At 38.7% G+C, this 115,343-nt stretch carries 99 protein-coding genes (2 of these 99 only partly in view); 50 read left to right on the plus strand and 49 right to left on the minus strand.

The window, feature by feature from the left end; genetic code table 11:
• The 7 genes from atpG to ALPR1_RS19575 form a co-directional block, all read right to left on the minus strand.
• A protein-coding gene (gene atpG / locus ALPR1_RS19540; protein ID WP_008203275.1) for an ATP synthase F1 subunit gamma crosses the window boundary here: on the minus strand, window positions 1-321 show its 5' portion. Its footprint begins 549 nt before the window's first position; the window shows 321 of its 870 coding nt (coding positions 1-321); the start codon lies at window positions 319-321; its stop codon lies beyond the left edge, outside the window.
• 66 nt (window positions 322-387) lie between these two features.
• The gene (atpA, locus tag ALPR1_RS19545; RefSeq protein WP_008203276.1) at window positions 388-1,962 is read right to left on the minus strand and encodes a F0F1 ATP synthase subunit alpha; all 1,575 of its coding nucleotides are present in this window, start codon (window positions 1,960-1,962) and stop codon (window positions 388-390) included.
• A 33-nt stretch (window positions 1,963-1,995) separates the two neighbouring features.
• Window positions 1,996-2,559 (minus strand): ATP synthase F1 subunit delta, encoded by a 564-nt coding sequence (atpH, locus tag ALPR1_RS19550; protein ID WP_008203277.1) that lies wholly within the window; start codon window positions 2,557-2,559, stop codon window positions 1,996-1,998.
• A gap of 9 nt (window positions 2,560-2,568) precedes the next feature.
• Complete coding sequence (locus ALPR1_RS19555; protein ID WP_008203278.1) at window positions 2,569-3,063, minus strand: F0F1 ATP synthase subunit B; 495 nt, start codon at window positions 3,061-3,063, stop codon at window positions 2,569-2,571.
• Window positions 3,064-3,141: 78 nt separating this feature from the next.
• Window positions 3,142-3,399 (minus strand): ATP synthase F0 subunit C, encoded by a 258-nt coding sequence (atpE, locus tag ALPR1_RS19560; RefSeq protein WP_008203281.1) that lies wholly within the window; start codon window positions 3,397-3,399, stop codon window positions 3,142-3,144.
• Window positions 3,400-3,436: 37 nt separating this feature from the next.
• Window positions 3,437-4,462, minus strand: a complete 1,026-nt coding sequence (gene atpB, locus ALPR1_RS19565; RefSeq protein WP_008203282.1) for a F0F1 ATP synthase subunit A — start codon at window positions 4,460-4,462, stop codon at window positions 3,437-3,439.
• A gap of 447 nt (window positions 4,463-4,909) precedes the next feature.
• The gene (locus tag ALPR1_RS19575) at window positions 4,910-5,146 is read right to left on the minus strand and encodes an AtpZ/AtpI family protein (RefSeq protein ID WP_008203286.1); all 237 of its coding nucleotides are present in this window, start codon (window positions 5,144-5,146) and stop codon (window positions 4,910-4,912) included.
• A gap of 143 nt (window positions 5,147-5,289) precedes the next feature.
• On the opposite strand from ALPR1_RS19575, the gene porW reads away from it, so the two are divergent.
• The 3 genes from porW (at window position 5,290) to uvrC (ending at window position 12,093) form a co-directional block, all read left to right on the plus strand.
• Window positions 5,290-7,914 (plus strand): type IX secretion system periplasmic lipoprotein PorW/SprE, encoded by a 2,625-nt coding sequence (gene porW, locus ALPR1_RS19580; protein WP_008203288.1) that lies wholly within the window; start codon window positions 5,290-5,292, stop codon window positions 7,912-7,914.
• A 2-nt stretch (window positions 7,915-7,916) separates the two neighbouring features.
• A complete protein-coding gene (locus ALPR1_RS19585; RefSeq protein WP_008203290.1) occupies window positions 7,917-10,223 on the plus strand; it encodes a penicillin-binding protein 1A in 2,307 nt (768 codons plus the stop codon).
• Between the two features lie 64 nt (window positions 10,224-10,287).
• On the plus strand, window positions 10,288-12,093 hold the full coding sequence (uvrC, locus tag ALPR1_RS19590) for an excinuclease ABC subunit UvrC (protein WP_008203292.1): 1,806 nt from the start codon (window positions 10,288-10,290) through the stop codon (window positions 12,091-12,093).
• Window positions 12,094-12,122: 29 nt separating this feature from the next.
• Here the strand turns inward: uvrC and porN are convergent, their stop codons facing one another.
• The 8 genes from porN to ALPR1_RS19630 form a co-directional block, all read right to left on the minus strand.
• Window positions 12,123-12,938, minus strand: a complete 816-nt coding sequence (gene porN, locus ALPR1_RS19595; protein WP_008203294.1) for a type IX secretion system ring subunit PorN/GldN — start codon at window positions 12,936-12,938, stop codon at window positions 12,123-12,125.
• Between the two features lie 32 nt (window positions 12,939-12,970).
• Window positions 12,971-14,578 (minus strand): type IX secretion system motor protein PorM/GldM, encoded by a 1,608-nt coding sequence (gene porM / locus ALPR1_RS19600; protein ID WP_008203295.1) that lies wholly within the window; start codon window positions 14,576-14,578, stop codon window positions 12,971-12,973.
• Window positions 14,579-14,614: 36 nt separating this feature from the next.
• Complete coding sequence (gene porL / locus ALPR1_RS19605; protein WP_040303042.1) at window positions 14,615-15,415, minus strand: type IX secretion system motor protein PorL/GldL; 801 nt, start codon at window positions 15,413-15,415, stop codon at window positions 14,615-14,617.
• Window positions 15,416-15,477: 62 nt separating this feature from the next.
• Window positions 15,478-16,572 (minus strand): T9SS ring complex lipoprotein PorK/GldK, encoded by a 1,095-nt coding sequence (gene porK, locus ALPR1_RS19610; RefSeq protein ID WP_040303044.1) that lies wholly within the window; start codon window positions 16,570-16,572, stop codon window positions 15,478-15,480.
• A gap of 178 nt (window positions 16,573-16,750) precedes the next feature.
• The gene (locus ALPR1_RS19615) at window positions 16,751-17,731 is read right to left on the minus strand and encodes a PorP/SprF family type IX secretion system membrane protein (protein ID WP_008203300.1); all 981 of its coding nucleotides are present in this window, start codon (window positions 17,729-17,731) and stop codon (window positions 16,751-16,753) included.
• Window positions 17,732-17,807: 76 nt separating this feature from the next.
• Window positions 17,808-18,581 carry a uroporphyrinogen-III synthase gene (locus ALPR1_RS19620; protein WP_008203301.1) on the minus strand — a complete coding sequence of 258 codons (774 nt, stop codon included), beginning with the start codon at window positions 18,579-18,581 and terminating at the stop codon, window positions 17,808-17,810.
• 29 nt (window positions 18,582-18,610) lie between these two features.
• The gene (locus ALPR1_RS19625; protein ID WP_008203302.1) at window positions 18,611-19,735 is read right to left on the minus strand and encodes a DUF4271 domain-containing protein; all 1,125 of its coding nucleotides are present in this window, start codon (window positions 19,733-19,735) and stop codon (window positions 18,611-18,613) included.
• A 2-nt stretch (window positions 19,736-19,737) separates the two neighbouring features.
• Complete coding sequence (locus ALPR1_RS19630) at window positions 19,738-21,438, minus strand: BamA/TamA family outer membrane protein (RefSeq protein WP_008203303.1); 1,701 nt, start codon at window positions 21,436-21,438, stop codon at window positions 19,738-19,740.
• 42 nt (window positions 21,439-21,480) lie between these two features.
• On the opposite strand from ALPR1_RS19630, the gene hemW reads away from it, so the two are divergent.
• From hemW to ALPR1_RS19665, 8 genes are all read left to right on the plus strand, one after another.
• Window positions 21,481-22,602, plus strand: a complete 1,122-nt coding sequence (gene hemW / locus ALPR1_RS19635) for a radical SAM family heme chaperone HemW (protein ID WP_008203304.1) — start codon at window positions 21,481-21,483, stop codon at window positions 22,600-22,602.
• An 11-nt stretch (window positions 22,603-22,613) separates the two neighbouring features.
• Window positions 22,614-22,925, plus strand: coding sequence for a DUF721 domain-containing protein (locus tag ALPR1_RS19640; RefSeq protein ID WP_008203305.1), 312 nt, complete (start codon window positions 22,614-22,616; stop codon window positions 22,923-22,925).
• A 115-nt stretch (window positions 22,926-23,040) separates the two neighbouring features.
• Entirely contained in the window at window positions 23,041-23,550 is a 510-nt protein-coding gene (locus ALPR1_RS21080; protein WP_008203306.1) for a hypothetical protein, read from the plus strand.
• 37 nt (window positions 23,551-23,587) lie between these two features.
• Window positions 23,588-25,102, plus strand: coding sequence for a PP2C family protein-serine/threonine phosphatase (locus ALPR1_RS19645; protein ID WP_008203307.1), 1,515 nt, complete (start codon window positions 23,588-23,590; stop codon window positions 25,100-25,102).
• A gap of 19 nt (window positions 25,103-25,121) precedes the next feature.
• Window positions 25,122-25,454 carry an STAS domain-containing protein gene (locus ALPR1_RS19650; RefSeq protein WP_008203310.1) on the plus strand — a complete coding sequence of 111 codons (333 nt, stop codon included), beginning with the start codon at window positions 25,122-25,124 and terminating at the stop codon, window positions 25,452-25,454.
• A gap of 3 nt (window positions 25,455-25,457) precedes the next feature.
• Complete coding sequence (locus ALPR1_RS19655; RefSeq protein ID WP_008203313.1) at window positions 25,458-25,871, plus strand: ATP-binding protein; 414 nt, start codon at window positions 25,458-25,460, stop codon at window positions 25,869-25,871.
• An 87-nt stretch (window positions 25,872-25,958) separates the two neighbouring features.
• Window positions 25,959-27,959, plus strand: coding sequence for a peptidylprolyl isomerase (locus ALPR1_RS19660; RefSeq protein WP_008203314.1), 2,001 nt, complete (start codon window positions 25,959-25,961; stop codon window positions 27,957-27,959).
• A 51-nt stretch (window positions 27,960-28,010) separates the two neighbouring features.
• On the plus strand, window positions 28,011-29,387 hold the full coding sequence (locus ALPR1_RS19665; protein WP_008203316.1) for a peptidylprolyl isomerase: 1,377 nt from the start codon (window positions 28,011-28,013) through the stop codon (window positions 29,385-29,387).
• A 78-nt stretch (window positions 29,388-29,465) separates the two neighbouring features.
• On the opposite strand, the gene ALPR1_RS19670 is transcribed toward ALPR1_RS19665, so the two are convergent.
• Together ALPR1_RS19670 and ALPR1_RS19675 are read right to left on the minus strand one after the other, a co-directional pair.
• Window positions 29,466-29,783: a Clp protease/crotonase-like domain-containing protein gene (locus ALPR1_RS19670; protein WP_040303937.1), complete on the minus strand. Its 318-nt coding sequence runs from the start codon at window positions 29,781-29,783 to the stop codon at window positions 29,466-29,468.
• Window positions 29,784-29,869: 86 nt separating this feature from the next.
• A complete protein-coding gene (locus ALPR1_RS19675) occupies window positions 29,870-31,660 on the minus strand; it encodes an ABC transporter ATP-binding protein (protein ID WP_008203319.1) in 1,791 nt (596 codons plus the stop codon).
• 147 nt (window positions 31,661-31,807) lie between these two features.
• On the opposite strand from ALPR1_RS19675, the gene ALPR1_RS19680 reads away from it, so the two are divergent.
• The 8 genes from ALPR1_RS19680 (at window position 31,808) to ALPR1_RS19715 (ending at window position 37,898) form a co-directional block, all read left to right on the plus strand.
• The gene (locus ALPR1_RS19680; protein WP_008203322.1) at window positions 31,808-32,908 is read left to right on the plus strand and encodes a Glu/Leu/Phe/Val dehydrogenase dimerization domain-containing protein; all 1,101 of its coding nucleotides are present in this window, start codon (window positions 31,808-31,810) and stop codon (window positions 32,906-32,908) included.
• Window positions 32,909-33,025: 117 nt separating this feature from the next.
• Window positions 33,026-34,210, plus strand: coding sequence for a transcription antitermination factor NusB (gene nusB, locus ALPR1_RS19685; protein ID WP_008203324.1), 1,185 nt, complete (start codon window positions 33,026-33,028; stop codon window positions 34,208-34,210).
• A 6-nt stretch (window positions 34,211-34,216) separates the two neighbouring features.
• Window positions 34,217-34,522, plus strand: a complete 306-nt coding sequence (locus ALPR1_RS19690) for a YtxH domain-containing protein (RefSeq protein WP_008203325.1) — start codon at window positions 34,217-34,219, stop codon at window positions 34,520-34,522.
• 1 nt (window position 34,523) lies between these two features.
• The gene (locus ALPR1_RS19695) at window positions 34,524-35,066 is read left to right on the plus strand and encodes a DUF1573 domain-containing protein (RefSeq protein ID WP_008203327.1); all 543 of its coding nucleotides are present in this window, start codon (window positions 34,524-34,526) and stop codon (window positions 35,064-35,066) included.
• A gap of 2 nt (window positions 35,067-35,068) precedes the next feature.
• Window positions 35,069-35,389 carry a preprotein translocase subunit YajC gene (gene yajC, locus ALPR1_RS19700; RefSeq protein WP_008203329.1) on the plus strand — a complete coding sequence of 107 codons (321 nt, stop codon included), beginning with the start codon at window positions 35,069-35,071 and terminating at the stop codon, window positions 35,387-35,389.
• An 8-nt stretch (window positions 35,390-35,397) separates the two neighbouring features.
• Window positions 35,398-36,363 carry a CdaR family protein gene (locus ALPR1_RS19705; protein ID WP_008203331.1) on the plus strand — a complete coding sequence of 322 codons (966 nt, stop codon included), beginning with the start codon at window positions 35,398-35,400 and terminating at the stop codon, window positions 36,361-36,363.
• A complete protein-coding gene (coaE, locus tag ALPR1_RS19710) occupies window positions 36,356-36,964 on the plus strand; it encodes a dephospho-CoA kinase (RefSeq protein ID WP_008203333.1) in 609 nt (202 codons plus the stop codon). The genes ALPR1_RS19705 and coaE overlap by 8 nt, the downstream gene beginning before the upstream one ends.
• Before the next feature lie 52 nt (window positions 36,965-37,016).
• Window positions 37,017-37,898 carry a bestrophin family protein gene (locus ALPR1_RS19715; RefSeq protein WP_008203335.1) on the plus strand — a complete coding sequence of 294 codons (882 nt, stop codon included), beginning with the start codon at window positions 37,017-37,019 and terminating at the stop codon, window positions 37,896-37,898.
• On the opposite strand, the gene ALPR1_RS19720 is transcribed toward ALPR1_RS19715, so the two are convergent.
• The gene (locus ALPR1_RS19720) at window positions 37,899-38,324 is read right to left on the minus strand and encodes a nuclear transport factor 2 family protein (protein ID WP_153231842.1); all 426 of its coding nucleotides are present in this window, start codon (window positions 38,322-38,324) and stop codon (window positions 37,899-37,901) included. It abuts the gene before it with no gap.
• A 125-nt stretch (window positions 38,325-38,449) separates the two neighbouring features.
• Between ALPR1_RS19720 and ALPR1_RS19725 the strand changes: the two genes are divergently transcribed.
• Together ALPR1_RS19725 and ALPR1_RS19730 are read left to right on the plus strand one after the other, a co-directional pair.
• Window positions 38,450-39,244, plus strand: a complete 795-nt coding sequence (locus ALPR1_RS19725) for a HipA family kinase (RefSeq protein WP_008203339.1) — start codon at window positions 38,450-38,452, stop codon at window positions 39,242-39,244.
• Window positions 39,222-39,605: a DUF3037 domain-containing protein gene (locus tag ALPR1_RS19730; RefSeq protein ID WP_008203340.1), complete on the plus strand. Its 384-nt coding sequence runs from the start codon at window positions 39,222-39,224 to the stop codon at window positions 39,603-39,605. The genes ALPR1_RS19725 and ALPR1_RS19730 overlap by 23 nt, the downstream gene beginning before the upstream one ends.
• Window positions 39,606-39,618: 13 nt before the next feature.
• Here ALPR1_RS19730 and ALPR1_RS19735 read toward each other — a convergent pair whose 3' ends face one another.
• A complete protein-coding gene (locus ALPR1_RS19735) occupies window positions 39,619-41,703 on the minus strand; it encodes a polysaccharide lyase family 8 super-sandwich domain-containing protein (RefSeq protein WP_040303047.1) in 2,085 nt (694 codons plus the stop codon).
• 309 nt (window positions 41,704-42,012) lie between these two features.
• Between ALPR1_RS19735 and ALPR1_RS19740 the strand changes: the two genes are divergently transcribed.
• Window positions 42,013-42,840, plus strand: coding sequence for an alpha/beta hydrolase (locus ALPR1_RS19740; RefSeq protein ID WP_008203342.1), 828 nt, complete (start codon window positions 42,013-42,015; stop codon window positions 42,838-42,840).
• A 7-nt stretch (window positions 42,841-42,847) separates the two neighbouring features.
• On the opposite strand, the gene ALPR1_RS19745 is transcribed toward ALPR1_RS19740, so the two are convergent.
• The 6 genes from ALPR1_RS19745 to ALPR1_RS19770 all read right to left on the minus strand — a co-directional run bounded on the left by ALPR1_RS19745 (window position 42,848) and on the right by ALPR1_RS19770 (window position 46,823).
• Complete coding sequence (locus ALPR1_RS19745) at window positions 42,848-43,099, minus strand: hypothetical protein (RefSeq protein ID WP_008203343.1); 252 nt, start codon at window positions 43,097-43,099, stop codon at window positions 42,848-42,850.
• 176 nt (window positions 43,100-43,275) lie between these two features.
• Entirely contained in the window at window positions 43,276-43,524 is a 249-nt protein-coding gene (locus tag ALPR1_RS19750; RefSeq protein ID WP_008203344.1) for a DUF6952 family protein, read from the minus strand.
• Complete coding sequence (locus ALPR1_RS19755; protein WP_008203345.1) at window positions 43,505-43,816, minus strand: thioredoxin family protein; 312 nt, start codon at window positions 43,814-43,816, stop codon at window positions 43,505-43,507. Before ALPR1_RS19755 ends, ALPR1_RS19750 begins: the two co-directional genes overlap by 20 nt.
• A gap of 2 nt (window positions 43,817-43,818) precedes the next feature.
• Window positions 43,819-44,451: a peroxiredoxin gene (locus tag ALPR1_RS19760; protein ID WP_008203346.1), complete on the minus strand. Its 633-nt coding sequence runs from the start codon at window positions 44,449-44,451 to the stop codon at window positions 43,819-43,821.
• A gap of 290 nt (window positions 44,452-44,741) precedes the next feature.
• Window positions 44,742-46,013: a serine--tRNA ligase gene (gene serS, locus ALPR1_RS19765; RefSeq protein ID WP_008203349.1), complete on the minus strand. Its 1,272-nt coding sequence runs from the start codon at window positions 46,011-46,013 to the stop codon at window positions 44,742-44,744.
• A gap of 39 nt (window positions 46,014-46,052) precedes the next feature.
• Window positions 46,053-46,823 (minus strand): hypothetical protein, encoded by a 771-nt coding sequence (locus tag ALPR1_RS19770; RefSeq protein ID WP_008203352.1) that lies wholly within the window; start codon window positions 46,821-46,823, stop codon window positions 46,053-46,055.
• A gap of 77 nt (window positions 46,824-46,900) precedes the next feature.
• Here ALPR1_RS19770 and ALPR1_RS19775 point away from each other — a divergent pair, with 77 nt between their 5' ends.
• The 12 genes from ALPR1_RS19775 to ALPR1_RS19825 all read left to right on the plus strand — a co-directional run bounded on the left by ALPR1_RS19775 (window position 46,901) and on the right by ALPR1_RS19825 (window position 58,955).
• On the plus strand, window positions 46,901-47,878 hold the full coding sequence (locus tag ALPR1_RS19775) for an isopenicillin N synthase family dioxygenase (RefSeq protein ID WP_008203354.1): 978 nt from the start codon (window positions 46,901-46,903) through the stop codon (window positions 47,876-47,878).
• A gap of 1 nt (window position 47,879) precedes the next feature.
• Window positions 47,880-49,076, plus strand: coding sequence for a chromate efflux transporter (chrA, locus tag ALPR1_RS19780; RefSeq protein ID WP_008203356.1), 1,197 nt, complete (start codon window positions 47,880-47,882; stop codon window positions 49,074-49,076).
• A 140-nt stretch (window positions 49,077-49,216) separates the two neighbouring features.
• Window positions 49,217-49,882: a CBS domain-containing protein gene (locus ALPR1_RS19785; protein WP_008203358.1), complete on the plus strand. Its 666-nt coding sequence runs from the start codon at window positions 49,217-49,219 to the stop codon at window positions 49,880-49,882.
• Window positions 49,883-49,885: 3 nt separating this feature from the next.
• A complete protein-coding gene (locus tag ALPR1_RS19790) occupies window positions 49,886-50,761 on the plus strand; it encodes an NAD kinase (protein ID WP_008203359.1) in 876 nt (291 codons plus the stop codon).
• 109 nt (window positions 50,762-50,870) lie between these two features.
• Complete coding sequence (gene porG / locus ALPR1_RS19795; protein ID WP_008203360.1) at window positions 50,871-51,620, plus strand: type IX secretion system protein PorG; 750 nt, start codon at window positions 50,871-50,873, stop codon at window positions 51,618-51,620.
• A gap of 45 nt (window positions 51,621-51,665) precedes the next feature.
• Window positions 51,666-52,442 carry an isoprenyl transferase gene (locus ALPR1_RS19800; protein WP_083796202.1) on the plus strand — a complete coding sequence of 259 codons (777 nt, stop codon included), beginning with the start codon at window positions 51,666-51,668 and terminating at the stop codon, window positions 52,440-52,442.
• A gap of 7 nt (window positions 52,443-52,449) precedes the next feature.
• A complete protein-coding gene (locus ALPR1_RS19805; protein WP_040303052.1) occupies window positions 52,450-55,146 on the plus strand; it encodes a BamA/OMP85 family outer membrane protein in 2,697 nt (898 codons plus the stop codon).
• 89 nt (window positions 55,147-55,235) lie between these two features.
• Window positions 55,236-55,766 (plus strand): OmpH family outer membrane protein, encoded by a 531-nt coding sequence (locus tag ALPR1_RS19810; protein WP_008203363.1) that lies wholly within the window; start codon window positions 55,236-55,238, stop codon window positions 55,764-55,766.
• Window positions 55,767-55,779: 13 nt separating this feature from the next.
• Window positions 55,780-56,337, plus strand: coding sequence for an OmpH family outer membrane protein (locus ALPR1_RS19815; RefSeq protein ID WP_008203364.1), 558 nt, complete (start codon window positions 55,780-55,782; stop codon window positions 56,335-56,337).
• A gap of 114 nt (window positions 56,338-56,451) precedes the next feature.
• Window positions 56,452-56,757: a thioredoxin family protein gene (locus tag ALPR1_RS19820; protein ID WP_008203366.1), complete on the plus strand. Its 306-nt coding sequence runs from the start codon at window positions 56,452-56,454 to the stop codon at window positions 56,755-56,757.
• A gap of 68 nt (window positions 56,758-56,825) precedes the next feature.
• Window positions 56,826-57,185, plus strand: a complete 360-nt coding sequence (locus tag ALPR1_RS21045) for a hypothetical protein (RefSeq protein WP_050776415.1) — start codon at window positions 56,826-56,828, stop codon at window positions 57,183-57,185.
• 24 nt (window positions 57,186-57,209) lie between these two features.
• Window positions 57,210-58,955 (plus strand): beta-L-arabinofuranosidase domain-containing protein, encoded by a 1,746-nt coding sequence (locus ALPR1_RS19825; protein ID WP_050776416.1) that lies wholly within the window; start codon window positions 57,210-57,212, stop codon window positions 58,953-58,955.
• Between the two features lie 80 nt (window positions 58,956-59,035).
• Here the strand turns inward: ALPR1_RS19825 and ALPR1_RS19830 are convergent, their stop codons facing one another.
• The 7 genes from ALPR1_RS19830 to accD all read right to left on the minus strand — a co-directional run bounded on the left by ALPR1_RS19830 (window position 59,036) and on the right by accD (window position 65,978).
• Complete coding sequence (locus ALPR1_RS19830; protein ID WP_008203367.1) at window positions 59,036-60,340, minus strand: pseudouridine synthase; 1,305 nt, start codon at window positions 60,338-60,340, stop codon at window positions 59,036-59,038.
• Window positions 60,341-60,466: 126 nt separating this feature from the next.
• Entirely contained in the window at window positions 60,467-61,282 is an 816-nt protein-coding gene (murQ, locus tag ALPR1_RS19835) for an N-acetylmuramic acid 6-phosphate etherase (protein WP_008203369.1), read from the minus strand.
• Window positions 61,279-62,121: a hypothetical protein gene (locus ALPR1_RS19840; RefSeq protein WP_008203371.1), complete on the minus strand. Its 843-nt coding sequence runs from the start codon at window positions 62,119-62,121 to the stop codon at window positions 61,279-61,281. Before ALPR1_RS19840 ends, murQ begins: the two co-directional genes overlap by 4 nt.
• Before the next feature lies 1 nt (window position 62,122).
• On the minus strand, window positions 62,123-62,350 hold the full coding sequence (locus ALPR1_RS19845) for a cytochrome b5 domain-containing protein (RefSeq protein ID WP_008203374.1): 228 nt from the start codon (window positions 62,348-62,350) through the stop codon (window positions 62,123-62,125).
• Window positions 62,351-63,502: a formimidoylglutamase gene (locus tag ALPR1_RS19850; protein ID WP_008203376.1), complete on the minus strand. Its 1,152-nt coding sequence runs from the start codon at window positions 63,500-63,502 to the stop codon at window positions 62,351-62,353.
• A gap of 194 nt (window positions 63,503-63,696) precedes the next feature.
• Window positions 63,697-65,001 (minus strand): NADH:ubiquinone reductase (Na(+)-transporting) subunit F, encoded by a 1,305-nt coding sequence (nqrF, locus tag ALPR1_RS19855; protein ID WP_008203378.1) that lies wholly within the window; start codon window positions 64,999-65,001, stop codon window positions 63,697-63,699.
• A gap of 134 nt (window positions 65,002-65,135) precedes the next feature.
• Window positions 65,136-65,978, minus strand: coding sequence for an acetyl-CoA carboxylase, carboxyltransferase subunit beta (gene accD / locus ALPR1_RS19860; RefSeq protein WP_008203380.1), 843 nt, complete (start codon window positions 65,976-65,978; stop codon window positions 65,136-65,138).
• 228 nt (window positions 65,979-66,206) lie between these two features.
• Between accD and ALPR1_RS19865 the strand changes: the two genes are divergently transcribed.
• Window positions 66,207-67,841, plus strand: a complete 1,635-nt coding sequence (locus tag ALPR1_RS19865; protein WP_008203382.1) for a carbon starvation CstA family protein — start codon at window positions 66,207-66,209, stop codon at window positions 67,839-67,841.
• A gap of 14 nt (window positions 67,842-67,855) precedes the next feature.
• Here ALPR1_RS19865 and ALPR1_RS19870 read toward each other — a convergent pair whose 3' ends face one another.
• The 7 genes from ALPR1_RS19870 to ALPR1_RS19905 all read right to left on the minus strand — a co-directional run bounded on the left by ALPR1_RS19870 (window position 67,856) and on the right by ALPR1_RS19905 (window position 77,185).
• Window positions 67,856-69,394 (minus strand): phosphatase PAP2 family protein, encoded by a 1,539-nt coding sequence (locus ALPR1_RS19870; protein WP_008203384.1) that lies wholly within the window; start codon window positions 69,392-69,394, stop codon window positions 67,856-67,858.
• Between the two features lie 10 nt (window positions 69,395-69,404).
• Window positions 69,405-70,334 (minus strand): hypothetical protein, encoded by a 930-nt coding sequence (locus ALPR1_RS19875; protein ID WP_008203385.1) that lies wholly within the window; start codon window positions 70,332-70,334, stop codon window positions 69,405-69,407.
• A gap of 35 nt (window positions 70,335-70,369) precedes the next feature.
• Window positions 70,370-71,473: a hypothetical protein gene (locus ALPR1_RS19880; protein WP_008203387.1), complete on the minus strand. Its 1,104-nt coding sequence runs from the start codon at window positions 71,471-71,473 to the stop codon at window positions 70,370-70,372.
• A gap of 123 nt (window positions 71,474-71,596) precedes the next feature.
• Entirely contained in the window at window positions 71,597-72,142 is a 546-nt protein-coding gene (locus ALPR1_RS19885; protein WP_040303945.1) for a hypothetical protein, read from the minus strand.
• A gap of 381 nt (window positions 72,143-72,523) precedes the next feature.
• The gene (infB, locus tag ALPR1_RS19895; protein WP_008203392.1) at window positions 72,524-75,397 is read right to left on the minus strand and encodes a translation initiation factor IF-2; all 2,874 of its coding nucleotides are present in this window, start codon (window positions 75,395-75,397) and stop codon (window positions 72,524-72,526) included.
• A 64-nt stretch (window positions 75,398-75,461) separates the two neighbouring features.
• Complete coding sequence (nusA, locus tag ALPR1_RS19900; RefSeq protein WP_008203393.1) at window positions 75,462-76,706, minus strand: transcription termination factor NusA; 1,245 nt, start codon at window positions 76,704-76,706, stop codon at window positions 75,462-75,464.
• Window positions 76,707-76,711: 5 nt separating this feature from the next.
• Entirely contained in the window at window positions 76,712-77,185 is a 474-nt protein-coding gene (locus ALPR1_RS19905; RefSeq protein WP_008203395.1) for a ribosome maturation factor RimP, read from the minus strand.
• Window positions 77,186-77,519: 334 nt separating this feature from the next.
• Here ALPR1_RS19905 and ALPR1_RS19910 point away from each other — a divergent pair, with 334 nt between their 5' ends.
• From ALPR1_RS19910 to rodA, 5 genes are read left to right on the plus strand one after another with little or no spacing between them, the layout of a single operon-like run.
• The gene (locus tag ALPR1_RS19910; RefSeq protein ID WP_008203396.1) at window positions 77,520-78,548 is read left to right on the plus strand and encodes a rod shape-determining protein; all 1,029 of its coding nucleotides are present in this window, start codon (window positions 77,520-77,522) and stop codon (window positions 78,546-78,548) included.
• 7 nt (window positions 78,549-78,555) lie between these two features.
• Complete coding sequence (mreC, locus tag ALPR1_RS19915) at window positions 78,556-79,392, plus strand: rod shape-determining protein MreC (protein ID WP_008203397.1); 837 nt, start codon at window positions 78,556-78,558, stop codon at window positions 79,390-79,392.
• A complete protein-coding gene (locus ALPR1_RS19920) occupies window positions 79,382-79,903 on the plus strand; it encodes a hypothetical protein (RefSeq protein ID WP_008203398.1) in 522 nt (173 codons plus the stop codon). The genes mreC and ALPR1_RS19920 overlap by 11 nt, the downstream gene beginning before the upstream one ends.
• Window positions 79,903-81,705: a penicillin-binding protein 2 gene (gene mrdA, locus ALPR1_RS19925; RefSeq protein WP_008203399.1), complete on the plus strand. Its 1,803-nt coding sequence runs from the start codon at window positions 79,903-79,905 to the stop codon at window positions 81,703-81,705. The genes ALPR1_RS19920 and mrdA overlap by 1 nt, the downstream gene beginning before the upstream one ends.
• A complete protein-coding gene (rodA, locus tag ALPR1_RS19930; protein WP_008203400.1) occupies window positions 81,705-82,979 on the plus strand; it encodes a rod shape-determining protein RodA in 1,275 nt (424 codons plus the stop codon). The genes mrdA and rodA overlap by 1 nt, the downstream gene beginning before the upstream one ends.
• 2 nt (window positions 82,980-82,981) lie before the next feature.
• Here rodA and ALPR1_RS19935 read toward each other — a convergent pair whose 3' ends face one another.
• The 3 genes from ALPR1_RS19935 to ALPR1_RS19945 form a co-directional block, all read right to left on the minus strand.
• The gene (locus ALPR1_RS19935) at window positions 82,982-83,557 is read right to left on the minus strand and encodes an HD domain-containing protein (RefSeq protein WP_008203401.1); all 576 of its coding nucleotides are present in this window, start codon (window positions 83,555-83,557) and stop codon (window positions 82,982-82,984) included.
• A gap of 16 nt (window positions 83,558-83,573) precedes the next feature.
• Window positions 83,574-84,140: a Pycsar system effector family protein gene (locus tag ALPR1_RS19940; RefSeq protein WP_008203402.1), complete on the minus strand. Its 567-nt coding sequence runs from the start codon at window positions 84,138-84,140 to the stop codon at window positions 83,574-83,576.
• Between the two features lie 147 nt (window positions 84,141-84,287).
• Window positions 84,288-85,406, minus strand: a complete 1,119-nt coding sequence (locus ALPR1_RS19945) for a hypothetical protein (protein WP_008203403.1) — start codon at window positions 85,404-85,406, stop codon at window positions 84,288-84,290.
• A 33-nt stretch (window positions 85,407-85,439) separates the two neighbouring features.
• On the opposite strand from ALPR1_RS19945, the gene ALPR1_RS19950 reads away from it, so the two are divergent.
• The 6 genes from ALPR1_RS19950 (at window position 85,440) to ALPR1_RS19975 (ending at window position 97,662) form a co-directional block, all read left to right on the plus strand.
• Window positions 85,440-85,766 (plus strand): 2Fe-2S iron-sulfur cluster-binding protein, encoded by a 327-nt coding sequence (locus tag ALPR1_RS19950; protein WP_008203404.1) that lies wholly within the window; start codon window positions 85,440-85,442, stop codon window positions 85,764-85,766.
• 3 nt (window positions 85,767-85,769) lie between these two features.
• Window positions 85,770-86,363, plus strand: a complete 594-nt coding sequence (locus ALPR1_RS19955; RefSeq protein WP_008203406.1) for a thymidine kinase — start codon at window positions 85,770-85,772, stop codon at window positions 86,361-86,363.
• A complete protein-coding gene (gene recO, locus ALPR1_RS19960) occupies window positions 86,353-87,042 on the plus strand; it encodes a DNA repair protein RecO (protein ID WP_008203408.1) in 690 nt (229 codons plus the stop codon). Before ALPR1_RS19955 ends, recO begins: the two co-directional genes overlap by 11 nt.
• A gap of 206 nt (window positions 87,043-87,248) precedes the next feature.
• Entirely contained in the window at window positions 87,249-88,994 is a 1,746-nt protein-coding gene (gene rho, locus ALPR1_RS19965; RefSeq protein ID WP_040303057.1) for a transcription termination factor Rho, read from the plus strand.
• A 276-nt stretch (window positions 88,995-89,270) separates the two neighbouring features.
• The gene (locus ALPR1_RS19970) at window positions 89,271-90,560 is read left to right on the plus strand and encodes a T9SS type A sorting domain-containing protein (RefSeq protein WP_008203412.1); all 1,290 of its coding nucleotides are present in this window, start codon (window positions 89,271-89,273) and stop codon (window positions 90,558-90,560) included.
• A 394-nt stretch (window positions 90,561-90,954) separates the two neighbouring features.
• Entirely contained in the window at window positions 90,955-97,662 is a 6,708-nt protein-coding gene (locus tag ALPR1_RS19975; RefSeq protein WP_008203413.1) for a beta strand repeat-containing protein, read from the plus strand.
• Between the two features lie 67 nt (window positions 97,663-97,729).
• On the opposite strand, the gene ALPR1_RS19980 is transcribed toward ALPR1_RS19975, so the two are convergent.
• Entirely contained in the window at window positions 97,730-101,833 is a 4,104-nt protein-coding gene (locus ALPR1_RS19980) for a hypothetical protein (RefSeq protein ID WP_153231843.1), read from the minus strand.
• A gap of 1,770 nt (window positions 101,834-103,603) precedes the next feature.
• A complete protein-coding gene (locus ALPR1_RS19985) occupies window positions 103,604-104,638 on the minus strand; it encodes an RluA family pseudouridine synthase (RefSeq protein ID WP_008203416.1) in 1,035 nt (344 codons plus the stop codon).
• 56 nt (window positions 104,639-104,694) lie between these two features.
• On the opposite strand from ALPR1_RS19985, the gene ALPR1_RS19990 reads away from it, so the two are divergent.
• Window positions 104,695-105,618, plus strand: coding sequence for a 1-aminocyclopropane-1-carboxylate deaminase/D-cysteine desulfhydrase (locus ALPR1_RS19990; protein ID WP_008203418.1), 924 nt, complete (start codon window positions 104,695-104,697; stop codon window positions 105,616-105,618).
• Here ALPR1_RS19990 and ALPR1_RS19995 read toward each other — a convergent pair.
• The 3 genes from ALPR1_RS19995 to ALPR1_RS20005 form a co-directional block, all read right to left on the minus strand.
• Window positions 105,593-106,237, minus strand: a complete 645-nt coding sequence (locus ALPR1_RS19995; RefSeq protein WP_008203420.1) for an AlbA family DNA-binding domain-containing protein — start codon at window positions 106,235-106,237, stop codon at window positions 105,593-105,595. The genes ALPR1_RS19990 and ALPR1_RS19995 overlap by 26 nt on opposite strands.
• Window positions 106,238-106,259: 22 nt before the next feature.
• Window positions 106,260-108,299 carry an excinuclease ABC subunit UvrB gene (gene uvrB / locus ALPR1_RS20000; RefSeq protein WP_008203422.1) on the minus strand — a complete coding sequence of 680 codons (2,040 nt, stop codon included), beginning with the start codon at window positions 108,297-108,299 and terminating at the stop codon, window positions 106,260-106,262.
• Between the two features lie 63 nt (window positions 108,300-108,362).
• Complete coding sequence (locus tag ALPR1_RS20005; protein WP_008203423.1) at window positions 108,363-109,562, minus strand: Lnb N-terminal periplasmic domain-containing protein; 1,200 nt, start codon at window positions 109,560-109,562, stop codon at window positions 108,363-108,365.
• Window positions 109,563-109,600: 38 nt separating this feature from the next.
• On the opposite strand from ALPR1_RS20005, the gene ALPR1_RS20010 reads away from it, so the two are divergent.
• The 3 genes from ALPR1_RS20010 to ALPR1_RS20020 all read left to right on the plus strand — a co-directional run bounded on the left by ALPR1_RS20010 (window position 109,601) and on the right by ALPR1_RS20020 (window position 113,805).
• Window positions 109,601-111,916, plus strand: coding sequence for a T9SS type A sorting domain-containing protein (locus ALPR1_RS20010; protein ID WP_008203425.1), 2,316 nt, complete (start codon window positions 109,601-109,603; stop codon window positions 111,914-111,916).
• A 79-nt stretch (window positions 111,917-111,995) separates the two neighbouring features.
• Window positions 111,996-113,309, plus strand: coding sequence for a gluconate:H+ symporter (locus ALPR1_RS20015; RefSeq protein ID WP_008203426.1), 1,314 nt, complete (start codon window positions 111,996-111,998; stop codon window positions 113,307-113,309).
• Window positions 113,310-113,331: 22 nt separating this feature from the next.
• Window positions 113,332-113,805, plus strand: a complete 474-nt coding sequence (locus ALPR1_RS20020) for a RidA family protein (RefSeq protein WP_008203428.1) — start codon at window positions 113,332-113,334, stop codon at window positions 113,803-113,805.
• Here ALPR1_RS20020 and ALPR1_RS20025 read toward each other — a convergent pair.
• Entirely contained in the window at window positions 113,802-115,196 is a 1,395-nt protein-coding gene (locus tag ALPR1_RS20025; RefSeq protein ID WP_008203429.1) for an MltF family protein, read from the minus strand. The two genes, ALPR1_RS20020 and ALPR1_RS20025, sit on opposite strands and share 4 nt — an antisense overlap.
• A gap of 135 nt (window positions 115,197-115,331) precedes the next feature.
• Window positions 115,332-115,343, minus strand: partial view of a TolC family protein gene (locus ALPR1_RS20030; protein ID WP_008203430.1) — the end only. 1,335 nt of this gene lie beyond the right edge of the window; only the last 12 of its 1,347 coding nucleotides appear in the window; its start codon lies off the right edge, out of view — the gene reads right to left on this strand; it ends in the stop codon at window positions 115,332-115,334.

Genomic DNA, 115,343 nt, shown 5'->3' on the forward strand with positions numbered 1-115,343 from the left:
TTGATTTTTGATCGCTGCATTTGTTGCCTTAATGATGTTGGTATTAAAGGCACCGCACAATCCCTTATCAGAAGTAACAGGGATAATAAGTACTTTCTTCACCTCACGTTTTTGGGCATAAACAACATCAGCAGAGCCTTCAGACGCTGCAGAGACATTGTTCAGGATATTAGTCAACTTCTGAGAATAAGGACGCATTTGGATAATTTTATCCTGCGCTCTTCTCAGCTTAGCCGCAGACACCATTTTCATTGCTTTGGTAATCTGCTGGGTAGAAACTACCGAGTTAATTCTTTCCTTTACTTCCTTAAGGTTAGCCATCAGTGATTGCTTTGTAAGCTATAGTAATTCCGGCAGGCCAAAGCCTACCGGATTTTGAAGATTAAATTATGCGTATTTTGGAGCTAGCTCCGCAGCTGCTTTCGCAAGGATTTCACCTGCTCCGTTTATGTCGCCTTTTGAGATCAACTCCAATGCTTCTGGGTAAGAAGTATCTAGCAATACATAAAACTCTTTTTCAAATGCTCTTGCCTTACTTACAGGAACTGAATCCATCAATCCTTTAGTAGAAGCATAAATGATCGCTACTTGATGAGCAACAGGAACTGGAGAATATTGAGGCTGCTTCAAGATCTCTTGGTTTCTTCTACCTCTTTCGATAGTTCTCTTAGTAGTTGCATCAAGGTCAGAACCAAACTTAGCAAATGCTTCCAATTCACGGAACTGAGCTTGATCAAGCTTCAATGTACCTGCTACTTTTTTCATGGATTTGATCTGTGCGTTACCACCTACTCTAGATACCGAAATACCCACGTTAATTGCAGGACGGATACCGGAGTTGAAAAGGTTTGTTTCCAAGAAGATCTGTCCATCAGTAATGGAAATCACGTTTGTTGGAATATAAGCAGAAACGTCACCAGCTTGAGTTTCGATAATTGGAAGGGCGGTCAAAGAACCACCACCTTTTACCAAATGCTTGATGGAGTCTGGCAAGTCATTCATTTGAGATGCAATCTCATCTGATTTATTGATTTTCGCCGCTCTCTCTAACAATCTTGAGTGAAGGTAGAAAACGTCACCTGGATATGCTTCACGTCCTGGAGGTCTTCTTAGCAAAAGAGAAACTTCACGATAAGCAACAGCTTGCTTAGAAAGGTCATCATATACTACCAAAGCAGGACGACCTGTATCTCTGAAGAATTCACCGATAGCAGCACCAGTAAATGGAGCAAAGAACTGCATTGGAGCAGGATCAGATGCTGCAGCAGAAACAACTACTGTGTAAGGAAGGGCTCCTCCTTTTTCAAGGGCAGCTACCACGTTTGCAACAGTAGAAGCTTTTTGACCTATGGCTACATAGATACAAAATACTGCTTCACCTCTATCATAAAATTCTTTTTGATTCAAGATAGCATCAATAACCACAGCAGTTTTACCTGTTTGACGGTCACCAATTACTAATTCTCTTTGTCCTCTACCGATTGGGATCATGGCATCGATAGACTTGATACCAGTTTGAAGTGGTTCGGTTACTGGCTGTCTGTAAATTACACCTGGTGCTTTACGCTCCAAAGGCATATCGTACAATTCTCCAGTGATTGGTCCTTTTCCATCAATTGGATTACCCAAAGTATCAACAACACGACCAAGCATTCCTTCACCTACATTGAGGGAAGCAATTTTCTTAGTTCTTTTTACAGTATCTCCTTCTTTGATCTCCTTAGAGTCACCGAAAAGTACCGCTCCAACATTGTCCTCTTCAAGGTTAAGCACCATTGCTTTCAGACCATTGTCGAACTCGATCAATTCACCAGCCTGAGCCTTAGAAAGTCCATAGATACGTGCTACACCGTCCCCTACTTGAAGGACTGTACCCACTTCTTCAAGTTCCGCTTGAGTTCTTGCACCTGAAAGCTGCTCTCTCAAGATCGCTGAAACTTCATCTGGTCTTACTTCTGCCATGATATGATAAGATTATGATTATTGCTTTTTGTTTTAATACTGTTTTTCGTAATGATTCTGGGTAAACTGAGCTTTCAATACTCTCAATTTACTACTCAATGAATCATCAAGTTGTTTGTCATTCACTTTAAGAACAAACCCACCGATAATTTCTGGGTTGATTTTTTCTACAAGCTGCACATCCGTCATTCCTGAAAGCTCCTTCACCACTTCGATAAATTCAGCTCTTTGCTTATCATCGATAGCGAAAGTAGTCGTCACTTCGGCTACTTGGATGGACTCATGAATGTTATATTGCATTTCAAACTCTCTAGCCACATCGACTAGAATTGCTTCACGGTTTTTTCTTGAAATGATCTCGAAAAACTTCAAAGTCATTTCTTGAGTTGTCTTTTCAGGAAAAAGCGCTTTCAAAACATTCAGCTTCTTTTCAGAATTGACAATAGGATTTTTCAGCAAAAGCACCAAGTCAAAATTGCTTTTCGCCATTGATGTTAATTTCTGGAAATCCTTATGAACCTCCTCAAGCTTTCCCTTCTCTAAGGAAAGCTCCATAATAGACTTGGCATATCGGGATGCTACTCTATGGTTTGACATGGAGGCAAATTAGTTTAACTTAAGGTCTTTGATAAATTCGTCAACAAGAGTTTTTTGAGATTTGTCATCAGAAAGATTCTTTCTCAATAATTTCTCTGTTACTTCTAGCGTAAGTGTAGCCACCTGAGTTTTTACGTCTGCCAAAGCAGCTTTCTTTTCAGTTTCAATCACTTCTTTCGCATTTTCAATCATCTGAGCTCCTGTCTTCACAGCCTCTTCTTTGGCTTCTTCGATCATCTTGTTTGATGCATCATGTGCCTTTTTCAGAATCGTATCTCTCTCTGCTCTAGCTTCAGCAAGAAGCTTTTCATTTTCAGCCTTAAGATTGGCCATTTCATTTCTAGCTGTCTCAGCGGCTTTCAATGCATTCTCGATGCTACTTTCTCTCTCTTCTAATGCAGCAAGCATTGGCTTCCATGCAAATTTGATCAAGATGAAAAGCAAGGCCAAAAAGCCCAATAATTGCCATATGATAAGACCGGAACTAGGTGTGATTAAATCCATGGTGGTATATTATTTCAGATTGTTCAATAGTAGAAAGAAAAGGGAATGGCCTAACGCCAAACCCTTTTCAAAATTTGATTAGCTGATGCCCGCAATGTTAAGAGCAATCAACAAACAGATTACCGCTGCGAACAGGGAAACCACCTCGATCAAAGCAGCAATGATCAACATAGCGCCTTGGATCTTTCCAGCAGCCTCAGGCTGACGAGCAATAGATTCCATAGCTTGACCCCCAATACGACCGATACCTAGGCCTGCGCCAATCGCAACAATACCTGCACCGATACCAGCTCCCATTAGAGCGTAACCAGCAGTCAACAAGATAGAAGTTAACATAAGTTTAGATTTATAAATTGAACAAAGAAATTCCTAATTAATGATCGTCATGCGCATGCTCAGCTACCGCAGACCCTATGTACATCGCTGAGAACAGCGTAAATACATAAGCTTGGATAGTTGCCACTAACAATTCGATTATATTGATAAACGTTACCATTAAGGTACTTGCAACCCCTATGGCATAAGATTCAAAGATAAAGGCTAAAGCTATAAAGCCTAGGATTACAATGTGTCCTGCTGTGATCGCCACAAAAAGTCGCACCATCAAAGCAAAAGGTTTTGTAAACAAACCAATAATTTCTACCGGAACGATGATCAACAACATTGGGATCGGAACCCCAGGAGTTGCGAAAACGTGCTTCCAATAATCCTTATTCCCATTAACATTAGTAATAATGAAAGTCAACACCGCCAAAACCATCGTCACGGCAATGTTTCCTGTCATGTTTGCGGCACCAGGCAACAAACCTAGAAGGTTACCAAACCAGATAAACAAAAATAAAGTAATCAGGTAAGGGACAAACTTCTTGTATTTTGGTCCAATAGAGTCTTTTGCAATTTCGTCTCTTACGAAAATCACAATCGGCTCAATGATCGCTGCTGCACCTTTTGGAGCGACAGGTCCATTTTTCTTATAGTGTGACGCTGCTGATAATGCTAGAAATGCCACTACAATCAGCACAATAAACATCATCACGACATTCTTGGTAATAGACAATTCTAAAAAGCTAGCTCCATCTACTCTACCTAAATGATCATGCTCATCGATAAAATATCCTTCATGTGCATACTCTTCTCCAAAACTGTGCGTTTCATGGTTCTGGAAGTCTGTAGAAGAAAAAACTTCCAAACCTCTGTCGCCAGAATATACGATTACAGGTAGGGGTAAAGTCACGTGAGTATGACCAAAAGTAGCGAAATGCCACTCGTGAGAGTCTTTCACGTGATGCATGATAAAGCCTGTTTTGTCTTCATCTGATTCTCTAGCTATGGTAGGACTGGAGATAGACAACATAAATGCTGTCATTAATAGACTTAAAACCAATAATTTACGCGTCATCAACTCTTGTTTTTGAGGGGGCTACTTCGAAATCGGGCGCAAATTAGCTAGAAAGGCGTAGATATCAAAAACTAAGTAGAATAAAAAAATCACAAAGAAATCAGCTATAAACAAAATTATATTCTCCATACCTGGCCAAACCTCTATCCCAATGAACACTAAAGAGGCAATAAATCTTAATATCATTGCCAAAACCATGATATTAAAGAAATTTTCTGAAAATGATTTCAGCAGAAACCCGTTCAGCAAATGGATCAAATAAGAGACTGCAAAGAGAAAGAAAAATATTTGCCAGATTTTCTCATGTACTACTTGGGGTAAAACATAACTAAGAACTAGAATCAACAAAGCTATAGTTGCCGAAAGTAGAACAAACTTGATATGGATGTTTTTCAATAATTGCATGAATCCCTTTTTTGCAAAATTAGCCCTTTTTCTAAAATCCCACTACCTATCTTGTTTCATGCTTTGCCAAAGTTGATAAAACGCAATCATTATGGAAATAAAGCAGAAAAGTAAGAGCCAAACAGGAAACTTCATATTACTTTGCTGCTGTATCCACCAACCTAAATAGGTGCCTCCCCCGATGACAGCAAACATCTGAAAGGATAAACCTAAATACTTAACATAAACAGGTGTTCCTTTTGACTTGCTTTTTTCTAATTTGGACCTGTCTTTTTCCATTTATTTAAGGGTTAACTTAAATTAACTAATTATCATTGGGCTTATTGACTCAAAAATGCCGCCTAAAAAATATTTGAAAGGCAACATCGTTCGCTAAGTAAGGCAAAAAACCTATTTTGGTACTTCAATTGGAGATTTAATCCATGAACAAATTTTCAAGTTTCGTATTCATCTTTTTTATTTTAATAAGTGCTTGCTCATCAGAGCGGGACACTTTTACTAATCGTACGTTTCATAATTTAACTTCTCATTACAATGCCTACTATTTAGCGGATCTTAAAATATCGAATGTAGAAGATATGGTAAGGGCCGATTACAAGGAAGATTATACACAGGTCCTTCCAGTTTTTATTCCGATTGACTCAGCGACCATTCAAGCGGGTGTAGACACACTTCAATCTGCAAGAGAGTTAGCTTCAAAAGCTGTAGAATGGCATCGTATAAGCAAGTGGGTTGATGACAGTTACTATTTGCTTGGCAAGATCGATTACTTGCAGGCTCATTTTGATGATGCTCAAAACACATTTAAATACGTTAATGTCAATAGTAAAGACAAAGATTTAAGGCATCAAACACTCATTAGCTTACTGCGTCTATATGTTGACCAGAGGGAATATGAAAACGCTAATTTCACTATAGACTACCTTTCGAAAGAGTCTGGGATCAACGAGGAAAACAGGTTTGAACTGTACAAAACATTAGCCTATTACTATGAGACTAGGGGAGATAAAAACGGAGTCATTGGAGCATTGGTAAAGGCTTTGGAATATGTTCAGGATAAAAAAGAGGAATCCCGTATCAACTTTATCCTAGCCCAAAGGTACCAAAGAGAAGGACTAGACGCCTTGGCACATGACTTTTATATGGAGGCGCTCGATGGAAATCCACCTTATGAACGTAGCTTCTTTGCGCAGCTTTACGCACAGCAAGTGGCAGAATTAAATGCCTCCAAGGATTTAAAGAAAGTTCGGAAGTATTACCAAGACCTCTATGAGGATCCCAAAAACAATGATTTGAAGGATGTGGTAGTTTATGAAATGGCACTGTTTGAAGAAAAGCAGGGTGATATTGAAAAAACCATCGACCTTCTACACCAAGCTGCAAAAGAACCAGGAAGTAACCCAAGACAGAAAGGATACATATATCAAAAGCTGGCTTCTATTAATTTAGATAAGTTCAAAGATTATAGAGCTACAAAATATTACTTGGATAGTGCGCTAACCTATATTAAAGAAACAGACCCAGTCGCAAATCAAATTCAGGAACAAAAGGAAACATTGGATCAATTTGTATTTCATGTGGAAAGAATCCAATCCAATGACAGTTTGATTAGTCTTTCAAGTCTAAGTGTTGAAGAACAAACTACTATTGCTGAAAACTTTATTGCAAAAGAAGAAGAAAGGCTCTTAGCTGAAGCCGCAGCCAAGGAGCAACCAAAGAGCACTAGCATTTTTGACAATCTGCTGGCCTTTAGTGACCGAGGTTCTGGTTCAACGTTCTATTTTGACAATGCCGTTGCGATGCAGCAAGGAACCATTGATTTCTACAGAAATTGGGGAAACCGTGAATTACAAGATAATTGGAGGAGAAGTGCGGCAAGTTTTCAAACTTCTCAACCAAGGGTAGATATCGCAGATCAAACAGACTCCACTTCTGTAGACGAAAGCAGTAATCCATTAAATCAACTTCCCGATGTGGAAAGTCTGCTCGCAGAAATCCCTAGCTCTGAAGAGGAAATTTCGGAATTAAATCATGAGTTGGAAGAATCCTACTTTGCTTTAGGAAAATTGCTCTACTTCGACTTGGAAGAAATTGAGCAAAGCATCGATAACCTAGAAACCTTGGTAAGGCAATATCCAGAATCTTCCAGAAAACCTGAGGCTTATTACCTGCTTTATCTAGCGCAAAAAGATAGAGGAGGAAATTTTCAGCAATATGTCTCTAGATTAAATAATGAATTCCCAGGTTCCCAATACACCTATTCCGTTAATAATCCAGATGCTGCTTCAGGAAACTTGGCTTATTTGGCTTCTTCAAAAAGATATGAATCTGCGTATGAGGCTTACTATGATGGAAATTTTAACAATGCAAGAACTATTATTCAACAAACTCTAGAAGAGTATCCTCTCACAAGGAATACTGAGCGTTTATTGCTATTAGACATCATGGTGACTGGTAAACTAGAGTCGCGTCAGAGCTACCGTGAAAAATTAGAATCATATATTCAAAATTCGAAAGATGAAGAATTGAAAGATTTGGCAAGAAATATGCTATTACCATTAATGTCTAGCGAAGAACTTGCATTACTCAATAAACAAGACAGTACGGCTTTAGATTCTGCATCCACGGCAAACCCTGATTTGGCAGAAAACCAAGGGGATAGTGAAACGACTGAATCACCGTATAAAATTAATAATGAGAGTACTCATATCTTTGTGCTGGTTATGACACCAGAAGAGATGGAGAATGCAGCAGACTTATTGGGAGATTTGGATAGATTTCATGCTGAGTTTTTCCCAAAAGCTAGACTTCGAACAGGTAATATGAAAATGAATAGAGACAACTCGATTTATATCATTTCACCTTTCACCAATGCCGAAAAAGCAAAAGAATATTACCAGCTGTTTGTAGAAGATTTCGAATCTGAAGGATTGACGGATGAAATAAAAATTAATTCATTCGCGATTTCAATAGAAAACTTTACTCAGCTCAATAAAACAAAGAATATCGAGGAATATAGGACTTTCTTTAAGTCGGTTTATCAATAATTATGAGTAAAAAAACTAAAACTGAATCTTCTAGCTGGACCAAAAAACTGGTTAAATTCATATGGCTGGCTTTTATAGCTGGATTTTTTGGTTTCATCCTTTTTGTCTGGATGGTTAGCATCAATTTTCTGGGGCTATTTGGCTCATTGCCGGATTTCAAAGCCTTGGAAAACCCTGAAAGTGAACTTGCCTCTGAACTTTATTCTTCTGACGGGGTACTTCTTGGAACCTATTTTAGAGAAAACAGAAGTCCAGTCACCTATGAAGAGCTATCTCCAAATCTGGTCAATGCACTAATATCTACAGAGGATGTAAGGTTTGAAGACCACTCTGGTATTGACATGATCGCTATGATGCGTGTATTTGTCAAATCAATATTGTTAGGGCAAAACGCAGGTGGTGGATCTACGCTCAGTCAACAAACTGCAAAGAACCTTTTCAAAACTAGAACAGATGCTAGTAATGGCGTTTTAAGTTCTGTCCCTGGGCTACGAATGCTAATCATTAAAACAAAGGAATGGATCGTAGCGACGCAATTGGAAAAAGCTTATACCAAAAATGAGATTTTAACACTCTATCTCAATACATCTGATTTCGGTTCTAATGCATTTGGTATTAAAACGGCTTCCAAAACCTTTTTCAATAAAGCTCCTTCTGAATTAGACGTTCAAGAAGCTGCTGTATTGGTAGGTCTATTTAAGGCTCCTACTTACTATAGTCCGGTTTATAATCCGGATAATTCATTGAGAAGACGAAATACAGTGTTGGCTCAAATGATGAGAAACAACAATTTGACCAGAGCCGAATTTGATTCTTTAAAGACATTACCAATTGAACTTGATTATAGTGTGGCAAACCAAAACAAGGGTTTGGCTACGTATTTTAGAGAGATTGTCAAGGCAGATTTGCTTCGTTGGGCAAAAGACAACTTGAAGTCTGATGGAAGTTCTTATGACCTTTATGGAGATGGATTGAAAGTTTATACCACTATCGATAGTAGAATGCAGCGGTACGCTGAAGAGGCGGTAGAAGATCATATGACCAAATTACAGGCTGCTTTCTATAAGGAAATGGGTGATAGAGCTCCTTGGGTAGACGGTGATAATCGCGTTATTCCAAACTTTATTGAAGATGCCGTGAAAAGGACTGAGGCATACAGGCTTCTCAAAGTCCGTTATGGAAATGATACTGATTCCATCGATGTAAAGTTGAATGAGAAGAAGAAAATGAAGGTTTTCTCTTGGGAGAAAGGTGAAATTGATACACTCATGAGTACCATGGATTCCTTAAGGTATTACAAGAAATTCCTTCAATCAGGCTTTATGAGTATGGACCCCCATACAGGTCAAATTAAAGCCTGGGTTGGTGGTATTGACCATAAATACTTCAAGTTTGATCATGTGCAAAGAGGTAAAAGACAACCTGGATCCACATTCAAACCTTTCGTTTATGCAGCTGCCATAGAAAATGGATATAGCCCATGTTATTCTGTCGTAGATCAGCCGGTGGAAGTTTATATCCCAGGTCAGCCGACATGGAGTCCTGATAATGCGGATGGCAAATTTACTTACGAAAAGATGACTATTCGTAAGGCCATGGCACAATCTGTCAACTCCATCACTGCATATATGATGAAGAAACTCAGCCCAAAAATCGTTGTAGAAACCGCACGTAGATTGGGGGTAACAAGTGATTTACAGGAAGTTCCTTCACTCGCTTTAGGTGTAAATGATGTCAGCATCTATGAGATGGTAGGTGCCTTCGGCACATTTGTCAACAAAGGAGAACATACAACTCCATTTTACATCGATAGGATTGAGGATAAAAATGGAAATGTTATCCAGCAGTTTACCGCTAAAAAGCGTCCTGCCATGAGTGAAGAACACGCTTACCTGATGACATATATGCTTCGAGGAGGCTTTGAAGAGGAGCAAGGAACCAGTCAAGGTGTTCCGTGGTCACTGAGAGAAGGAAATGAATTGGGAGGAAAAACTGGTACAACACAGAATGCCTCTGACGGTTGGTATATGGGAATAAGCAAAGATCTGGTCAGTGGGACCTGGGTAGGTGGAGATGATCGAGCGATTCACTTCAGAAGCTGGATTGCTGGCCAAGGAGGACGTACTGCCAGACCGATCTGGGTTGCCTATATGGAAAAAGTTTATGCGGATGAAAGCCTTGGCTATACCAAAGGGCCATTCCCAAGACCTGAGCGTCCACTTAGCATAGAAATCGATTGTGATGTTTATGAAAAAGAAAGTCAACGCTTTGCAGACTTTGATTACGATGCAAAAAAGAATGATTTCTAAATCAACTCAAGACTAAGATTTAAAAACAGCCTAAAACCAAGGCTGTTTTTTTTACTTTTATACCATGCAGGCATCTTCCTATAAACCAGAAGAACATCTAACACTCCCAGATCAACCTGGGGTTTACCGATATTTTAATGCTGCAAATGAGCTAATCTATGTTGGTAAGGCAAAAAATCTTAAAAAAAGGGTTAGTAGCTATTTCAATAAAATCAGCGGTTTAAATCTAAAGACCAAAAGAATGGTCCGAGAGATCCAGCGAATTGAAATCACGATGGTTAATTCCGAGCTAGATGCCTTACTACTCGAGAATAACCTGATCAAAAAGACGCAGCCGAAATACAATATCCTATTAAGGGATGATAAGACATATCCCTATTTATTACTGACCAAAGAGAATTTCCCCCGGATATTTCAAACTCGGAAATACATCCCGAAAAGAGGAACTTACTTTGGACCATTCGCCAGTGTCAAGGCAATGAATAATGTGTTGGATTTAATCCGCGAACTTTTCACCATTCGAACTTGCAAACTTGACTTGTCCCCTTATAAAATTGCCGAGGAGAAATATAAAGTTTGCCTTGAGTACCATATTGGGAATTGTCAAGGACCCTGTGTGGGGCTTCAAAAAGAGAGCAATTACCTTAAAGACATAGAGCAGGCAAAGCATATCTTAAAAGGGAATTTAGGGGTAGCTAAATCTCATTTCAAACAGGAGATGCAGAAAATGGCAGAAAACCTGGAGTTTGAGAAAGCCCAAAAATTAAAGGATAAACTTATTTTATTAGAGAAGTATCAGGCTAAATCGCTGGTGGCAAGTCCAAACATTGCCAATCTGGATGTCTGTACAATCGTAACGGATGAAAAGAATGCATACGTCAATTACTTGAGAATTAAGAATGGCGCTATGAATGTGTCCAAAAATGTGGAGCTCAAGAAAAAATTGGATGAAACGGATGAGCAATTGCTTTTGACAGCTTTAATCCGATTGCAGGATCAATTTCAAAGTGATGCCAAGGAGGTATTAATCAATATTGATATTGAAGAGCCCATAGAAGGACTAAACCTAACACTTCCCAAAATTGGCGACAAGAAAAAGCTCATCGAGCTATCCTTGAAAAATGCGCTTTATTATAAAAAAGAAAAAGCCTTATTGAAGGGGCTCAACGAAGATAAAAAAGACAGAGTAATCCGTCAGTTACAGCAAGATTTGAGTCTACCGGATATTCCCGACCATATCGAATGTTTTGATAATTCGAATATACAAGGAACCAACCCAGTAGCTAGCATGGTCTGCTTTCTCAACGGAAAACCGGCCGTAAAAGAATACAGGCATTTTCATATCAAGACGGTCGTAGGCGCTAATGATTTCGCCAGTATGAAAGAGGTCGTAGGAAGGCGATATAAGCGACTATTAGAAGAAGATAAGCCATTGCCTAAATTGATTGTCATAGATGGCGGTAAAGGCCAGCTTTCCTCCTCTGTAGAAGCATTAAAAGAATTGGGCATATATGGTAAAATGCCAATTATCGGTATCGCTAAAAGATTAGAAGAAATATATTTCCCAGGAGACTCCTACCCTATTCATATTGATAAAAAATCAGAAAGCTTAAGACTATTACAAAGAATTAGAGATGAGGCGCACCGATTTGCTATAACATTTCACAGGGATGTGCGTAGTAAAAATGCTTTTGGAACCCAACTTACAGATATTGAAGGGATAGGGAAAAACACTGCAGAAAAGTTATTGTCACATTTCAAATCCATAAAAAAGATCAAAGAAGCGAATGAAACGGAGCTTATAGAAGTCATAGGTTCTTCTCGTACCAAAGCTTTGATGGAGTGGATAGAAAAAAATAAAGGGGCTTAAAAGCCCCTTTATTGATCGTAATATATTTTTTACCACTCCCAGAGATTACTCTCATATTCAAGGAGTTTGTATTCAAATGCCAAGGAATTCAAATATGCTTGAACTTCAGGATTCGGATTATCAGGATCTACTAAATCTGCAACCAGAGCATTATCTGGATTGGTAAACTTCCTAACAACAGATTTAAATAACCGAGATTCAAAAGCTTCGTCATAAGTTAAGCTTTTCGAAAGGTTCTTGAAGTTAATCCAACGTGCTTCAGGATGATCTTTGAAATAATTATAGAAATCCTTGTAGCGAATAAAAGCAATTGTTTTTTGGCCAGCATCAGAATTTGTCTCAGATGGCATTACCAATTCTAGGTATTTGATATCAAAAACCATATCCGAGTGATGCTTGTCAAAAACAAAGTCTTCTCTGAAATCAAGGTAATACAATTGCTTCATAAAGATGGAGTCACCTGTAGCATTCAACCAGAAGTTATCCTGAAATTCAGCGATAGAAAGTGGCTCAGTAAATTCTTCATCTGCAAAAACCTCTAAAGCATTTTCATCAACAACGGCCTTGTAGATATAATCAATAATCCCATTTTTCTTAGCATCTCCTGCTCCATAGAGAGACAAATTATACTTCTCTCTTAAATCGATTCTTCTCCAAACACCCACTTGGTACATTTTATCATCCTCACGAATTCTTTTGACAGAGAATACGGTATCCATGTCAAAGGTTCTGTCTCCATATCCCGATGGTGTTACGCTCGTAGGTACTTGAGCTACACTTGCCAATGGTGCAATTAATACTGCAACCAGCAAGGATAAGATCAATTTTGGAAGAAAATTTTTCATAATAATTATATCTTAAGATTCGTTTCCGGATATTATTTCACTCCGATTCGAAGAACTTTATTCAAAGAAGAATTGATTTGATTCCCTCTAAAATTGGTACGGGTTACTTGATTAACCACTACCACAATATCATCTCCAGCTCTAGCACTTTCTAGCAATTGACGCATCGCAAGGCTGTTTCCGTTTGAGATTTGAATGGTTTGTCTTGGAACGTCATTTCTCAACAACCTAACTTCACCACCTGTTACTTCAAACTTCGCATCTCTAGCCATAGTTCTACCAAATGTTGCTTCAGGAACTGCCAAAACTTTCATGCCAGTTAAAGAACCAATCGCCTGTGCTTGTCCGGCATCTATTTCAGAACCGTTAGACAAGGAAGGAACAATAGTTGGATCTGGAACTGGTTTAATATCATACGCTACATCTCCAATTTTATTGCCTCCAGAGCTAACTCCAATAGTTACTTTTCCAGAAGCTCCAGGAACAACTGTAAGTTCACCAGGGGCATTTCCTTTAATAGCTTGTCCATTGCTCACAGCAAAATCAGGAGAATAGGCATTACCTAAAGCTGGTACTTCAATCAACAGTTCGTTTGCACAATCCGCATATAGCTGCTGTACAACTTCCGAAGATACTTTGATTACTGGCTGAGCCACGTAATACTCATATTCTACAGGAAGAATTTGATCCTCTCCACCAACATTTGTTTCAATCTCACCTTGAATCACTCTTCTAGCAAGACCTCTGTCATCATATTCACTCGCTGGAGTTACAGTAAATTCAATTTTACCGAAACCATTTTCAACTGGAACAGATCTACCATCAATTGTCATAGTTGGTGCTGATGCAGAAGAACTTGATGCGATAAACATATCACCTTCAAATTTGGTACCTGCTGCAACCACATTGGAAGTAGCCGCAATCCTTGCCTCAACGATATCTGCCTTGAAATAGAAAGTACCAATCGAACTTGTAATCTGAGACAATGCCTCACTTTCAATATTCAATACTTCGTTTTGCCATTGAGAAATCAAAGCCATAACAGCTCCTACAGGTGATTTCACAAAATTCAGGGCAACGAAGTCTTTATTTTTTACTTCACTATCATTAGCGAAAAGAGGAATCTCAGAAGCATCTTTTGCGATAGCTTGAAACTTCATATCAATTCCAATACCACTTAGTATCTGAGAAATTTGAGTTGGGTAAGAATTTAATCTTTCCTTCATCTCTTCTCCTTTACCTCTATTTGCGAAAATAGTACCTGGTACCTCAGTATTCTTCAAACTAGAACTTTCGAATGTTCCAGATTCATTTCTCGCATTAGATTGTGTGATCAATTGCTGCTTTAAGTCTTCTAAGTAAGCATATACTTCTTTCGATGCATTTCTTACTTCCTCAGCCGCTGCAACTTTCGGAACATCCTTCTCATTATTTCCTTGTTGCTCTACGGTAGACTTGATAGAGCTTACCGTAAACTCATTTTTGGAAATATAGTTTTTGGAGGTCCGCTCCATGCCGTCATTCAGCAATACAAATTTCTGGAGGATCTGATTACTTACTTGGAGGGCCAATAAGGCCGTTAGTACCAAGTACATCATTCCGATCATCCGCTGTCTAGGTGTCTCTTTAGCTCCTGCCATCTTTGTTTTTTTTCTATTCTAGATGTATGAGTATAATTAACCTTTCATAGCGGATAGCATTCCACCATAGATTTTATTCAATGAACTTACGTTTTGATTTAATTTGGCTAATTCATTTTTGAATGCTTCAGTTTCTTTACCTGCTTCAGTAAGCCCCTCCATCGCTGCAGTCATATTAGAATAGAATTTATTCAATGTCTTCACATGGCTGTTAGCATCCTGTAACTCCATCTCATAAACACTATTTAATGCTGAAAGATTTTTGGTTACTGTCTGTACTTGCGTATGGTATTCTTTCGCATCCTGAGAAGCTGAAGACATTTCTGTCAAGGCAGCAGCAGTTTTGCTATAAGAAGCGTTCATATCTACCAAAGTTTTAGCGGCAGACTTCACGTTAGTTGCATATTCGTTTGTAGCAACAGCTGCATCAGATAGGTTACCCATCTTTTCAGCTGAGGTTGCCAAGTTTTTCATTCCTTGACCAAGGCTTTCAATCAATTCAGGACCTACATTTGCTTTAGCAAGCATATCATCCAATTTTTGAGAAACGCTATCTCCAGGGGCAGCACTTGCCACTTTTCTAGCTGTTGGCTCTCCTCCCTCTAATTCAGGATAAACTTTTGCCCAGTCTACTTCCTCATGTCTTGGTTCGAATGCAGAGAGGAAGAAAATTACAGCCTCAGTTGTTAAACCAATTGTAATCATTAAGTTACCTCCTGCCCAATCCAAAATCTTGAACATCGCACCGAGAATAACCACTGACGCACCGATACCATAGATCTTTGGCATGATGCTGCCGTAAAATTTCGACTTAAATGAATTGCTGTTATTAGCCATTTTAAAATTAAATATTAAGGTGTTAGGTTTTTTATATTAATGGATTTACTCTGAAATAGTGATTATCTCCTTCTTCTTCTAGAGGACTTAACATCCATAGAACCAGATCTACCGATAAACGTCATAACGGTTCTGAATCCTATGTGAGCTTGAGCCACATCTTCATACTCATAAGTTCTTGTGCTTGTCTCAAGGTAGTGAGCGATGTCTTTCCAGCTACCACCTCTTACAATTTTTCTTGGCTCATTTGGATCCTCATATACTGGGTTCAAGTCCCAAGTAATAGCGCTAGAAGTAGCAGCATATGCATCAAGCACCCACTCGGCTACATTACCAGACATATTATATAATCCAAAGCCATTTGGCGCAAAAACGTCAACCGGAGCTGTATAAGGGAATCCATCATCAATGTAATTTCCTCGACCCGGCTTGAAATTAGCCATTAGACAACCTCTCTTATTTTTAAGGTAAGGACCGCCCCATGGATATTTGGCAACATCTTTACCCCCTTTAGCAGCGTATTCCCACTCTGCCTCAGATGGAAGTCTAAACGGAGTCATATCATATTGTGATTCATCGTTAGCTCTCATATGATAGGTTCTCCATTCGCAATATTGCTTCGCTTGATTCCAGGAAATTCCTACAACAGGATAATTATCAAATGCCGGATGATCGAAATAGAACTCCATCAATGGGTCACCATAGTGATAAGAGAAACTTGTTGACCAAACAGTAGTATCTGGTTTCAGCTCTTCTAAGTCAAATGTTGGTGGCTCTTTTAATGTAGTAGGTGTACCCGTCTCTAATTGTCCACTTTTTACTGCTTCCAAAAACTGTCGATACTTATTATTGGACACCTCATATTTGTCCATGAAAAATTCTGAGATCGTAATTTGCTTGTTCATCGAAGATTGAGTGTAAGCAATATCTTCATCAGATTGTCCCATCCAAAAAGTACCTGCTTTAATGGGAACCATGTCTACAGGCAAATTCTGCTGCCAGCTTTCCCTCTTGGGAACTCCGGTAACTTCTCCTCTTCTATTAGCCTTTTCACTGGCAGACCCTTTCTTATTAAAGAGACCGCAGCCAGGTAATAGTGTCGCAACCGCCAACCCTAACGTAATTGGCAATAAGCGAAAATTCATTTTTTTATACATAAATGACGTTTTTGAGTTCATCAAAATAGTGGCTCAAATAAAATACACACAATCAGCGAAATTTAGCTGAATTTGGCTCAATAATGCAAATAACTTGCCAAATTTATCCGCTACGGATTTCTTGGGCTTAAGGTTCTATTTGGGTTAACTTTTTTCGGAACATTCTAACATTCAAGAATTAGAATCTAAATCGAGGCGTTCTTTGTATCACCCGTTCCACTTGCCTACTGATGTCTGATAAAGTATATCTCAACATAAGTTCATGACTTGTCGGAGCTTTGGCGGAAGCCCCACTGACAACTAAGTCAAAAGCATATCCCAATTTTAACGAATTATCTCTTAAAATACTGTAACCAAGTATAAAAGAAATTGATTCTTCCCCTCTATAGGCCAATCCACCACTTATTTTATTTGCGTGTGTTGCAATAACGCTCACATCATAAGAAAAATTATTAAATGAAACCGACTTTATCAGAAAACTTGGTTCAATGGCCAATTGGCCCACAGGTCTAAATCTATATCCAAACAACAAATAAGAATGATTCTTTAGCTGATTAGCATAAGAACCATCACCAAAATCAAAATCTGGCTGGTTTAGATGGCGACTACTTAATCCTATGTAATAATTCCCCCTATCAAATAAGAGGCCTGCACTGAAATTCAAATTCATTTGGCTCTCTTTACCCGCTGTGGGTAAATTTGGCTCTGGATTCACCACTACCAATTCTCCATAGTCAAGAGAACTGGAGAAAATCCCTACAGATGCACCAAATGAAATAGTAGCTCTATTGAATTTTCTATGATAAGAACCCTGGAGGTTTACTTCTAAATTAGAACTAGCACCAATTTGATCATTTACCAAAGTCAGTCCATATCCAATATTTTTAGAATCTAACCTTCCCTGAGCCGTGAGAAGCTGCGTTGTCGGCGCTCCTCCTTGGCCGGAAGAGGTACTGTAGTTGGCCCACTGCGACCTATGTAGGGCAGAAAACCGAAATCCTCCATCCTTACCAGCAAAGGCAGGATTATAATACATGCCATTGTACATGTATTGCGTAAACTGAGCATCTTGCTGGGCCATCACAGAAGTGAAGCTTACAAGAAACAATAAGACTATGAGACTCTTAAAAAAGTACTTCCAATGGCCGTTTTGAATCATTTGCGAGTGGTTTATTCCAATCTGAAAACTATTGTAATGATTTAAACTGAAAAACCACAGGTTTTGATTCTAAGATTTACAAATTATTCGCCTTTTTTATATAGAGCTCCAATGCTCCTGTCATACTTGGGGCATTTGGAAGCGGCGCTTCAATGTCCAAAATCAAATCTAAATCACGCACTGCTTTGGCTGTGGTTGGTCCAAAAGTCGCGATTCTGGTTTTTCCCTGAGTAAAGTCTGGAAAATTAACCTTTAATGATTTGATCCCTGAAGGACTGAAGAAGGCAAGAATATCATACTTCACTTCAGCTAAATCAGATAAATCCGCTGCAAGCGTATGATAAATGATCGCCTCAGTAAAATCTATCCCATTCTTTTCCATGTAATCTGGAATCACATCTTTTCTGATGTCAGAGCAAGGGAAAAGATACTTCTCAGATTTATGCTTTTTGAAGTAATCAAATAAATCCTCCGCTGTCTTTTGACCTACGAATAATTTTCGCTTTCGGATTACAATATATTTTTGAAGATAATGCGCTGTCTGATCTGAAATACAAAAGTACTTCATCTCTGCTGGCATTTCGATCTTAAAATCCTTACAAATCGCAAAGAAATGATCGATGGCATTACGGCTGGTGAAAATAATTGCCGTATGCTTTAAAATATCAATTTTCTGCTTCCTAAACTCCTTAGAAGGAACTGGCTCAACCTTGATAAACTGTCGGAAATCTATTTTTAAATTATACTTCTCCGCCAACTGTACATAAGGTGAATTACCACTTGCTGGTTTGGGTTGAGAAACTAGAATACTTTTTACTGGTCTTAACCTGTCTTTGCTGGTCGCACTCATGCTAGATATTTGCTTTGATTGTCCTAATCTTATTGTCCTAAAATCATGATCCACTTGGCTATGATTAAAAAGGGCACTAATTCCGCGATGCAAAGGTAAGTAAATAAATGATATTTCTTAAAGCTCAATCTATTCATCATAATGAAGAATAATCCCAGCACTCCAATGATATAAACCCAGAAAAAAGCTGATAATGAGACCCCTATGGCCTCTTTTGAAGCAGAAAAATCGTTAACTAAAAAAAATGCAATTATTAGCACCAAAGTCGCTACTGTCATTACCACCAAGCGCAATAGATAAAAGAAGTGAGCAAACTCAAGCTTTCCCAGATCAAATAAATAGGCAAATACTCGAATCCCGACAAACTTGATCATAGTCAGAAGAAAAAACCCAAAAGTCCCAATTAACCAAAGACTAATCAAAGAATTATAATCTACTCCAAACCAGACTTCTAACCATTCGATTCTATAAAAAACAAGCCCTATCACACCCACCAAAGCAGCCATCAAATTGACCATCAGGATATAAAACAACACATCCATCGAAAAGAACTTTTGAAGACTCCCTGTATCCGAGAAATCCTCTGCAGTAATAAGAGAATCCGGTCTAATCATGGATGCAAATAAATAGGGGTAGGCAACTTTATAAAATGCCATAATCAGCAGGATAACAAACACCGCAACAAAATAAAAATCACGCAAATCTTGCCTGTTGAACTCCCTTTGCTGCATTACTAATTCCCCTTCTGACTTACCTAAACTTTTTTCGGCCTTTGGTTTCAAAACTTTCTTGACGGATGCGTCCCCCAAAGAAATCCCCTTTTTAAACACAGTCAACTCTATTTCATCTGTACCAAACTCTTTAGACAAATCCATGATACTCCTAGAAAAAGTCGTATCTGCCTGGGAATAAACCCAAAGTTTCTCTCCAATGAAAACCACAGATTTCTCAGGAAACTCAAATGCAATATTGGCTAAAGGAAAAGTCTTTAAATCCAGAGGCAAAACCAACCGATCATTTGGGCTTACCCAGGATTCATCCTTTCCTGTCTCCCAATCATTGGTATAATCCTGCAAAACCTGCGAGCTTGCTTTGTGTCCAAAGCTTACCAAGGCCAAAAGGAAAAGGAAGTTGAAGAAAAAACGCTGGTTCATAATTAAAATCTCGCCAAGTACCCAAAATGGATTTTGGAATAAGAGAAAGACAAAGGTTGTAAATTAGATTTTCCCAATCCATAAATAAATCTAAAAACTCCATTGCCAGTCTCAAGATTTATTCCTGCACCAAAAGAAATTGGAATATCTCTGGTTAATTCCTCATAGGGGTTCGTCAGTAATCCTATATCAGAAAACAACATGAGATAGGAATTCTCTCCAAAAATCAATCGCTGCTCCATATTGAGGTAGCCATAAGTCTTCGCAAAAAAGAAATTTTCATTAAATCCTCTGATACTTTTTAGACCTCCAATCCTGAATAAATCATTTAAGAATAGGTTTTTATTTCTGGTGAATCCACCGGAACCTCGAAACCACATTCCCCACAATGGTCGAACATAAACGTGCTGTTCTACTTGAAAATTGCCCGTAACCTGAGGACTATTTAAGTCCAACCCTTGATAAACTTCAGAAGGTATACCCGTATTCTGTAAAATCTTTTTATTCCCAGTGGCCATCTCTATTTGAACTTTCATTCCTCTGCGAGGGAAAAACTGACTATCTAGCCAATTAAAGTTCAAGCCTATTCCATATTGATTCCATCGATAGTCGGCTACCTCTGGTAACTCCTTCAAATCTTGGTATCCAGAGGTGCTAATTAAATCACTAGCCTCTCTATTGGTAAAAAACCTAATATTTCCAGTTCCTGAAAAGCGATAGTCAAAGTCCAAAGAAAAAGCTCTCTTAATGAAAGTACTATCCTGCTTTAGCAAGTTAAAACCGAGCTGAACACTCAAAGGGGATCGAAAAATAAAAGACTCTTTTGCTTGAATGCCCAATGACTGACTTTGGGGATTCATTCTCAACCAGTGGACTGCTATATCTCTACCTTTCCCTCCCAAATGATAAAGCTCTAAATCCAATTGTCCCGTAATCAAGACTTTTCCGGGTTCATTTTCATTCGGCAAGAGACCTATTACCCCATCAATAACATTTACGTTGCGGTCTCTTAAATAAAAGGTGGGCTTCGCACTTTTATTTTGAAAACTTAACCCAGGCGCATTGCTAAGTTCAAAATAAGGAGTGTTTTGGAGTGTTTTGCTAGATTCAATAAACTCTTTTTGCGAGAATGGAGTACCTGGCTTAATTCCCGTGAGGTTTTGAATAAAAATAGCTTTGGTATTCGTATTGCCGGAAACCTCCACACTATCCCAGGTTATCAGGGGTCCAGTTTCAAGATTAATTGAAGCCAAAACCTCCTTCCCTTCACGCTGTAAACTATCTAGTCTTAGTTGAACAAATGGATAGCCCGAATTTTCAAAAAAATTCAAAACCTGACTGCTCCAATGATTCCACTCCGCAAAACTCGCCTTCCCAATTGGGATTTCTTCCCACACAGGATCGGGTACATTTCCCTTTCTTAACCCTACCAGTTTAAACCTGTCTCCAGACACTAGATTATATTCCAAAGAATCCGTTTTTTCAGTGGTTTTTTCCAAGTAAGCGGCTAAATACCCTTCTGCCACCGCAGTAGTTAAAATGGAATCAAGCGTGCTTTGAACCTTCAGTTCCTCATCAAAATATCTCCAGACTTCTTCGGTAGAATTATCATTCTTCACCTTCAACCAAAAGCCCCCTTGCGCCTGCAAATAGCCAGGACAAAAGAGAAGAATCAGAAGGCCAAAGGATAGGTACTTACTCAAGAGACTCGGGAATGATTATATTCGCAAAATAACAGAAATACATTGGCAGGCATTTATATCCACATACCATTTTGCAAACAAGCTTGTCATTACTGTGACTTCCACTTCAGTACCAACTTGAAAACCATGGAAGACATAGTGGACATGATTAAGCGCGAACTTCTTCTTAGAAAGGACTACCTCTTAAGCTCCCCTGTTGAAACAATCTATTTTGGAGGAGGAACACCTTCTTTGCTACAGCCGAAAATGATTGAGTCTATACTGGAACTTATTCAAAATGAATATTCCTGTGAATGGAAGGAATTAACCCTGGAAGCCAACCCAGATGATTTAAACCCTTCCAGTTTAGCCTCATGGAAATCTCTAGGAATAGACCGCCTAAGCCTAGGAATTCAGAGTTTCAACTCCGATGTATTGAAATTTTATAACCGTGCTCATACTTCTGAAGAGTCGATTCAGGCAATTGATAAAGCCCGAAAAATGGGATTCGAGAAGTTTAGCCTGGATTTAATTTATGGCTTTCCTTATAAAGACCATTCTATTTGGGAGCAAGATTTAAGTAGAGCTATTCAAATTGACCCGGGTCACATTTCAAGCTACGCGCTAACGATCGAGCCGAAAACAGCATTGGGAAATTGGGAAAAGAAAGGGAAGTTTTCTCCTGCAGATGAAGATTTTATCGCAGATCAATTTGAAATGCTTCAGAGTCGAATGGAAGATGCCAATTACATTCAGTATGAAATTTCGAATTTTGCCAAAGAAGACCAATACGCAATACATAACAGCAATTATTGGAAAAGCACTCCTTATCTGGGAGTAGGACCCAGCGCGCATTCTTTTGATGGAAAAAGCCGTGGTGCCAACCCAAGAAGCAATACCTCTTATATAAAATCCCTAAAAGAAAATGAGATTCCAACTGTCCATGAGCGTTTAAGTAGGGAGGATAATCTAAATGAGTACATTCTTACTGGACTCCGGACCATCTGGGGTATAGATTTGGATAGAATTAAGAATCAGTACCAGTTTGACCTGCGCAATCAAAAATCTTCTGTTCTAAACCAAATGAATCAGGAAGGTTGGCTGATATGGAAAGACAATCATCTATCTTTGAGTAAAAGTGGGAAGCTGCTGGCAGATAGTATTGCCGAGGCACTTTTCATCTGAAAACCATTTTCATGAATAAATTCAACCCCCATACCCGTAAAAAAGAATCCGCGCCATTGGAATCTGCTTTCAAGGATTTGTTAAAAGCCTATCGGTTAGAGGGTAAATTTCAAGAAAAAAGCCTGATCCAAGCTTGGCCTCAACTTGTGGGAAAAACAATTGCTGATCGAACAACCTCAGTCTTTATCAAAGAGAAAAAGCTTTTTGTCAAATTGAACTCTGGCCCTGTGAAAAAAGAATTGTTGATGAACAAAGGAAAAGTGATGACTCTAATTGAAGATCAGTTTGGGAAAGGTGTGGTTGAAGACTTGGTTTGTTTCTAACAGAAATCCACCAATCCCTAACAAAGTTTACTTTTTTTAACATTCGATCAAGGCACCTATTTTTTAGTTCTCTCAATATTTCTCACAGTTTGAGTATTATTGTGGAACAATATCCATGATCAAACTACCTAGCATCCATATAGGAAAACTCAGTATGCTCCTGGCCATCTTGGTCTGGCTATCGCTGCTATTTGTGGATTTGGTTCGCCTTTTTGGCATTCTCAACGAATTAGAATCAGGGATTGCTCAAGAATTTACCTGGATCTTAGAGATACTTTTTTTCCTTACAGTCTATATTTTTTACAATTTCTCAATCAACAAAAACAGCCAAAACGACTTCTTAAACCTTATTTGGCGGGCTGCCTCCACTGGAATAGTTGCGGTATTTGTTTCACTGATGATCAATATCTTCTATAACTTATTAGGAGATAGCAATTTGAGCAATGAGCCTTTTTTAAAGAACTTTTTCTATCATGTCAACTTTGCGTTAATCACCATATTTCTGATTTCAGGAGCATTGCTTTGGAAGCATTTGATACTTTATCAAAAAAGTAAACGCGTGGTTAAACAATGGCAGGTTTATGAAATCGCCATGCTAGCTGCCATGTTTTTATTTTTTCAATAAAAATATACTGGATTACAATTTCCTTTTCGGTTTCGTCTTGTTGACTGGCATAGGAATCCTTCTTTCTGCTAATCTAAAATGGATTCCCTATCTGACATTTAGAGAAAAATGGAAATCTCTACTTTTCCTGTTTATCATTCTGATTTGCTGTTTTTACCTATTCTATCAGGTTATCCAATACAGTGACAGAAGGCATTATGTTGTCAATTTGACCGACAACTTATTCTTGATGGCGCTTTTCAGCTTTATTTTCATCTATGCGCTATTTTGTTTTTTAGTCACTCTTTTCAATTTGCCAACCTCTTCAGTTTTTGAACAAAAACTTACGGAAGCCATCAATTTCCAACGATTGAGTCAATCGATTCAACCTGAGGAAAGTGAAGAGCAAGTGCTCGACATTTTAGTGGATTCCTGTATGAGTGCTTCTTATGCAGATGCTGCTTGGTTAGAGTTGGGAGATGAAGATGGACCTAATGGTATACTACAAGAAAGATTCCTAGATAAAGGTCTTCGAAAAGAGTTGACAGAGTTAATCCAAATTCAAAAGGTGGCTCAGGATTGGGCAGTAGAAAAACGGCCTGATAATTTAAATCCTCTTCCACTGAGACTAAATCACAACAGATTTGAATCAGTTCTTTTGGTTCCTTTGGTGATCAACAAGTCTGCGATAGGGAGAATGGTTTTATGCAAGGAAGTACGGGATGGCTTCAACAAGGAGATGGTCAATATCATCAGCACCTTTGTCAGACAAGCTTGTATTGCGGTAGAAAACCATCGTCTTTTAAATCAAGCAATACAAAACGAGCGATATCAAGAGGAATTGAAAATTGCTCAGAGGGTACAAAAATCCCTTCTCCCAACAAAACTGGACCACAATGACACCTTTGACATCTGCGCTTATTCCAATGCAGCTGATGAAGTAGGAGGTGATTATTACGATACATTTAAACTTGATGAAGAACGATACGTAATGATCATCGGCGATGTCTCTGGAAAGGGAACTTCAGCTGCATTTAACATGTCACAGATGAAGGGGATTTTCCAAAGTTTGATCCAACTTAACCTTGGTCCGGCTCAGTTTATGATCAAAGCCAATGCTGCTCTTAGCAGATGTTTGGAACGAAACCATTTTATCACCGCATCCATATTTCTAATAAATACAAAAGAACATTCCATCTGCCATGCACGTGCAGGGCATGTACCAACCCTGATGTATCAGGCCAATGAAAAAAAATCTGATTATCTGGGTATAGATGGCCTTGGATTGGGCATATTGAGAAACATGCAGTATGAAAAACACGTTGAGGAAAAGACATTTCATTATTCTTCAGGAGATGTGTTGGTACTATTTACTGATGGTATCGTGGAAGCAAAAAATCAGAAATCACAGCAATTCGGATTTGAAAGAATAAGAACCTTACTGGAAGTTTATCACGAGCTAAGTCCCAAAGAAATTCAGAACAAGGTTATTGACTCCCTTCATGCATATGTAGGAGGTGATGGGCTAATCGATGATGATTATTCTATCATGGTAGTCAAATTTTCAGATTAAAAAGAAACCAGCATAAACAATGCTTAACATAGAGAAACAAAAAGAAGCCAATCACGACATTCTATTGCTAAAAGGAGAGATAGATGCGAGTAACTCCATGGTATTGGATGAGGCAATGCAGGAACTTCTTACCGGTGGATCCAAGTCTATTTTGGTGGATGGCAGTGAACTGGAATATATCTCCTCAGCAGGTCTGGGTGTGTTTATGTCTTATTTGGAGGATTTTCAGGAGGAAGAGGTACAACTTAAAATCTATTCTCTAACTCCCCGTGTGATGGAAGTTTTCAAAATACTTGGACTCGACCAACTCATCACCATTTACAATAATAAAGAAGAAGCTTTAGAGGCTTAATGAATGAAGCATCAGTTACAAATATATTGTAAAACCACTGCGTTGGCAGACCTGAGAAGCTTCTTGCAACAAAGACTGCAGGAGCTAAAAATGTCTGACAAAGACCAACACCAATTAACATTGGCTGTGGAAGAGGTATGTGCAAACCTCATCATACATTCTCACAATTGTAATGGAAGTGATATTATTCGACTAGAAATTAAGGATTCTCCAGAAAAAATAATTTTTGAAATTACCGATAATGGCAAAGCCTTCAATCTTTTGGATTATGAAGTCCCAGACTTGAAAAAAGTCGTAAGTCAAAAAAGAAAAGGTGGTTTGGGCATCATTTTGGTAAAGACTATCATGGATGAGATAGAATTCGAGTCCAACAAGGGGACCAATACATGCCGATTGATCAAGTGGTTTCGATCCTAATTCTTGTTAAATCACTGATACTGCATTCATTTCCCTTTATTATCTGATAAATTTGTAAAATTGCACTGAATTTAAGGCAAACAGTACATGAACTACCGAACCATTTCGGCCCTTGTTTTATCACTATCCCTAGTTTTAGCGACTTTCTACCCTTTATTGGCTGAGATACAAGCCCAAGGGCAGGATGAGTCACTGATGACTATTGGAGGTAAACCCGTAGAAAAAGACGAGTTGATCTACCTGATCTCTAAAGGAAAAGATTCAGATCCTTCATCTACAGGTATGTCCAGAGATGAGTTTGAGGAAAACCTCAATCAATTCATCAACTATAAGCTAAAAGTAAGAGAAGCCGTTGAGCTTGGAATGGATGAGTCTCAGGAATTTTTAATGGAATTCGAGTCCTATAAAGAAAACCTGAAAGCTCCCTACCTTATCAAAAATTCCTTGGAAGAAGGTGAACTTCGAAAAGCCTATTCCAGGATGCAAGAAGTAGTACGTGCCAGCCATATTCTATTTCAATTCCCGCCTAATGCAAGTCAGGAAGATAGTCTAAGTGTGTTGAGGATGGCTCTGAAAGTAAAGGATCAAATCGAGAACGGTGGAGATATCAATGAATTGGCTTTAGAATATTCCGAGGATCCTTCTGCAAAACAGAACAAGGGGGATTTGGGTTATTTTACAGCTCTTCAAATGGTTCAACCTTTCGAAGATGCGGCTTTTTCATTACAAGCAGGGCAAGTTTCGGATCCTGTCATGACTAATTTTGGATATCACATTATTAAGGTACTCGACAAGCGACCTAATCCTGGTCAAGTAAGAGTTTCACACATCCTAGTGAGAATTGATGCTGATGATCCAAATGCAGAAGATCTAGCTCGAAGAAAAGTTGCAGACATCTATACTGAAATTCAGAAAGAAAATACAGTCTGGGAGAATATTGTAAAAAACTATTCAGAGGACCCTGCTTCCAGCCAAAATGGAGGAATGCTGCCTTGGTTTAGTGTGGGATCGATGATTCCCGAATTTGAGATGGCTGCATTTTCACTGACTGAAATCGGAGAAGTTTCACCTCCGGTAAAAACGAAATACGGATACCATATACTTAGGCTGGAGGACAAAAAGCCAATTGATTCCTTTGAAGATTTAGAGGAAAGTATCCGATCCAGAATTATGCGCGATTCCAGGTCTACCATGATCCAATCACAAGTAATGGCAATTCAGAAATCCAGGTATTCATTCGATGAAAATGAGACTTCGATAGGAAACTTGGAGTCGGAGCTCAAGACATTTACTCAAATTCAACTTCCTGGTGCCGTTGCAGCGAAAGGTTTAGACAATAATGAGCTTTTCACCTTGCAAGGAACCACCTATACGATGAGTGATCTGGTCAATTTCATTGAATCTGAAGAATTGAAAATCCCAGTGAAAACAAGTGCATTTGATGCATGGTATGATCGATTTACTGCCGCAAAATTAAATGAAACCGAGGAGCAAGATATCCTTCAAAACAATAAGGAATATCAAATGCTGCTGAAGGAATATCACGATGGCATTTTAATGTTTTCCTTGATGAATCAGGAGGTTTGGCAAAAAGGTCTTCAAGATTCCTTAGGACAAAGATCATTCTATCAAGAAAACATTCAGGATTACCAGTGGGATGAGCGCGTGGATGCTTTTATCGTGAAAGTTTTGGATATGAATCAGCTGAACGAGGCAAGAGCAAAGTTGAGGGGAAGTACTTTATCGACAGAGCTTATTTCCAGCTTTGAGTCCGAATTTAAATCCAATAATCCGCTTGCTTATCAAACAGAAAGTGGATTGTTAGAATTCAACAATCACCCAGTTCTTTCAGAGGCAAATTTGAATGAAAGCTATCAAGAAATTGAAGTAAATGGACACTTACATTTAATTGTATTAGGTGATAAATTGCCCGCTGGTCCAAAGGATTTTAGTGAAACAAGAGGCTTAGTCATTCGTGATTATCAAGAATTCTTGGAAAAATCGTTGACCGATAGGCTGAAAGAAAAATACCCAGTACAGATAAATAATAAGTCTAAGGAAGAAGCTTTTGTTTCCTTAAACCAATAAATAACGTAAAAGACTATACTCAACCGAAATAACGGATTGAACCAAATACCAATGAAAATACTAAACCGATTTACACTGACTTTACTGTCATTTTGGATGATTTTACCACTGGCCGCCCAAGAAGCACCTGCAAACGGTTCAGGTCAGGTTTTGGATAAAATCGTCGCAAAAGTAGATAACAATATCCTTTTAGAATCTGATATTCAAAGAGCTTACTTAGAAGCGTTAGCACAAAGACAAGAAGGAGTAACCCCTCCTACCAGATGTGAGGTTTTTGAGTCCTTGATGGTAAATAAACTAATGGTGGCCAAAGCTGAAATTGATTCTGTCGTGGTAACCGATGCTGAGGTTATGCTTCAGACTGACCAGAGGTTCAACATGGTTTTACAGCAATTCGGAGGTAATGAAGAGACTCTTGCCGAGGTATATGGCAAAACTGCTGATCAGATTAAAACAGAAATAGAAGACGTCATTAAGGAGCAGCTCATCGTACAAAGGATGCGTGGTAAAATCACCGAAGGGTTGACGGTATCACCAGCTGAAGTTAGAGCCTTCTATAATGCGATTCCAAAAGATTCTTTACCTCTATTTACTTCAGAAGCTACTGTAGGTCAAATCGTAAAGAAACCAGAAGTTAGTCCAAAGATTAAAGAGGAGATTTTTGAGAAACTTAGACAGTTTAAGCAAGACATTTTAGATGGAAAATCAACTTTCTCTGAGCTTGCCACTGCTTATTCAGAAGATCCTGGATCAAGAACACAGGGCGGAGATTTAGGATTTTTCAGAAGTGGAGAATTAGCCCCAGAATATGAAGCTACTGCATTGGCATTAAAGCAAGGAGAAATTTCCGAGCCGGTGGAATCTGACTTTGGAATCCACTTGATCCAGCTCTTGGAGAAGAGAAATGGTTCTTTCAATACGCGTCATATCCTAATGATACCAAAACCATCAGAGGATGATTTGAAAAAAGCGGAGAGATACCTAGATAGTCTTAAAACAGAAATCAATAACGGAACCATTGAGTTTGCTAAAGCTGCGAAGGAATTATCTGATGATAGAAACACTTCTGATAACGGCGGATTCTTTGTGGATCCTGCCACTAATTCCAATAGACTTTCACTTCGTACATTAGAAGATCCGGTGCTCTATTTCACTATTGATAGTATGAATGTTGGAGACATCACGAAACCAATTCAATTTGAAAATCCTAGAGAGGGAACCATGTTGCGTATTCTTTACTATAAAGCAAAATATCCAGCACATAGAGCCAATATGGAGGATGATTATGAAAAACTGAAAGCAGCTACTTTGAGGAAGAAAGAAGACGAACTCTTAGGCAAATGGTTTGTCACTGCCAAGGAAGATGTGTTTATCGATATAGATCCCTCTTACGACCGTTGTAATGCATTAGAAGATCGAGGTAAATAAAGAAATAAAGTGAACAAAAAATACCGGTAGAAATAATTCTACCGGTATTTTTTTTATCAATTCTTAAATGGATTCTATCTATTTTTTTCCAAAAAGTGCTTTCAAGGCAAGTCCAAATTGTTTGAGTCCTTCTTTTAAAAAACCCTTGGATTCTTTGAGTTTGGGCTCGAATTCATCTTTCTTTTCCTTAAACTCTTTTTCAAGTAAATCCTTCCCCTTTTTTAATTCCTTTTCTAAAGTGGTTTTATTTTCTTTTAGCTCCTTGATCTTTTCCTCAATATCTTCCTTTACCTCGGCACCGGCATCGGCACCCTTCTTCACCAATTCTTCTATTTTTTCTCCAATTTCTTTGAGTACTTTCTCAATATCTTTGGCAGTTGACTTTTGCTCTTCCATAGTTTGATCGTTTAATGGATTGAATGTTATCAAGTTAATCATTTTTATGAAAGAGAAAGGGTTCCAAAAAAAATACCCAGAAAATACTATTCCTCTACTGACTCACCAGATTGCGTCTGCTTTTCATAGAGCTCAGAATAAACTCCCTTTTCAGCCATCAATGAGCTATGATTCCCTTGTTCGATAATTTTACCGTCATCTAAGACAATAATATGATCAGCTAGTTTTGCGGAAGAAACACGATGCGAAATAATTATCGAGGTACGGTTTTTCATGATTTTTTTCAATGCATTCAAAATCACATTCTCCGTTTTGGTATCTACCGCAGATAAGCAGTCATCTAAAATCAGAATTTTAGGTTCTTTGGCAATCGCTCTGGCAATAGAAACCCGTTGTTTTTGTCCTCCCGAAAGTGTAATTCCCCGCTCTCCAAGCATTGTTTCGAATCCTTTTGGGAAATCCACGATATTTTGATACACATCAGCATCTTTTGCTGCTTGTTCAATTTTTTCACGATCGGCTTCATCCAGACCAAAAGCTATATTATTTCCAATGGTATCTGAGAACAGAAATACATCCTGAGGCACATAGCCTATTTGCTTCCTCAAGCTAGACAGGTTGTATTTTTCAATCAACCTATTATCAATCTTGATTGTCCCACTGCTAGGGTCATACATTCTCATCAATAAGTTGGCGATGGTCGATTTACCAGACCCAGTAGTTCCAATTATCCCAAGAGTCTGCCCAGAATGAATCTCAAAACTCACTTGATCCAAAGCCTTAATTCCTGAATCAGGGTAGACAAAACTTAGGTTTTCTACCTGAATGACTCCATCAATTTCAGCCTCTAAATTCTCTGTGCTTAGGATATCATTCTTTTCATCCAAGAACTCATTAATTCTGGTTTGAGAAGCAGCTGCTCTTTGTACGATGCTTGTTACCCATCCGAGTGAAGTCACAGGCCAGGTTAGCATATTTACATATAATATGAATTCGGCAATAATACCATAACCAATTTGACCACTGATCACTTGCTGACCTCCTACATACACAGTAATGATGGTTGAAACTCCTACCAATGCCATAATTAATGGGAAAAACAGGGCATTTACCCGAGTCAGTCTAATTGACTTAACCTTATAGTCTTCGCTTGCTTCCTTAAATCCTCGGGCACTGTCGTCTTCTCTTACAAAAGCTTTGATCACTCGAATTCCAGAAAATGCTTCTTGAACATAGGTACTCAAAGAAGACAAGCTCCTCTGAATTTTTTCAGATCGCTCATTAATCAGGTTATTGACAAAATAAATACTCAGAGAAAGTACCGGTAAAGGAAGTAAAGAATAAAGTGTCAACTCTGGGTTGACCGAAATCATGTATGTGATTACCAAAGGAAATAGAATCAACAAGTTTAAGCCATACATAATAGCCGGGCCTAAATACATTCTAACTCTACTCACATCTTCTGTCACACGCGCCATTAAATCTCCGGTACTGTTTTTCCGGTAAAAGCTCAGGGGAAGGTTTTGATAGTGCTGATAAATTTCATTTTTCAAATCATATTCCACCCTTCTGGACATGATGATGATCGTTTGTCTGATCAAAAAGAGGAAAAATCCTCTTAAAAGTGCCATGATCAAGATCAAAACTCCGAATACAAAGACAAATTGAAGAAAATATCCACGTGCAATTTCACCTGCTCCCCCCAGTTGTAAAGGCCTAAAAATGGAAAAACTTTCAACCACATAATCTATGGCAAGCCTTACCAGTTGAGCAGGAATAATTACGAAAATGTTTGATATTACCGTAAATATTATCCCTAAAAGGATCAAGCCCTTGTATTTATATAGATACTTATTGAGTCTCCAGAGTGGTTCCACCAAATAAAAATTTTAAAATCAAGAAATAAGTTTGCAGAAACTAGATATATTAAACCTTTGAAGGCCAATAAAAGTATTTAATTTTGTACCGGCCTTTTCATGAAGGTTTAGTCCCAAATATAACACATTCTAAAAAGCTAAGTTCACATGTTAGAAATTAAAGCTACCGAAACTGTGCGAGAAGGCTCCATCTTTGGACAGATTAGCACAATGGATCATGAGCAAGTCGTGATCTGTCATGACCAACCAACTGGTTTGAAAGCAATTATCGGTATTCACAATACTGTTTTGGGACCCGCCTTGGGAGGGACTAGACTTTGGCCCTATGGCACCGAAGAAGAAGCCATCACAGATGTATTGAGGTTATCCAGAGGAATGACCTTCAAGAATGCATTGGCTGGACTTAATTTAGGAGGTGGAAAAGCTGTAATCCTAGGAAACCCTGCTTTAAAAAGCGAGGCATTCTTAAGAAGATTTGGAAGGTTTATCGAAAGCCTTGGAGGTAAATATGTGACTGCAGAAGATGTCAATATGAACACCAGTGACATGGAGTACATTTCCATGGAGACTCGCCATGTAGCTGGATTACCAGAAATTAAAGGAGGAGCTGGTGACCCTTCACCAGTTACCGCATTTGGAACCTACATGGGAATGAAAGCCGCTGCTAAAAAGGCTTATGGCTCTGATTCACTTAGTGGTAAGAAAATATTGGTTCAAGGGGTAGGTCAAGTAGGAAAATACCTCATTGAGTATTTATCAAAAGAAGGTGCTGAGATTTTGATCACCGATATTTTCGAAGATAAGCTTAAGCAGGTAGCAAAAAATACCGGAGCCACAGCCGTAGATCCTAACCTCATTTATGATTTGGATATGGATATTTACGCACCTTGTGCACTAGGAGCAACGATCAATGACGATACCATTGATAGATTAAAATGTGCAGTTATTGCAGGAGCCGCGAATAATCAATTAAAAGATGAAGCAAAGCATGGAAAGATCCTTTTAAACAAAGGAATTGTTTATGCGCCTGACTTTTTGATTAACGCTGGTGGGGTTATCAATGTAGGTGCAGAATACCTTGGAGGTTATCTAAAAGAAACTGTATTTAAGCAAACTGAAAAGATATACGATACCTGTTTAGGCATTTTGGAGAAGTCAGAAGATGAAAAAATTCCAGCCCAGCAGGCAGCAATAGAAACCGCCAAAGCAAGGATTGAGGCCATAGGAAAAGTAAAACTTTCCTTTTAATCCTTAATTAATATCTTTAGAAACCACCGATAAGCAGTTTTCGGTGGTTTTTTTGTCTTATCAGGCATGGGGATAGCCCATGCAAATTAACTATATTTGCATCTCCATTTCGAAGTTATGCTAAACAGAAGAATACTCAGGGTCAAGGCTTTTCAAAACCTATATGCCTATGAGCAATGCAAAGGCTCAAACCTAAACCTTGCTAAAGATTTAATCAGAGAATCTTTTCTCCCAGATCTTAATAGTATGGAAGTGCAAGACAAAACTGCTTTAAATAAAGAGGCAGAAGAAGCACTTAAACTATTTGAGGCAAATCTGGAAAATACGGATGTCTTAAAAAGTAGCGAGGCATCGGCTAAAATCAAAAAAGCGGTTTTAGAGGCCATTAAATATTTTCACAATGCGAATGAGAAGGACAAAGAGTTCCTGTTGAAAAACATGGTCAGCTCAGCGGAACGCATTCCACAACTTTACATCCTTGCGATTGAACTTTTGCAGGCATTTTCTTCTCATGTAGCTAATGAATCTGTCAAAAAGAGAAGGCTAAATGGAGATCAGCCAACTGTCTTTGCTAGTGATCTTAATTTGGCAAATAATAAAGTGTTGGCCAAAATTCAGGAATCCGATTCTTATCGTGCAGCAGTAGTAAGGTACCATGCCAACCTTGATGATCTGGAGCTGGAGATCAGAGAGTGGTTTAGAGATTATGTCAAACCTTCTGAAGAATACCAGGCCTATATAAAAATCTCAGAACCTACTGTAGAGCAAGATTTAGCAGCTGTAGAGGATATCCTAAAAAAGATTATCTTCAAAAATGAAGTGATGCTGAATTATTTTTCAGAGAAGGATTTAAACTGGACTGAAAACAAATCAGTTGTTAGAAGCTTGGCCTCCAAGATTTTAAAAAATGCAGCGCAGGTTGATGGCTCAGAAACAAACCCATTACCTGAGATTGCAATGAACTGGGAAGAGGATAAGGAGTTTTTTCAAAATATCTTTAACTTCACCCTAGAAAATGAGGCAGAAAGCAAAGCGCTAATTTCTCAAAAAACGAAAAACTGGGATATTGACCGCTTGGCATTTACTGATAAAATCATCATTTCAATGGCATTGGCCGAAATGAAGAATTTCCCAAGTATCCCCGTGAAAGTGAGTATTAATGAATACATTGATATCTCAAAAACCTATAGCACGCCAAAAAGCAAGCAATTTGTGAACGGGTTATTAGATGTAATGTCAAAAGAGTTAACCGAAAGTGGTCAAATACGTAAGAGTGGTAGAGGACTTTTGGACAATAAATAAATTAATATGAGCAAGAACAGTAACAATTCATTCCTAGCATTTTTAATAGGCACAGGAGTTGGCACGGCTCTGGGTATACTTTTTGCCCCAGATGCAGGTGAAAACACGAGAGACCGTCTGACTTTCAAGCTATCTAAATATAAAAAAGAACTTGAAGAGCTTATTAGCGAGTTAGTGGAAGGAAAAGAAACGCACCTCAATGAAGCCAAGACTGAAGGAAAGCGTGTGATTTCTGAAGCAAAGAATAAAGCAGAAAATTTGCTGAATGACGTGAATAAATTAATAGATCAAATCAACCAAGGAGACAATTAATATGAAAATCAACATGTTCAGCGCTGCTGCACTCTCCCTATTCCTAGCATTAGGGACTGCATGTAGCCAAAAAACCGATCAAGAAGCGAAGATAAAGGCTTTAGAAGACAAAATAGCAGCATTGGAGACAAGGAACACATCTGTGACTCCAGTCAATGCACAAGCATCTCAAGCTGCTGACCCAAGTACTTTAGGTCAATTTGACTTTCAGGAAATGGAATATGAATTTGGTGCTATCAACGAAGGCCAAATCATTGAACACGAGTTTACTTTCACTAATACAGGAGAAGCACCATTGGTAATTTCTAATATCACTGCTTCTTGTGGTTGTACTACTCCAAACTGGACCAAAACTCCAATTAAACCAGGAGAAGAAGGTTTCGTGAAGGTAGTATTTAACTCCACTTCCAAGAGAGGTTCGCAAGCGCCTACTGTAAGTATTCAAGCAAACACAAATCCAACTGTTACTCGATTGAGAATGAAAGGAACAGTTACTCCTAAAGGTGCAGGAACAACTGCTGCAGTAGGTCCAGTTAAAAGATAAAAATGATTTCAACAATATTAGCACAAGCTGCTGCCGGTGGTGGCAGTGGAATACTCGGACAAGTTTTCCTGTTCGGTTCAATTATCTTAATCATGTATTTCTTCATGATTAGGCCACAGCAGAAAAAACAAAAGGAAAGCAAAAAATTTATCGAAGAAATCAAAAAAGGTGATGCTGTTGTCACAATCGGAGGCCTACACGGAAAAGTGGCTAGCGTAGATGGTGATACAGTAATCCTTGAACTAGATAGAGGATTAAAAGTGACCGTTGAGAAATCAGCGATCTCTTTGGATTTCTCTAAAAAATCAACTTCAAGTAAATAAATTGAATTTTGCCGGATTCGAAAAAATCCTCAAAAGGGATTTCTCCAAAAAAAATCTCTGATCTAAAAGTGGTAGTTCTCTGCGTTGCAGCAGCTACCACTTTTTGGATTTTAAACGCCCTGAATAAGGACGATTATAATACTATTGTCGATTACCCAATAGAGTTTATATATAATCAAGAGTCCTATATGGCTGTCAATAGATTGCCCTCCAGCATTCAGGTAGAGATTAATGGAAACGGATGGGACCTTCTCAGGAAGTACTTTAATGTGAATGAGACCCCCTACCCTGTAGAATTAGAAGACCCGGCTAGCAAAGATTTCATCCTTACTTCAGATCTAAAAAGACCCCTTGGGGAGTTTTTAAGTCCTACACAGCTTATTTCTGTATTGGATGATTCTATTCATTATCAGATTGATCAAATCCAAACAATAGAATTAACCCCTACGCTAGATTCATTGAGTTATAGTTTAGCCAACAACTACAAACTTGTCGACGAGATCAATTTTTATCCAGAAAGCATTTCAGTAACAGGACCTAGTTCTATCTTGAGCAATCTTGAGGGAGTTTTTCCAGTCAGCCTAAACCAGCAAAGAATTACAGAAAACATCAATGAAGAGGTAAGCTTAGAAATTCCTCAAGAATTAGAGGAAATGATCACTTTAAATCCAGAAAAAATTCAGGTTCAATTTGATGTAGTAGCTTTCCTTGAAGGGAACAAGAGGCTTAAAGTGAAAAAAATCAACTTCCCCCGAACAGTAACTTTGGAGAATGAAGAAGTTACAATCATGATGAGCTATTTAGTAGATGAAAGAAAGGTAGACGAACTTAAAGAATTAGAATTTGAGGCTGTCTTGGACTATTCTAAAAGAAATCGAGAGGACAGTACCATTAATGTGGTCGTAAACCCATTGCCGTCCTACCTAGAACAGGTCGTTGTGTTGCCCGAAATCATCAAACTTAATTATGAATAAACCTCAGCCCCTACTGGTAGGTTTGACAGGAGGAATTGGATCAGGAAAATCTACTGTAGCCAAAATTTTTGAAATACTAGGGATACCTGTCTATTACGCTGATGATAGAGCCAAGTGGCTTATGGCTAACCAACCCGATTTGGTTGAGTCAATAAAAAAGGAATTTGGGACAGAATCTTATTTAAAAGATGGATCCGTTAATCGAAATTACCTTTCAAAAGAAGTTTTTTCTGATCCTGAGAAAGTAAAAATCATCAATTCATTGGTTCACCCAGCAGTGGGAATTGATTTTCAGGAATGGGCCTCCAGCCAAAATACTCCTTATGTTTTGAAAGAAGCAGCTCTGATTTTCGAAACGGGGAATGAGAAGAAACTTGATCATGTAATCAACGTGAGCTCGCCCCTTAAAATAAGAGTAATGCGGATACTAATCCGCGATCCTCATCGCGATGAGCAGCAGGTAAACAAGATTATAGACCAACAAATGCCAGATGAGACCAAAAATGAATTGGCGGATTTTGTCATCAAGAATGTTGATAATAAGCTCTTAATTCCTCAAGTTTTGAAAGTCCATGAAACTTTGACTGCAAAAGCTATCTAAGTTTCTGATTAGTATATAGTCTCTAATTTTATTACTTCTTTTTGATATTCAAATGAAAGGATACAATCCTAACCAATGGTTTCGAATTTTATTTTTAATTCAAAAATCTGATACTCTTTTCAGGTTGGCTCCATTGATGCTTATTATCCTAGTCTATTCATTAGGAGTAGCTTGGATAGAGATTGAATATTTACAAATCAGTGAAGACAGCTGGCTTCAGTATTTACCGGCCATGCATAGTTTATTGAGCTTTGTCATCTCTATCTTGATGGTGTTCCGAACCAATACAGCTTATGACAGATGGTGGGAAGGAAGAAAACACTGGGGAGCACTGGTCAATTGTAGTAGGAATTTCGCCTTGAAATTATCATCTATGTTAGCCACAGATGATCATATAAATAGAAAATTCTTTAGACGAAGTATACCTGTATATGCATTTGCTTTAAAGGAACATCTTCAGACGAAGGTCACTTTATTTATGTTGGATGATGTTGGAGATGAAGAAATCAAACCCAATATTGATATCACAAAACATGTCCCGAATCAAGTGGCAAAAATCATGTTTGGCAGGGTCAATAAATTATATGAAGGCGGAAAGATTTCTGGGGATCAACTATATGTCTTAAACAATGAGATAACTGCTTTTACCGATATTTGTGGTGCTTGTGAAAGAATAAAAAACACTCCCATCCCCTACTCGTACAGCTCTTTTATTAAAAAATTCATTTTAGTTTACGTGATGACATTACCCATTGGACTTGTCTATACGGTAGGCTATTATGCTGCCCCTATTACCACATTTATTTTTTATGTCTTAGCAAGTTTAGAATTAGTTGCTGAGGAAATCGAAGAACCATTTGGAACTGATTTGAATGACCTTCCCATGGAAAAATTATCAATCAATATTAAAAAGCATGTGGAGGAATTGATTTAATCAAATTTTCTTTTGCGACCAGCTTTTATTGACGATTTTCCATTCTCCATCAATTTTCATCAAAGTCAAAAAGTCATAATAGTAAATTCCCGGCCAATACAATTCAGTTTCTACTGCTGCTGCATTTCCTTGAACCCGGATTGAAACTATTTCATTTTTGTAAACAGCAGGATTTCTGGCTTCTCCTTTTGAAGTTGCCTCTGCCCAAGATTCAAAGGTCGTTAGCGTAAAATTCTCTCCTCTGTAGCCAATCAATCGAGCCTCTGAAATAAAGGCTTTCTCAAGCTTAGATTTATCCCTCTCTATCATTCCGTCAAAATACAACTGAATCGTTTCGCTAATTAATTCTCGTTCATTGGACACTTGAGCTTTTGCCTTTGAAACCATGATTACAGTCAATATTAAAAAAACAGCTAGGTACCTCATAAGATATGGTGTTGTATTATTAAAACTTCCCTGCATAAATCATTCCTTTACATATAAATTTGAAGAATGAACTTTTGTTCGGTAATTAAGGATTGGATAAAAGGATATTTTCTTCTTTTCGATTCATGAAACAAAATTTCAATCTCCGTACCGTCAACGTCACCCGATACATACTTCCGCTTAGGGAGGGTGGCTCTTTACCTGCTTTGGCTGATGCCGATGATGGTTTTAAATATGTTTTAAAATTTCGTGGTGCCGGACAAAGGGAGAAAGCGTTGATATCGGAGTTTCTAGGTGGAGAAATTGCTGGAATTTTGGGTCTTAGAATTCCGGAATTGGTTTTTGCCAATTTAGACCCGGCTTTTGGAAGATCAGAAGGGGATGAAGAAATCCAAGATCTTTTAAAAGGAAGTCAAGGTCTCAATTTAGCGCTACACTTTTTATCAGGAGCCATCAATTATGATCCTCTGGCAATGAGTATAGACCCATTATTGGCTTCAAAAATTGTTTGGTTAGACATGTTGATCACCAATGTGGATAGAACATTCAGAAATACAAATATGCTTATGTGGAACCGTGATTTATGGCTTATAGATCATGGAGCTGCGTTTCTATTTCATCATTCATGGACCAATTGGGAGAAGAGTGCAACAGCAACATTCCCAATCATCAAAAACCATGTACTATTACCTCAAGCCACAGAATTAGAAGAGGTGAATTCAGAATTTAAAAAAATATTAAGCCCAGAAATCTTCAAAGACCTCGTTTCGACATTGCCAGAAGATTGGTTATTAGCTGGACGAGACTCAGACGATGTAGAAGAGCTGAGAAAGGTCTATACCGACTTTTTGAGCCTTCGCCTATCCAATTCAGATCAATTTACTAAAGAAGCCCAAGATGCAAGGAAAGCACTTATATGAGTATGCCATCATCCGTGTGGTACCTCGGGTGGAAAGAGAAGAATTTATTAACGTTGGAGTGATCCTCTGCGAATGGAAAAGTGGGTTTTTAGCTTCAAAAATCTTTTTGCATAAGGAAAAACTATTGGCTTTAGACCCTAATGCGGATATCGAAATGATTGAGAAAAACCTCAAATCATTTGAGAAGATCTGCCTGGGAAATTCCAATGGAGGCCCAATCGCTGAGATGGACTTAGGGTCAAGATTTAGATGGTTGACCGCAGTCAGAAGTTCCATTATCCAAACATCTAGACCACACACTGGGTATAGCCTTGATTTAGAGAAGACCTTAATTAATATTTTTGAAGAACAAGTGGGCTAAGCATTTTAGAAGCTTAATTCATATCAACAAGTTCATTTACAGTAGAACCAGCAAGATCTCCTTTTGGCAAACTGAAGTTAATATTCTTAGATTTTCCATTGGCCTTGATATTTACTTTAATGGAACCCTTCAGAAGCTGGGTTGGCTCGGCTAGGTTGACTTGCCATTTCCCCGGGCTATATTCTTGAATCTGAACCAAACAAGGCTGATTGACAGAAAGGCTGATACCTTCCCATTCTAAAGAGCCCTTTTCATAAAAAACTGCCCCAAAAAGTTTAAGATTTTGGTCAATCACCGCCTGGATTTTACGGTCATTCTGAATTATTTCCAAGCCAGAAACCAATTCATCTCCTAATTGATCCGAAGAATCAATACCAGGAAAAACCACATAGCTGTATTTTGAATCATCTGGATTCTTTCCATGATTGATCCATAATTTAAATACATCTTTATTGATCGTTTTGCTGGAAGAGTTGCCATTAATTTCAGCCCAGGAACCCGGTTGATTTTGAGCAGACAACTCTAATTTTTGCCCTTCAGGAAAGTAGTATGCTATTTGATCATGGAATATCCAGGTATTGGGTTCGTCAAACTTGGCAAACTTTGAATTCATCTCCTTAAAATCACTAGTAGTAGAAACCAAGACTGGCCCTCTCAGCCTTGATTGGTTTACAGTGGTATTAATATTTTCAACACGATCAGCATTTATTCCTGCCCCAATGCATATGATTTTATCCCCAAAGAAAAACCATGCTTTCTGAGCTTGGGTTTTATAGGCATCCATTTTATAAACAGCCAATCCATTCAATCCATCACTAACTCCCCCTACAAAATTTGCATTTCCTGGTTCTGCAACCCAATTGGTCCTTTTTCTTAACTTTTTGTTTTCTGGTGTCGTTGTACCAGGAATTTTATTCCATTCCCAATTTGGGAAAATATTAAAATATTCATCCCCTTTGACAGCAATATTCATAGCTCCCTCTGTCAACCATTGACCATTTAAATTCTCCTTATTTCCAGATTCTGTTCGGATCGAGCGAGAGGAGGCAATATTTACTGAAACCATAAATTCTGGTCTTTGGTGAATAGTATAATCAGACCTCCAATAATGAATATTCCTTGGCTCAACATGATAAGAAGGAGGTTCTTTTCCATCAATACGAGCAATTGCATATTGATATTCCTCCTGATTTTCATCTATGTCTATTTCCCTCAATAGTTTTATTAACCCAGAGTTTGTTCTTGTCGCATTATTTCTGGCAATTCCTCGACCAATCACACTGTAATCAATGTATTTCCCCCTCATAGATTTCAGATACCCATTTCTAGTAAAATCCGATATCAATGCGATTTGCTCAGGAGTAAATGAAAAGCTCGTCCCCATTATATAAACCGCTACATTTCTAATCCCCAATAAATACTCCCTTCCATAACCATGCATATAGAGTTCAGGCCCGTGCGCGTGAAAAGACATATCTCTTTGAATTCCATCCCCCTGTGTAACCTGAATAGATTCTGAAACTACAGAAACAGCCCTATTTAAAAGTTCAGAGTCCTCAGTCAATACAGCCTGCATGATCATATGTTGAGCAATATCAGTAAGATTAGATCCATCTTTACCGGGTGACTTTGTAATAGAAACCGTCTTATTCATCCACTTCAGCATTTCTTTTTCCAATTCCTCCGGAACTTGCTTATCTCCATACCTCATGGCTATCAATAGACTTCCTACTTCCTTTGGAACGCTAATACTTACCCACCACCAATTATCTGAGGTTGGTTCTGGATTCAAATTTGTCCAGTATCGCATGGCTTGAAGAATTTTACCAAAAAGTTCTTCATCTCCTTCATATTTATTTCCAGCTTTTGTGTAAGCTATAGTCATTATGCCCAGCCTTTTAATATGCTTGTCTGGTTCCCAACCAGTCATCGATTTATCTTTATAATCAATATCATTCCAGCTTCCGTCAGTTTGAAAGCCTTTGAGAATTTCCCCCACTTGTTTACCTATATCTGAATCGGGAATACTCTTCTGATAATCCTTAAAAATCCGCTCTTTGATGATTTCAAAATCAGACTCTTGCCAGGCAAAAGTCATGAAGCTGGTAAAGAAAAATAAAAATATAGTTAGGGGTAATTTGTGGTTGAATCTCATTTCTTTGACAGGTAAACATTAAACATGAACAAACAAAACCCTCATGGTTTGGTCTTCTGTAAAGTATTTTAATCTAATGAATTATTATTAAAAATAAGAGTCCCTCGATTCCCCGTTAATTCTATTAAAGATTACAGTTGGTAAAAAAAATATCTCATGATCTTAATAACTACCCCTCATTTTCTAAGAAACGAATTGATTATCTTGGAGGGTTTTTATGTTTATTTCTAATCCCTGAAGCCGTATTCATTCATGAAAAAAACGATAAGTCAAGCCTTAATTTTTGTTTTTGTCACGCTACCTATATTCACATTTGCAAGTGTTGACACTGTTTCAACTTATAGTAAAACCATGGATAAAGAGGTCAAATCCATGGTGATAACTCCTTCAAACTATGACGAAGAGTCGCAATACCCGGTAGTATTTTTATTGCATGGATATTCAGGAAACTATACTTCTTGGTTAGAAAATGCTCCGGAAACAGAAAAGCTTGCTGATTTATATCAAATGATTTTAGTCACTCCCGACGGTAATTTCGATAGTTGGTATTGGGATAGTCCTGTTGATCCTAAATCACAATACGAAACTTACATTACGAAGGAGCTGATTCCATTCATTGATGATAATTATGCTACAATTGCAAAAAAAGAAGGACGGGCAATAACTGGCCTCAGCATGGGTGGACATGGAGCCTTGTATTTAGCCATTCGGAATCAAGATATATTTGGTGTAGCCGGAAGCCAAAGCGGAGGAGTGGATATTGCTCCGTTTCCAGAAAATTGGAATATGAAAGCCTACCTAGGAACCAAAGCTGAATCCCCTTCCAACTGGGAGGACTATTCCGTGATGGGCCAATTACACCTTTTAAGCCAAAATAAATTACCTCTAATCATCCACTGTGGCACGAATGACTTCTTCTATCAGGTCAACTTGAAACTGCATGAAGAACTTACTTACCTTAATATCCCACATACCTTTACATCAAATCCAGGTGGGCATACTTGGGATTACTGGAAAGAGTCAGTGCAATATCAACTGCTTTTTTTCCACAACTATTTTAGGGAAAACCCTTCGGAATAAGAGGTGATTAAACTAACCTAGATTCGGAATACAGATCATATGCGGCTACCAATAATTGCCTTCCCGGTGTATTGGTATACCGATCATATTTGTGGATTTCCTCTCTTTCTGAAACATATACAGGCTCATACTCCCCTTCAATATCGTCCCAGAGGATCAATAAAAAGTTGAAGGGAATTCTACTGTGCCTCCCATTCTCCAACCAGGATTCAAAAGTCTGCTCGTCTAAAGCCTTGGGAAAACTCGCTCCATCAAACATGAGGAAATAATTGTTGTTTACTTTTTTGATTTAGGGACATCCTAAAAATAATTTAATTCGAGGAGCTCTGCATCCTATCAGAATAAAAACTCAACTCAAATTAACTATTCATGTATTAAAAAAAGGAATCTCTAATGAGATCCCTTTTCAATTAACAATAAACCCAAATTGTTTTTTTATCTATCTATAGATCCTAAAACTTTTTTCATGAAAGCATTTCCAGCATCTTTTTCAGACATACCTTCTGAAACCATTTGATGCACCTCCATTGCTCCACATAGATTAGAGATTAATTCTCCAATCACGTCGATTTCTGGTTCTTTTAAAGAGGGTGCTTCAGAAATGTTTTCCAATACTTCCAAAGCTGTTTCAATCTGCTCAGGAGTACAGGTTCTCTGAATTGTCTTAATTACTGGTAACTTCATTAATCAAAGCTTTTAATTGATCTTCTTTATTTGTCTGGATTTGATTCACCAACTGACCTCCTTTGAAAGAAGCAAAAGTTGGCAAATTGTTTACTTGAGCCAATTTTCGTGAATTCGGAAATTTCTCAGCGTCCACAATGACAAAAACCTTGTCAGCATTTTCTCCAGCTAATCTTCTAAACTTTGGCTTCATAATACGGCAATTGCCACACCAGCCAGCAGAATATTGTACAATCACTTGATCATTGCTTGAAACAAGCTCCTGCAAAGTATCTTCAGTTAGTTCAATCATAATTAATTATTTGATAAGTAAGTAGCAACTCCTTCGTTAGTAGCCTGCATAGCTTCTTTACCTTCTTCCCAGTTAGCTGGACAAACTTCGCCAAATTTCTCTACGTGAATCTGAGCGTCAAGAATTCTTAAGTACTCATCGATATTTCTTCCTAAAGGCAAGTCATTGATTGATTCGTGACGAACAACACCTTCTTTATCGATCAAGAATGTACCTCTGTATGCAACTGGAGCGCCATCAAATGACCAAAGGTTTGTCTCGGGATCATAAGAATATTCTCCCGCCAAAACACCGTAATTCAAAGAAATAGTTTTTGAAGCGTCAGCGATGATAGGATAAGTAACACTTTCAATTCCACCTTCTGCTTTTGGAGTCATCAACCAAGCTAGGTGAGTTTCTTCAGTGTCAGTAGAACAACCAATTACTACTGTATCTCTTTTTTCAAATTCAGCCAACTTAGACTGGAAAGCATGAAGTTCAGTTGGGCAAACGAAAGTAAAATCCTTTGGATAGAAGAAAAGAACGACATTCTTCTTACCTAGGTATTGATCCAAGTTGAAGTTCTCTACAATCTCTTCTCCGTTTATCACTGCTCCTGCTGAAAATGCCGGAGCCTTTTTTCCTACTAATGCCATGTATGTGTTGTTTTGTTGAATATTTGTTAACACAAATCTAGCTTAGTAATTAATACTTTAAAAAAATCTCAAGTTTCATGAATTTATGAAAATCATGATCGAACCAATTTTTATTTGGAATTGAGATAGACAGTCATCTTTTTGTCGTCCGAATCCCCGTAAAATCAATCTTAAATAAGCTCGCTAACGATTGCATACAAAATCGCAAAAAATTGATTGAAAAATCCTATTGTCAATAGCTTTTACCTATCATAAAAAAAACTCCCTGATTAACAGGGAGTTTCAAAATCTTATATTTTATCAAACCCTAAATAAGGGTGAAGAACCTTGGGCATATTGATACCATCGGGCGTTTGATTGTTCTCTAAAATAGAAGCTACAATTCGTGGTAAAGCCAAAGCACTTCCATTTAGTGAATGAGCCAATTGGGTCTTCTTATCCTCTCCTTTAAATCGGAGTTTCAATCGATTTGACTGATAAGTTTCAAAATTAGATACAGAACTTACCTCAAGCCATCTTTCCTGAGCAGCAGAATAAACTTCCATATCATAAGTCAAAGCAGATGTAAAGCCCATATCTCCTCCACAAAGTCGCAATACACGGTAAGGAAGTTCTAGCTTTTTCAATAACCCCTGAACATAACTACTCATGCTCTCCAAGGTCTCATAGGATTTGTCTGGGTGTGTAATCTGCACGATTTCCACCTTGTCAAACTGATGTAATCTATTCAATCCTCGAACATGAGCCCCCCAACTTCCTGCTTCGCGACGAAAACAAGGTGTGAACCCTACATTTTTTACAGGCAAATCTGCCTCTGTAAGTATTACATCTCTATATAAATTGGTTAAAGGCACTTCAGCTGTAGGGATTAAATACAAGTTATCTGCTGAAGCGAAATACATTTGACCCTCTTTATCCGGCAATTGTCCCGTACCGTAACCGGAATCCTCATTGACCAAAATTGGAGGCTGCACTTCTGTATAACCTTGTGCCATTGCTTCGTCAAGGAAGAAGTTGATCAATGCCCTTTGAAGTCTTGCTCCTTTTCCTTTATACACTGGAAATCCTGCACCTGTGATTTTAACACCCAGGTCAAAATCAATGATGTCGTAATCTTTAATCAGTTCCCAATGAGGTTTTTTACCCTCATGCAAAACTGGAACCTCTCCTACTTCCAGAACCACTTCATTATCCTCTGCTGCAGCACCCGCTGGCACAGAACTATGTGGAACGTTTGGAATTGTATATAAAAGTGATTTTAAAGATTCTTCAGCATTTGAATTTTCTTCTTCAAGCTCCTTAATCTGAGCTTTTATTTGAGCAGTTCGCTCTTTAATCTCCATAGCCTCGGCAGCTTTCCCTTCCTTCATCAGCATACCGATTTTCTTGGATATAGAATTCGATTCTGCTTGCATCTGGTCACGCTGAGTTTGGGTAGATTTTCTTAAATCATCCCATTTTAATACCTCTGCGAGTACCTCTTTGGCATTTTGAAAATTTCTCTTTTGAAGTCCGGCAAGTACACCGGCGTAGTTGTCTCTTATTTGATTAACTAGCAGCATTTGAAAATCTTGGAAATTGAAGCCCCAAAGATAAGCATGTTATCGAACTATCACTGTTTTACTGACTGATGAGAATGGCCCATCCAATTCTTTTCCATCTTTGCGAAGCAAATTTACTTGAACTTGATAGGTGCCTGCTGGTAAATTAGCCACTCGAACAGGCTTCATTTCGTTTATTTCATATTGAAAATCGTTTACCTCTATCCTCACTTTTAATCTATCCAACTCCATATCACCACCTAAAACCAAAAAGTCTATGATCATTTCTTCGCCATCCACATATTCCTGATTACTTCTAGGATAATTTAAGGCCAAGTATGGCTCTGCAGAATATGGAAAGGGTCTTGATTCGCCAACTTGAAAGTCCCTATCTACATAGTTCCCGAAATTCTTTAGAGCCAAACCTTCATCATCTACCAAATAGGCTACAATTCTATAGCTTCCTTCGGTTAACTCTCTTTGAAAAATGGGTGCATAAAATCCGACAGGGTCTCCACCATTGAGTATATTAAAAAGTTTAAAATCCTGATCTCCATCTTTTTGAAACTGATAATTCTTAATATTAAATTCAAAAGGCACCTTTCCAGGCTTAAAAACCTGGTTTCCAAGAGGAGTGTAAAGTTCTAAAATTGCATCCGGGTAACTGGATGAATCTTCGTATTGGTAAAATGTTACTTTTGGCATAGCTTCATCTCCTGAAGAAGCCAAGTCACCTGATTCTACCACCGATTCATTGATTTTCTTTTTCTCTTCGGAGCAACTGGAAACAATAAATGCCAGTAAAACCAGTGAAAGGAGTATTTTATTCATAACAGGACGAATTAGATATTAAAGATATTTAATTTTAAAGAAAAAAAGAGTTCTTACTATTTAACTATTTCAGCACAATGGAAATCCTTTTTGATGAGATCCCCAGTTTAGATCTAGCAGATTTCACTACTGGTTCCCCAGAAAAAAAAGCGGCTTTTGTAAAAAAACTAGGGGAGGCCTACCAAAATATCGGTTTTGTGGCAATAAAAAACCATGGCCTATCACAAGAGCTCCAGGATAGACTATATCATTCTATCAAGTCTTTTTTTGCCCTTCCAGATGAAGTCAAATCTCAATACGAAAAACCAGAAATAGGTTTCCAGAGAGGTTATACAGGAAAAGGAAAAGAACATGCCAAAGGTAGAAATACGGGAGACCTGAAGGAATTTTACCATGTAGGCCAAGAACTTGCAAATATTCCTGATTCTGATCCTGTCAAAAAAGAATATCCAGCAAATCTTTGGCCAGCTGAGATTCCAGAATTTCAGAATGATGCAAATGAAGCTTATCGAACCCTGGAGAGTGCTGGCAAAGCCATGCTTCAGGCCATCGCTTTGAATCTAGAGCTTCCAGAGGATTATTTCGAAGACAAAGTTGCTTATGGTAATTCTATTTTACGCCAAATCCATTACTTCCCAATTGAAAATCCGGATGAGGTGCCTGCAGATGCCGTAAGAGCTGCTGAACATGGAGACATCAATTTGATCACCTTATTGATGGGTGCAAGTGCGGATGGACTTCAAGTTTTGAGAAAAGATGGAAAATGGATTCCAATCACAGCACTTCCCGATCAATTGGTAGTCAATGTGGGTGATATGCTGGAAAGGTTGACCAATAAAAAATTAAAATCTACAATTCATCGAGTGGTCAATCCTCCCAAAGAAAAAATGAACTCGAGTAGGTATTCCATACCTTTCTTTATGCATCCTAGATCCGAAATGGATTTGACTTGTCTGGAAAGCTGTATTTCAGAAGAAAATCCTAAACAATTTACTGATGCAACTGCAGGTGAGTTTTTGGAGGAAAGATTACGTGAACTTGGATTAAGAAAGTAGGGTGTCGGTCAGGAAGGTTAGATATTACCTTTTTCTGAAAGACATTTTGGTGCTTTCAGTAACTGCCTTTGGAGGGCCTCAAGCCTTCCTCGCCATGCTACTAGAGCGAATGGTAAAGGCGAGAGCGTATATTTCAGAGGATGACCTTTGGGAATTGAACGCGCTCTGCAATATGCTTCCTGGCCCCTCTTCTACTCAATTAATTTCTGCTATAGGTTTTCGTGTGGGAGGCCCCAACTTAGCTTATTTGGCTTTAATTGTATGGATTTTACCCGCCACGGCATTAATGACTTTTGCAGCTGTTTTAATCTCTTTTCTACAGGAAAATACTCCTGGAGCACTCAACTTCGCACTTTTTATTCAACCCATGGCCATAGGGTTTATAATTTTTGCAGCTCAAAAAACAATCAGTAAAATGGTGCAAAGCACGGAAGCCATGATCTTAATGTTGATTTCTGCGTTTGTATCCTTTTTCTATAGCTCTCCTTACATTTTCCCTGTTCTCTTGATCATAGGAGGTGTAAGTACCTCAATTAAATACAAGAAGCAACCGAAATTAGAAAAGGATGCACCGTTAAAAATTGAATGGGCAAACTTCTATCTATGGGCCGGAGTGCTGGTGCTAGCTGCGATATTAGGTGGAGTCACTAAATATCACGGAATCCTCTTATTTGAGAATTTTTATCGAAACGGCTCTTTAATTTTCGGAGGAGGTCAGGTTCTTGTTCCGTACCTCTATACAGAATTTGTAGATTTTAAGAATTTCCTCAGCTCGGAAGAATTCCTAACAGGATACGCCATTTCCCAAGCTATCCCTGGCCCAACTTTTAGTATTGCTTCCTATGTGGGCGCACTATCCATGAGATCGGGTGGAAGCTTAGGAATTATTTTTGGGGGGTTGATTGGAGCTGCCGGCATCTTTCTTCCGGGAATTTTTATGATTTTCTTCGTTATCAGGTTTTGGGACCAACTGAAAGTTTACCGGCCAGTTAGAGCTGCACTAGAAGGAGTAAATGCTGTTTCCTGTGGAATGTTGATTGCAGCAGCTTATCTACTTTTTGAGCCTTTAGAACCTAATTTCATCAATATCTTTTTCATTTTATCTACCTATGCAATGCTCCAGTTTACTAAAATTTCTTCCCCGGCAATAATAGCTGGCGGTGTCACTCTTGGAGTTATTTATCACCAGTTCTTCTGATTAAGGGAATTAATTTTCAATAATTCCGTTCTTAATACTTCAGCTCAAAACTTCTAAAACAGCAGGAAATCACAAGATGTCCAAACAAGTTTAAAGCTTTGGGCGTTTTAAATTCTAAATTCATTCCCTATATTTCAATAATGCAGGCCTACGAATTCATCAATAATCTAATTCCACCCTTGAAACTCAGCGACAAAACTGGGATGGCCTTGGCGTGGATGGAAGAAATTCGTACAGATACGCTTCCGGTTGTGGATAAGGGAGTCTTTTTAGGAATGCTAAGAGAAGAGATGATTTTTGACCTCAACAATGCTGATATATTAATATCAGATGTTATGCTAGATGGACAGACTTGTTGGGTTTATGGAGATAAGCATATTTATGATGTCCTAAAAGTAAGCTCAGAGCAAGACAGCAATATTGTAGGAGTTCTTGGAAGGGAGCAAGAATATCTAGGTGTGGTCACTATGGAAGACGCAATTTCCGCTTTCGCAGAAAGCCTTTCTATCCAGTCACAAGGAAGTGTTTTGGTTTTATCCTTGTATATGACTGATTATAGTCTTTCTGAGATATCTAGAATCGTAGAAAGTGAAAACACAAAAGTGCTGAGTTCATTTATTTCCAGTGATCCATTAGATAGCGCCAAGATTAAACTTACCCTAAAATTGGATCAGCCAGAACTTCGTCATATTAAAGCCACTTTAGAAAGGTTTGGCTATAAAATTTTAGATCACTACCAGGAAGAAAGTGGAATTAGCGGGGAAGAAGACCGAATCGGTAACTTGCTGAGATTTTTAGATATTTGATTCATGAAGGTAGCCTTACATGGCTTAGCACTCAAAGCTGAGTATTTTCAGCACGTTCAGATCCTTTTTGAGGAGCTAAGCAAATTCAATTTTGAGATTTTCGTAACAGAGCAATTTGACAGGCAACTCCGAATGCATGGAAATAAAGCCTTGCAATATTGGGTCCTAGAAAGCAAAAAAGATATGGCAATGATGGATTTCATGATTTCCATTGGTGGAGACGGTACCCTTTTGGATACTGTTTGCCAAGTGGGAGAATGTGAAGTTCCGATTCTAGGCCTGAATACAGGAAGATTAGGTTTTCTTGCTACGGTAGCCACCAAAGATATCTCAAAGGCGATTGAACAGTTGGCCAGCGAAAACTTTCAAATAGAAACACGGGGATTAATCTCCTTGCATTCACATAAAAGGCTTTTCAATGGGCTGAATTTTGCGCTTAATGAATTCACCATCCATAAACGCGACACCTCCTCTATGATTACAGTTCATACTTACATTGATGGAAAATACCTAAATAGTTATTGGGCTGATGGATTGATCGTATCTACTCCAACAGGGTCTACTGGCTATTCACTCAGCTGTGGGGGACCTTTGATCTCACCTGAAGCTAAGAACTTGGTGATTACTCCTGTGAGTCCGCATAACCTCAACGTGCGTCCCATCATTGTATCAGATGACAGCGAAATTAGCTTTGAAATAGAGGGAAGAGCTGAAAAGTTTCTTATCTCTTTGGATTCTAGGTCTACTTCCATTTCCTCAGAAGTAAAGCTCAGTGTCAAAAAAGAATTATTTCAGGCAAAGTTGATAAAGCTCCCACATTATCATTTCTTTGATACCTTGAGGCAAAAGCTAAATTGGGGATTAGATATGAGAAATTAGAATTCCCAAAAGATTGGTAAATTCACAGAAATTTAGCTTAACAATTATTAACCCGTTAAATACTAGCAAGCGTTTTTTATACGTTAGCTACTTCATAACTTGCATCGTCTTGAAAAAAGTCAATTTTCAGATTTTCAGTCACTTATTCATTTTCCTGCTTTTATTCTCAGGCATATGCCTAGAAGTGAAAGCACAGAAATACGAAATCGGTGGGGGTCTCGGAGTAGCAACCTACTCAGGAGATATTATCCGAAAAATTGACCCTGGCCAAATTGGCCTTCAAGGAACGTTGTTTGGCAAGAGAAATTTTGACAATGTATGGACACTGCGAGCGGGATTGAGTTTAGCCCGTCTTAATGCAGCGGACAGCATTAAACCGTTGGATGAAATGGCCAGGGTTAGGGATGGAAGATTCCGAGCAGGAGTTATTGAGGCTTCCGCTGTGATGGAATTTAATTTTCTGGACTATTTAAGAAATAATTCAGAGTTCCGGTTTTCCCCCTACGCTTTCTTTGGGATAGGTTATTCTTATATTCTAGCAAAAGGGAACACGTTTCAATATAATGTATCCTCAAGGTACGATTTAGGAACAGTGGTAATCCCCTTTGGTGGAGGTGTCAAGTACCGACTCAATGATCGGTGGACATTAGCTGCGGAATTAGGATTCAGACCTACATTGACTGATTATTTGGATAAAATAGACAGCACGGAACCAGCGATCCCACGCTTTCCAGATCCAAATAACCCCGATATGCCATATGGAATCAATTTTGGCAATCCAAACGATAAGGATTGGTATTACTTCCTAGGGTTAACAATAAGCTATACTTTCGCGTCTACAAAGTGCTATGCCTATTAATTAATTGACCCTTAGGGGCAATTTATTGGAAAAGAAATAGCATTTTTGTACCTCCAAAAATCGAGGTATTCGGAAAACACTGGAATGAAGGAAGAATTAGACCCAAACAGGATCCCCCGACATATTGCAATTATCATGGACGGTAATGGCCGTTGGGCCAAGAAAAAAGGTGCGATGAGGATCTTCGGACATCACCATGCCATAAAAGCTGTCAGGGATGCTATAGAAGGAGCCAATAACCTTGGCGTTAAATACCTTACCCTCTTTTCATTTTCAACTGAAAACTGGTCTAGACCAAAAGAGGAAGTAGAGGGATTGATGGCTTTATTAGTAAAAACCATCGCCAATGAGGTGCCTATGATGATGAAAAATAATATCGTCATGGATAGCATCGGGGATATCGATAGCCTTCCAGAAACCGCATACAAACAACTCAAAGAAGCAAAGGAAAAAACCGCTTCTAATACTGGTCTCAAGCTCATTTTAGCACTTAGCTATAGTGGACAATGGGAACTCACCCAAGCAGCACGTCGCATTGCTCAAAAAGTCTCAGATGGAAAATTGAAGGTGGATGACATTTCTCAGGAAGTGTTTGCAAACCATCTGGAAACCAAGGACATTCCTGATCCCGAATTAATGATCAGGACTTCTGGAGAATTCAGAATAAGCAATTTTCTGCTTTGGCAACTGGCATACACGGAATTACATTTCACTCCGGTGTTATGGCCAGATTTTAGAGAAAAGCATCTAGTCGCTGCCATCCTCGATTATCAAAAAAGAGAGAGGAGATTTGGTAAGACAGGTGAGCAAGTTAAACCTTAAGTAATTGATGAAAAGAAGTTTACTGATTCTGTTTTGTCTGGTTTGGACAAGTTCAGCAATGGCGCAAATACGTTTGGGCCAAAGCCGCTATGCCTCCACTCAACCAGTCAATATCCTGGAGTTGAATTATCAAAAACCCCAGATGTATAGAATCGCTGAAATAAAAGCGGTAGGATTGACGACGCTCGATGAGATCGCAATTATCTCTCTTTCTGGATTGAAAGTTGACGATACCATTGAAGTTCCAGGTGATGCTATTTCTAATGCCCTTAAAAAGCTTTGGGCTCAAGGAATCATCGGGGATGTGAAAATTCTAGTTACCAAAGTAGAAGGAGATGATATTTATCTTCTTTTAGACTTAACAGAACGACCAAGATTTTCCCGTGTAGAATTTAGCGGGATGAATAAAACTCAGGAAGGCGAATTAAAGGATAAAGTAAATATCCGAGGTAGAGTTGTTAGAGATGACGTGCTGAATACCGCCAAAAGAAACATTGAAAAATATTACTTGGATAAAGGTTACTTAAATGCCGATGTAAAAATTATCCAAGAAAGAGATACGACCCTTCCAAACTCAGTGAAGCTTAGATTTGACGTGGACACGAAGTCCAAAGTCAAAATCAATGAGATCAAAATTTACGGTAACGAGGAAATCGCTGATTCTAAAGTCAAGAAGAAACTTAAGAAAACGAAGGAGCATGCAAGAGTAAGTGTTTTCAAAGATGTTTACTCTAGAATCACCAGTGCAAATGCTTCTGACATTTCTAATACCGTTTTTCATACCGATTCTGCTTCTTCGCAGGATGTGAAAAATTATATCAACAAGAACTTCAAGCTTAATTTCTTCAGTGGATCCAAGTACATCCCTAAAGAATACATTGCTGACAAACAAAGCGTGATTAATTTCTACAATAGTAGAGGTTTTAGAGATGCTGAAATTGTTGAAGATTCAGTTTATGACTTCACTCAGGACAAAATCAATATTGACATTGAAGTCGAAGAAGGTAGAAAGTATTACTACAGAAATATAACCTTTACAGGTAATTACATTCATCCAGATCCTGTTTTGTTAGCAAAACTAGGAATTCAAAGAGGGGATGTTTACAATAAAGAATTACTTGATAAGCGACTTAATTACGATCCTGAGAAAGGAGATGACGTGAGTTCACTATATCAAGATGACGGATACCTGTTCTTTAGCATTGATCCTGTAGAGGTGAATGTTGCAGGAGACTCGATAGATCTCGAAATGAGAATTTTTGAAGGTCCTCAGGTAACTGTAAACTCTGTAAACATCAAAGGAAACGAAAGAACGTCTGACCATGTGGTTATGCGTGAAATTCGTATTCTTCCAGGTCAGAAATTCAATAGAAGTTTGTTAGTTCGTACGATTCGAGAACTTTCCACTTTAGGCTATTTTGACCCTGAAAAAATCAATCCTGATTTAAGACCAAACTTTGAAGCTGCCACAGTGGATATCACGTTTGAGTTGGAAGAAAGACCGAATGACCAAATCGAATTATCCGGTGGTTGGGGAGGTTTCTACGGATTCGTAGGTACTGTTGGATTGGTATTTAACAACTTCTCGATCCGAAATATTGGCGATTTCTCTAAATGGGATCCATTGCCTGTTGGAGATGGACAAAAGCTTTCCTTACGTGTTCAGGCAAATGGTAGAAGTTTCCAGAACTATTCAGTTTCCTTAACTGAACCTTGGTTTGGAGGTAAAAAGCCGCAAGCATTAAGCTTTAGCTTTAACCACTCTGTTCAAAGACAAGTCGATTTCTATAATCAGAATAACTTTGGTAACGATTTAGGATACTTCAAGATTACGGGGGTAACTCTCGGACTTGCTAAGCGTGTTACTTGGCCTGATGATTACTTCAGCATTAGTAACTCACTACAATTCCAGATCTATGAATTTGATCGATTCGGTACCTCATTTGGCTTGAGCTATCCTACTGGTACCTCTAATAGTATTACATTAAATACGACCATTTCCAGAAATAACGTAGATAACCCTACCTTCCCAAGATTTGGTTCTAATATCATCTTATCTGCAGCTGTAACACCACCTTATGCATCGTTAAACAAAAATCTTAACGAAGAGTCTACAGACCAGGAGAAGTACAAGTGGCTTGAGTATCATAAGTGGATGTTTGATGCATCTATTTATACACCGCTCTTTGGATCGAATAAATTCGTGGCCAGTGCAAGAGCACACATGGGCTTCCTAGGTTCATATGGAAATAAAATCGGTATCATTCCTTTAGAAAGATTCGTAATGGGTGGTGATGGAATGACCTTTAATAACTTTGCCTTAGGACAGGAAATTATTGGTCTTAGAGGTTATGAAAACCAGTCTATCACTCCAGGTAGAGATACACGTGGACAAGATAATGCAGACCCATACGGTGGTATTGTCTATAACAAATACGTGATGGAATTAAGATACTTGGTATCTCCTAACCCATCTGCCACCATCTTCGTACTAGGATTTGCGGAAGCGGGTAATAACTGGGGATCCTATGCGGACTTCAACCCTTATGACTTGAAAAAATCTGCTGGTGTGGGTGCAAGAATCTTTATGCCTGCGTTTGGTTTGCTAGGAGTCGATTGGGGATATGGATTTGATGCCATCCCAGGAACAACTGAAATTAGTGGTTCACAATTCCACTTTAGAATCGGTCAACAATTCAGATAATGATGGAAACCGGAGATAGATTAGTTAATTTATGCAAAATTATATCCAAAAAAGGATTTTAATATAGCGGCTAAATCTTGTCCATAACCATGAAAAAATCACTGAAAATATTATTTTTGCTGCTCTTTGCCATGCAAGTACTGCCTGCAAGCGCTCAAAAGTTCGGTTATATTGATACTGAATACATTCTCAACAAACATCCGGACTATAAAGTCATCCAGCAGGAGCTCCAAAGTCTGAGCAATGCTTGGAAGAAAGAGGCACAAAATTTGGATAAAGAGATAAAGGATCTTTATGATCAGTTAAAAGCTGAAGAAGTACTGTTGACAGAAGAGATGTACCAAGAGAGACAGGAAGTCATCAAACAGAAGCAGCAGGAGTCACAAGCCTTTAACAGTCGCATATTCGGAATTGAAGGACAATATTACCAGAAGCAAGCAGAATTGCTTCAACCCCTTCAATCAAAAATATACGATGCGATCGAGCGAGTATCCAGAAAAAATGGTTTGGCAGTTCTGTTTGATAAAGCAGCAGGACCTTCAGCCATTATTTATACAGATCCACGACATGACTATTCAGAGTTTGTCCTGGAGGAATTAGGAATCGAAGAAAACAATTAATTACAAACAAAGTATGAACAAAGTAAAAGTTATCCTTTCAGCAGTAGCATTGCTTTGCGTAGGATTTGCGGCACAAGCTCAAGACATCAAAATTGGATATACCAATGTGGAGTTTATTATGGACTTGATGCCAGAAATGGAACAAATTGGAGCTGATATTCAAGACTACCAAACTCAGCTACAAACGAATATTCAGACAAAAGCTGCAGACTTCCAGCGTCAAGTGCAGACTTATCAACAAGCTGCACAAACAATGACTGAAGAAGCTAGAGCAGCTAAAGAAGGTGAGCTTAGCAAACTTCAAGGTGATCTTCAGAAATACGAGCAAGACGCTCAGGTTTCTTACCAGAGAAAGTTAGGTGAATTATTAGAACCAGTACAAACTAAAGTGATCAACGCGATCAATACGGTTGCTGCTGAAAATAATTACACCCACGTATTTGCAGAAACTGCAGGTCAAGCTCCAGTGTTACTTTACACGAAAGAAGAAGACAAATTCACAGAGCTAGTATTGGCAAAGTTAGGTCTAGAAATGCCTGCTGCACCAACTACTCCAGCACCAACAAACTAATAATAAAAGTTTTGATGAAAATGGCTATCCGAGAATCGGGTAGCCATTTTTTTTGTCTATTACATTCAAAAGAATGTAGGCTTCAATCTTGAAAGAGTTTTTATAAATTCGTCTATGCCTAAAAAGAACCCAAAAGAAATCATCACGAAAGGATTAGATGCAGTTTTGGTAGATTTTCGTGCGGATTGGTGTGGCCCTTGCCAGACCATGGATCCTATTATTGAAGAAGTGCTGGATGGTTTAGGAGGTAAGATTAAACTTCTTAAACTAAACATTGACAAGCATCCACAAATGGCGCAACAATTTGCGGTACGCTCTATTCCTCATTACATCTTATTCAAAAAGGGAAAAATACTCTGGAGAAAAGGAGGAATTCTACCAAAAAGAGAATTGGAAAAAGCTTTAAAGGGCTTTGTCTGACTTTTATGTAAAGGGTTATCTGTTCATCTAGGTATTTCCTATTTTGCCATGGTCCAAAGAACTTTACCATGAAGCATCGTTTTACAACCCTATTATTTTTAGTGATTCTTTTTGCTTGTAAATCTCCCGAGCAATCAAATGAACCACATTACCTTTCCAATCGTGCTCCTTTAATCCCTACAGCATATTTAGAGTTACCACTTGGAAGCATTCAACCTGAAGGTTGGCTGAAAGATCAATTGCAGCTCATGGCCAATGGAATGACTGGACACCTGGATGAAATTTACCCTGAGGTAGTTGGAGATCGGAATGGTTGGCTGGGAGGAGATGGAGATGGCTGGGAAAGAGGCCCCTATTGGATTGATGGATTGTTGCCGCTGGCATATATTCTCGAAGATGAAAAACTAAAGGAAAAGGCTCGAAGATGAAAAACTAAAGGAAAAGGCGCTGAAATGGGTCAATTGGACATTAGAAAATCAGGCAGAATCCGGATATTTGAAGCGGGGATTCAAAAAGGTCCTCGTAAAGACTGGTGGCCAAAAATGGTCATGCTGAAAGTTCTGCCAAAAATGGTCATGCTGAAAGTTCTTCAGCAATACTATCAGGCTACCGAGGACGAACGAGTGATCCAAGCATTGACAAACTATTTTCATTACCAATTAGAAGAGCTACCAAACATACCTATGGATCATCTTTCCTTTTGGGCTAATCGTCGTGCAGGAGATAATCTGCAAGTGGTTTTTTGGTTGTACAACATTACTGGTGATCCCAAATTAATTGAATTGGGTGATTTAATTCAGGAGCAAACTTTCCCATGGCAAGCTGTTTACAATAACCCTGAAAATGACAGTGTATTTGAAAATGTCTGGCATTATAATCAAATAAAAGGCTATCCTTTTGACCAAGAAGAAATAAAAAGTCTTTCCTTAACCCAAGTTCCAGGCCTCCACACAGTCAATGTAGCTCAAGGCCTCAAACAGCCTGGGGTTTACTATCAAAAAAGTGGAGATCCAGCTGCCATAACTTCCATCAAGACTGCTTTGGAAACTTTAAAAAAGCACCATGGACAAGCTCAGGGAATGTATGGCGGAGATGAACCTTTACATGGAAATGCTCCTACCCAAGGTATCGAATTTTGCTCCATTTCAGAGGAAATGTATTCCTTAGAAAGCTTAATTAAAATCTCAGGAGATATGGAGTTTGCCGATCTTTTGGAAAAAATCACTTTCAATGCCTTGCCTACTCAGGCATCAGATGATTACAGTTCACGACAGTATTTCCAAGCAGCCAACCAAGTTTCCCTTTCTGATAAAATAGATGTCTCTTATGAGACAGAAAATCATGACGGGACTGATTTTGTTTTTGGCACTTTGACAGGCTATCCTTGCTGCACCACCAATATGCATCAGAGTTGGCCTAAGTTTGTACAAAATCTATTTTATGCCACTCCCGATAGAGGAGTTGCTGCACTTCAATATGCCCCTAGCAATGTGAAGCTACTTGTGGGAGATCAAGCAGAATTGACTTTGAAAGAAAGTACCGGCTATCCATTCAGAGATCAGATTTCTTTTGAAATGGAACTTTCGAAAAGCTCTGAATTCCCATTTCACCTTAGAGTTCCTTCTTGGGCCGTTTCTCCATCTATTCAAATCAATGGAGAGGATGTGGAATTTCAGATAAAAAATGGAATCACTATTTTAAATCAAAAATGGAATGATGGTGATCAAATTATTTTGACACTTCCAAGTAAGCCTCAAGTATCAAGATGGTATCAGGGAATGGCCGCAATTGAAAAAGGCCCACTAGTCTATAGTCTGAAAATCCAATCCCAATCCACAACCAAAGATAGAAATGACAGGTTCAAAGCCTTTACAGAACATGAATCAACCAGTCCCTGGAATTTTGCCCTGCCTCAATCTGCGCTGGATAATTTAGCTGCTTCTTTGGAGATTAAAGAAAATGAATGGGATGGATCTTACCCTTGGAATCTGGAAAATGCTCCACTAGAAATCACGATCAATGGAATCCAATTGGATGAATGGAAAACGGTTAATGGATCACCAATTTTACCTGAGAACCTAAGAGCTGAAATCTCTCAATCGGATTGGGAAAGTGAAAATCAGATTCTAACCTTAATCCCCTACGGTTGTACAACTTTAAGAATCACAGAATTTCCAGTCGTTAAAATACTGGAATAATAAGTCGATAGAAGAAGGTTTACTTGAGAATTTGAGTCATTTCTTAACCAAAAAAAGCTCCCAATTAGGAGCTTTTCCTTTTATGCGAAATATTTAAGCTTGATCACTTCCTGCTCGGAAAGGAATCTATAATTACCTCGTTTTAGATCTTTCTTGTCAAGACCTGCATACATCACTCGGTCGAGGGCTGTTACCTCGTATCCCAAATGAGCAAAGATTCTTCTCACAATTCTATTTTTCCCTACATGAATCTCTAAACCCAAGATTTTTCTATCTACAGACAGTACCTGCATATCATCCACTTCTACTTCACCATCTTCTAAAGTCAAACCTTCTAGGATATCTTTCTCATCATTATGAGTTAAAGGTTTGTCTAACGTGACTTGGTAAATCTTTTTGATCTGGTTTGAAGGATGAGAGAGCTTGGCTGCTAATTCACCATCATTGGTAAATAATAACAAACCCGTGGTATTTCTGTCCAATCGACCTACTGGGAAAATTCTTTCCTCACAAGCATTGCCTACTAGAGCCATCACAGTCTTTCTTTCTAATGGATCATCCGTAGTAGTAATGAAGTCTTTAGGCTTGTTTAGGAGCACGTATACTGGCTTCTCTGGGTTAATCTTCTTCCCTTGGTAGACTACCCGGTCAAATTTGCTCACTTTCAGTCCTAACTCTGTAACTACCTTACCATTGACTGAAACCAGACCCTTTGCAATAAGATCATCAGCTTCTCTTCTGCTGCAAATACCGGAATTGGCAATATATTTATTCAAACGAAATAAGGTGTCCTCACCCTTTCCTTTGGCTTTTCTCGCAGGTAATTCATCAAATTTATAATCAGGCCTATCATTTTGAGCCTCAGAATTAGATTTAAATCTATTCTTGCCAAAGCCAGCTGATTTTGGCTTGCCATCATATTTTTTGGCTTTCCCGGGAGCAAAAACAGGTTTCTGATCTTTACCTCTTCCCTTATATACTAAGCCATCATTCTCGTCTTTCGAACCAAATTTTCCTGACTTCCCTCTTTTTTCAAAAGATTTTTCCCCAAATCTTTTGGGTGCATTTTCATCTTTTTGAAAACGACTGGATTTCCCTTGAAATCCTGATTTTCTATCGTTCCCCTTTTCTTCCTCTTTTGGAAATCTACTTCCAAACTTTTTCTCCCCTCCAGATCTTGAACCTTTGGAATTTTTGTCATAGGATCCTGAAGTTCCCCTTTTGTTAGACTTTGAGAATGAACTCTTGGCTAAATCGAAGCCTTCGTCCTTAACATCAGACTTTCTAGTTCTCCCTTTGGAATCACCTCTTTTATCTGATTTGTTAGATGGAGTTCCTTCATTGTCTCCCTTGAAAAATTGTTTTCTCGGATTGTTGTTTTTCATAAGTATGCAGCATCACTGCTGGATTTTTGGATTAAAATAAGCAATTGACTATCAATTCCTTAATTGGGCTGCAAAGATACAACCATTCTTTGTATTAACCCATTTAGCTCGAAAAATATCTATTGGTCAGGATGTCTTGTTCTTATAAAAATGCTCTGTTGCCAAACGAACGGAACCTTGAGTAAGTAATAGGTCCTTGGCTGCATCATACTCTGCCCCAGTTGCCTCCATAATCATTTTCACACCTCTTTCCACGAGCTTTGCATTGGATAGCTGCATATCTACCATTTTGTTGCCTTTCACTCTCCCCAGCTTGATCATCACGGTCGTAGAGATCATATTCAAGACCAACTTTTGTGCTGTCCCTGATTTCATTCGGGTACTTCCAGTAACAAACTCAGGACCTACCACTACCTCAATAGGAAAATCCACTTCCTTCCCTAAGGGAGAGTCTTCATTACAAGTGATACAGCCAGTAAGTAAACCTTTTTCTTTTGCAGTTCGAACTCCCCCAATGACATAAGGAGTTGTACCAGAGGCTGCTATTCCGATGACCGTATCATCAGGATTAAAACCATATTCTAAAATATCTTTCCAGGCCTGATCCCAGTCATCTTCCGCATTTTCTACCGCTTTTCGAATAGCAATATCTCCACCAGCCATTATTCCAATCACCCATTCATGAGGAACTCCATAGGTCGGTGGACATTCGGAAGCATCAAGAATCCCTAGCCTTCCGCTAGTTCCAGCACCGATATAAATCAGTCGGCCACCTGCCTCCATTCTAGGCACTATTTCTTTTACCAAGTCAGAAATCCCAGGCAATACGGATTTCACCGCCATTGGCACTAAGTGATCCTCCTTGTTGATGTTTTGGAGCAACTCCAAGACGGTCATTTTTTCAAGATTATCGTAATGCGATGAGCTTTCAGTTACTTTCATAATTCTTCCTGGTGATAAAGAGTCAATCCTGAAATTGGACTTTCAATAATTAAGTTTGTTGTGATTTGCGAGTCTAAAGCAGCTTTTCTTAAGATATCGCTGTTGTAGTAAGCAATGGAACCGACGAAATTCACTGGCTTGTCTCTATAGTTTTTGTATTTCATTACATGAACTTTAAAAAACTCCACAAAGGAATTGTAATAAAGCATGTAGCAATAGGGGTCTGATTTGTGCTCAGTGATAAATCTACAAAAGCTAGCCATATACCTATTAGGAAAGGGCTTTCTGTAAACATGGTCCTGAATCGTAGGAATTGTCACATGAAGCTTGGCTTCTAGCTCTTCCTTGATTGCCTTGGGCATTTCATCATTAATATAATCCATCAGGAAATTCTTTCCTACATAGCCTCCCCCACCTTGGTCCCCGAGAATATAACCTGGAGCGGGTCTAGAATCAATTATAGTTTTGCCATCAAAATCACAACTATTGGACCCAGTACCTAGGATACAGGCAATACCTGGCTCATGCCCGCAAGTTGCCTTGGCAGCCGCCGCAAGGTCATGGTCAATATGAATTTTCGCTTTTGGGAAAATTGTCTGAAGAGCAGAAGCTACTTCTTGCTTTCTCGATTCTACAGAACAACCAGCCCCGTAGTAATAAATTTGCTCAATTTCAGATTCAAGGTTGATTAAAAATTCATGTCGCATTTGAATAGCCATCTCTTCGGAAGATTGGTAGTAGGGATTAAACCCCACACCTCTAAATTGGCTAATATTTCCATTTTCATGAATGACTCGCCAATCCGTTTTTGAGGAACCACTATCTGCTATTAAAATCATTTTATATTAATTGGCCAATCGGAATAAATTTTTCAAAAACTCTCTGAGTATGGGGAGCATCTTTCAGTTCATCGGTTAGGTCTTGCCCAGCCCAATGCTCATAATGTTTCCCATTCCTCCACATTTTTGAATTACTTACGTCATAAATTATTCCTTGATAGGCGATCCAAATTTCGGGTTTATCTTGTCCATTTCTCAGCGCAAGCTGCTGCTTAGTAAATGTCTTCATTTATAGTAATTTGATCTGGGCATTGACCCAACGTTCTGGAATTTCTCCCTTTTGTGCCATCTGATAGTCTGAATAGCTACAGGGCACTGTAGTCAATCGATCAAATTTTTCTGTTTCAGTTTGAGGAATCTCCATCCACCATTTCCCGCTTTTCTTACTCTTATAGAAAACCAACGTATTAGGCTTTGAGTCCAATGAAACTGTGTATTTAATATAATCATTGCTTTTAAAGGAAAGGCTATCTTTTCTTGAATAAAAGCCCTCAATAAAATACCAGATCATCACCGCAACGACTTTTGCGGTTTTATTATGGGGATCATCGTAATAAGGCTCATAGCCAAATATTCCGATCGAACTCAGTTTTTCATTGGATCCAGCAAACCAGCAAATCTGGCAAGCCTCTTCTGCTGTCAACCCAAATGGCTGAGCATCTACCGCGCCAGGTGCATCTTTTGATTGAATAGCTCCAAGATCAAAACTGAGAAAATCTGCATTTCTGATCAAGGGCTCAATTTCCTTAAATGCAGACCTTACCTCACCTAATCGCATATGTTCAAAATATAGCTTTTCGATCACATTGATCAAGGAAGGGTCTACTAAAAAGCTTTGGTAGGCTAAATGAGAATAAGAGAATAGAAAATTTGGTTGATGAAGAATGATTTCTTGGGTATGCTGATCTGCCATTGGACCCTCTTCCTCCATATCCAACTTCCCATCTACCGTCAGCATGCTTACCAGCTTCTTCATGTTTTGGTAAGATAAATACTGCCCAAAATCCAAATCATGCGTACCCCCGATATAAATAGGTAAAATTTGACGTTTCATCAAATACTCACCTACCTGTTGGATAGCTTGGTAGCTTTCCTCAAGGGTATCACCACAAATCATATCACCAAGGTCCGCTACACGGATGGCTCCAAAACCTCGCTTCAGCTCATAAAGCTTTTCTCTAATTTCAGAACTTGATCGATCTAAACTCTCATACTTCTTTATTCCTCTGGTTTCTTTTAGCCCTACTATGGCAATCTGAATTCCTTTCAATTCAGGAAATTCTTCTCCGTAATAATGGATCTGATGAAAGAAGGTATTGTTAGGGTATTTTTTCTGCCACAGAAACTCAGCAACAGGATCGAAAAAGGATTGAATATTCATAAGGGTGCGGTATTAGGTAAAAATAATCAAAAATCACTAGGGTTTTCAAGAGTTAAGCCCCTTTTACTTTTTTAATAATTTTTAAAAACTAAATCAAAATCCCTGCCTTTTTTGTCAAAGTTTAAAAATGGATTATAGCTCAGTAGGTTAGCATTAAACAAAAAAAATCCCGCCGAAGCGGGATTTTAAAATTTTTATCCTCCGAAATCATCGAAGCGTATATTTTCTTCAGGAATTCCTAGATCATCTAGCAACTTCAATACGGCTGCGTTCATCAATGGAGGTCCACAAAGGTAGTATTCTACCTCATCTGGCTCCGGATGATCTTTTAGGTAGTTATCATACAACACTTGGTGAATGAATCCTACATATCCATCTCCTTCTTTGTCATCCAAAGACTTTTTAATCTTCCAGTTATCCTCTGGCAATGGCTCAGAAAGACCAATATGGAATTGGAAGTTAGGGAAATCTTCCTCGATTGCTCTAAAGTGAGGTACATAGAACAATTCCTTCTTAGATCTACCTCCATACCAGTAAGAAACTTTTCTTGAAGTTTTCTCTGTATGGAAAAGGTGGAAAATTTGTGCTCTCAAAGGAGCCATACCAGCACCACCACCAATGTAAACCATTTCTCTTTGAGTAGGATTGATATGGAATTCACCATATGGTCCAGAAATAGTCACTTTATCGCCAGGTACTCTTGAGAATACATAAGAAGAACAAATACCTGGATTCACATCCATCCACTTGTTATTTGCACGATCCCAAGGTGGAGTAGCAATACGAATTGTCAACATGACAATGTTACCTTCCGCTGGGTGATTAGCCATGGAATATGCTCTAAAGATTTCCTCGTCATTTCTCATAACAAGATCCCATAGACCAAATTTATCCCAATCGCTTTGATATACATCCTCTGGGTGACCCAGCTCAGGATGTGGCGTGATATCCATCTCTTTGAAATTGACTGTCACTACCGGAACGTCAATTTGGATATATCCTCCCGCTTCGAAATCCAAAGTTTCTCCTTCAGGAAGTTTTACTTTAAATTCTTTAATGAAAGTAGAAACGTTGTAGTTAGAAATAACTTCACAATCCCACTTCTTGATACCAAATATTTCATCTGGCACCCGGATTTTCATGTCGTTTTTCACTTTCACTTGACAAGCCAGACGAACATTTCCTTGTTGTTCTGCTCTACTCAAGTGTCCCTCTTCAGTAGGAAGGACTTCGCCCCCACCCTCTTCTACTACACATTTACACATGGCACAAGTACCACCGCCACCGCAAGCAGAAGGAAGAAAGATTTTTTGTCCACCCAAAGTAGATAGCAAGGTCGTGCCTGCTGAAGTTACAAGGGGAGAACTTTCGTCACCATTGATGATAATGTTGACATCTCCGGAGTTGACCAACTTAGATTGGGCAAAAAGGAGAATAAATACCAGTAGCAGGATAATTATCGTAAATGCTACTATGGATGTAATAATTACTGAACCCATGAAATATTGGTTTTACTTTTTCGTATGGATTGATTCCGATTTTCGAACACAAATATATTTATTAATCCTGTAAACAGGTCAAAACCAAATTCAAATTTGGCCTGAAACTGAGATTCATTTGATAGAATATCAGATTAATTATGCAAGAGGTTAAGAAGAGTGGTCAATCTGCTCTTTAATTGACGTCTGTCAATAATAAAATCCAGAAAGCCATGCTCCAATACAAACTCTGAACTTTGGAATCCTTTTGGTAAATCTTTACCGATTGTTTCCCGAATTACTCTTGGACCCGCAAAACCAATCAAGGCTTCTGGCTCCGCAATATTAAAATCTCCTAACATCGCATAGGAAGCTGTTACGCCACCTGTAGTAGGATCAGTCAATAGGGAAATAAAAGGAATTCCTGCTTGATCTAACAAGGCAAGCTTAGCAGATGTTTTCGCCATTTGCATTAATGAGAATCCTGCTTCCATCATTCTAGCACCTCCGGATTTGGAAATCATCAAGAATGGAACCTTATTTTTCAAGGAATAGTCAATTGCTCGAGAGATTTTTTCTCCAACTACAGAGCCCATGGATCCTCCGATGAAATTAAAGTCCATGCAGGAAACCACAAGATCCAATCCGTTCATTTTTCCTACCGCAGATCTTACTGCATCGTTTAGGTCTGTTTTTTTGATCGTCGCTTCAATTCTCGCAGTATACGGTTTGGTATCTGTGAAATTGAGCGGATCTCCTGACTTCATATCCTTGTCTAATTCGGTGAATTTGTTCCCGTCAAACAAGATCTCAAAGTACTCTTTGGATCCTATTTTTACGTGAAAATCATCGTCTGGACATACATACGCGTTGTTTTTCAACTCACGGGTATGAATGATATTTCCGTTAGGGGTCTTAAACCAAAGGCCATCTGGTGTATCCTTTTTCTCCGCTGTGGAAGTTTTGATGCCTTTGTCAGTTCTTTTAAACCAAGCCATATTGTGATTTTAGGTCGTTGTTTTGACAAATCAAAGGTTACAAATTTAGCCCTAATCTCCATTAAATAAAACCAGTAATTAAAGTACCTTGTTTTAATTAGGGCTAATTATCTTTTCAAAATCAGTTTTAATTCTATTTTTTCTCCCTTTAATAATCCTTTATTTTGAGTAAAAATTAATTTACAAATAATTTAATCGGCAAAAGACCCATTTCCCAAATAGCTGAATATGAGCCTTCCTTTATTATTACTTGCCTCCGGAATCATATTATTCCTAGCCTACAAAGTTTATGGATCATACGTATATAAAAAATTTGGGTTATCGGACGAAAATCCAGCTCCATCTCATGAATTTAAGGATGGAGTAGATTACGAGCCAAGTAAACCCATAGTAGTTTTAGGCCATCATTTTGCCTCAATTGCAGGTGCTGGGCCTATTGTAGGCCCCATAATCGCTGTAACTTTTGGTTGGATCCCAGCAATTATCTGGATTTTAATAGGAGGAATTTTCTTTGGAGCTGTTCACGATTTGGGCAGCATGGCAGCATCTCTGAAGACCGAAGGAAAATCTATTGGTGTCATCATCAGAAAACAAATTGGCCCAAAAGGGAAGCAATTATTTATCATTTTTAGTTTTTCCACCTTAATACTGGTCATAGGTGTTTTTGCTGACATTATTGCCAAAACTTTCGTTAGCAACCCTGGAGTAGCCTCGGCATCCATTTCATTTATTTTCTTGGCCATCTCTTTTGGAGCGGTAAGCAAATGGGTAGGCAATAAAAAGATAGCTTTTGCCTTCCTTACGGTTATTGGCGTCGTGCTGATGTATTTCTTTGTCTATGTAGGAATGCAATTTCCTATTATTTTAGATTATAAAATCTGGATTCTAGCCTTATTGGGTTATGCATTTATCGCTTCAGTCACCCCAGTAAGCCTACTTTTACAACCAAGAGATTATTTAAATAGCTTTTTATTATATGGAATGATCCTCGCTGCAGTTTTGGGGATTTTCATTGCCAATCCCGAAGTAAAAATGGGAAATGAAATTATCGCTTCCTCAGAGAGCCTTGGCTATATATTCCCTGTTTTGTTTATCACCATTGCCTGTGGTGCTATTAGCGGATTTCATTCTTTAGTAGCTTCTGGAACCACTTCAAAACAACTTGATAAGCCCAGTGATGCAAAAGTTGTAGGTTTTGGGGGAATGCTAATCGAATCATTTCTTGCAATCATTTCGGTCAGTGCAGTGATAGTGCTGGATCGGGGTGATTACCTTTCTCAGTTGACCAGTGAAGGACCTGTTGCTTTATTTTCCACAGGTTTAGGTGGAATGATTTCATCTTTGGGGATCTCCGAGCAGTTTGCAACAGCATTTGTCGCATTAACTGTTTCAGCATTTGCTTTGACAACCTTAGATACTTGTACTCGCCTGGCTCGATTTACCTTGCAAGAATATTTTGAGGATTTACCTCAACCAGCGGCAAAAAAAGTCGCAAGCAACCGATTCTTATCTACAGGTATTGTGGTTGGACTATCCATCTTACTTCTGGTTTCTGGAGAATTCACGACCCTTTGGCCAATTTTCGGCTCCGCCAATCAATTATTGGCAGCCTTGGCCTTGTTGACAATTGCTGTTTGGATGATTCGTGAAAAAATAAATGCATGGTTTGTGACCATCCCCATGTTTTTCATGTTTACCGTCACCTTAGCTTCCTTGGGTTTATTCGCTTGGCGAAATTTCCAAGATGGCATCTATGTGCTTTCCATCATTGCAGCCGCCTTATTTGTATTGGCAATCTCTTTGATGGTTTTAGCCACAAGAAGTTTAAAAAGTGAAATCAAAGAGCCAGCTGAGGCCCTTTGATTTCAAATTTTTCATTAAAAGTCGGCTCCGTCCTCTTTTGCTTTTTCGATTGAATATTGGGCTACATTGACGCCTTGAGTAGTTCCAACAGTTGCGTCAAATGTCCAATGGATACCTCCATAAACTCTAGAAATTGCAGCTTCTTCAGCCCAAGCCCTTACAGTTTCAGCTTTATCAGGGAATATATAAGCTAATACTTCAGATGCAGCAGCCGAAAACACGGAATGGCCAGAAGTATAGGAAGGGAAATTTGGTGTACCCGCGATTGTTTCAAAACCTTCAATAGTCTGGATAGGTCTTGGGTAATGATAATAATACTTCGCGTCCCAGCAACTGATGCCAGCATCCATAACAGCCATATTCAAATAGGCCATGGTTCTAGCAGACCTTAGTGTATTCATTTTCTTTTCAACAATAAAGCGGTTGGCAAATTCATTCCAGTGCCCTGGTGGAGTATATGTTCCTAAACCATCCTGCCAAAAATTGGCTATTCGTCTATGGGTAACACTTTGTTGAGCAGCATACTCTTTTAAAAGTATCACATCCTCCTCATATTCAGGGGAACCCGGAGCCGGAGGTATTGGTGGTCTCGTTGCCTCAACATTGGGCACATTCCACATTTTCACTTGCCCAAAAAGAGGAGTTAACCCTACCGGTCTTTGAGGTGCCTCTTGGTTTATCCATTTCCAGCCAAATCTTTCAAAGGCAGCATTCGCCAATGAATCTGAAACAGCTTTTGAAGTTTGAGCATTTTTCATCCCGTCGGTTGAGGCCCTTTCCAAAGCTTTTGCCGCAATTTCATTTCCTATTTTAACTCCTGCATCCAAATCGCTCTGAACATACTCACCTGAAAGCAAAAGTGTCTCTAAATGCTCCATTTCCTTACGATCGAGGTATTCACCTTCCAATGGAAACATCGCTTTCAAAACAGTTTTAGAGGCTGCAGCCACAACTGCCCCATCTGAAGGGTAGGAAGGCAATTCATTATCTTCATAGGCATGTTTAATACTCGGATCAATAACATAAGGAGCTTCTCTGTTGTATTGAAACTTGTAGTTCCACGCCGTAATCAAACCGTCATACTGGGCCACAGACATATAGGCTAAAGCACGGCTTGCATAGGGAGGATGAGAAAATGGAAAAACTGGAGGTCCATCGGGATTACTTGGATTTGGCAAGGTGTAGGAACCATCTGGATTTGGGCCGGGAATCAAGTTATATTTTGCGATCAGTTCCAATGCAATTTCATTCCACCTTACCACAGGGTTATTGGTCCATTTTTTCAAGTTCTTCTCTTGTTGAGAACTCATGTTTTCTATTCCAGACTTTACCATTTCTAATTCTTGTTGATATTCAGCAGAATTAGTAGAAGTAGGTTCGTCTATTTTTATTTCTGATCCACTGGATAGAAGAATAGGCTTCCAAGTCCCTCCATTTTGATCTAAAGAGGCATAGTTATAAGAATCATAGGCCAATTCTGTAGGTAGATCTTTGTTACAAGCCATTAAAATAGCAATCAAACACGTATATATTAGGTAAATTTTATTTTTCATTTCCTTTTAATTAAAACCCAAACTGATAAGTGACTCCCATTCCAAAAGAGGTCATTTTAGGTGCATTTCTTCCAGCAACATTCTGTTGGAAATACCCCAAAACTCCCAGCCCTTTGATCTTTGGGAAATAATAATGAGCAAAGCCTCCAACACGCGTCATATCCACTTTGTTGGTAGGTTGAGGTGCGTTGTAAGCTCTTATATCATCTCCTGATGTCGATGTCTGATTGCTCATCGTCACTTCCACTCTTAGGTCATTTTCAAAAAACCATTTACCAATGGTTAAATCAAAATTCCATGAACTTGGTACATCCATCCAAGCAGTGTAATAACTGCCGTCATTATAATAATATTCACGTTCAGCCTCCGTGTATCCTTTCCATACATAAGCACCTGCAAACCTTCCATAAAAACCATTATTGAATTGGTAGTGGGCAATTGCCCGCCAGGCTATTTGTGGTGTGCCTAGCCCAAGGCTGTATGGTTGATAATCCGATAAATAATTGGACACTGGAGTTGAAAATAAAATAGAGCCATAAAGAGATAGCTTTCCTTTATCATCCGTCCTTTCTAAAGCTTTGTATTTCACACCAATGGAAAGGTCTTGAACTCCTGATGTCCCTGCGAACTTGCCTCCATTCGGCGTAGTAGAATTGGTTTCCATATATGGCAAACCCGCATACACGTCTAACTTATCGGTAATTCCATAGGCTGCCATCAATAATGCTGACCTCCGCTGTACAGTTGCGATGGTCTCATTTTCTCGCAGGAAATCGCCTTCCCAATACTTGTTAAATTCTCCGTATTGAAAATTCAGAAGAAAACATATTTCATTCTTTGGCATCATTAATTCATCCGTAGGGGATTGGGAAAATGAATAGGTCGTAAAACCCAGGAGGCAACAGATAGCTGCCACCGATTTTTTTATATTTAAGTACATAATTGAAATTTTATTTCTGCCTTAATTTTAACTGCTCAATGCGCGTTGAAAACATCTGGCAATTTTTTAGGTATTCTCCAGGCGAGTGAAAAATTAATCAGGTAGTCTGCAAAGGCAGCATCTCCATGCACGATTTTATCTGGAGTAGAATTTTCTATATCTGTTACACTCTGCGTTCTATTTCTTAATACCGCAATAGGCACGTTAAGTCTTCCTGTCACATTACCAAGCATATAACTGATTCCAGGCTCCACTGAAACGATATAGCCAGGTCTTCTGAAACCATCGCTTCCTCCGATAAGATCTCTTACAGGAATCCCTTCTACTCTACCGCCAAGTGAAACTCCTAATCCATGGACTTTTTCGAATGACTTGAATACTCCTGTCCGAACAGCAAATTGATCTGGAACACTCATGATCGCTTCATTTTCTCTTCTTCTATTCGTAGGAGTACCGTTGGTTTCCTTGGGATTGATCATATAAAATCCATCATAGTACAAGAAGTACGTTCCGGTAAGATTCCAGATACCCTGGAAATCCAGAATTAAAGCTGTTCCTCCATCCCCTAATTGGATAGATTGATCTACCGTTTTTACTTCTTCTACTCCTTCATCGCCTTGATTATAGAAAGTACTAGTCGCTGCATAGTCGCCCGTAGGAAATTTGACACCTATACCTACCGCAGTGTTCCCTTTTTTTGCTTTTTCACCAGAAAGTAACCAGTATCCAGCTCCGATTCTCATATCTCCAAAACCTTTGGAATAAGTAGTATGTCGCTCGGTCCGACCATGCTCATACAAAGAGCTTCTTTCATTGTATTGAAATGGAAGAGAAACGATCCCGTATAGCCTTTCGGAAAAAGCATAGCTTATATTAATATCCAGTCCATGTTGATGGTTTATTACTTCAGTCCCATCTTCAAGTCTATTGGTTTCTTCATGACTCCCTCTAAAGTGTCTGAATGACTTGAAATAGCGATAATTGGCAGAAATATTCCATTCTCCTTTTTCAAGGATATTTCCCTGACCTACAGAATTTCCAAAACCAGAAAATTGTCTTATTGCCACACAGCCTTGGCCATAGGTATCCATTGAATGTAGTAGCAATGCCACTACTATTAGTGTATAAATTCTTTTCATTTGTTATAGGGTATATTGTTTCGCCCCCTCTTTTTATCAATCAAAAAGGGGCAATAGGTAAATGAGAGCTATGGAAATAGCTCCTGTTAGATAGAATACCTTAGGATATTCTAATTGTAAAAATCAAGAGTTTTGAGGAGGGGGTGACTCGATCGAGTAAAAAGGATTTTGATAAATTGAAAAAGTAAATGCAACTGTGTTATTTGGAGTCGTGAGATTAGTTCCAGCGAAATGAAAAACGGTAGCTCTCATATAATCTTTGGCAAAGTTTTTCAACATGGACTTATTTCCCTGATCTTGGGGAAGTTCATCATCCATCATACCTGAAACCCATTGTTGAAAAGCATTATTCAACACATTTCTACCCGTATCAGGAACATAAATAATCTGTAAGGTATCGTTAATGTAACGTTCCTTAATCGCTCGGAAGAATTTCCCGTCTTTTTCAAATCTAGTATTAGTTACCTGGAAATCCTCCTGAAAAGACCTGTAAGGGATGGTCATGGGAACCTCAAGCATTTTCTCATCCAATTGCTCCAAATCCAGGTCAAAAACCTCCTCTTGCCATTTTGATTCCAAGTGGGAATCATAAGAAACGTAAAACGCATAAAAACCAAATTGGTAAATCGCGAAACACGTGAGGAGTAATATGGAAGAAATTCTTTTCAATTCAGATGGCTTGCAAGGTGAAATGTATAAATATTTCAATCTATCACCAATAAAAATGTGAAAAAGGTCTATTAAAAAAATTATACCTTTCTCATCCGAAACTTTATCTCTTACCGGAGACTTTATGCAAAATAAAATTTCACAAAACCATAGAGACTCAAGAACAAAATAGCTGACCCTCCAAATATCTTAATTACTTTAAGCCTATTGAATCTATCCAAAAACCATAAAACATACACTGGTTTGATCAATCCTAGGATTATTTGAAGAAGTGATAAATAGACTCCGAGTTTCAAGAAGAATAGAATGGCTTGAATCATAGGTTAAAATTAAAAAAGGAACGGTTTCCCGTTCCTTCTTACTATATCAATTTATAGCTATTTATTTTTTACGCTTGATTTCTCTCATTTCGTAACCTTCGATCGTATCATCGATCTCGATGTTGTTGAAATTCTTAATAGAGATACCACATTCATATCCAGCTTTCACCTCAGCGACATCATCTTTGAATCGTTTCAACTGGTCAATCTCTCCTTCATGGATCACGATACCATCTCGGATGACTCTGATTTTATTCTTTCTGGTGATATATCCATCAAGTACATAAGATCCTGCCACTGTTCCGATTTTAGAAATCTTGAAGACCTCTCTAACCTGAATGTTACCAGTGATAACTTCTTCAAATTCTGGCTCAAGCATACCTTCGATTGCATCCTTGATCTGATTAATCGCATCGTAGATAATTGAGTAATGTCTGATCTCAATTTCTTCCTGCTCTGCCAATTTCTTGGCGTTAGAAGAAGGTCTTACCTGGAATCCAAGGATAATTGCATCTGAAGCAGAAGCTAACAATACATCAGACTCTGAAATCTGACCTACCCCTTTGTGGATAATGCTCACCTTCACTTCATCTTTCGAAAGTTTCAGCAAGGAATCAGAAAGGGCTTCTACAGATCCATCCACGTCACCTTTGATGATAATATTCAATTCCTTGAAAGAACCAATCGCCAATCGACGACCAATCTCATCCAACGTAATGTGTTTCTTGGTTCTTAAACTTTGCTCTCTCTGGATCTGCTCTCTTGAGTTTGCAATTTCTCGAGCTTCTCTCTCAGAATCGTAAACCTTGATAATATCTCCTGCTTGTGGTGCTCCATTCAATCCTAATAATAGAACTGGTGTGGATGGTCCAGCAGTTTTAAGTTTCTTGCTCTTATGGTCAAACATCGCTTTGACACGACCATAATGCTTACCTGCCAAGATAATATCTCCAATTTTCAATGTACCGCTTTGAACCATGACAGTGGTCACATAACCACGCCCTTTGTCCAAAGAAGCTTCTATCACTGTTCCAGAAGCATTTTTCTCAGGATTCGCTTTTAGTTCTAATACCTCTGCTTCCAAAAGTACTTTCTCCAAAAGATCATCAACACCTTCACCAGTTTTGGCAGAAAGTTCTTGAGACTGGTATTTACCTCCCCATTCTTCAATAAGCAGGTTCATATTTGCCAACTCTTCCTTGATCTTATTAGGATTAGCGTTTGGCCTATCAATTTTGTTAATCGCGAAGATCATCGGTACCCCAGCAACTTGTGCGTGGTTGATGGCTTCTTTTGTTTGAGGCATGATGCTATCATCTGCAGCAATTACGATAATCGCAACATCCGTGATTTTCGCACCTCTCGCTCTCATCGCAGTAAAGGCTTCGTGTCCTGGAGTATCCAAAAACGCGATTTTATGTCCTGTCTTGGTCTTCACATCATAAGCACCGATGTGCTGTGTGATTCCCCCTGCCTCATCAGCAGTGACTTTGGAAGTTCTGATGTAATCCAAAAGAGAAGTTTTACCATGATCGACGTGTCCCATGATCGTAACGATAGGGGCTCTTTCGATCAAATCTTCTGGATCATCTTCAACCTCTTCTACAATTTCATCTTCAATAGACTTGGTGAATTCTACTTCATACCCAAATTCATCAGCGATGATCGTAATTGCTTCGGCATCCAATCTTTGGTTGATCGAAACGAACATACCAAGAGACATACATGTAGAGATAATTTCATTTACTGAAACATCTAAAAGAGCCGCTAAGTCATTTGCAGAAATAAATTCTGTTACTTTTAATAACTTAGTTTCTTCGCTCTGTACTTCTGTATCTCTTTCTCTCTCTGCTTTTTTATCTCTTCTAGACTTGGATTTACCACTTCCTGGCTTATTTCCTTGAAGTCTAGCAAGCGTTTGCTTGATTTGATCTTGAATTTCCTTCTGAGTAGGCTCAGCTTTTTGAACTCTGTTTTGGCCGCCTCTATTATTGCCGCCTCTGTTATTGCCTCGGTTTCCACCTTGGCCTTGACCTCCACGGCCTCCGCCGCCCTTGTCAATTCTCTTTCGAGGTCTCTTTTTATCTCTTCCTCGTTCGTCAGAAGAAGCTACAGGACCACCTTTCTTTTTAGGTTTGTCTTGAGGCAATTCTATCTTACCAAGTACTGTCAAACCTTTAAGGGAATCTGCTTTTGCAGAAATTACCTCACTAGGCTTTTTCTCTTGCTCTTTACTTGGAGCAGGAGGAGTTTCTTTTTTAGGCTCTGGCTTGGCAGGAGCTTGTTGTTGTTTCGGCGGATTTTGCTTCTGTTGAGCAGCAGGTTTCTTTTGGTCTTGACCTGGCTTATTCTGCTTACCCTTCTTATGGTCGCCATGTTTTCTATGGCCACCATGCTTTTGATTGGGCGCAGGATTTTTACTCAAATCAATTTTACCAAGAACTTTAATACCTCCCAATTGAGGGGCTTCTGTCTCTATTTTATCAGATTCAGGTTCTTTCTTAGATTCAGAAGTAGCAGCAGGAGCCGGAGTTTCCGGTTTTTCCTCTGGCTTAGGCTCCTCTTTTTTCGGCGTTGGCTCTGGCTCTGGTTCTGGAGCCGGTTTTGGAGCTGGAGCTGGAGCTGGCTCAGGTTTAGGAGTCTCCACAGGAGCAGCAGGCTCTGGCTCTGGGGCCTTTTCTTGCTTAGGCTCCTCTGTCTCCATCGATATAGGCTCATGGCGCTTCCCTATAGAGAGGTGGGAAGCCTCTTCTTTATCGAGGGCAGAAGATTTGAATTCCTTTCTCAGCATCTCTACTTGTTCCATACTGATCTTGGAATTCGGATTATTCTCCACCTCAAAGCCTTTTTTAGCCATGGACTCTACGATGGTCGCCGTTCCCACGTTGAGCTTTCTGGCTATCTGGCCTAATCGCATCATTTTTTCTTCTGACATAAGCAAAAACTTCTTTCGAAATCTTAAGTAAAATTAGGGTATTTTATTCTGTAATCACCCTGTGTTATTGTTCAAATTCTTGTCTGAGGATTCGGAAAATTTCATCAATTGTTTCCTCCTCAAGTTCAGTTCTTCGGAGTAAATCCTCCTTACTGAGGGTTAAGACACTTTTTGCGGTATCCAAACCAGTTTTTTTCAATTCTTCGATAATCCAGCCATCAATTTCATCGGTGAATTCTACCAGATCAACATCCTCTTCCTCATATTCATTGAGTTCACGGAAGACATCAATCTCATATCCTACCAATTTACTGGCCAATTTAATATTATAGCCACCTTTTCCGATTGCTAGAGATACTTGGTCTGGCTTCAAGAAAACAGAAATTCTTTTTGTTTCCTGGTCAGCTGTAATCGAAGATACTTTTGCTGGGCTCAATGCTCTGGTGACATAAAGGTCCAAATTATCCGTGAAGTTGATTACATCAATGTTTTCATTTTGAAGCTCTCTTACTACAGCATGGATTCTGGAACCTTTCATTCCAACGCAAGCACCCACTGGATCAATTCTATCGTCATAGGATTCAACAGCTACTTTAGCTCTTTCTCCCGGTTCACGAACGATTTTCACAATCGTGATCAATCCATCATAAACTTCTGGAACCTCATTTTCAAATAAACGTTCCAAAAATACAGGTGAAGTTCTGGATAATATGATTTTTGGATTGCCATTCATCATATCCACTCGGTGGACAATCGCTTTTACAGCATCCCCTTTTCTGAATCGATCCTTGGGAATTTGTTCTCCTTTAGGTAAAATCAACTCATTTCCTTCATTATCCATCAGAAGAACTTCTCTACCTAAGATCTGATAGACCTCAGCAGAAACAATTTCTCCTACCTGCTCTTCATATTTATTATATAAGATATCTTTTTCAAGATCCTTAATTCTCTGAATCAATGTCTGACGAGCCATTTGCACAGCTCTTCTTCCAAATTCTTCCAGTTCAATTTTCTCGTACACTTCTTCACCTATTTCGAAATCAGGTTCAATCTTTCTGGCTTCAGTAAGACTGATTTTATCGAAGTCCCAAATATCCTCAGAATTGTCATCTACGATTTCCCTAATTCTGAAAATCTCAAGGTCACCTTTATCCGCATTGATGGTTACATCGAAGTTTTCGTCATTCTCAAACTTCTTTCGAATCATTGCTCTGAACACATCTTCCAGGATACGGATCATGGTAGGTCGATCCACATTTTTAGATCTCGCAAACTCTGCGAAGGATTCTATTAAGATTTTGGCATCCATTTGACTTATTTAAAAGATACTTGTACGATTGTTTTTTTCATCTCTTCAAAAGAAAGTACTACTTCCTCTTCTGTGGCTTTCTTGCCTTTTTCTTTTTTCTTTACCAGCATTTTCACACCAGTAGTATCTACCTCTAATAATTTCCCCTTTAGCTCCTGCCCTGAAGTCAATAAGACTTTCAGTTCTCTGCCAATATTTTTTTGAAATTGTCTTCTACTACTTAAAGGATAATCCACCCCAGGAGAAGAAACTTCTAAAATATAAGCTTCCGACATCAACTCTTTTGCCTCCAATTCTTCGGCCACTGCTCTACTTACATTTGCACAAGTCTGGACATTAAGTCCTTGATCAGCGTCAATCAATATACTGAGGACGGTTTTTCCTGACTTGGGAACCAAATTTACTTCTACTACGAAATGACTTTCATCTGGGAGATGCTTCTCCACAATCTCCTCAATCGCTTGCTTTAGCTCCGACATATTGTATGCATAATGAAAGAGGGGACAGTGTGTCCCCTCGAGAAACTTTCGAATACCGCACAAAGGTAAAATAAATTATGAGTAAAAACAATTTGAGTAAAAAATCTACAAAGAGGCAAAAAACTACACAATGAGATGGATTGATTTATAAAACATAGCCCCTACTTAAAAGCCTCAGGAGACCATTTCGATAATTAACCCAAAAAATATCGTGTTTCTTTCAGAATTCTCCCTTTAAGGTAATAATTTTGCCGACCTCCTGTTTAATAAAGAGTACAAGTCGTGCTATATTAAGCAATCAAACTCCAAATTAATAGCAACCAATAAGTCAAAAATGGGATTATTCGATTTTTTCTCAAGTGATATAGCCATCGATTTAGGCACCGCAAATACACTTATTATCCATAAGGATAAAATTGTAGTCGACGAGCCGTCAATTATTGCAATCGACAAGACAACCAATAGAGTCTTAGCCGTAGGTCGAGAAGCTATGAACATGCATGAAAAAACGCATGAGAACATTAAAACTATTCGTCCCTTAAAAGATGGGGTTATCGCAGATTTCTATGCTGCGGAACAAATGATCCGAGGATTGATCAAAATGATCCCAGGTCAGAAAAAAGGAATGTTCCCTCAATCTCATAGAATGGTTATTTGTATCCCTTCAGGAATTACCGAGGTGGAAAAAAGAGCCGTTCGTGATTCCGCTGAACATGCCGGAGCAAAAGAGGTTTATATGATCTTCGAACCCATTGCCGCTGCTATAGGTATTGGGATTGATATTGAAAAACCAATGGGATCCATGATCGTGGACATTGGAGGAGGAACAACAGAGATTGCCTTGATCGCTTTATCAGGTATTGTAGCTGACCAATCAATCAGAGTGGCAGGTGACACCTTCACGAAAGATATCCTGGACTACATGAGAAGGCAACACAATTTATTGATTGGCGAAAGATCTGCTGAGAAAGTGAAAATTGCTATTGGTTCAGCCCTAACTGAGCTTGATGAGCCACCGGAGGATTATGAAATCCGTGGCCGTGACTTGATGACTGGAATCCCTAAAGTAATTAAGGTTTCTTATTCGGAGATCGCTTTTGCTTTGGACAAATCAGTTTCGAAAATCGAAGAAGCGGTTTTAAAAGCTTTGGAAATCGCACCTCCAGAACTTTCTGCAGATATTTATGATAACGGTATCCACTTAACAGGTGGTGGTGCTTTGCTGAAAGGTCTTGATAAAAGACTTCACCAGAAAACTAAATTGCCGATTCACATCGCAGAAGATCCACTGAGAGCAGTGGTAAGAGGAACAGGTACCGCCTTGAAAAACGTACATAGTTTCAGAACAGTATTGATGACCTAAACCCTGAATGCTACGCATATTTCAATTCCTTTATAACTTAAGGTCTTTTCTTTTGTTTGTTTTGCTTGAAGTGCTGGCAATCTGGTTACTTGTCGCGAATAATTCCCCTCAGGGAGCTGCTTTTTTTAATAGTTCCAATGCAATAGTTGGTTCAGTTTTAGAAACTAGATCCGATGTCGTGGACTTCTTTTCACTGGCTGAAGCTAACGATGCATTGTTAGAGGAGAATTCACGTCTGATGAAAGAATTAAAACTTCTGAGTTCGGATCCAGACAGCAGCATGATTTCTTTGGATTCTGCGCTTTCTGTCAATTATGAATTCAGAGGAGCTCGGGTTATTAGCAACTCACTTCGCTTTGCAGAAAACCATGTCACCATAAATAAAGGTGAAAATGATGGAATCAAGCCTGGAATGGGTATTTTCAATGAAAAGGGAGTTGTAGGACGAGTAAAATCAGTAACAGGAAATTATGCAGTGGGTTTTTCTCTTTTGAATACCGACTTATTAACCTCCTCGATCATCAAATCCACAGGAGATTTTGGCTCAATCAATTGGGATGGGAAAGACTCTAAAATTGCCAAAATGCTTTATGTGCCAAGGCATGTAAAAGCACAAGTAGGCGATACAGTTGTTACCTCAGGATATGGCGCTGTTTTTCCAAAAGGAATTAATATCGGTGTTATTTCAAAAGTAGACCAATCAAGTGACCCTAGCTATTTAGATATCGATGTCACTTTGACTACAGACTTTAGTAAGATTTCCTACGTTTACATCGTAGAGAACAACCAAAAAGAAGAGCTTGATTCATTAAACAACATGTCAAACACCACGAATGAATTTTAGAAATCTGATTTCTTTTATTTTTCTATTCCTAATTCTAGGGTTGGTTCAAATTCTATTTTTAAAGAATTTGGCCTTATTCGGTGTGGCTTTTTGTTTTATCTATCTCATTGGAATCTTGATTTTACCCTTGCAGATACAAACAGTGCCACTCCTATTGATCAGCTTTTTTGTAGGATTGATGGTGGATGTTTTTTACGACACTATGGGCTTGCATGCTGCAGCAGTAACTTTCTTAGCTTTTTTACGACCCCATTGGCTCAAATTTCTAAAGCCCAATGGAGGATATGATGATACAAGTAACCCAACCATACAAGAAATGGGAACCGGCTGGTTTTTAAGCTATTCCTTGCCTCTTGTTTTTGGGTTTTGTTTGGTATTTTTCTTTGCGGATCAGTGGGGAACCGGAGGATTTTTGTCAGTAATAAACAAAAGCCTTTTCTCTTCGATTTTTACAGTGGTTTTGGCTATTATTGTACAATTACTGTTCTTCAAACGCAGGAGGGGAATCTGATGAATGACCAAAGACCCTTAGCCATCATTGTCTTTATTTTCTTAATTGGATTAGTGCTTTTGACAAAGCTCTTTATGATCCAAGTAATGGACGACAGCTTTATGAGAAAAGCTGAGCGTAATGCTATTCAGCGGGTGGTAGATCACCCCTACAGAGGACTGGTATATGATCGCAATGGCAAATTGCTTGTTTACAATAATCCGATTTTTGATCTGATGATAGTACCCAAAGAATTTGAAGTAAGTGATACTACTCGATTCTTGGAACTTTTTAATATTTCAAAAGAGGAATTGATAGAATCTTATAATGCCGCTAGAAAATATTCTTCTGTAAAGCCTTCGACTTTTATCAAGCAGATTTCTACCAATGAATTTGCAAGAATCCAGAATTTCTTAATCGATTATCCTGGCCTGTTCATTACAACACGTTCAGTTCGTTCTTATCCAGAACCTGTTGCAGCACATGCTTTGGGTTATATAGGAGAGATCAGTGGGAGACAATTAGATCGTGATAGTTCGGGCTACTATGTACAAGGTGATTACGTAGGGCTCAGCGGTATGGAACGCTTCTACGAGGATGAATTAAGAGGTGAAAAGGGTGTCAAATATAAAATGGTCAATGTAAGGGGAGTCGATAAAGGCCCCTTCAAAGACGGTGAATATGATACTGCTTCTGTAGCAGGGCATAATGTGAATTCCTCCATCGACATGGAGCTTCAGAAATATGGCGAAAAACTGATGATGGGAAAAACCGGGTCCGTGGTAGCAATTGAGCCAAAGACAGGTGAAATTCTTTCCATGATTTCGGCACCATTCTATGATCCAAATAGTTTAACAGGTTCAGATTTTGGAAAAAGCTATACGGCCTTGAATGCATTGGAGACAAAACCTTTGTTTAATCGCCCTATCATGGCCACTTATCCTCCTGGCTCCATTTTTAAAATCGTCCAAAGTCTTATAGGACTACAAGAAGGAATATTGACTCCGGAGACAACCTTTGCATGTAATAAATCTTTGGTTGCCTGTCATAACCACCCTTCCCCTGTCAATCTATTTGGGGCCATCCGAAACTCCTGCAACCCTTATTACCATCAAGCATTTCGTCGAATCATCAATCAAGAAGTTTCAAGCAATACTTATAAGGATACAGAGCTAGGTCTGAATGCGTGGCGTGAAAAAGTTTTGAAATTTGGTCTTGGCGGAGAATTAGGGGTAGACATGCCAAATGAAAAAAGGGGATTGGTTCCTAATAGTGCTTACTATGATCATTATTATGGCAATGGTCGCTGGAAGTATTCTACGATCTATTCCCTTTCTATTGGTCAAGGAGAACTTTTGGTTACTCCATTACAAATGGCAAACCTAGCAGCAATATTTGCCAATAAAGGTTATTACTACACCCCACACTTGATTCGGGCAATTGATGGAGATAAAAATAAAATCCCAGAAGAATACCTGACAAAGCATGAAGTAGGTGTAGATTCTTATCACTTTGACATGGTGCAAGATGCTATGGCAGAAGCTCTTTATGGAACAGCAACGCGGGCGATAATGAAAGACATTGAAATCGCCGGAAAAACAGGTACTGCTCAAAACCCACATGGAGAAGATCATTCTGTTTTCATCGCATTTGCTCCAAAAGACAATCCAAAAATCGCAATCGCAGTGTATGTGGAGAATGCTGGCTGGGGTGGTAGAGCAGCTGCAAGTACCGCATCTTTGATGATAGAGAAATACCTTAAAGACAGTATTTCAAGACCTGAGCTAGAGGAATATGTATTAGCCGGAAATTTCATTTACTAATGAGAGAGTCGGATATTAACATCAATCGGGTAGACTGGGTTACCGTCATGATATATTTTGCTCTGGTCATCATCGGCTGGTTCAATATTTATGCGGCGGTATATGATGGGCAAGTTGATAAAAGTATTTTTGATTTTTCAATCAATTCCGGAAAGCAATTAGTTTGGATTGGAACCGCCATAGGGTTGATAATTGTGATCATGGCGGCGGATTATCGCCTTTTTGAGAATTTAGCCATCCCTCTTTATATTTTCCTTCTGGTACTGCTGGTCATCACCCCTTTTGTAGGAAAAGAGGTCAATGGACAGGTATTAACCATCGGTTTCGGATCTTTCAGAATTCAACCTGGTGAGTTTGCCAAATTCGCTACCGCTTTGGCTTTGGCGAAGTTTATGGAGCGCCCCACCTTTGACCTGTCTAAACCCAATTTTCAACTTCGGGCATTTGCAGTCCTTTTCCTTCCAATAATATTGATAATCCTTCAGCCAGATACTGGGACAGCCATGGTCTACTTTTCTATGCTGATCATGTTTTACAGAGAGGGTTTTCCTCAGAAGTATTACATCCTGGGAATAGGGATGATCGCGGTAGTTTTATTGGCATTAGGGATAGAAAACAACCTATACTTAGTAGGTGCGATAGTAGTAATTGTAGGGATATTAATTGCCATTGGCAAAAAGACACCCCAAAGAATCATTGCCTTTAGTGTTATAGGAATTGGTTTGATTGCATTTATCTACAGTTTAGACTTTGTAGTTTCTAAGCTACCAGAACATCAGCAAAACAGGATAATGGTCTTGTTTAATCCTGATTTGGATCCACTGGGAGTAGGTTGGAACGTAACCCAGTCTAAGATTGCTATTGGCTCAGGTGGGCTAGCCGGCAAAGGATATCTGCAAGGCACCCAGACGAAGTTTGACTTTGTGCCTGAGCAGCATACTGACTTTATCTTCTGTACTCTTGGAGAGGAATTTGGCTGGCTAGGAAGTCTGGTAGTTATCGCGCTTTTTGTCACACTGCTTACGCGATTGGTTATTATGGCGGAACGCCAAAAAAACCGGTTTTCAAGAATTTATGGCTATTGTGTGATATCAATATTGATGTTTCACTTTATGATCAATATCGCCATGACAATAGGTCTCTTTCCTGTTGTTGGAATCCCACTTCCATTTTTTAGTTATGGGGGGTCTTCATTATGGTCTTTCACTATTCTCCTGTTCATCTTTATCAAGATGGATTCTTCCAGAGCTATGCAATTGGGAAGATTGGGATAATCTCAAGAATCAAGTAGCTTTTTAAGCCATTTCTGTTTTTTAGGCTCCCGCTTCTCTATGGCAAATGGGGTGTGAAAATGATGTGCTTTCAAAAAGTTAATCTGAAGATTCTTCCACTGCTCTTCAGTCTCTAGCACCTTCATGAATTTCAGTTCTTTGAATAATTTTTCACTGATTTCTGGGTAATCGTTTCTCCCGAGGTAATCTAAATCTGCGTCGCAAATAATTTTCTGAAGTGAATTCTGAGGTGTTTGTGGAATCTTCGTTGCCATAACCAGCCCTTTAACCTCTTGAATATAGTTCTCTGGCATCCCTAGGTTTTTCATCAATTCAGCAGCCATTCCTGAACCTACTTCTTCATGATTCGCAGGACCTTTCAAAAAGCCCATATCATGAACAATTGCTCCTGTTCTTAACAAATACCGTTCTTCTTCGGGAAGATTTAACCTTCGGATATACTGGTCACAAACGTTGAGAACATCCAGCGTATGATCTAAGCCATGATAAGTTAAATAGTCAGGCAAATCTGCCTCTAACTTACTTAAAACTGTTTTTCGAAGAGTAAGGTATCCTTTCATTTATAGGGATAAAAATTTAGCCTTGCAACGCTGTTCTAATGGCATAATACAAAATAAAAACAAACAAAAGACCAATATTAAAAGAAAGATAGCGAATGGATTGGTTTACATTTTTGAATTTCGCTGCTGTGATTTTTGCATTGATATAAACTTGTTCACCTAATTGTTCTAATAAAGGGCCTTTTTTTACACTTACTTGCTCCAGCACTTTTACGTATTCCTTGATCTTACCATAGGAATGAATAATGTCTCCAAAAAAGAAAACACTCTTATCAAACTTATCCTCTATTTGAGGCATAAAACACCTAAAGCTATAATAAATTGAAGTGACGCTAAACAGGAACCAAAAAGCTAAGAAACCATAGATAAAAGGATCATCTACAGCCACCTCAATCAAATGATCAGAAAATTGGAAAAACACATTAATAAGCAATCCATAAAAAGAAAGAACTAGGCCTGCTTTTATTTCAGAAGCCTTAATCAAATCTCTCAAGTAATTAATGAGGTACCAATAATTATCAACGATATCTATTCCTTCATCGATCTCGGGAAGATCTAATTTATCATCTTTCTTTTTGGTCATTTATTTTACGTGGTTAGAAAAAAAATCCCTTTAAATTCAAGATATTCTATGATTTTACCAAATTAAGAGATTCTGATTAAGGGAAAGAAGGTAAAAAAATAAAAGGGCATCCTAGAATGCCCTTTTCATCAATCAAACAAATAAGGATTACTCCCCATCAAATTTTCTATAAACTAATAACAGAAACTCCTGAACAGGCTCTGTTTCTGTTTCCCAGTGTAACTCGTTCACATATCGAGCATTAACTAACTGGATAGCTTCATTAAAGTTATGACATTCATCGATAGATTTCAAGGCGTGAGTCAATAAGTCTGAGTTACCATCAAAAAGTTCTTTGGTAAACATAAACCTCTGATTTATAGCAAGGCTATCGGATAGCTCACCTATCACCCCTTTCATTCCAGGATATGATTCTGTTGCAAATTTTGATTTTAAGGCATTTGCATTCAATCCAGAACCGTTCGAGCTAAAAGAAGAAGTAACGGGTGCTGGAGATTCTTTCAGCTCTGCTTCTACCCTTTCCTCAACTTTTACTTCCTCTTTTTGAATGCTTGTTGGTTGAACTTCATCCATCTGATCAAAAAAGGACCCTTCTGTTGAAGGCTCTTTGGTGCTAGGCTGAGATGCAGGTATTACCTGCTCATCTGATTGACGATAGGCATCCAGATTAAAAGCTTTTACATCTCCTAATGTTGCCAAAAGTAGATTTTCAGACTCCAAAGAATCATTGACCGCTTGATAATTGGCGCTTATTGCACGTAGGTACTCTCCTTTATCATGTCCAAAGCCAGCTTTGTCAATCAAAAAACTTACTACGCGATCATGCCACTTATAGTATTTTTTATTCTCTTTAAGGTACTCATTGATTTTACCTACAGGAGCTTTCTCTATTTCAGATTGGTAATAACCCACTGGGTCAGTTGCCAAAATTATTGCCTGCTGAACGGCCGATTCTATGAGTGGCATAAGATGCTCTTTCTCTACTTTGATCCTTCTCGACAGCACATTCATAAACTGCGTTAAGGCCTCGTGCACTGCAATATCTCTGTAATCGAAGTAAGGATTGCTTTTCAGATTCTCCAATTCTTCCTGCCAAAGTTCGAAAAGTCGCTTAATTACAAAAAAATTAACCTGAGTACTGCTTGTTAACTTGATGATATCCTGGCCTGTAATGTATTGTTTGGATGAAAAATAACCGTCACAAACGATGCCTGCATAGTCACTGGCATATTTTTCTAAATAATTGCTGTTAATTTGATATGTCATTGATACGTTCAGTTTATAAAACACAACGAACAAATGCCCCGAATCGTCATTCAAAATCTATTTAACAAAGAAATATTTTCGAAGGCCCCTGATCGTAAAGTTATCGAATTAATTCATGAAAATGGTATAGATTGGATGCATGCCTGTGGTAAAAAAGGCAGATGCACTACCTGCAAATTCATTTTAGTTAAAGGTGAACAAAATCTAGGCCCTTTCACTGAAGCGGAGGAGAAATTTGCAAATATGGGCAGATTAAAAGCCAATGAACGCTTATCTTGCCAAGCTGAATTGGTATCCGGTGAGATTATTATCCGGGTCGCAGAAGTAAACAAATTCCCTCATTTAGAATATAGCAAGTAAGGTATGTTTATAGAACCTTCAATAGGAAGGAGCAAGTCCTCTGGAGGCAAAGGCCAAATTGAAGTCATCTGTGGATCGATGTTTTCCGGTAAAACTGAGGAATTGATCAGGAGGCTAAATCGGGCTAAGATTGCTCGCCAAAAGGTGGAAATCTTCAAACCTGCGGTGGATAAACGATACAGTGATTCAGATGTAGTATCTCATGATGAAACTATGATCCGTTCCACGCCTGTTGATTTTGCCGGAGATATTCTCTTACTCAGTGGAGATTGCGATGTGATAGGAATCGATGAGGTTCAGTTTTTTGATGAAGAAATCATAACCGTAGTCCAAAAACTATCTAGGCAAGGTAAACGTATCATACTCGCTGGATTAGATATGGATTTTGAAGGCAGGCCTTTTGAACCCATGCCCAGCTTGATGGCAATTGCAGAATTTGTCACCAAAGTCCACGCAATCTGTATGAAATGTGGGGATTTAGCAGCTTTTTCTTTTCGTCTTTCTGATTCTAAAATGAAAGTGATGCTTGGGGAAAAAGAAGCCTATGAAGCTCGCTGCAGAAAATGTTTTTTTGAGGAGCGAAGGGATGTTACATAAAACAAAAGGTATCGTTTTAAGCTATTTCCGATACAAGGAAACCAGTATCATTGTGAAAATTTTCACAAGAGAACTTGGGCTTAAACCCTATCTGGTTAATGGTGTCAGATCCCAAAAAAGCAAATCTAAAATTGCCCTCTACCAACCGATGACTTTACTGGACTTGGTGGTGTACAATAAAGAAAATTCAGGTCTTCAAAGGATTTCTGAAGCTAAACTTGCAAAGGCTCAACAACTGACTCCATTTGATTTTAATCGTACGGGCTTAGCTCTGTTTATGACAGAAATTGTGAGTAGATCGATTTTTGAAAATTATCAAAATGAGCATCTATTTGATTTTCTATCCATGAGTATTCTTGTTCTGGATCAAAAAGATACTTCCTTAAAGCATTTTCCGCTGGTATTTCTAATGGAGCAAGCCAAGTATTTGGGTTTTGCCCCAGACAGTGCAAGCGGGTTTTTAATGGAAAACCGAGGTCAGCCCTTTTCTCCAGAAGAATATTTGATTGTCAAAGAGTTTTTGGAACAACTTATGCAGTATTCGTATCATTGCGATACTCAGGTTACTTTAGCAATAAGGCGAAAACTAATAGATCACTTACTGGAATTTTACAGTCAACAGCTAGAATCTAATGCTACTTGGAAATCCATGAGTATTCTTCGACAGCTAATGAGTTGAAAACAAATAAATTATATTAAAATTTAAATCAAAAAAATAAAAATTTGCTAAATCCAAATCGATCCTTTAATATTGTGTCGAAACGAGATGAAGCAAGTCAGCCCACTTTGACTTGAGTTTTTCCTGCATATCTTTTTTGCTCAGAAAATTCACCTCGATCCCAAATACCGCATTTTACAATATCTTATTATTTTCATACCCTCTTTATGTACAACATAGAAGAACTCAGAATCAGACTTTTGTCTGAACTGAAGGAAATCGCAGAGGAACTTGGGGTTAAAAACTTTAAAACCCTCAAAAAAGACGACCTAGTCTACGCGATCCTTGACCAACAGGCTATCACCCCAGAAAAAGCCCTTCCAAAGAAAAAGCCCTCCGCAGTAGAGGCTAAAGCCCCTGAGAATAAACCCGATTCTCCCAATAAGGAAGCCGAGCCTGAATATAAACCGAAATTCAAAAGGCAGAATGTAACTGAAATCCCAAAAGAGCAAGCATCTGAAGCTCCTGCTCAGGAAGAAGACAAAAAGCCTAGTAGAAAACCAGACTGGAAACAGAAAAAGGAACAAGCTCCTAAGCCGAAAGAGGAGAAAAATACTGCTGATTCACAGCCTAGCGATGATTCAAAAACTTTCAGACCTAGAAAAAGGGTTGTAGATGAATCAGCAAAAAAAGAAGATCCTAAGCAGTCCAACTCCAATAAAGGAGCTGACAAGCCAGAACCTGAAGTAGAGCTTCCAAGAAGGAAAAACTTCAAATCTCAGGATGAAGTAATGGCTCCAGCTGCAGAAACTACCCCACATTCCAATAGAAAAAGACCACATTCCAATCCTAAAGAATTTGATGGTGTGATCGTCAATGAAGGAGTATTGGAAATGATGCAGGAAGGCTACGGATTTTTAAGGTCTTTAGATTATAATTACCTAGCCTCTCCAGATGATATTTATGTTTCACCAAGCCAGGTAAAATTATTTGGATTAAAAACCGGTGATCATATCAAAGGGTCTATTCGACCACCAAAAGAAGGTGAGAAATATTTTGCCCTTCTTAAAATTGAAACTGTCAACGGAAAAACTACGGATGAAATCAGAGACCGTGTTCCTTTTGAATACCTCACTCCGCTTTTCCCTGAAGAACGTTTAAACCTATCCACTACTCCGGACAAGTTTTCCACTCGAGTATTGGATTTATTTGCTCCTATCGGTAAAGGGCAAAGAGGTATGATCGTGGCACAGCCAAAAACTGGTAAGACGGTTCTTTTGCAACAAATAGCAAACGCTATCACTAAAAACCACCCAGAAGTTCACTTGATGATACTTTTGATCGATGAGCGTCCTGAAGAGGTGACAGATATGGCAAGATCAGTAAATGCTGAGGTGATTTCCTCCACATTTGATGAGACTGCTGACAGACATGTAAAAGTGTCCAATATTGTTTTGGAAAAAGCGAAGCGAATGGTGGAAGTGGGTCATGATGTAGTGATCCTTCTGGACTCCATTACCCGACTTGCACGAGCACATAATACGGTAGTTCCTAGCTCTGGAAAAATTCTTTCCGGTGGTGTGGATGCCAATGCACTCCATAAACCAAAGAGATTCTTCGGTGCAGCTAGAAACGTAGAACATGGTGGTTCATTGACCATCATTGCTACTGCCTTGGTTGAGACAGGTTCGAAAATGGATGAAGTAATCTTTGAAGAATTCAAGGGTACTGGTAACATGGAACTTGCTCTGGATCGTAAGTTGGCAAACAGAAGAATTTATCCTTCTATCGACGTGCTTAACTCAGGTACCAGAAGAGAAGATCTATTGATGGATAAAGAAGAGATGCAAAGAGTTTGGATCCTTCGTAAACTGATGAGTGATATGAACTCTCAGGAATCGATGGAATTCCTTCTTCAGCGAATGAAAGGAACCAGAGATAATGCTGAATTCTTGATCAGTATGAATGGGTAAACACTCATTTTAAAATAATTTCAAGCCCTTGAGTTGAACAATTCAAGGGCTTTTTTGTTTTCTAGAACTGCCAAATTTGGTTAAAAAACCAATATTTCTAGAAATATTGAAGTATATCTAAAAAAAATTAAACTCATGGCAACCTCATTATAAATGCAATTTTTTATTAAATAATTTAAATTTTTATTAATTCAACTATACCTTTGTCCAACCCTTAGTAGTACAATTAAAAAAATTCGGGCAGACCCTAACCCGTCATTTCTTAGTTTTCAATCGATGAAGTATAGAATAGTTATTTTTCTTCTAATCTATAATTGCGCACAATTCCTAAATCCAGGAGTGGCCAATGGGCAACAGTGTGCTGAATGCGGAAGTCCTCGAGAATATATCAGCGGGACGACCACGTTAGATGATAAAAGAAATGGTGGCTTGAATAATAATAGATGGAGTGGTTCAGGAGATTTTTCAGCTGGACAGATAGCAAAATTCTCTGGTAATAATGTAGGTTATACCTGGGCTGCTTCAGATTTTAACCTTGGTGGTGTCATTTTAGAAAATGGGGCAGATCTAACGCTCAACAGAGATAATCAAGGAGACAATCCCAGTTTCACAATTACCAATGGTTGCATAGTGGTCGGAGCTGGATCAATTCTCAATTTGATCTACATAACTAAATTAGAAAATATTACAATTTGTGTTGAGGACGGTGGGCAGGTTAAATTTGACTCAAGATCAGGAGCTAGAAATGATTTTACGCTTGATCAAGTTGTAATAAATTTACAAGGTCCAAATGCCAATATAGACTTTGGTGAGGCAGAAATAATTATTGAAGAAAGGGGTCTTGAAATTACAGGTTGGACGGGCAATGAATCTGACCTTTGTGAAAACAGCAACCCACCTATTCCTGGAAGAGCAGGTAATATTTCATGGACAGATAAAATTCAACATGAAGAGCTTTGCAAAATCTTAAATGGAAGAATTTTGCCAATAGAATTACTTTATTTTTCAGCGACAAAATCCACAGATTTTAGGACAAATCTATTAAAATGGGAGACCTCTAAAGAATGGGGGAATTCCCATTTTGAGATTGAACGTGCTATAAATAATCTCGAGGAATGGAAAACTGTGGGGCGAGTAGAAGGGAATGGGTATTCTAATGAACCTATTAAGTATAATTTTTTAGATTCTGGGCTTCCAATTACTGCTGGAAACATTTTCTATAGGCTGAAACAAGTTGATTATACAGGCAATTACAGTTACAGCAAAACAATAGCAATTCAACTGAAAGCTACCAATAGTAAAAATACTTGGTTGTCTTACCCTAATCCAAGCACAATGAGATCAGGGATTTCTGTTGATCTATTAGATGTTTCTCAATATCAGGACGAATTGATTACTATTAGTCTAAGTAATATGATGGGACAAAGACAATCTTTTTTAATCAATTCTCCAGGAGATATCTCTCAAATCGTATCAGAGTGGCTACTTTTCAAGAATTCGGGGATATATATTTTGGAAATACGATGGGGCGAAAATTCCCAGCAAATCAAATTGTTAAGAAATTGAAAGTTCATTTTTTTGAAAGAAGAATATACCACTTTGAACAGAAATTCTCTTTCCAAATAGTCGTACATAGATCATCATTAGAGGTGCTGAAATGCTAAAGAATATCAAAAACATAAAATAGCTTATTAAATAAAGGTATTCTTCAATCAACAAACATGAAAAGCCAATCTATTCTAGATTGGCTTTTTCTATAAACTAATTTAATAATGTTAATGAAATAATATGGAATACAATCTATAAGTACTATTTTCCCTCCTTATTTCAATATTTAATGAATGAGAACACTTTTATTTTTAGGTAGTTACACGAAAAGTTGATAGGAAACTAGTCAAAACCTGTTAAATTTGAACTGCAATTTTATTTATATGAAATTCACCTAGTGAATAAAAATTAAATGAGTAGAAATCTACCCGTAAGTATTTTATTATTCTTACTGATTTTTGTCGGGTGGGATAGTTTTGCTCAAACGCATACAGTAACCCTTACTTCACCGGCATCTGGTAACTTCACTGTTCCCGATAAAATCACCTCCTTAAATGTTCAATTATGGGGAGCAGGAGGAGGAGGAGGATTTAATTCACAAAATAATAGGCCCGCCGGTGGCGGTGGTGGTGGTGGATATTCAGCTTCTCCTTCTTATATAGTTGCTCCTGGACAAATTATTAGTATAACGATTGGAGCCGGGGGATCGGGTGCTACTTCTTCTTCTGCTTCTACAAATGGAGGAAATTCAGTTTTTGGTACACTTACAGCAAATGGGGGAGGCAGAGGAAATGTATTAACAGGTGGTACTGGTGGAACAGCCACTGGTGGAACTTTAAATAATACAGGAGGAAATTCTTCTAACGCTGTAAATGGAAATAATAATGGAGGATCTGGTGGAGGTGGCGGAGCTGGCCCTACCGGCAACGGTGGGCTAGGTGCTTCTTCTAATAATACAACTGGAGGTGCTGGTGGCACAGCAAATGGAGCTGGACCTGGAGGAAAAGGAGGAGATAATAATGCTGCAGGTTCTAATGGAATTTCTCCAGGCGGCGGCGGCGGCGGTGAAGGAGGAGATGGCGCTAGGGGAGGAAATGGAGGAGATGGTCAAATTAGCATTACATGGGCTTGTTCAAATACATTAACTTCTGCAGCAAATTCAAGTAATCAAACTGTATGTAACGGTACTCCCATCAATGATATTACTTATGAAATAATAGGTGCTTTTGGAGCAACATTTTCCGGTCTTCCTTCTGGTGTGACTGGAAATTACAGTGGAGGTGATGTTACAATCAGTGGAACACCAACTGTGTCTGGGGTTTTTAATTATACAATAACTCCTACAGGTAGTTGCACCGGTTCTACAGTGACTGGAACAATTAATGTAACAGCGAATCAAACCGTTGGTCCAGCTTCCAGTACTCCTACACTTTGTATCGATGACCCATTAACTGACATTACCCATACCACTACCGATGCAACAGGAATTGATGGCGATGGAGTTGACGGTGCTAACGGATTGCCTGCTGGACTATCTGCAACTTGGGCCGGAAATACCATCACTATTTCAGGAACTCCTTCTGAGTCTGGGTCTTTCAATTATTCAATCCCTGTTGAAGGATGTCAGGGGTCTGGAGTCAATGCTACTGGAACAATTAATGTAACAGCAAATCAAACCGTTGGTCCAGCCTCCAATACTCCTACACTTTGTATCGATGACCCATTAACTGACATTACTCATACCACTACCGATGCAACAGGCATCGATAGCGATGGAGTTGACGGTGCTAACGGATTGCCTGCTGGCCTATCTGCAACTTGGGCCGGCAATACCATCACTATTTCAGGAACTCCTTCTGAGTCTGGGTCTTTCAATTATTCAATCCCTGTTGAAGGATGTCAGGGGTCTGGAGTCAATGCTACTGGAACAATTAATGTAACAGCAAATCAAACCGTTGGTCCAGCCTCCAATACTCCTACACTTTGTATCGATGACCCATTAACTGACATTACTCATACCACTACCGATGCAACAGGCATCGATAGCGATGGAGTTGACGGTGCTAACGGATTGCCTGCTGGCCTATCTGCAACTTGGGCCGGCAATACCATCACTATTTCAGGAACTCCTTCTGAGTCTGGGTCTTTCAATTATTCAATCCCTGTTGAAGGATGTCAGGGGTCTGGAGTCAATGCTACTGGAACAATTAATGTAACAGCAAATCAAACTGTTGGTCCAGCTTCCAGTAATCCTACACTTTGTACCGATGACCCATTAACTGACATTACCCATACCACTACCGATGCCATAGGCATCGACAGCGACGGAGTTGACGGTGCTAATGGATTGCCTGCAGGTCTGTCTGCAACTTGGGCCGGCAATACCATCACTATTTCAGGAACTCCTTCTGAGTCTGGGTCTTTCAATTATTCAATCCCAGTTCAGGGGTGTCTAAGCTCAGGTGTAAATGCTACCGGTACTATTACTGTAAATCCTGCAACGTCCATAGATAGTGAAAGTTTGGATTCCCAATCAGCATGTATTGGACAAACATCATTCTCTCCTATTTCTGTTTCGGCTAGCGGAACAGGAACACTTTCCTATCAATGGTATAGTAATTCAAATCCATTGAATTCTGGTGGCACTCCTGTAGGTACGGATTCCCCTTCCTATGTGCCAGATGCTTCAACCCTTGGCACTTTGTATTATTACGTAGAAGTGTCTAGTGATTGTGGGCCTACTGTAACATCCAATATTTCTGGTGCATTTATCGTAGATCCCATTACTGCGATTACAACTCAGCCAGATAATACTGATCGTGTTGAATGTTTTGGAGATGGTTTTAACCCTTTATCAGTTGTAGCAGAAGGTGGAGACTTAAGCTACCAATGGTATTCTGTTCCAACACAAACAAATACCGGTGGTACTGCAGTATCTGGAGCTACCTCAGACACATTTACTCCTCCTTCCACAACAGAGGGTATTTCATATTATTATGTTGTTGTGACAGGAAATTGTGGAATTGAGACCTCCACAGTTTCGGGAGAATTTAGAGTTAATCCTCCAAAAACGGTCATTGATATTGATCCTTCCAATTCAGATGAAACAGAGTGTTTGGGAGACCCTTTTCCAACATTATCCGTTTTAGCGTCTGGTGAAGGAACTGTAACTTATCAATGGTATAGAAATACTTCAGATTCAAATACAGGAGGAACCTTAATATCAGGTGCTAATAGTGAGGATTATACCCCATTATCAGACGAGGTTGGAACCTATTATTATTACGCAGTCGCTTCAAGTAATTGTGGAACGGTCCATACTGCTGTATCTGGCGCATTCACAGTAACCCCTCCAACCTCTATTGATAGTGAAGATTTGGCTGGGCAAACTATTTGTGATGTAGATACTTTCGATCCTATCTCAGTAAATGCTATTGGAACAGGAACACTTCAATATCAATGGTATAGTAACACCTCTGCTTCCACGACTGGACCAAATGTTACAGCTGTTGGAACAGATTCGGATACATTTACTCCCCCAACAACAGCTCAAGGAACCACCATGTATTATTTTGTTGAGGTTTCTAGTGCTTGTGGAACTAATGTGATTTCAAATCCATCTGGAGCATTTACAGTTAGTATGGATAATACTGCAGCTGCTCCATCTTCTGACCCAACAGTTTGTATTAATACTGCTTTGCCAAGTGTTACAATTGCCACCACTGGCGCAACAGGTATTGCAAATGATGGGGACAATTCAGGAGTAAATGGTTTACCCGCTGGAGTTTCTGCAACATGGGCTGGAGATGAAATCACTATTTCTGGTACTCCTTCAGTTTCAGGAACATTCAATTATTCTATCCCTTTAACTGGTGGTTGTGGAATTGTAGAAGCAACTGGAAAAATAACTGTAACTCCTGACAATATAGCAGACGCTCCATCCTCTACTCCAACTCTTTGTATTAATAATGCCTTGACTAGTATAACGATAGGAACTACTGGAGCAACAGGAATTGCTAATGATGGCGATGCAAGTGGAGTTAATGGCCTTCCAGCGGGGGTTTCTGCAACTTGGTCTGGAGATGAAATAACGATTTCTGGATCACCTTCAGAATCAGGAACATTTAATTACTCAATTCCTATGACAGGAGGTTGTGGAACTGTGAATGCCACAGGAACCATAACAGTTACACCAGATAATACTGCAGCAGCACCTTCTTCTAATCCAACACTTTGTATTGGTACAAGTCTTACAGATATAACGATCGCTACGACAGGAGCAACGGGAATTGCAAATGATGGAGACAATACAGGCGTAAATGGTCTTCCAGCTGGGGTTTCTGCAACTTGGGCAGGAAATACCATCACTATTTCAGGAACACCTACTGTTTCAGGAACTTTTAATTATGCTATTCCATTAACGGGAAGTTGTGGAACTGTAAATGCTACTGGTACAATTGAAGTTACCCCTTTAGCAACAGTAGGACCTCCTTCTGTGTCATTCCCAAGTGTATGTATAAATAGCCCAACACTTACACCTTTTACACAACCAACTACAGGTGTCACCGGAATTGGAGCTCCAACAGGTCTTCCATCAGGAGTTACCGCAACTTTCAATTCTTCTACCGGTAATATTGAATTCTCAGGCGAAGTTAGCACTGCAGCAACCGGTCTTTATACATATAGCATTCCATTAACAGGAAGTTGTATTAATGGTCTAACAGCCACAGGAACAATAGATGTCACACCGGTTTATAATATCACTTCAATTTCTTCTGTATCAGCTACTACTTTAGGGGGAGCAGCAACTGTTACTTTTTATGGCGATCCAACCCAAATGTTGAATGGATCATATCAGCTTTTTTACCAGATCAAACAAGGCTCTGGTGCATTTTCTGCACCAATAGCAGCCACTGCAACAGTAGTAAATGGTAAAGGAACTTTTACTACAACCCCCATAAACAGTAATGTTGACACCTATACTGTTCAAATATTGAGTATAAAGAAATCAACTGACCAGTGTTTGATTACATTACCAAGTCCTCCAACAACTTATTTTGGCGTATGCTCGGCAGTATTCACTTCAAACAGCACCTTTTTTGTTCCAGCAAATGTATATAGCGTTACCATCGAAGTATACGGTGGCGGTGGTGGTGGAGATAATGGAGGCGGCGGAGGCGGCGGATATTCTATTCGTCAAAATGTTCCAGTAACACCTGGCGAACCTTTAGCTGCAATTATTGGGTCTGGAGGAACAAAAGGAGCAGATGGAGGAGTGACATATGTAACACGCGATTCGAATATTGCAAATCAATTGACTAATAGCTTAGTATTAGCAAATGGAGGCAAAGGAGCTACAACTGGAAATGCTGCAGGAGGAACCTTTGATTCTAGATATTCAGGAAGTGATGGAAATAGTGCATCAGGAAATACCGGTGGAAAAGGTGGGGGGCCTTTAGGAGGAAATGGTGGCGCAAACAAGAGTAATGGAAATTCACCAGGTGGTGGTGGTGGTGCATGGTCCGGCACCAAAGGTGTTGGTGGAAATGGTTTAGTAGTAATTTCCTATTCTTGTCCAGACGCTGATAATACTGACTGTATTAAAATTATCGATGATGGCACTAAGTCAGGAACTACAGTTGTTGAATATACATGTGATGATACTTGGGTAGCTCCTGAGGGTTTAGCAGAATTCACCGTATTAGTAGGTAGTGGCGGAGGTGGCGGCGGCGGCGGTGAAGGCTCTGGCGGTGGTGGATCTGGAACTTTAATCATTCAATCTTTTTCAACAACCAATCCATATGGATTACCTGCTGGAACTGGTTTTGACATTGTTGTAGGTGAAGGTGGACCTGGTGCTCCTGCACTAAATTTAAATGGCTTTTCAGGTCAACCCTCTTCATTTTCTGGAACTATAGACAATATTGGAATTGGAATAATAGTCCCAGGTGGAGGAGGGGGCGGATCTCGGTCTTATACCCCTGGAGCTGATGGTGCCTCTGGAGGAGGAGGAGGAGCAGATAATGACCCAAATGATCCGGATGCAGGTACTTTTGGTTTGGGAGGCAACCCTATACCTATTAGTTACAGTGGACCAAATGTTACAGTTTATCAAGGAAATACTGGAGGCAGCGGTGATTTCAGTAAACCTCAAAATTCAATTGCCGGAGGTGGTGGTGGTGGATTGGTACCATGGGGTAATGGAAATGACGGACAAAATGGAAAAGCTGCAGGTAATGGTCAAGGTGAAGGCGGAAAAGGTGGTGATGGAATAGTGTTAACTTTAGGTGATTCAACCAGATATTATGGTGCTGGAGGAGGAGGAATAGGTGAATTCTTCAATGGAACAGATAAGATTGGATTAGGAGGTAATGCAGATGGAATTAAAATCGGTGGAGATGGTAATTTAAATAGCACAACTGCAATAGGTGGCCAAGGAATAGATAAAACCGGATCTGGTGGCGGAGCTGGATATGGAGGAGGAGGAAGAGGAGGTAATGGTGTAGTTTATATCGTATACGTTAACCAAAGAATCCTACAAGTAGAATACCAATCCTTTGAAGTAAGCTTCAATGCTGAAGACCGAACCGGAGATCTTTCGTGGACTACTTCGCAAGAATGGGAGAACTCTCATTTTGAAATAGAAAGAGCAGTCAACAACACCAATAATTGGGAGAAAATAGGTGAAGTAAAAGGTCAAGGGTATGCGGAACTTCCTACCAGCTATTCTTATATCGACCAAAATCTCCCAACGACAGGTGGAAATGTATTCTATCGATTAAAACAGGTGGATTATGATGAAACCTACTCCTATAGTGTAACAAGGTCTATTCAAGTGCCAGGGCTCAAAGGAAAAACAAAATGGATCATTTATCCAAACCCAAGCGCCAATGGCTCTCAAGTAACTGTAGGCCTTTTAAATACTTCTGTTTATAACGACGAAGCCATCTATATTAGGATTACAGATGCTAGAGGAGTTTTGAGTACGTATTCTGTCAATTCCATTGATGATGTGACAAGTGCCGTTAATTCCTATCTTGAGAATGCTATCTCTGGATTGCATATTGTACAATTGATTTGGGGAGATCAAAGCGAGCAAATCAAGTTGATTAGAAAGTAAGCATTGATACAAAAAAAGCCAGCATGAAAATATTTTCATGCTGGCTTTTTGTTTCGAAAACTAATTTTTACTCCTCCTCTTCTTTCCTTCTTGGAACTTTTGCTTGGCCCAATCCTAAGGCTCCTTTTAACCCACTAAAAGTTGCACGCCACCAAGCACCAAAAACAAATTTGGATTTATCTCGCTCAAAATAAATTCTAGAATTAACCGATTTATTAAATAATTTTCTTGGGTTGGAGTTCTTTGCAATGGTGTTCGCCATAAATGTCATAAATCCCAATTTTCCTTTTCCCCTTTCCAAAGTCAAGCTATCTAAGAACTCTATTTTTAAATCCTCATAATGGAAATTCATGTCGCCAATAGCTTCCTCTTCATCTAAGGTGAATCTCCAGTCTCCATCAATCACTTTCCCTTCTAAAATCCTCACAAAAACTCCCCTACTCACCATATTATTTATTTTCGTCAAATCAAACGCCCCCAATTCAACTTCAATATCCATAGGATAGGGATCCTCATAAAATAATTCTCCCTTTAACTTGATCTCTCCCTCCCCCATTAATCGTGTAGAGGCAATCATCTGCGAGGATTTTAAGGGATATTCTGTCCCCTCTTTGCTCAAAACAAATGGTGTTAACCTAACATTCATTTGATCAAAAAACACAGAACCTGGCAACATGGATTTAGGTCCAAATTCCTGATACCTCACGATACCATTCTCTACGAGAACAGAATCTATTTCCAAATCAAAAGCGGCCGAACTCATCAATGCTTGTGGCATTGCTTTATAAATCCCTTCCTCTTCCGGAAGCCTTTTATCCCTAAACACATCTAATTCCAAATCATTTAAAATCAAAGCCTGTGCTTTCAGGTTTTTTGATTGAAAATACTGATCAAAATCAATGTTTTTCAGCGTTAATTTTTTAACCTGCCCATCAATAGCATCTGATTGAAAGCCTTTTTGATTCAGGTAATTATACCTACCCATTGATGGCCCAAAGGAAATGTTTTCTACAATGATATCATCATCCAGTAAACTCACTTTCCCTATTTTTACTCGATTCATACTATCCTTACTAAGGAAGTGATAATTTGAAATTGATAACCTCAGGTCCTTTTCTAAAATAAACTGCGGACTGATATTTTGACTATTACCTAATAGGTCAAGATTTAAATCATCAAGTTCCAAATTGATACTTTCAAAGGCTAATCGATCGATTGCTCCCTGGCTTTTATTATGCAAGGCAACTCTCCCATCTAGAATTTGAATATCCTGCAGTAAAATAGATTGTACTAACCCTTCTTTATCCGCTGACTTTGGTGTTTTCTTCTCCTTTTTATTTTCAGCTGAATCCAGATATACGTTTATTTCTGGACTATTTAAGGTGATTTTATTTAACTCAAAAACACCTGTTTCTTGAATATCCTTTAATGTATTATTCTCTAAGGAAAGTGACTCTAATTGTGCAGAAATAATCGGCTTGCCAGGACTTCCGGTAGTGTTTTTAGGTATGATCTGGAAATCTGAAAATATAGTCGCATCCAAGGTATTATCCACATTGACACTAGAAAATTTAATCGTATGCATACTATCAGGTAAGGCAAAAGAAAAATCCTCTAAGGATAAATTAATTTCAGAAAATAGCCCTGATAAGTCTTCTTTGGTATTAGTTGTGGAATCAAAAACAAACCCATTAATCGCAATTTCAAACTTGGTCAAAATAGATTGTGCTCCGCTGGTTCCAGTTCTAAAATTTATCCCTAATGTTGAATTGACTGCCTGAATAGAATCAATTTGGATGGATTCAATGGATTTCGGTAGATTAGTCTTTACTTCAGATCTAATAGTATCCGCCTCAAAGTCCCTATTGATCTCAATATTAATTTGCCCCCCTGTGAGACCTAACTTGTTTAAATCCAGTACATTTTGAAAAAGAAAAGACTCTATGTCCACACCTTGAAATGCCACTTGAGGCAACATCAATGAAAGTGCAATTTTGTTATTGAGGTTGGGTCCTGGTTCTAAAGACAAACTATCAATGATGATGGTTTTTTCTAAAGAATTATACTTCAGGTCGCGAGTTGTGGCAATGTAATTTCCATTCGCTAAGTTAAATGCATAATTACCTAGGCTTAAATCAATCTCTTCAGAGAAGAAGGTTCTATCCTCATTGGCAAGTCCTTCTCTATTAACATAGAAACTCTTTAGTTTAAGCCCCAAATTATCTTCTTGGAACTGGATATCTTTTTTGCCTGAATAGTTTTGATATTTAATTTTCCCATCCGAAAAGCTTACTGAATCAATTGATATTTCATTGAAATAAGAGGTAAGCAAACTGCTCACATCATCTGAAGATTCTGGACCACCACCCACTTTGCTTTGCTGACTCTTACGGAAACGCCTCATCGCAATTTCAGGACTCGGAATAAGAATCTGTTGAATTTCTAACCTTTCATCTTCAAAAGCCGCTCTAACATCAAAACCCTCAGCCCTAAACTCAGGGATGTTAATACTTAAAATCATACTTTTCCCATATGCATCTAAAGCTTCCTGAACCTGATCTGGATTTTCAGGGCCAATGTTCAAATTGGAAACAGTAACAATGGAATCTTTTGAATTAATCGTCACATTGTCGGCAGTAAACTCATGCAAATTATCCCTCAACTTCAGTCTATATTGATCTAAACTCAATATGACTCCTTTAGCCAAGAGAAAATCACTAATATTTTTTGAGGTATTTGGTTGAAAATAGACATCATCCAACTCTAAACTAAACTTCTCAAAACCAATATCATCACTTCTTTCACCTGCTTCATTTTTGAATTGAATCTCTCCGTTATCCAAATTGAACTTACCTATATTAACTTCAGATAAATAACCTTCCAACAAGCCTTTAATCGAAACTCGAGAGGTGGAGTCATTTTCTCGTTTTCTCAATTCGGTAATTTCTACTTTAGGAGCATTAAGTCTCATTCCATTCATCTCCAATCTCCCTTCATTATAGAGGAGCTTTAAATTCGCATCTTTCAAAGCAATATTGGGAATAGAAACCCTAATAATGTGAAGTGGATCTTTACCTTCCAAAGCTCCGGGCCTTGGCTGGAAACTTACATTTTGAATATCAATTTCATCTTTAAAAGAGGAAACGCTTATTCTCTCACCCTCTATCAAATGTATTTCATCCGAGAGATACAAACTGGCATTTCGAATTTCCATAGCTGCATCTTCTCCATAGAAAAACTGATTCTCCTTTCTATTTTCATCATCACCCAAATAAAAATTGACCATTTTAAAATCCATTCCCTCGATATCAATTCTATTCTTCAGCGTGTCTAATGCATCGGAAGTAATAAATTTTCCACGATTGATGGATAATTCCTGAATGTCAATTGATTTTAAAAGTCCATCGATCAAATCATTTAAATTCTCTGAGCCTGTGGTATCCTTTTCTGCTTTCACCATTCGCTCCACTTTAAATTGAGGATCATCCAACACGAGTTCATCTACCATGACTCTGGAGGTCATAAAAGCCTGGTTTAAATCAACATTTCCTAATCTTAGATTATTTAATTGGGCGAAATAATAGGCTTTACTTTCTTTGTTTTTATCCGGCGTCAGGAAAAAATTATCTAGTTCAATTTGATTATCCAATGAGCTTACATACACCTTATCAGCAATGACATCGTGTACTCCATCTGGCAGTTTAAAATTGACTTTCTCAAGATCAAATTCAAATCCCCTAGCATTGAATGGAGTGGTCCACTCCTCTTTATTTGTCAGATTGATATCACGAACGAGCAATCGAGTATTTTCGGCCGTAAGCGTATTTTGACTTAAGAAATTCATAAAAAATAAATCGGCATGATCAATATTTAGTTCTCTGATCACTACCCCATTTATTTTCATCCGAGCGATGCTTTTTTTCAACTCGTTTTCTAATGCCGTGACAGGAGACTGATTATTTACTTGAACCGAATCTTGCTCCGCCTTTTCTTTTGAATCAGGCTTATCGGGCAAATTCATTTTGAAATTCGGATTTTCAAATTCTAGACTTCCTATATAGAAAACGTTGTCTGAAAAACTAAACCAAAGCCCCCTTAATGCTAGCTCATCCAAAGAAAAATCAAAAAGCGTTTGCTCAGCGCTGGACTCAATTCCTTCAGTCGGCTTCATGATTATACCATCTAGAAAAATACCTCTCCGAAGAAGCGAAAAATTAATCCTATTAAATTCTACATTATATACTTCTTCAGTAGCTTCTGTTATTTTGTTCCTGGCCCAATTGGATAGCAATAAATTAGAGCCGAAATACACTACAAACTCTAAAAAAAGAAGAGAAAGAAATGCAACCATAACCCATCTAATTAGCTTTTTCCGGAGGGGATGCGGAGATTTTGTATGGTGAACTTCTTTTGACATTCAATCTATATTTCATCTAAAAATAGAGAATCTGCATCATATCATTGCTACACAGAGCCCCTCAAAGCAAAAAAGCAGCACAAATGTGCTGCTTTTTCAGTTGCTGTAGGAGAAGGATTCGAACCTCCACGGGGTCGTTAGGCAATAGTCCGGTTTGAATTACGCTTTATGCTGGGTTCCCCACCCCCGAGACAGGAGGGCTTGTCTGCCAATTTCAACATCCTACAATGAAGTAAAATAGGTTTATGGTTTGAGTTATTATATCTTCTGTTATTAAGGATTTGAATAACAACAATTTGTCAATACCAAAATGTCATCCTCTTATAAATGACTGCCCAAAATTAGAAATACCTGCCATTTATTACAATTTTGACAATATTTTATTTTATTTTTTACAGTATCTATAATTAAATAATAATTTATTTTACTTAATGTAATTCACCTAGTAAATTTTAAGTAATTATTATTAAAATGATAATATTTTATCATTTCACTGTATACACATATTTAATTAGGCCGTACTACCACTTGACCAAATCATACAACACCTCTTATCTAAAGGGCATAAAAAAAACCATGAAATACAATTTCATGGTTTTAGTCAATTAACAATAAACCCAAAATAACCTGCTGTAGGAGAAGGATTCGAACCTCCACGGAGTAGTTAGGCAAATTACGAGCTCGCTAAATGCTTTATCCCATGACCTCCACCCCCGAGACAGGAGGGCTTGTCTGCCAATTTCAACATCCTACAGTATGTGTTTTTCGGCCCTATGCCGAATAATCTTTTCTGGAAGTATTACTTTGGGCAAAAGCGTTTTACAGCTTTTCGTCATTCTTGACTTCCATTGTTTCAAAAGTAACAGATCAAACGTTTCATTGCAAATAAATTATCATTTAATTTATTTTATTACATTATTTTTAATAAAAAAGCATTTTTAATGATTTTTAAGCAATCCAGAATGAGATTCAATCATTCACATTTAGAATTTTGCAATATTCGATAAGAAGGATTGTTTGGTAAACAAGGGCAGTCTGAAAAAAATTAGGCATAAAAAAAACCATGAAATACAATTTCATGGTTTTAGTCAATTAACAATAAACCCAAAATAACCTGCTGTAGGAGAAGGATTCGAACCTCCACGGAGTAGTTAGGCAAATTTACGAGCTCGCTAAATGCTTTATCCCATGACCTCCACCCTCGAGACAGGAGGGCTTGTCTGCCAATTTCAACATCCTACAGTATGTGTAAAAGAGAACTTTTATCCCTTTTGATGTTTCAAATATAGGCACAGCAGATTGATTATTACAAATTATCTAAAAAATAATCTAAAAATTTACAGTTTATATAATGAAATCGATTGAATTTTGTCAAATCCTAAATTATGGAGGTAAATCAACTTGTTATTTTAACGATATATCAATGAAGAGAATTGAAATTTTCATTATATTTTATAAAAAGCCTTTTTTTTATTTTTTTCGTAAAATTTTATCGAATAATTATCGATTCTAATAGCAATAACACTATTCAAAATTTACATAAGTCTCCCATTTCTCCAGTACATCTGCAAAATCTTTTGGTAAGCCTACTTCATAATAAACTTTTTCTTTGCTTACTGGATGAATGAAACCCAAAGACATCGCATGTAGAGCCTGTCGAGGGATCAAATCAAAACAATTTTGAACAAAAGTCTTATACTTTGAAAACTGAGTCCCTTTCCTGATTTTATCTCCCCCATACATCGCATCATTAAATAAAGGATGTCCAATATATTTCATATGAGCTCTGATCTGATGGGTTCGGCCTGTCTCTAGGTTACATTGAATCAAACTCACATACCGAAGCCTTTTCAAAACTTTCCAATGGGTGATCGCATGCTTTCCCTGCTCCCCATCTGGAAAAACATCCATTACCTTTCTGTTCTTGGCGCTTCTCCCAACATTCCCTTCTATGGTTCCTTCATCCTCTTTAGGCTCTCCCCAAACCAATGCTATATAAGTCCTGTCTATTGTATGATGGAAAAACTGCGAGGCTAAATGCGTCATTGCTTCTTCCTGCTTGGCAATTACCAAAAGCCCAGAAGTGTCTTTATCAATCCGGTGAACCAAACCTGGTCTGCCTTCATTCCCTTTCATTTCCGGCAAATCTTGAAAATGATAGACCAAAGCATTTGCCAGAGTCCCGGACCAATTTCCATGAGCTGGATGAACAACCATTCCTGCAGGTTTATTGACGATCAGCAAATATTTATCTTCATAAATAATATCAAGCTCGATCTTTTCAGGATAAACTTCCGTATCCCTAGGTGGCTTTTCCATCATAACCTTGATGTCATCCATGGGCTTGATTTTATAATTTGCCTTTGTAGGTTTACCATTCACCAAAACCGAACCTGCATCAATGGCCTGCTGCACTTTATTCCGAGTAGCGTTGGCTAATTTTTCGCTTAGAAACTTATCAATCCTGATATTTTTCTGCCCTTTATCTATGGAAATCTGGTAATGCTCAAATAATTCGACTTCCTCGTCTTCAAAGTCTTCTGCTGGATTATTGCTCATGTTACAAAAATAGAAGTATCAAGGTTAACTTTGCTACAAACATTGAAATCAAGCTTATGCTTTTAGAAAATCCAGTACAAAATCAATGGTTAGACCACCCCCTTTTTGAGGAAAAAGAGGTGGAAGTAGCGATAAAACGTCTGGATTTAATACATCCTGTAATTTCTGGAAATAAGTTTTATAAGCTCAATTACAATTTAGAAGAGGCATTAAAAACCAACAAGAATATAATTTTAACATTTGGCGGAGCCTATTCAAACCACATTTCCGCTGTTGCCCTTGCTGCCAAAGTAGCCGGATTGAAATCGATTGGAATAATACGTGGAGAAAAAGTAATGCCGTTGAATCCCACTTTGGAAGAAGCTGAATCCAATGGAATGCATTTACACTTTATTAGCAGGGAGTCCTACCGAAACAAAACCCAACCCGATTTTATGGAAGAGCTCAAATCTCAATTTGATGATTTCTATCTTATTCCAGAGGGTGGGACAAATGCTTTAGCCATCCAGGGAACAAATGAAATCCTGAAAGAAACCGATTCCATTTTCAGTCATATTTTTACCCCCATTGGGACTGGGGGCACTTTTGCCGGATTATCCAAGTCTTTGGAGAAGGGACAAAATTTATTAGGAGTATCTTCTTTGAAAGGAAAATTCATCCATTCTGAAATAGAAAACTTACTCACTCAATACGATATTTCACCCAAAGGAAATTTCAAAATTTTGGATCAATATCATTTTGGAGGATATGCAAAATATAACCAGGAATTGATTGAGTTTATCTGGAGTTTTTTTGAAGATTTTGGAATTATTCTAGACCCTATTTATACCAGTAAAATGGCCTTTGCAGCCTGGGATCTGGTAGCTACCAATCATTTCTCCAAAGGATCAAAAATTCTTCTCCTTCATACAGGAGGTCTCCAAGGAAATAAAGGATTTACTAATCGAACAGGCATTAAACTTCCTGATTTTTCAGAGTAAAATAGTCCTCCGATTCTTGGGGGTGAATTTTTAAAACATTAGCCAGAACTAACCTCACCAATGTTCGAGATGCCAAAAACTTAGGGATTTTAGCAAGCTTGGAATATTCTTTTAAGGTAATTTTTTGATTCTCTTCCAGAGCTTTTAGCAGGACTTCCTCTTTTCTTCCATATGTAAAAACCATGTCTTTTGGAGATTTCCCTCTTCTCAAAATTTCCCAAACCTCCATGCTGGCCTGCACACTCCTGTCAGCCACACGTATGTATGACTGCTTTTTCTTGTTTTCTTTAAGGTAATGAGGCCGATCTGGGCTAAATTCAACTTTAAATACAGCTACTCCTTTTTTTGGGTTGAGCGAAAAAGTAAAAAGCTCATAGCTTAACTCAGGAAAAATCAATTCACGAATAGCTTTTTCCATTACATAAACCTCTTCCTCTATAAACCGTTGGCCGGAAACCGTCCCGTCATCATCTACACCTATCATCAACACTCCCCCTGAGGTGTTTGCAAAGGCAATCAACTCACGCACAATTTTTTCAGGATGTGCAGCTTTCTTCTTAAACTCAATTTTTAACCCCTCCCCTTTTGAGGCAAGGCTCTTAACTTCTTGAAGAGTCATCTCTTAATAGTTCAACCGTATTTTATCCCGGAATTCGGGAAAGCTCTTCCAAACGTGATTTTTGAGACTGCCACTCATCGCGCAATCTTGCAGCTTCCATAAAATTTAATTCCTTGGCAGCTTTTTCCATCTGTTTTTGAGTTTGAACAATCAGCTTCTCAAGCTTCTCTTTGCTCAAATACTGGACAACAGGATCGGCAGCCATATTTTCCTCTCCAGGCATTGGACCAGCGTAAACTTTTGGATTTCTTTTGGAATCCGCCACTTTAGTTTGACCCATGATTTTATCTCTGGACTTAATCACTGTAGTTGGAGTAATGCCATGCTCTTCATTATAGGCAATCTGCAAAGCTCTTCTCCTTTTAGTTTCATCGATGGCCATTTTCATAGAAGGAGTTATCTTATCGGCGTACATGATTACCCTTCCCTCTTGATTTCGAGCTGCTCTACCTATGGTTTGTACCAAACTTCTTTCATTTCTAAGAAAGCCTTCTTTATCTGCATCCAGAATTGCTACTAATGATACTTCAGGCAGATCCAATCCCTCTCTAAGTAAATTTACTCCCACCAGCACATCAAAAATCCCCAATCGAAGTTCCCTTAGAATTTCTACCCGATCCAATGTTTTCACTTCCGAGTGGATATATCGTGACTTCACTCCTGCACGCTCCAAGTATTTTTGGAGTTCTTCCGCCATACGTTTGGTCAATGTAGTCACCAAAACACGCGCATCAGTTTTTATGGTTTGATCTATCTCTTCGAGCAAATCATCTATTTGATTTTGACTTGGTCTTACGTCAATGGTAGGATCCAAAAGCCCCGTAGGTCTAATAATCTGTTCCACTACTTCACCCTCGGTTAGGTTAAGCTCATAGTCTGCCGGAGTCGCGGAGACATAAACCACCTGATTTGCTAGTGTTTCAAATTCCTCAAATTTCAAAGGCCTATTATCCAAAGCAGAGGGAAGTCGGAAACCAAAATCCACCAAATTTACCTTCCTTGACCTGTCTCCTCCCCACATGGCACGAACCTGCGGAACTGTCACATGGCTTTCATCAATGACCAAAAGAAAATCATCAGGGAAATAATCTATCAAACAGAAGGGTCTGGCCCCTGGCTCTCTTCTATCAAAATACCTGGAATAATTCTCAACTCCAGAACAATAGCCTAACTCTCGAATCATTTCCAAATCAAACTCTGTTCTCTCCTGCAACCTTTTTGCCTCCATAAATTTCCCTTCTTTTTCAAAGAAATTTACCTGAGCCACCATGTCATGTTGTATTTCATGAATCGCAGTTTGCAAGGTGTCTTTTCCTGTGACAAAAAGGTTAGCTGGGAAAATCGAAATGATTTTTTCATCGTTAAGCTTTTTACCACTTTTTGGATCAATCCGCTGAATAGCTTCAATCTCATCTCCCCAGAAGAAAATACGATATCCCCAATCTGCATAGGCAACAAAAATATCTACTGTATCTCCTTTGACCCGGAATGTACCGTGTGTCAAATCTTGCTGTGTTCTGCTGTATAAAATATCTACCAGCTTAAATAATAGCTGATTTCTGGGGATACGATCACCTTCCTGTAATCGAATCACGTTTTTCCCAAATTCCTCAGGGTTTCCAATACCATAAATACAGGATACGGATGCAACTACAATCACATCTCTTCTTCCAGTAAGCAAACTTGAACTAGCGCTCAGCCTAAGTTTTTCTATTTCATCATTGATCGAAAGATCCTTTTCAATGTAGGTACCCGAACTCGGGATAAATGCTTCGGGCTGGTAGTAATCATAATAGGAGATAAAATATTCAACAGCATTCTCAGGGAAAAACTGCTTGAATTCACCATATAGCTGAGCTGCCAAAGTTTTATTATGGCTTAAAATCAAAGTAGGCTTTTGAACCTGCTGTATTAAGTTAGCTATTGTAAAAGTTTTTCCCGAACCGGTAACGCCGAGCAACACCTGGGCTTTTTCACCATTGTTCACTCCTTCCGAAAGCTTCTCTATTGCCTTTGGTTGATCTCCAGTGGGTTGATAATCGGATGTTAGTTTAAATTCCATGGTTCTTTCTAAGCTATTCCAACACGCATTTACATCACAATAGTTTACTTTCTAACCAAATAATCAGACAAGTCTCTTTTTAAAACGCTCCAAATTATAATACAGGTAGTTGGTTCGAAGAATTACCACAAGCATTAATGGTATCAAACTTGGGTGAAATGATTGCCAACCCAAAATCCAAAATACAATTGCTGCATCGGCTAAAATCAAAGCGATTAATAGGTATTGCTTTACCCAAGGTTTGAAGGTCTTGGAAAGTAATCCAGGAATCAACAATAAATGCCCTGGGAAGGCCCAAAGAATATTCCAATTATACTTGGTGGAAGGTATGTCGGATGCTATCCACAAGGCTGCCATCACCAAACCAACCAAACCTAATATTCCAAAAAACGCTAAGTCAAAACCTATAAATAGTTTTTTCTTTTTAAAGCCAATATAGGTGGTGATTATAAACAAAATAGCCACTATCCAAAATAGTAAATAAGGATTAAAAGTACCCAATGTACCCTGGGGAGCCTGAAAATCAAGTATCACGCGATTGTTACTTACCAAAGAGCGCGTGGGTCCATCCCCTTCAATTTCTGCCCTTGCAAATGCCTCTTCCATATAAGAGGGTAGAAACTGCTCCTCTCTTGGACTTGCATCCTGATCAAGCCTAGAACCCAAAGCCAGGTCAATTCCTAAATCTGACCAAGGCATATAAAACACTTTTTCATCAATAAGCTGCCTAAAGGTTTTTTCTACTGCTTGCTGTTCTTCATTATGCCAAACCAATTGATCTCCTAGAACTTCATCCATCAAATCAATAATTCGCGTGGCACAATTATCATAGAAGAAATCGTATCTATAGGCTCTATTCTGAGGCATATAGTTGATCTCTAATAACTCCATTAAGGCCAATTTTTGTGCTTGATTGAGAGCCAGTTCTTGTTCTCTCACACTTCGCTCAAAATAATTGTACTCTGCAATAAACCTCTCAAACGTGGATCGGGATAAAAAATAATCTAACCTGCCTGTGGCAAAATTCAACACAAAGTTAGGGGCTCCAAAATCAAAGGTTCCATAATTATAAACCAAGTCCTGACCGGTTTGTAAATCCTGTACTCTAACAGCACTATGCCCAAATGAACTATAAATCTCTTCACCAGGGTCACAGGTCAATAAACTGATTCTATACTGCTGGGCATAAGACTCTGAAAACCCAGTACTTAAAAGAATGAAAGAAAAAATTATTTGAAAGAAACTCTTCTTTTTCAGATTCATTTTTAGTATATTAGTTATACTTTTTAAAATTACTTTTTATGTTAGCAAAGGCTACATATTCCCTTTACAGGATGTTTTTTACCTGCCGAATATACAGGTTTCTTTTGGCAGTTGTATTGATTTGTGCCTATTGGCAAGAGCTCTTTTCTCAAGAAACCGGAGCATTCAAGACTATCCAATCTGGAAATTTTTCTGATTTAAGTACCTGGAATATTTATGATGGTTCCAGTTGGAATGCAGCTACTTTTAAACCCGGACCCAGTAATGATATTTACATAGATCAAACTCACACATTAACTTTAATAGGAAACGAATCTGTCAAAAGTATTTATATAAATGCAGAAACAGGCGCTGCAATAAAGCTCAACTTAAACAGCTATTCTCTATCTATTTATGGAAGTCTTAACGCATTTTCCGGAATGGCACCAGGCACTCTTTCAGGAAGCTGGAACAGTCAAAACTGGATTGGGAATTCCATAACCAGCAGATTGATTTTCAAAGGGACATCGAGAATCATCATTTACAAGGACTCCTGGAGTGGATTCACTACTAATAGCCGATATTCAGTAGAATTTGATCCCGGGGATGGAGTCATCCTTGAGGTCGAAGAACCAATAAAAGCCTTGAATTTCATTATTAAGTCAGGTACAGTCCTCCAAAAAATAGATAATTCAGTCATCCCTGCCTCCTGTGCAACATTTTCATTCAATAATGAAAGTATAAATGGAACGGGTGCCTTTGGTGACTTCACCATTGAAGCTGGTGGCACTCTAATTTCTCAATGCAACGATGGAATCATTTTTAGATCAGGAATCTCGGGTACTCCCAATAGCGCAGCAAACTTTATTTTAGAAGATGAAGGTCAGCTTATTTTAGAGGGTACTTCTCCTCAAATTGAAGCGGCAAATTTCACACTTGATGGTCAAGTGATTTTTAACAACGATGATTTTACGCAAAACTTTTTATCGAGCTCCTATCTAGGCTCGGCTGTTCCAATTGCATTTCATGACATTGAAATTCAAGGTTCCCAAGACCTGAATTTACCCACTTTTTTAGAAGTCTTTGGTGATTTGAAAAAATCAGGTTCAGGTAACTTCTTGATGAGCAGCACTGAAATTGAATTCTCTGGACCCCATAATCAACAAGTGCAAGGCTTCAGTATGAATGTGGGCAAATTGGAAATCAATAAAAGCGGTGGAACAGTGGCTTTTGAAGAAGACCTACAAGTACTAGGCGATTTTACGCAAGCCGCCGGAATATTAGATTTGGGAGGGAATAACCTTTCTATAAACACTTCACTAACTGGAGGCCTCAATTATTCCGGAGGTTCTTGGAAGAATATTCAGCAATTTACCTATTACGGCGTGCCTCCACTACTCACCCCTTCCAATGGAACATTTCCCTTTACTGACCAATTTCAAGGTGGGATTAGAAAAGTCCAGTTGCTAGGAGCAAATACAGGTGGTAACCTCGAGATAAATTTTATAGAGTATAAGGGCGTAGACTTCAATCCTGGCTTTAATGATTCAGATGCTACTCCAATTCTCTATCGACTCTTTAGCTATTTTCAATTTTCTGGCCTAAACCCTTCAAGCCTTCCTCTTGAGCTTCGAATTTCAGCAGATAAACTAATTGTGGATGACGTGGACGATTTACGGATCGTAGGAACTGGTTACGCTGCTCCAGGCAGCCATTTGGCGGGTTTAGACCCAGTGGAGTTATGGGCAAGGCGAGAATTGAATGCAGATGAATTATCAGGAGTAAATTTTACGGTAGGTAGCTATAGAACACTTTCCATTCTCCCCTTGACCTGGTTATCTACAAAAGCAATTTCGAAGCAAGGGTACAGTCTCATTTATTGGGAAATAGCGAATGAAAACTCTATTCAACAATTTGAAATTTATCGATATTCAAACAGCCTAAATGACTCTACTCTTATAGGAAAATTTACTGCAGAGAATAATACCTTCAGCAAATCCAAATTTCAATTCAAGGATCAGGAATTGCTTCCTTCCGGAGAAATTTATTACCAATTAAAAGGTCTTGATACAAAAGGAAAAGAATCCTGGAGTAAGGTCTTTAGACTAAAAGGTAAAAGAGAGCTTGAGGCTCAAATCAAATTATTCCCTAATCCATATGATGGCTCAACACCAATTAAGTTGTTCATCCCCCAAGAAATTGGATCAAGCGATATGCAAATAAGTATAGTGAGTTTCTTAGGAGAGCACATAAGCACAGCACCATACCAAGTGGAGTCTTTTGCCAATGAAGTAAATCAGTTATCACCGGGAATTTATATGATATATTTACAAGCAGAGGGTGAAGCTTATCAAGTAAAACTTTTAAAAAAGTAAGACTAGTCGGATAGACGTAATTTCCAGAATGCAATTCCACCATTTTTTTTATCTTGCTCATTAAACCCAATCTTGACCTATGACCATTCTTTTAGTACTGCTCAGTATTGCCATATTAGTTCTGCTTATTGTCTGGGCTAAACTCAATCCTTTTCTAGCATTTATTATTTCATCCATTATTGCAGGCTTTTTATTAGGCATGCCGGCAGATCAAATTGCGGGATCAGTTCAAAAAGGAATTGGTGACCTTTTAGGAGGTTTGGTTATTGTTATTGTTACAGGTGCTATGCTAGGAAAGCTTGTCGCGGAAAGTGGGGCAGCACAGCGAATTGCTGACTTCCTTATGGGTATTTTTGGACAAAAAAATATCATATGGGCCATGTCAATCACTGGATTGGTTGTCGGCATTCCTCTCTTTTACAATGTTGGATTTGTATTATTGGTGCCCTTGGCCTTTACCGTAGCCTATCAATACAAAATTTCTGCTGTGTACGTAGGGATTCCCCTGCTTGCTGCTTTATCCGTAACACATGGATTTTTACCACCGCATCCTTCACCAGCTGCATTAGTTGCACAGTTTGATGCCAACATGGGCTTAACCTTATTTTATGGTTTCATTATAGCCATCCCCACCATCATTATAGCGGGCCCAATTTTCGCCAAGACTTTAAAAAATGTCAAAGCGAGTCCCTTAAAAACCTTCCAAGCAGAAACCCGACCTGAGTCTGAGCTTCCGGGAACTTTCAACAGTTTTTTTACTGCCTTACTCCCTGTGTTTTTATTGGTTGGAATGACTGCATTAAACCTAAATACTAGCGCAGAGAGCAGCATAGCTCCGTTGATTGGATTTGTAGCTGACCCAGCGATTGTGATGTTGATTTCTGTCTTGGTTGCTACATACACTTTGGGACTCAGAAGGAATTTTAAAATGACCCAATTGATGGATATATATACCATCGCTACAAAAGATATCGCCATGATTTTATTAATTGTGGCAGGTGCAGGAGCATTGAAACAAATCTTTACGGATACCGGCGTGAGTCAGGTTATTGCTGATGGATTAAGTACCTGGGATGTCCAGCCGCTATTCTTAGCCTGGGTAATAACTGCAATTATTCGAGTTTGTGTAGGGTCTGCAACAGTAGCAGGCTTGACTACGGCTGGAATCATAGCACCATTGGTAGGTACCATGAATGTTGACCCAAATTTGCTGGTACTCTCTATCGGGGCAGGAAGCTTGATGTTTTCCCACTTCAACGATGCGGGCTTCTGGATGTATAAGGAGTTTTTTAATGTGAGTATCAAAGACACTATCCGTACTTGGTCCTTAATGGAAACGCTGGTGGCAGTCTTTGGATTAATTGGAGTCCTTATTTTAAATTTATTTATCTAACCCTATTTATCCTCTCAAAATCATGGGAACACCTGAAAGTAATTTTGCAAAACTTGATCTAATATTACCCCCGGCTCCAAAGCCACTGGGAGTATACAAGCCCTGCCTTATTGATGGAAACTACTTATATCTTTCCGGACACGGCACTGTCCAAGAGGATGGTAGCTTGATTATAGGTAGAATCGGTGTGGATATGGATATTGAAGAAGGAAAATTGGCTGCACGACAAGTTGGCTTGGCTATGCTTGCTACTATCAAAGCTAATCTTGGTTCTTTAAACAGAGTAAAGCGAGTGATCAAAGTCTTAGGAATGGTCAACTGCAAGGATGATTTCCTCAAACACCCCTATATTATCAATGGCTGCAGTGAATTATTTGCTGAGGTATGGGGAACCGAAAATGGAATTGGAGTAAGGTCCGCTGTAGGCATGGGATCCTTGCCAGACAATATCCCCGTGGAAGTGGAAGCCATGTTTGAGCTACACGAAGGAGCTTAAGGTTCAACTAGTGCCTTATAGGAATCAAAAATACTGAGGATGTCTTTGACATAATTGACAGCAAGGTGGCCTTTTGCAAAACCGCTTTTTACCACTGGATCTTTATAATACTTTGGATCAGTTTTTAACTCGAGAAATTCAGAGACATCTTCCCAACTTTGGGTATTACGACCATACTTCATTGCAAGTCTCCAGGCATCTTCCACATGTCCATGCCCTATATTATAGGAGGCCAAAATATACTTGACACGTTCATTCGTTTCAGGCACTCTCTCCATCCAAAACTTATCCAGATAGCGTAGATATCTCACACCGCCAGAAAGTGACTCTATAGGATCATGAGGATTGCTGACTCCAAACCTTTCTAAAGTGACAGGCATCAATTGAAGTAATCCTGTGGCTCCAGCGTAGGAAGTTGCCGTTGTGTCAAACCTAGACTCCTTGTATACCAAAGATGCAAGAAGTCTCCAGTCCCAGCCCAGCTGCTCTGCTCCACTTTGAATAATTTCGTCAAAATTTGAAATACGGTTTCCTGCCAAGGATGAAAATGGGCTGTTGGAGCGAAAATAGCTGTTTTTAGAGTTCAAAAAGTATTTCGCGTATAAATCTGGAATAAATCGCTTTTGCTTATCCTCCATCCAAGTATTGACTGTTGACAATAATTGTGGAGAATTATTTCTAACAACCCAAGACACCTCACCTGCTTTTTCTACATTCCAGGAGATATCCAACCCATCATAATAGGTGCCGTTGGCCTGAGCAATATTTTGATCGGCAATTGTCCATTTAATTTCATCCTGAACAATTTTGTCTATCAAGGTCTCTTCATGGTCGGGACTTTCTAAGACAGTAAATTGAACCTTCATAGAATCTTTCACGGCGCAAAGCTGTGATTTATAGATTGATCCTTGACGAACCACAATAGTATCGCCTTCCAAATCTGACCATGATTCCACCTTACCTGAAGATTTTCTCCCCACCAGGACTGTATTCATTTTTCCTAAAGGCAAAGTAAACTCAGCGCGGTTTTGTCGTTCTTCATTTTTAACGAGGTTCATGGCAATGATATCCACTTTTCCATCTTCCAAATAATCGAAGGCATCATTAATGTCAGAAACCAAAACTAGGTGTAATTGAACTTTCAGCCTTTTGGCAAGGTCGCGTAGCAATTCATACTCATACCCCATCCTTCTTCCTCGGTATATGTAATATCCCGTAGAGTTATTATCCACAGCTGCACGTATATAACCTCTAGTCTTGATTCCAGGTAGGTCCAGGATATAGGCTTCTTCTTCCACCTTTTTACCGAAGTTTTTTTCCAGAAAGGTGCATTGTACCCCAAAGATTAATAGGGTTACTACAGCAAAGAAAAGAATGAGTGCTTTCTTCATGAACAAGGACTAGTAAAGTCCGAATGGTTCTCGAAAGCAGGATTTGGCAAATGCTATGCCAAAACAATTGCAAAGCATTTCCTAAAAAAAGCAAATAAAAAAATGAGCCTGATAAAATCAGGCTCAAATTCTTTTTTAATTCTCTGT

The organism is Algoriphagus machipongonensis (assembly GCF_000166275.1).
Lineage (GTDB): Bacteria > Bacteroidota > Bacteroidia > Cytophagales > Cyclobacteriaceae > Algoriphagus > Algoriphagus machipongonensis.

Bases quoted from the DNA above. Each gene is read 5' to 3' on its own strand.
- ALPR1_RS19750 (WP_008203344.1), bottom strand. From the start codon at position 43,524: ATGAAGTTACCAGTAATTAAGACAATTCAGAGAACCTGTACTCCTGAG.
- ALPR1_RS19640 (WP_008203305.1), top strand. From the start codon at position 22,614: ATGAATAAATTCAACCCCCATACCCGTAAAAAAGAATCCGCGCCATTG.
- ALPR1_RS19650 (WP_008203310.1), top strand. From the start codon at position 25,122: ATGCTTAACATAGAGAAACAAAAAGAAGCCAATCACGACATTCTATTG.
- ALPR1_RS19625 (WP_008203302.1), bottom strand. From the start codon at position 19,735: ATGAACCAGCGTTTTTTCTTCAACTTCCTTTTCCTTTTGGCCTTGGTA.
- ALPR1_RS19820 (WP_008203366.1), top strand. From the start codon at position 56,452: ATGCCTAAAAAGAACCCAAAAGAAATCATCACGAAAGGATTAGATGCA.
- ALPR1_RS19555 (WP_008203278.1), bottom strand. From the start codon at position 3,063: ATGGATTTAATCACACCTAGTTCCGGTCTTATCATATGGCAATTATTG.
- ALPR1_RS19810 (WP_008203363.1), top strand. From the start codon at position 55,236: ATGAAAAAATCACTGAAAATATTATTTTTGCTGCTCTTTGCCATGCAA.
- ALPR1_RS19695 (WP_008203327.1), top strand. From the start codon at position 34,524: ATGAAAATCAACATGTTCAGCGCTGCTGCACTCTCCCTATTCCTAGCA.
- ALPR1_RS19745 (WP_008203343.1), bottom strand. From the start codon at position 43,099: ATGTTTGATGGAGCGAGTTTTCCCAAGGCTTTAGACGAGCAGACTTTT.
- ALPR1_RS19720 (WP_153231842.1), bottom strand. From the start codon at position 38,324: ATGAGGTACCTAGCTGTTTTTTTAATATTGACTGTAATCATGGTTTCA.
- ALPR1_RS19670 (WP_040303937.1), bottom strand. From the start codon at position 29,783: ATGGAAGAGCAAAAGTCAACTGCCAAAGATATTGAGAAAGTACTCAAA.
- mreC (WP_008203397.1), top strand. From the start codon at position 78,556: ATGCTACGCATATTTCAATTCCTTTATAACTTAAGGTCTTTTCTTTTG.
- ALPR1_RS19995 (WP_008203420.1), bottom strand. From the start codon at position 106,237: ATGACTCTTCAAGAAGTTAAGAGCCTTGCCTCAAAAGGGGAGGGGTTA.
- porN (WP_008203294.1), bottom strand. From the start codon at position 12,938: ATGAAAAATTTTCTTCCAAAATTGATCTTATCCTTGCTGGTTGCAGTA.
- rho (WP_040303057.1), top strand. From the start codon at position 87,249: ATGTACAACATAGAAGAACTCAGAATCAGACTTTTGTCTGAACTGAAG.
- ALPR1_RS19950 (WP_008203404.1), top strand. From the start codon at position 85,440: ATGCCCCGAATCGTCATTCAAAATCTATTTAACAAAGAAATATTTTCG.
- ALPR1_RS19865 (WP_008203382.1), top strand. From the start codon at position 66,207: ATGAGCCTTCCTTTATTATTACTTGCCTCCGGAATCATATTATTCCTA.
- ALPR1_RS19615 (WP_008203300.1), bottom strand. From the start codon at position 17,731: ATGATTCAAAACGGCCATTGGAAGTACTTTTTTAAGAGTCTCATAGTC.
- ALPR1_RS19940 (WP_008203402.1), bottom strand. From the start codon at position 84,140: ATGACCAAAAAGAAAGATGATAAATTAGATCTTCCCGAGATCGATGAA.
- ALPR1_RS21045 (WP_050776415.1), top strand. From the start codon at position 56,826: ATGAAGCATCGTTTTACAACCCTATTATTTTTAGTGATTCTTTTTGCT.
- ALPR1_RS19585 (WP_008203290.1), top strand. From the start codon at position 7,917: ATGAGTAAAAAAACTAAAACTGAATCTTCTAGCTGGACCAAAAAACTG.
- porK (WP_040303044.1), bottom strand. From the start codon at position 16,572: ATGTATAAAAAAATGAATTTTCGCTTATTGCCAATTACGTTAGGGTTG.
- ALPR1_RS19910 (WP_008203396.1), top strand. From the start codon at position 77,520: ATGGGATTATTCGATTTTTTCTCAAGTGATATAGCCATCGATTTAGGC.
- ALPR1_RS19955 (WP_008203406.1), top strand. From the start codon at position 85,770: ATGTTTATAGAACCTTCAATAGGAAGGAGCAAGTCCTCTGGAGGCAAA.
- ALPR1_RS19740 (WP_008203342.1), top strand. From the start codon at position 42,013: ATGAAAAAAACGATAAGTCAAGCCTTAATTTTTGTTTTTGTCACGCTA.
- accD (WP_008203380.1), bottom strand. From the start codon at position 65,978: ATGGCTTGGTTTAAAAGAACTGACAAAGGCATCAAAACTTCCACAGCG.
- ALPR1_RS20015 (WP_008203426.1), top strand. From the start codon at position 111,996: ATGACCATTCTTTTAGTACTGCTCAGTATTGCCATATTAGTTCTGCTT.
- murQ (WP_008203369.1), bottom strand. From the start codon at position 61,282: ATGAAAGTAACTGAAAGCTCATCGCATTACGATAATCTTGAAAAAATG.
- ALPR1_RS19760 (WP_008203346.1), bottom strand. From the start codon at position 44,451: ATGGCATTAGTAGGAAAAAAGGCTCCGGCATTTTCAGCAGGAGCAGTG.
- ALPR1_RS19730 (WP_008203340.1), top strand. From the start codon at position 39,222: ATGCAAGGAAAGCACTTATATGAGTATGCCATCATCCGTGTGGTACCT.
- ALPR1_RS19665 (WP_008203316.1), top strand. From the start codon at position 28,011: ATGAAAATACTAAACCGATTTACACTGACTTTACTGTCATTTTGGATG.
- infB (WP_008203392.1), bottom strand. From the start codon at position 75,397: ATGTCAGAAGAAAAAATGATGCGATTAGGCCAGATAGCCAGAAAGCTC.
- porW (WP_008203288.1), top strand. From the start codon at position 5,290: ATGAACAAATTTTCAAGTTTCGTATTCATCTTTTTTATTTTAATAAGT.
- uvrB (WP_008203422.1), bottom strand. From the start codon at position 108,299: ATGGAATTTAAACTAACATCCGATTATCAACCCACTGGAGATCAACCA.
- ALPR1_RS19980 (WP_153231843.1), bottom strand. From the start codon at position 101,833: ATGAAGCCGACTGAAGGAATTGAGTCCAGCGCTGAGCAAACGCTTTTT.
- ALPR1_RS19735 (WP_040303047.1), bottom strand. From the start codon at position 41,703: ATGACTTTTGCCTGGCAAGAGTCTGATTTTGAAATCATCAAAGAGCGG.
- ALPR1_RS19815 (WP_008203364.1), top strand. From the start codon at position 55,780: ATGAACAAAGTAAAAGTTATCCTTTCAGCAGTAGCATTGCTTTGCGTA.
- ALPR1_RS19790 (WP_008203359.1), top strand. From the start codon at position 49,886: ATGAAGGTAGCCTTACATGGCTTAGCACTCAAAGCTGAGTATTTTCAG.
- ALPR1_RS20005 (WP_008203423.1), bottom strand. From the start codon at position 109,562: ATGAATCTGAAAAAGAAGAGTTTCTTTCAAATAATTTTTTCTTTCATT.
- ALPR1_RS19725 (WP_008203339.1), top strand. From the start codon at position 38,450: ATGAAACAAAATTTCAATCTCCGTACCGTCAACGTCACCCGATACATA.
- nusB (WP_008203324.1), top strand. From the start codon at position 33,026: ATGCTAAACAGAAGAATACTCAGGGTCAAGGCTTTTCAAAACCTATAT.
- ALPR1_RS19680 (WP_008203322.1), top strand. From the start codon at position 31,808: ATGTTAGAAATTAAAGCTACCGAAACTGTGCGAGAAGGCTCCATCTTT.
- porM (WP_008203295.1), bottom strand. From the start codon at position 14,578: ATGGCAGGAGCTAAAGAGACACCTAGACAGCGGATGATCGGAATGATG.
- rodA (WP_008203400.1), top strand. From the start codon at position 81,705: ATGAGAGAGTCGGATATTAACATCAATCGGGTAGACTGGGTTACCGTC.
- recO (WP_008203408.1), top strand. From the start codon at position 86,353: ATGTTACATAAAACAAAAGGTATCGTTTTAAGCTATTTCCGATACAAG.
- atpA (WP_008203276.1), bottom strand. From the start codon at position 1,962: ATGGCAGAAGTAAGACCAGATGAAGTTTCAGCGATCTTGAGAGAGCAG.
- ALPR1_RS19830 (WP_008203367.1), bottom strand. From the start codon at position 60,340: ATGAAAAACAACAATCCGAGAAAACAATTTTTCAAGGGAGACAATGAA.
- ALPR1_RS19690 (WP_008203325.1), top strand. From the start codon at position 34,217: ATGAGCAAGAACAGTAACAATTCATTCCTAGCATTTTTAATAGGCACA.
- ALPR1_RS19985 (WP_008203416.1), bottom strand. From the start codon at position 104,638: ATGAGCAATAATCCAGCAGAAGACTTTGAAGACGAGGAAGTCGAATTA.
- ALPR1_RS21080 (WP_008203306.1), top strand. From the start codon at position 23,041: ATGATCAAACTACCTAGCATCCATATAGGAAAACTCAGTATGCTCCTG.
- ALPR1_RS20025 (WP_008203429.1), bottom strand. From the start codon at position 115,196: ATGAAGAAAGCACTCATTCTTTTCTTTGCTGTAGTAACCCTATTAATC.
- ALPR1_RS19825 (WP_050776416.1), top strand. From the start codon at position 57,210: ATGGGTCAATTGGACATTAGAAAATCAGGCAGAATCCGGATATTTGAA.
- mrdA (WP_008203399.1), top strand. From the start codon at position 79,903: ATGAATGACCAAAGACCCTTAGCCATCATTGTCTTTATTTTCTTAATT.
- ALPR1_RS20020 (WP_008203428.1), top strand. From the start codon at position 113,332: ATGGGAACACCTGAAAGTAATTTTGCAAAACTTGATCTAATATTACCC.
- ALPR1_RS19770 (WP_008203352.1), bottom strand. From the start codon at position 46,823: ATGAATAAAATACTCCTTTCACTGGTTTTACTGGCATTTATTGTTTCC.
- nusA (WP_008203393.1), bottom strand. From the start codon at position 76,706: ATGGATGCCAAAATCTTAATAGAATCCTTCGCAGAGTTTGCGAGATCT.
- ALPR1_RS19840 (WP_008203371.1), bottom strand. From the start codon at position 62,121: ATGATTTTAATAGCAGATAGTGGTTCCTCAAAAACGGATTGGCGAGTC.
- atpE (WP_008203281.1), bottom strand. From the start codon at position 3,399: ATGTTAACTTCTATCTTGTTGACTGCTGGTTACGCTCTAATGGGAGCT.
- atpH (WP_008203277.1), bottom strand. From the start codon at position 2,559: ATGTCAAACCATAGAGTAGCATCCCGATATGCCAAGTCTATTATGGAG.
- ALPR1_RS19875 (WP_008203385.1), bottom strand. From the start codon at position 70,334: ATGTACTTAAATATAAAAAAATCGGTGGCAGCTATCTGTTGCCTCCTG.
- ALPR1_RS19970 (WP_008203412.1), top strand. From the start codon at position 89,271: ATGAAGTATAGAATAGTTATTTTTCTTCTAATCTATAATTGCGCACAA.
- ALPR1_RS19935 (WP_008203401.1), bottom strand. From the start codon at position 83,557: ATGAAAGGATACCTTACTCTTCGAAAAACAGTTTTAAGTAAGTTAGAG.
- ALPR1_RS20010 (WP_008203425.1), top strand. From the start codon at position 109,601: ATGTTAGCAAAGGCTACATATTCCCTTTACAGGATGTTTTTTACCTGC.
- ALPR1_RS19785 (WP_008203358.1), top strand. From the start codon at position 49,217: ATGCAGGCCTACGAATTCATCAATAATCTAATTCCACCCTTGAAACTC.
- porL (WP_040303042.1), bottom strand. From the start codon at position 15,415: ATGGCTAATAACAGCAATTCATTTAAGTCGAAATTTTACGGCAGCATC.
- ALPR1_RS19990 (WP_008203418.1), top strand. From the start codon at position 104,695: ATGCTTTTAGAAAATCCAGTACAAAATCAATGGTTAGACCACCCCCTT.
- ALPR1_RS19575 (WP_008203286.1), bottom strand. From the start codon at position 5,146: ATGGAAAAAGACAGGTCCAAATTAGAAAAAAGCAAGTCAAAAGGAACA.
- ALPR1_RS19850 (WP_008203376.1), bottom strand. From the start codon at position 63,502: ATGAATATTCAATCCTTTTTCGATCCTGTTGCTGAGTTTCTGTGGCAG.
- ALPR1_RS19870 (WP_008203384.1), bottom strand. From the start codon at position 69,394: ATGAAAAATAAAATTTACCTAATATATACGTGTTTGATTGCTATTTTA.
- ALPR1_RS19975 (WP_008203413.1), top strand. From the start codon at position 90,955: ATGAGTAGAAATCTACCCGTAAGTATTTTATTATTCTTACTGATTTTT.
- ALPR1_RS19620 (WP_008203301.1), bottom strand. From the start codon at position 18,581: ATGAGTGCGACCAGCAAAGACAGGTTAAGACCAGTAAAAAGTATTCTA.
- ALPR1_RS19755 (WP_008203345.1), bottom strand. From the start codon at position 43,816: ATGATTGAACTAACTGAAGATACTTTGCAGGAGCTTGTTTCAAGCAAT.
- ALPR1_RS19655 (WP_008203313.1), top strand. From the start codon at position 25,458: ATGAAGCATCAGTTACAAATATATTGTAAAACCACTGCGTTGGCAGAC.
- ALPR1_RS19845 (WP_008203374.1), bottom strand. From the start codon at position 62,350: ATGAAGACATTTACTAAGCAGCAGCTTGCGCTGAGAAATGGACAAGAT.
- ALPR1_RS19945 (WP_008203403.1), bottom strand. From the start codon at position 85,406: ATGACATATCAAATTAACAGCAATTATTTAGAAAAATATGCCAGTGAC.
- ALPR1_RS19905 (WP_008203395.1), bottom strand. From the start codon at position 77,185: ATGTCGGAGCTAAAGCAAGCGATTGAGGAGATTGTGGAGAAGCATCTC.
- ALPR1_RS19920 (WP_008203398.1), top strand. From the start codon at position 79,382: ATGAATTTTAGAAATCTGATTTCTTTTATTTTTCTATTCCTAATTCTA.
- ALPR1_RS19775 (WP_008203354.1), top strand. From the start codon at position 46,901: ATGGAAATCCTTTTTGATGAGATCCCCAGTTTAGATCTAGCAGATTTC.
- ALPR1_RS19805 (WP_040303052.1), top strand. From the start codon at position 52,450: ATGAAAAGAAGTTTACTGATTCTGTTTTGTCTGGTTTGGACAAGTTCA.
- ALPR1_RS19660 (WP_008203314.1), top strand. From the start codon at position 25,959: ATGAACTACCGAACCATTTCGGCCCTTGTTTTATCACTATCCCTAGTT.
- coaE (WP_008203333.1), top strand. From the start codon at position 36,356: ATGAATAAACCTCAGCCCCTACTGGTAGGTTTGACAGGAGGAATTGGA.
- serS (WP_008203349.1), bottom strand. From the start codon at position 46,013: ATGCTGCTAGTTAATCAAATAAGAGACAACTACGCCGGTGTACTTGCC.
- yajC (WP_008203329.1), top strand. From the start codon at position 35,069: ATGATTTCAACAATATTAGCACAAGCTGCTGCCGGTGGTGGCAGTGGA.
- uvrC (WP_008203292.1), top strand. From the start codon at position 10,288: ATGCAGGCATCTTCCTATAAACCAGAAGAACATCTAACACTCCCAGAT.
- ALPR1_RS19715 (WP_008203335.1), top strand. From the start codon at position 37,017: ATGAAAGGATACAATCCTAACCAATGGTTTCGAATTTTATTTTTAATT.
- atpB (WP_008203282.1), bottom strand. From the start codon at position 4,462: ATGACGCGTAAATTATTGGTTTTAAGTCTATTAATGACAGCATTTATG.
- nqrF (WP_008203378.1), bottom strand. From the start codon at position 65,001: ATGGGTTCAGTAATTATTACATCCATAGTAGCATTTACGATAATTATC.
- ALPR1_RS19880 (WP_008203387.1), bottom strand. From the start codon at position 71,473: ATGAAAAGAATTTATACACTAATAGTAGTGGCATTGCTACTACATTCA.